This window comes from Providencia sp. PROV116, assembly GCF_028482485.1.
GTDB lineage: Bacteria > Pseudomonadota > Gammaproteobacteria > Enterobacterales > Enterobacteriaceae > Providencia > Providencia rettgeri.
On sequence record NZ_JAMPQO010000021.1, the window covers coordinates 57,672 to 171,693 of the forward strand.

At 41.0% G+C, this 114,022-nt stretch carries 94 protein-coding genes; 39 read left to right on the top strand and 55 right to left on the bottom strand.

Features of this window, described 5'->3' with window-relative positions; all coding sequences use genetic code 11:
• Window positions 1-196 precede the first annotated feature (196 nt).
• From rpmG to radC, 3 genes are all read right to left on the bottom strand, one after another.
• Window positions 197-364, bottom strand: coding sequence for a 50S ribosomal protein L33 (rpmG, locus tag PSE72_RS14760; RefSeq protein ID WP_004265124.1), 168 nt, complete (start codon window positions 362-364; stop codon window positions 197-199).
• An 11-nt stretch (window positions 365-375) separates the two neighbouring features.
• Window positions 376-612, bottom strand: coding sequence for a 50S ribosomal protein L28 (gene rpmB, locus PSE72_RS14765; RefSeq protein WP_004265123.1), 237 nt, complete (start codon window positions 610-612; stop codon window positions 376-378).
• Window positions 613-886: 274 nt separating this feature from the next.
• A complete protein-coding gene (gene radC / locus PSE72_RS14770; RefSeq protein ID WP_419182201.1) occupies window positions 887-1,555 on the bottom strand; it encodes a RadC family protein in 669 nt (222 codons plus the stop codon).
• Between the two features lie 180 nt (window positions 1,556-1,735).
• Here radC and coaBC point away from each other — a divergent pair, with 180 nt between their 5' ends.
• The 3 genes from coaBC to slmA all read left to right on the top strand — a co-directional run bounded on the left by coaBC (window position 1,736) and on the right by slmA (window position 4,206).
• On the top strand, window positions 1,736-2,947 hold the full coding sequence (gene coaBC / locus PSE72_RS14775; RefSeq protein ID WP_115168211.1) for a bifunctional phosphopantothenoylcysteine decarboxylase/phosphopantothenate--cysteine ligase CoaBC: 1,212 nt from the start codon (window positions 1,736-1,738) through the stop codon (window positions 2,945-2,947).
• On the top strand, window positions 2,934-3,389 hold the full coding sequence (dut, locus tag PSE72_RS14780) for a dUTP diphosphatase (RefSeq protein WP_115168212.1): 456 nt from the start codon (window positions 2,934-2,936) through the stop codon (window positions 3,387-3,389). Before coaBC ends, dut begins: the two co-directional genes overlap by 14 nt.
• 217 nt (window positions 3,390-3,606) lie before the next feature.
• Complete coding sequence (gene slmA, locus PSE72_RS14785) at window positions 3,607-4,206, top strand: nucleoid occlusion factor SlmA (protein ID WP_004906897.1); 600 nt, start codon at window positions 3,607-3,609, stop codon at window positions 4,204-4,206.
• 49 nt (window positions 4,207-4,255) lie between these two features.
• Here slmA and pyrE read toward each other — a convergent pair whose 3' ends face one another.
• On the bottom strand, window positions 4,256-4,900 hold the full coding sequence (gene pyrE / locus PSE72_RS14790) for an orotate phosphoribosyltransferase (RefSeq protein WP_115168213.1): 645 nt from the start codon (window positions 4,898-4,900) through the stop codon (window positions 4,256-4,258).
• Between the two features lie 112 nt (window positions 4,901-5,012).
• Window positions 5,013-5,726 carry a ribonuclease PH gene (rph, locus tag PSE72_RS14795; RefSeq protein ID WP_004265108.1) on the bottom strand — a complete coding sequence of 238 codons (714 nt, stop codon included), beginning with the start codon at window positions 5,724-5,726 and terminating at the stop codon, window positions 5,013-5,015.
• 123 nt (window positions 5,727-5,849) lie between these two features.
• On the opposite strand from rph, the gene PSE72_RS14800 reads away from it, so the two are divergent.
• From PSE72_RS14800 to PSE72_RS14820, 5 genes are all read left to right on the top strand, one after another.
• Window positions 5,850-6,713 (top strand): YicC/YloC family endoribonuclease, encoded by an 864-nt coding sequence (locus tag PSE72_RS14800; RefSeq protein ID WP_004906895.1) that lies wholly within the window; start codon window positions 5,850-5,852, stop codon window positions 6,711-6,713.
• 454 nt (window positions 6,714-7,167) lie between these two features.
• Complete coding sequence (locus PSE72_RS14805) at window positions 7,168-8,478, top strand: MFS transporter (protein WP_109912527.1); 1,311 nt, start codon at window positions 7,168-7,170, stop codon at window positions 8,476-8,478.
• A gap of 44 nt (window positions 8,479-8,522) precedes the next feature.
• Entirely contained in the window at window positions 8,523-9,170 is a 648-nt protein-coding gene (locus PSE72_RS14810) for an RraA family protein (RefSeq protein ID WP_004906874.1), read from the top strand.
• A gap of 9 nt (window positions 9,171-9,179) precedes the next feature.
• Window positions 9,180-9,971 (top strand): carbon-nitrogen hydrolase family protein, encoded by a 792-nt coding sequence (locus PSE72_RS14815; protein WP_115168214.1) that lies wholly within the window; start codon window positions 9,180-9,182, stop codon window positions 9,969-9,971.
• 162 nt (window positions 9,972-10,133) lie between these two features.
• Window positions 10,134-10,757, top strand: coding sequence for a GntR family transcriptional regulator (locus PSE72_RS14820; RefSeq protein ID WP_109912529.1), 624 nt, complete (start codon window positions 10,134-10,136; stop codon window positions 10,755-10,757).
• A gap of 76 nt (window positions 10,758-10,833) precedes the next feature.
• Here PSE72_RS14820 and PSE72_RS14825 read toward each other — a convergent pair whose 3' ends face one another.
• The 3 genes from PSE72_RS14825 to PSE72_RS14835 all read right to left on the bottom strand — a co-directional run bounded on the left by PSE72_RS14825 (window position 10,834) and on the right by PSE72_RS14835 (window position 13,890).
• Complete coding sequence (locus tag PSE72_RS14825) at window positions 10,834-12,090, bottom strand: nucleoside permease (RefSeq protein WP_109912530.1); 1,257 nt, start codon at window positions 12,088-12,090, stop codon at window positions 10,834-10,836.
• The gene (locus PSE72_RS14830; protein ID WP_115168216.1) at window positions 12,087-13,004 is read right to left on the bottom strand and encodes an EamA family transporter; all 918 of its coding nucleotides are present in this window, start codon (window positions 13,002-13,004) and stop codon (window positions 12,087-12,089) included. Before PSE72_RS14830 ends, PSE72_RS14825 begins: the two co-directional genes overlap by 4 nt.
• A 67-nt stretch (window positions 13,005-13,071) precedes the next feature.
• Window positions 13,072-13,890 carry a purine-nucleoside phosphorylase gene (locus PSE72_RS14835; RefSeq protein ID WP_115168217.1) on the bottom strand — a complete coding sequence of 273 codons (819 nt, stop codon included), beginning with the start codon at window positions 13,888-13,890 and terminating at the stop codon, window positions 13,072-13,074.
• 318 nt (window positions 13,891-14,208) lie between these two features.
• On the opposite strand from PSE72_RS14835, the gene PSE72_RS14840 reads away from it, so the two are divergent.
• Together PSE72_RS14840 and thiM are read left to right on the top strand one after the other, a co-directional pair.
• Window positions 14,209-15,282, top strand: coding sequence for an ROK family protein (locus PSE72_RS14840; protein ID WP_272690998.1), 1,074 nt, complete (start codon window positions 14,209-14,211; stop codon window positions 15,280-15,282).
• 77 nt (window positions 15,283-15,359) lie between these two features.
• Window positions 15,360-16,130 carry a hydroxyethylthiazole kinase gene (gene thiM, locus PSE72_RS14845; protein ID WP_004906861.1) on the top strand — a complete coding sequence of 257 codons (771 nt, stop codon included), beginning with the start codon at window positions 15,360-15,362 and terminating at the stop codon, window positions 16,128-16,130.
• A gap of 67 nt (window positions 16,131-16,197) precedes the next feature.
• On the opposite strand, the gene PSE72_RS14850 is transcribed toward thiM, so the two are convergent.
• The 9 genes from PSE72_RS14850 to PSE72_RS14890 all read right to left on the bottom strand — a co-directional run bounded on the left by PSE72_RS14850 (window position 16,198) and on the right by PSE72_RS14890 (window position 28,048).
• Window positions 16,198-16,902 carry a lipopolysaccharide core heptose(II) kinase RfaY gene (locus tag PSE72_RS14850; protein ID WP_272690995.1) on the bottom strand — a complete coding sequence of 235 codons (705 nt, stop codon included), beginning with the start codon at window positions 16,900-16,902 and terminating at the stop codon, window positions 16,198-16,200.
• 200 nt (window positions 16,903-17,102) lie between these two features.
• Window positions 17,103-18,269 carry a nucleotide sugar dehydrogenase gene (locus tag PSE72_RS14855; protein ID WP_115168220.1) on the bottom strand — a complete coding sequence of 389 codons (1,167 nt, stop codon included), beginning with the start codon at window positions 18,267-18,269 and terminating at the stop codon, window positions 17,103-17,105.
• 44 nt (window positions 18,270-18,313) lie between these two features.
• Window positions 18,314-19,315, bottom strand: a complete 1,002-nt coding sequence (locus PSE72_RS14860) for an NAD-dependent epimerase (protein WP_004906856.1) — start codon at window positions 19,313-19,315, stop codon at window positions 18,314-18,316.
• Window positions 19,316-19,538: 223 nt separating this feature from the next.
• Window positions 19,539-21,203 (bottom strand): LTA synthase family protein, encoded by a 1,665-nt coding sequence (locus tag PSE72_RS14865; protein ID WP_272575751.1) that lies wholly within the window; start codon window positions 21,201-21,203, stop codon window positions 19,539-19,541.
• 69 nt (window positions 21,204-21,272) lie between these two features.
• Window positions 21,273-23,141: a selenocysteine-specific translation elongation factor gene (gene selB / locus PSE72_RS14870; RefSeq protein ID WP_115168222.1), complete on the bottom strand. Its 1,869-nt coding sequence runs from the start codon at window positions 23,139-23,141 to the stop codon at window positions 21,273-21,275.
• Window positions 23,138-24,529, bottom strand: coding sequence for an L-seryl-tRNA(Sec) selenium transferase (gene selA / locus PSE72_RS14875; RefSeq protein WP_115168223.1), 1,392 nt, complete (start codon window positions 24,527-24,529; stop codon window positions 23,138-23,140). The genes selB and selA overlap by 4 nt, the downstream gene beginning before the upstream one ends.
• Window positions 24,530-24,551: 22 nt before the next feature.
• Window positions 24,552-25,487 carry a formate dehydrogenase accessory protein FdhE gene (gene fdhE / locus PSE72_RS14880; protein WP_004906186.1) on the bottom strand — a complete coding sequence of 312 codons (936 nt, stop codon included), beginning with the start codon at window positions 25,485-25,487 and terminating at the stop codon, window positions 24,552-24,554.
• Window positions 25,488-26,090: 603 nt separating this feature from the next.
• Window positions 26,091-27,284, bottom strand: coding sequence for a mannonate dehydratase (gene uxuA, locus PSE72_RS14885; protein ID WP_109912535.1), 1,194 nt, complete (start codon window positions 27,282-27,284; stop codon window positions 26,091-26,093).
• Between the two features lie 17 nt (window positions 27,285-27,301).
• A complete protein-coding gene (locus PSE72_RS14890) occupies window positions 27,302-28,048 on the bottom strand; it encodes an FCD domain-containing protein (RefSeq protein ID WP_042851476.1) in 747 nt (248 codons plus the stop codon).
• Between the two features lie 282 nt (window positions 28,049-28,330).
• Between PSE72_RS14890 and manD the strand changes: the two genes are divergently transcribed.
• From manD to PSE72_RS14910, 4 genes are all read left to right on the top strand, one after another.
• On the top strand, window positions 28,331-29,545 hold the full coding sequence (gene manD / locus PSE72_RS14895) for a D-mannonate dehydratase ManD (RefSeq protein WP_004906847.1): 1,215 nt from the start codon (window positions 28,331-28,333) through the stop codon (window positions 29,543-29,545).
• A 24-nt stretch (window positions 29,546-29,569) separates the two neighbouring features.
• On the top strand, window positions 29,570-30,592 hold the full coding sequence (locus PSE72_RS14900) for a Zn-dependent oxidoreductase (RefSeq protein WP_109912536.1): 1,023 nt from the start codon (window positions 29,570-29,572) through the stop codon (window positions 30,590-30,592).
• Between the two features lie 61 nt (window positions 30,593-30,653).
• On the top strand, window positions 30,654-32,063 hold the full coding sequence (locus PSE72_RS14905; protein ID WP_115168224.1) for an MFS transporter: 1,410 nt from the start codon (window positions 30,654-30,656) through the stop codon (window positions 32,061-32,063).
• Entirely contained in the window at window positions 32,044-33,531 is a 1,488-nt protein-coding gene (locus PSE72_RS14910; RefSeq protein ID WP_115168225.1) for a mannitol dehydrogenase family protein, read from the top strand. The genes PSE72_RS14905 and PSE72_RS14910 overlap by 20 nt, the downstream gene beginning before the upstream one ends.
• A 58-nt stretch (window positions 33,532-33,589) precedes the next feature.
• Here the strand turns inward: PSE72_RS14910 and PSE72_RS14915 are convergent, their stop codons facing one another.
• The 8 genes from PSE72_RS14915 to fdnG all read right to left on the bottom strand — a co-directional run bounded on the left by PSE72_RS14915 (window position 33,590) and on the right by fdnG (window position 46,235).
• The gene (locus PSE72_RS14915; RefSeq protein WP_217007848.1) at window positions 33,590-35,323 is read right to left on the bottom strand and encodes a nitrilase-related carbon-nitrogen hydrolase; all 1,734 of its coding nucleotides are present in this window, start codon (window positions 35,321-35,323) and stop codon (window positions 33,590-33,592) included.
• A 202-nt stretch (window positions 35,324-35,525) separates the two neighbouring features.
• Window positions 35,526-36,782 carry a formyl-CoA transferase gene (gene frc / locus PSE72_RS14920; RefSeq protein WP_115168226.1) on the bottom strand — a complete coding sequence of 419 codons (1,257 nt, stop codon included), beginning with the start codon at window positions 36,780-36,782 and terminating at the stop codon, window positions 35,526-35,528.
• Between the two features lie 75 nt (window positions 36,783-36,857).
• The gene (gene yfdV / locus PSE72_RS14925; RefSeq protein ID WP_004906833.1) at window positions 36,858-37,802 is read right to left on the bottom strand and encodes a transporter YfdV; all 945 of its coding nucleotides are present in this window, start codon (window positions 37,800-37,802) and stop codon (window positions 36,858-36,860) included.
• Between the two features lie 103 nt (window positions 37,803-37,905).
• Entirely contained in the window at window positions 37,906-39,609 is a 1,704-nt protein-coding gene (gene oxc, locus PSE72_RS14930; RefSeq protein ID WP_115168227.1) for an oxalyl-CoA decarboxylase, read from the bottom strand.
• A 65-nt stretch (window positions 39,610-39,674) separates the two neighbouring features.
• A complete protein-coding gene (frc, locus tag PSE72_RS14935; RefSeq protein WP_004906829.1) occupies window positions 39,675-40,925 on the bottom strand; it encodes a formyl-CoA transferase in 1,251 nt (416 codons plus the stop codon).
• Window positions 40,926-41,578: 653 nt separating this feature from the next.
• Window positions 41,579-42,235 (bottom strand): formate dehydrogenase cytochrome b556 subunit, encoded by a 657-nt coding sequence (fdoI, locus tag PSE72_RS14940; protein ID WP_094961977.1) that lies wholly within the window; start codon window positions 42,233-42,235, stop codon window positions 41,579-41,581.
• Entirely contained in the window at window positions 42,232-43,176 is a 945-nt protein-coding gene (gene fdxH, locus PSE72_RS14945; protein ID WP_004906826.1) for a formate dehydrogenase subunit beta, read from the bottom strand. The genes fdoI and fdxH overlap by 4 nt, the downstream gene beginning before the upstream one ends.
• An 11-nt stretch (window positions 43,177-43,187) precedes the next feature.
• Window positions 43,188-46,235, bottom strand: coding sequence for a formate dehydrogenase-N subunit alpha (gene fdnG / locus PSE72_RS14950; RefSeq protein ID WP_109912541.1), 3,048 nt, complete (start codon window positions 46,233-46,235; stop codon window positions 43,188-43,190).
• A gap of 173 nt (window positions 46,236-46,408) precedes the next feature.
• Here fdnG and fdhD point away from each other — a divergent pair, with 173 nt between their 5' ends.
• Window positions 46,409-47,239: a formate dehydrogenase accessory sulfurtransferase FdhD gene (gene fdhD / locus PSE72_RS14955; RefSeq protein ID WP_115168228.1), complete on the top strand. Its 831-nt coding sequence runs from the start codon at window positions 46,409-46,411 to the stop codon at window positions 47,237-47,239.
• A gap of 137 nt (window positions 47,240-47,376) precedes the next feature.
• On the opposite strand, the gene mnmE is transcribed toward fdhD, so the two are convergent.
• The 5 genes from mnmE to rpmH form a co-directional block, all read right to left on the bottom strand.
• Window positions 47,377-48,741, bottom strand: a complete 1,365-nt coding sequence (gene mnmE, locus PSE72_RS14960) for a tRNA uridine-5-carboxymethylaminomethyl(34) synthesis GTPase MnmE (RefSeq protein ID WP_004906817.1) — start codon at window positions 48,739-48,741, stop codon at window positions 47,377-47,379.
• A 290-nt stretch (window positions 48,742-49,031) separates the two neighbouring features.
• Window positions 49,032-50,681: a membrane protein insertase YidC gene (gene yidC / locus PSE72_RS14965; protein ID WP_115168229.1), complete on the bottom strand. Its 1,650-nt coding sequence runs from the start codon at window positions 50,679-50,681 to the stop codon at window positions 49,032-49,034.
• A gap of 2 nt (window positions 50,682-50,683) precedes the next feature.
• Entirely contained in the window at window positions 50,684-50,944 is a 261-nt protein-coding gene (gene yidD, locus PSE72_RS14970; RefSeq protein WP_036959180.1) for a membrane protein insertion efficiency factor YidD, read from the bottom strand.
• Window positions 50,908-51,267: a ribonuclease P protein component gene (gene rnpA / locus PSE72_RS14975; RefSeq protein WP_004906229.1), complete on the bottom strand. Its 360-nt coding sequence runs from the start codon at window positions 51,265-51,267 to the stop codon at window positions 50,908-50,910. Before rnpA ends, yidD begins: the two co-directional genes overlap by 37 nt.
• 21 nt (window positions 51,268-51,288) lie before the next feature.
• The gene (gene rpmH, locus PSE72_RS14980) at window positions 51,289-51,432 is read right to left on the bottom strand and encodes a 50S ribosomal protein L34 (RefSeq protein ID WP_004906236.1); all 144 of its coding nucleotides are present in this window, start codon (window positions 51,430-51,432) and stop codon (window positions 51,289-51,291) included.
• A gap of 759 nt (window positions 51,433-52,191) precedes the next feature.
• On the opposite strand from rpmH, the gene dnaA reads away from it, so the two are divergent.
• From dnaA to PSE72_RS15015, 7 genes are all read left to right on the top strand, one after another.
• Window positions 52,192-53,583 (top strand): chromosomal replication initiator protein DnaA, encoded by a 1,392-nt coding sequence (gene dnaA, locus PSE72_RS14985; RefSeq protein WP_004906808.1) that lies wholly within the window; start codon window positions 52,192-52,194, stop codon window positions 53,581-53,583.
• A gap of 5 nt (window positions 53,584-53,588) precedes the next feature.
• A complete protein-coding gene (gene dnaN / locus PSE72_RS14990) occupies window positions 53,589-54,689 on the top strand; it encodes a DNA polymerase III subunit beta (RefSeq protein WP_004906806.1) in 1,101 nt (366 codons plus the stop codon).
• A 9-nt stretch (window positions 54,690-54,698) separates the two neighbouring features.
• Window positions 54,699-55,793, top strand: a complete 1,095-nt coding sequence (gene recF / locus PSE72_RS14995; protein ID WP_198642105.1) for a DNA replication/repair protein RecF — start codon at window positions 54,699-54,701, stop codon at window positions 55,791-55,793.
• Window positions 55,794-55,811: 18 nt separating this feature from the next.
• Entirely contained in the window at window positions 55,812-58,226 is a 2,415-nt protein-coding gene (gene gyrB / locus PSE72_RS15000; RefSeq protein WP_115166292.1) for a DNA topoisomerase (ATP-hydrolyzing) subunit B, read from the top strand.
• A gap of 298 nt (window positions 58,227-58,524) precedes the next feature.
• A complete protein-coding gene (locus tag PSE72_RS15005) occupies window positions 58,525-61,422 on the top strand; it encodes an autotransporter domain-containing protein (protein WP_272690996.1) in 2,898 nt (965 codons plus the stop codon).
• Between the two features lie 209 nt (window positions 61,423-61,631).
• A complete protein-coding gene (locus PSE72_RS15010; RefSeq protein ID WP_209102479.1) occupies window positions 61,632-63,215 on the top strand; it encodes a phosphoethanolamine transferase in 1,584 nt (527 codons plus the stop codon).
• A gap of 74 nt (window positions 63,216-63,289) precedes the next feature.
• The gene (locus PSE72_RS15015) at window positions 63,290-63,637 is read left to right on the top strand and encodes a DUF1622 domain-containing protein (RefSeq protein WP_004906795.1); all 348 of its coding nucleotides are present in this window, start codon (window positions 63,290-63,292) and stop codon (window positions 63,635-63,637) included.
• Between the two features lie 70 nt (window positions 63,638-63,707).
• On the opposite strand, the gene asd is transcribed toward PSE72_RS15015, so the two are convergent.
• From asd to PSE72_RS15030, 3 genes are all read right to left on the bottom strand, one after another.
• The gene (gene asd, locus PSE72_RS15020) at window positions 63,708-64,814 is read right to left on the bottom strand and encodes an aspartate-semialdehyde dehydrogenase (RefSeq protein WP_115166294.1); all 1,107 of its coding nucleotides are present in this window, start codon (window positions 64,812-64,814) and stop codon (window positions 63,708-63,710) included.
• A gap of 402 nt (window positions 64,815-65,216) precedes the next feature.
• A complete protein-coding gene (ykgO, locus tag PSE72_RS15025; RefSeq protein ID WP_004906789.1) occupies window positions 65,217-65,357 on the bottom strand; it encodes a type B 50S ribosomal protein L36 in 141 nt (46 codons plus the stop codon).
• Between the two features lie 2 nt (window positions 65,358-65,359).
• Entirely contained in the window at window positions 65,360-65,620 is a 261-nt protein-coding gene (locus PSE72_RS15030; protein WP_004906261.1) for a type B 50S ribosomal protein L31, read from the bottom strand.
• A gap of 227 nt (window positions 65,621-65,847) precedes the next feature.
• On the opposite strand from PSE72_RS15030, the gene PSE72_RS15035 reads away from it, so the two are divergent.
• The 7 genes from PSE72_RS15035 (at window position 65,848) to PSE72_RS15065 (ending at window position 79,833) form a co-directional block, all read left to right on the top strand.
• The gene (locus PSE72_RS15035) at window positions 65,848-67,044 is read left to right on the top strand and encodes an SGNH/GDSL hydrolase family protein (RefSeq protein ID WP_115166295.1); all 1,197 of its coding nucleotides are present in this window, start codon (window positions 65,848-65,850) and stop codon (window positions 67,042-67,044) included.
• Between the two features lie 297 nt (window positions 67,045-67,341).
• Window positions 67,342-68,253 (top strand): N-acetylglucosamine kinase, encoded by a 912-nt coding sequence (gene nagK, locus PSE72_RS15040; RefSeq protein ID WP_115166296.1) that lies wholly within the window; start codon window positions 67,342-67,344, stop codon window positions 68,251-68,253.
• Window positions 68,254-68,642: 389 nt separating this feature from the next.
• Window positions 68,643-69,281 carry an OB-fold-containig protein gene (locus PSE72_RS15045; RefSeq protein WP_115166297.1) on the top strand — a complete coding sequence of 213 codons (639 nt, stop codon included), beginning with the start codon at window positions 68,643-68,645 and terminating at the stop codon, window positions 69,279-69,281.
• Between the two features lie 75 nt (window positions 69,282-69,356).
• Window positions 69,357-71,558, top strand: coding sequence for a flotillin family protein (locus tag PSE72_RS15050; protein WP_115166298.1), 2,202 nt, complete (start codon window positions 69,357-69,359; stop codon window positions 71,556-71,558).
• Between the two features lie 81 nt (window positions 71,559-71,639).
• Window positions 71,640-76,577, top strand: coding sequence for a DNA repair ATPase (locus PSE72_RS15055; protein WP_209102469.1), 4,938 nt, complete (start codon window positions 71,640-71,642; stop codon window positions 76,575-76,577).
• Window positions 76,577-77,152: a rhomboid family intramembrane serine protease gene (locus PSE72_RS15060; protein WP_115166299.1), complete on the top strand. Its 576-nt coding sequence runs from the start codon at window positions 76,577-76,579 to the stop codon at window positions 77,150-77,152. The genes PSE72_RS15055 and PSE72_RS15060 overlap by 1 nt, the downstream gene beginning before the upstream one ends.
• Window positions 77,153-77,319: 167 nt before the next feature.
• A complete protein-coding gene (locus tag PSE72_RS15065; protein WP_115166300.1) occupies window positions 77,320-79,833 on the top strand; it encodes a penicillin G acylase in 2,514 nt (837 codons plus the stop codon).
• A 37-nt stretch (window positions 79,834-79,870) separates the two neighbouring features.
• Here PSE72_RS15065 and PSE72_RS15070 read toward each other — a convergent pair whose 3' ends face one another.
• Window positions 79,871-80,533 carry a helix-turn-helix transcriptional regulator gene (locus PSE72_RS15070; RefSeq protein WP_115166301.1) on the bottom strand — a complete coding sequence of 221 codons (663 nt, stop codon included), beginning with the start codon at window positions 80,531-80,533 and terminating at the stop codon, window positions 79,871-79,873.
• A gap of 74 nt (window positions 80,534-80,607) precedes the next feature.
• Here PSE72_RS15070 and PSE72_RS15075 point away from each other — a divergent pair, with 74 nt between their 5' ends.
• Window positions 80,608-82,017 (top strand): MFS transporter, encoded by a 1,410-nt coding sequence (locus PSE72_RS15075; RefSeq protein ID WP_209102463.1) that lies wholly within the window; start codon window positions 80,608-80,610, stop codon window positions 82,015-82,017.
• A 208-nt stretch (window positions 82,018-82,225) separates the two neighbouring features.
• On the opposite strand, the gene PSE72_RS15080 is transcribed toward PSE72_RS15075, so the two are convergent.
• Window positions 82,226-83,722, bottom strand: coding sequence for an MFS transporter (locus PSE72_RS15080; RefSeq protein WP_209102461.1), 1,497 nt, complete (start codon window positions 83,720-83,722; stop codon window positions 82,226-82,228).
• A gap of 95 nt (window positions 83,723-83,817) precedes the next feature.
• Between PSE72_RS15080 and PSE72_RS15085 the strand changes: the two genes are divergently transcribed.
• Together PSE72_RS15085 and PSE72_RS15090 are read left to right on the top strand one after the other, a co-directional pair.
• Window positions 83,818-84,357, top strand: coding sequence for a TetR/AcrR family transcriptional regulator (locus PSE72_RS15085; RefSeq protein WP_115166302.1), 540 nt, complete (start codon window positions 83,818-83,820; stop codon window positions 84,355-84,357).
• Window positions 84,358-84,434: 77 nt separating this feature from the next.
• Window positions 84,435-84,986 carry a hypothetical protein gene (locus PSE72_RS15090; RefSeq protein ID WP_115166303.1) on the top strand — a complete coding sequence of 184 codons (552 nt, stop codon included), beginning with the start codon at window positions 84,435-84,437 and terminating at the stop codon, window positions 84,984-84,986.
• A 265-nt stretch (window positions 84,987-85,251) separates the two neighbouring features.
• On the opposite strand, the gene PSE72_RS15095 is transcribed toward PSE72_RS15090, so the two are convergent.
• The 16 genes from PSE72_RS15095 to asnC all read right to left on the bottom strand — a co-directional run bounded on the left by PSE72_RS15095 (window position 85,252) and on the right by asnC (window position 101,498).
• Window positions 85,252-86,418, bottom strand: coding sequence for a hypothetical protein (locus PSE72_RS15095; RefSeq protein WP_217007850.1), 1,167 nt, complete (start codon window positions 86,416-86,418; stop codon window positions 85,252-85,254).
• A 128-nt stretch (window positions 86,419-86,546) separates the two neighbouring features.
• Window positions 86,547-88,379 carry a glutamine--fructose-6-phosphate transaminase (isomerizing) gene (gene glmS / locus PSE72_RS15100; protein ID WP_115166305.1) on the bottom strand — a complete coding sequence of 611 codons (1,833 nt, stop codon included), beginning with the start codon at window positions 88,377-88,379 and terminating at the stop codon, window positions 86,547-86,549.
• Window positions 88,380-88,589: 210 nt separating this feature from the next.
• Window positions 88,590-89,960 (bottom strand): bifunctional UDP-N-acetylglucosamine diphosphorylase/glucosamine-1-phosphate N-acetyltransferase GlmU, encoded by a 1,371-nt coding sequence (gene glmU, locus PSE72_RS15105; RefSeq protein ID WP_115166306.1) that lies wholly within the window; start codon window positions 89,958-89,960, stop codon window positions 88,590-88,592.
• 126 nt (window positions 89,961-90,086) lie between these two features.
• Window positions 90,087-90,512 carry a F0F1 ATP synthase subunit epsilon gene (locus tag PSE72_RS15110; RefSeq protein ID WP_004906291.1) on the bottom strand — a complete coding sequence of 142 codons (426 nt, stop codon included), beginning with the start codon at window positions 90,510-90,512 and terminating at the stop codon, window positions 90,087-90,089.
• Window positions 90,513-90,533: 21 nt separating this feature from the next.
• Window positions 90,534-91,916, bottom strand: coding sequence for a F0F1 ATP synthase subunit beta (atpD, locus tag PSE72_RS15115; RefSeq protein ID WP_004906293.1), 1,383 nt, complete (start codon window positions 91,914-91,916; stop codon window positions 90,534-90,536).
• Between the two features lie 34 nt (window positions 91,917-91,950).
• Window positions 91,951-92,814: a F0F1 ATP synthase subunit gamma gene (gene atpG, locus PSE72_RS15120; RefSeq protein WP_004906741.1), complete on the bottom strand. Its 864-nt coding sequence runs from the start codon at window positions 92,812-92,814 to the stop codon at window positions 91,951-91,953.
• Window positions 92,815-92,865: 51 nt separating this feature from the next.
• Complete coding sequence (gene atpA / locus PSE72_RS15125) at window positions 92,866-94,407, bottom strand: F0F1 ATP synthase subunit alpha (RefSeq protein WP_004906297.1); 1,542 nt, start codon at window positions 94,405-94,407, stop codon at window positions 92,866-92,868.
• Window positions 94,408-94,421: 14 nt separating this feature from the next.
• Window positions 94,422-94,955 carry a F0F1 ATP synthase subunit delta gene (gene atpH / locus PSE72_RS15130; protein ID WP_004906300.1) on the bottom strand — a complete coding sequence of 178 codons (534 nt, stop codon included), beginning with the start codon at window positions 94,953-94,955 and terminating at the stop codon, window positions 94,422-94,424.
• A 12-nt stretch (window positions 94,956-94,967) separates the two neighbouring features.
• Entirely contained in the window at window positions 94,968-95,438 is a 471-nt protein-coding gene (atpF, locus tag PSE72_RS15135; RefSeq protein ID WP_004906301.1) for a F0F1 ATP synthase subunit B, read from the bottom strand.
• A gap of 58 nt (window positions 95,439-95,496) precedes the next feature.
• Window positions 95,497-95,736, bottom strand: coding sequence for a F0F1 ATP synthase subunit C (gene atpE, locus PSE72_RS15140; protein ID WP_004093904.1), 240 nt, complete (start codon window positions 95,734-95,736; stop codon window positions 95,497-95,499).
• 48 nt (window positions 95,737-95,784) lie between these two features.
• Window positions 95,785-96,603, bottom strand: coding sequence for a F0F1 ATP synthase subunit A (atpB, locus tag PSE72_RS15145; protein WP_004906738.1), 819 nt, complete (start codon window positions 96,601-96,603; stop codon window positions 95,785-95,787).
• 33 nt (window positions 96,604-96,636) lie between these two features.
• A complete protein-coding gene (atpI, locus tag PSE72_RS15150) occupies window positions 96,637-97,014 on the bottom strand; it encodes a F0F1 ATP synthase subunit I (RefSeq protein WP_004906317.1) in 378 nt (125 codons plus the stop codon).
• Between the two features lie 601 nt (window positions 97,015-97,615).
• Complete coding sequence (gene rsmG, locus PSE72_RS15155; RefSeq protein ID WP_115166307.1) at window positions 97,616-98,236, bottom strand: 16S rRNA (guanine(527)-N(7))-methyltransferase RsmG; 621 nt, start codon at window positions 98,234-98,236, stop codon at window positions 97,616-97,618.
• Between the two features lies 1 nt (window position 98,237).
• The gene (gene mnmG, locus PSE72_RS15160) at window positions 98,238-100,127 is read right to left on the bottom strand and encodes a tRNA uridine-5-carboxymethylaminomethyl(34) synthesis enzyme MnmG (protein WP_272690997.1); all 1,890 of its coding nucleotides are present in this window, start codon (window positions 100,125-100,127) and stop codon (window positions 98,238-98,240) included.
• A 377-nt stretch (window positions 100,128-100,504) separates the two neighbouring features.
• Complete coding sequence (mioC, locus tag PSE72_RS15165; RefSeq protein WP_109912554.1) at window positions 100,505-100,945, bottom strand: FMN-binding protein MioC; 441 nt, start codon at window positions 100,943-100,945, stop codon at window positions 100,505-100,507.
• Window positions 100,946-101,036: 91 nt separating this feature from the next.
• On the bottom strand, window positions 101,037-101,498 hold the full coding sequence (gene asnC, locus PSE72_RS15170; RefSeq protein WP_004906728.1) for a transcriptional regulator AsnC: 462 nt from the start codon (window positions 101,496-101,498) through the stop codon (window positions 101,037-101,039).
• A 161-nt stretch (window positions 101,499-101,659) separates the two neighbouring features.
• On the opposite strand from asnC, the gene asnA reads away from it, so the two are divergent.
• Window positions 101,660-102,652: an aspartate--ammonia ligase gene (gene asnA, locus PSE72_RS15175; RefSeq protein WP_004906722.1), complete on the top strand. Its 993-nt coding sequence runs from the start codon at window positions 101,660-101,662 to the stop codon at window positions 102,650-102,652.
• Here the strand turns inward: asnA and viaA are convergent, their stop codons facing one another.
• Entirely contained in the window at window positions 102,653-104,110 is a 1,458-nt protein-coding gene (gene viaA / locus PSE72_RS15180) for an ATPase RavA stimulator ViaA (RefSeq protein ID WP_115166308.1), read from the bottom strand.
• A 2-nt stretch (window positions 104,111-104,112) separates the two neighbouring features.
• Window positions 104,113-105,630 (bottom strand): ATPase RavA, encoded by a 1,518-nt coding sequence (gene ravA / locus PSE72_RS15185; protein ID WP_198642089.1) that lies wholly within the window; start codon window positions 105,628-105,630, stop codon window positions 104,113-104,115.
• 282 nt (window positions 105,631-105,912) lie between these two features.
• Here ravA and rbsD point away from each other — a divergent pair, with 282 nt between their 5' ends.
• The 6 genes from rbsD (at window position 105,913) to rbsR (ending at window position 111,736) form a co-directional block, all read left to right on the top strand.
• Entirely contained in the window at window positions 105,913-106,332 is a 420-nt protein-coding gene (gene rbsD, locus PSE72_RS15190) for a D-ribose pyranase (RefSeq protein WP_115166310.1), read from the top strand.
• Between the two features lie 7 nt (window positions 106,333-106,339).
• Entirely contained in the window at window positions 106,340-107,854 is a 1,515-nt protein-coding gene (rbsA, locus tag PSE72_RS15195) for a ribose ABC transporter ATP-binding protein RbsA (protein ID WP_198642088.1), read from the top strand.
• Complete coding sequence (rbsC, locus tag PSE72_RS15200) at window positions 107,851-108,813, top strand: ribose ABC transporter permease (protein ID WP_004906340.1); 963 nt, start codon at window positions 107,851-107,853, stop codon at window positions 108,811-108,813. Before rbsA ends, rbsC begins: the two co-directional genes overlap by 4 nt.
• 18 nt (window positions 108,814-108,831) lie before the next feature.
• A complete protein-coding gene (gene rbsB / locus PSE72_RS15205; protein WP_209102453.1) occupies window positions 108,832-109,722 on the top strand; it encodes a ribose ABC transporter substrate-binding protein RbsB in 891 nt (296 codons plus the stop codon).
• Window positions 109,723-109,801: 79 nt separating this feature from the next.
• Window positions 109,802-110,731: a ribokinase gene (gene rbsK / locus PSE72_RS15210; RefSeq protein ID WP_115166311.1), complete on the top strand. Its 930-nt coding sequence runs from the start codon at window positions 109,802-109,804 to the stop codon at window positions 110,729-110,731.
• Between the two features lie 3 nt (window positions 110,732-110,734).
• Window positions 110,735-111,736 (top strand): ribose operon transcriptional repressor RbsR, encoded by a 1,002-nt coding sequence (rbsR, locus tag PSE72_RS15215; RefSeq protein WP_369128013.1) that lies wholly within the window; start codon window positions 110,735-110,737, stop codon window positions 111,734-111,736.
• Here the strand turns inward: rbsR and mdtD are convergent.
• A complete protein-coding gene (mdtD, locus tag PSE72_RS15220; RefSeq protein WP_109912558.1) occupies window positions 111,733-113,136 on the bottom strand; it encodes a multidrug transporter subunit MdtD in 1,404 nt (467 codons plus the stop codon). The genes rbsR and mdtD overlap by 4 nt on opposite strands.
• 47 nt (window positions 113,137-113,183) lie before the next feature.
• Window positions 113,184-113,882 (bottom strand): FadR/GntR family transcriptional regulator, encoded by a 699-nt coding sequence (locus PSE72_RS15225; protein WP_209102449.1) that lies wholly within the window; start codon window positions 113,880-113,882, stop codon window positions 113,184-113,186.
• Between the last annotated feature and the right edge of the window lie 140 nt (window positions 113,883-114,022).

Genomic DNA, 114,022 nt, shown 5'->3' on the forward strand with positions numbered 1-114,022 from the left:
GGCACTCTTAATCAAGTCTATATGTAAAAGACAATAGTCATTCGACAACAAATATCATTATTAATTCAATGAATACTCACTATGTTACTACTTTCATAATAATGGTCATAGCTTCGAATGCGCATATCCGCGACAACCCAAATTTTAGGTAAAAAAAAACTCAGCCGAAGCTGAGTTTTTAACGCAGAAAGCAAAATTATTTGATTTTTGCTTCTTTGTAGATCACATGCTTACGAACAACTGGATCGAATTTTTTCAGTTCCAGTTTTTCTGGCATTGTGCGCTTGTTCTTCGTAGTGGTATAGAAATGACCTGTACCTTCAGAAGAGACTAGCTTGATTTTCTCGCGAATACCTTTAGCCATTTTTTAGCTCCTTAGTACTTCTCACCACGGGTACGCAGTTCAGCAAGAACAGCATCAATACCCTTTTTATCGATAACACGCATACCTTTAGCAGATACACGCAGTGTTACGAAACGTTTCTCAGACTCAACCCAGAAACGGTGAGAGTGCAGGTTTGGCAAAAAACGACGTTTGGTCGCGTTTAATGCGTGTGAACGGTTGTTACCGCTCATTGGACGCTTGCCAGTAACTTGGCAGACTCGTGACATGTCTATTCTCCAAAAATCTAATCAGCTCGAGCTTTTTTGTTCTGGGTATGGCCGCCTCGTCAGGCTTAGGAGCCCATCTCAGCAAACTTTCATTGACTGAAAAAACCGTTGATACCTAAATAAAGATTTACTTTACTAAAACGTAAAAATTTACTGAGATAGGCCCTTCTCGCCAAACCCAAGATCCTTAAAGGTGGCGTAGTATACGCTTTCCATCGTTTTCACTCAAGCCCAACACAAAGAAAGTTGTCATTTTTTAGGCAAAAAAATAATTTTATAACCATCCTAGCTCCACAAATGACACACATTGCTTATGCCCAACGACAAAATGGTCAAGTAGTTTAATCCCCATAATAGTACAAGCACGTTGGATACGCTCTGTCACTTGCCTGTCTGCTACGCTTGGTTCCGGATTACCTGATGGATGGTTATGGGCGAGTATAATCCCGTTTGCATTCATTTTTATGGCAAAGCGAATGATTTCTCTGGGGTGAACTTCAACTTTGTTTAAAGTACCTTTAAACAACTCTTCATGACAAATAATTTGATTTTTATTATTTAAAAATATCACAACAAAAACTTCACGCTCTTGCCCTGCGAACAAATCCAACAACTTTGCTTTCAACTGTTCAGGCCCAGTCATCACATCTTCATGTAAAAATTGTTCAGAGAAAAAACGGCGAGCTAATTCACTCACAGCCTGTAATTGGGTAAATTTACAACTCCCCATTCCTTTACATTGCTTGAGTTTTTCGTAGTCTGCTTGTAGAAGCAAATATACTGAACCAAACTCCTGTATTAAACGCTTCGCAAGCTGTAAAACGGGTTCGCCTTGGCTCCCTGTACGTAGAAAAATAGCGAGTAGTTCAGCATCAGATAACGCAGCTGCCCCGTATGCGAGTAGCTTTTCCCTTGGTGGTAGGTCTAGATGTTCACTCATCATATTTTTTGTCCCTAAATCCCTTGCTTCCTTTTTATCTAGTCTAAAAAACATTCACAATCACTCTCATAAGGGTTTGCGTAGCGCTTCGCAAAAATAGTATTGTGATGAAAAATCGAGCGCGCCACCTCGCGCTTCTCTGTGGTAATATGCCTCCCATGTTGACCGAATTGGATAAAAATAATGAATCAACTGTCACTATTAGGTAAGCAGATAGTTATTGGTATTAGTGGGGGCATTGCTGCGTACAAAATCCCTGAACTCACCCGCCGTTTGCGCGATAAAGGTGCGATAGTACGCGTTGTGATGACTCAAGGTGCTAAAGCCTTTATTACACCTTTAACCTTGCAAGCCGTTTCAGGGCATCCCGTTTCTGATGACCTGCTAGACCCTGCTGCTGAGGCTGCTATGGGCCATATTGAACTGGCTAAATGGGCAGATCTCATTATTCTAGCACCGGCTACTGCGGATTTAATTGCTCGCCTCAGTGCAGGAATGGCAAATGACTTACTCACAACAGTTTGCCTTGCTTCCGCAGCACCGATTGCACTTGTGCCAGCAATGAACCAACAAATGTACCGAGCAAAAGCAACCCAAGAAAATTTAATCAAATTGCAACAACGTCAATGTATGATTTGGGGGCCAGATGCAGGTAGCCAAGCCTGTGGTGATATTGGCCCTGGTCGCATGATTGACCCACTAGAAATTGTTCGTCTAGCCAATGAGTTTTTTACCCCTAAACTCGACTTACAAGGCATCAAATTAATGATCACTGCGGGCCCAACACGGGAAGCGCTAGACCCAGTTCGCTTTATTAGTAACCATAGTTCGGGGAAAATGGGTTTTGCCATTGCTAAAGCAGCCAGTCAACGTGGTGCCGATGTCACTTTAATTGCGGGCCCTGTAAATATTGAAACACCAGAAGGCGTTAACCGGATTGATGTCATGAGTGGCTTAGAGATGTATGAACAAGTGCATCAAACCATTGCTGAACAAAATATTTTTATTGGTTGCGCTGCAGTTGCAGATTATCGAGCAAAAAACATTGCTGAAAATAAAATAAAAAAACAAGGTGATGAAGTTTCGATTACACTTATCAAAAATCCAGATATCGTGGCTAGTGTCGGAAGTCTAAAACACAATAGGCCATATGTTGTTGGGTTTGCAGCTGAAACCCAAAATGTGGAAGAATATGCACGCCAAAAACGACAACAAAAGCAACTCGACCTCATTTGTGCCAATGACGTCTCACTAGCAGACAACGGGTTTAATAGCGATAACAACGCGTTACATCTTTTTGATGCAAACGGTGATACCTGTTTGCCTCACTGTAATAAAAACGAATTAAGCCACTATTTACTTGACGAGATACTTCAACGTTATGAAAAAAATTGACCTAAAAATCCTCGATAGCCGTATCGGTAATGAATTTCCTCTACCAGCCTATGCCACCACAGGTTCTGCTGGTTTAGACCTACGTGCATGCCTTGATGCACCAATCGATTTGGCACCAGGTCAAACAGAGCTTATTCCAACAGGTTTAGCCATTCACATTGCAGATGAAAGTCTTGCTGCGGTCATCTTACCTCGGTCCGGTTTAGGTCATAAACATGGCGTTGTACTGGGCAACCTCGTTGGCCTCATTGATTCTGATTATCAAGGCCAGCTCATGGTGTCTGTCTGGAACCGCAGTGACAAAGCTTTTACTATTGAACCTGGTGAACGTATGGCACAAATGGTGTTTGTCCCGGTTGTTCAGGCGGAATTTAATATTGTTAATGATTTTGACGCAACAGAGCGTGGAGCTGGTGGTTTCGGTCATTCTGGCCGTCAATAAATAGAACATCCTGATAACTAATATGCTAGATAGAACCTAAATTAGGTTCTATCTTTATGAATAAAAACAATCAGCCGCATATTTTCTTTCAGGAAACTTGCTCAACATTACTTATATTTTAAACATTTTTTAAATCCATTTTGCTTCGTAAGTCTCTTTACTAAGAGCAAAATTTTGGATAGTTTGTTTTGCTGTTTTAGCAGGGGTCTTATTAGACATGGCAGAAAAAGCGATAACACAAAAACGTAACAGACGTGATGAGATTTTACAGGCTCTTGCGTTAATGTTAGAAAGTAGTGATGGCAGCCAACGTATTACAACAGCAAAACTTGCTGCTACGGTTGGTGTATCAGAAGCTGCGCTGTATCGTCATTTTCCGAGTAAAATGAAAATGTTCGATAGCCTTATTGGGTTTATTGAAGATTCATTGGTTTCGCGCATTAATCTGATTTTAACTGATGAAAAAGATACGATAATTAGAATTAAACTAATACTTGCCCTAATACTTGGATTTTCCGAGAAAAATCCTGGGCTTACGCGTATAATGACTGGCCATGCTCTGATGTTTGAGCAAGATAGGCTGCAAGATCGTATTAACCAATTATTTGAACGTATAGAATCACAATTACGGCAGGTGTTAAAAGAGAAAAAAATACGTGATGGCCATGGGTTTATTCATGATGAGTCATTACTTGCTTCTCAGTTACTAGCCTTTTGTGAAGGGATGCTCTCTCGTTTTGTGCGTTCTGAGTTTCGTTATCGGCCAACCGTCGAGTTTGAATCGCGCTGGCCTTTAATTCTAGCTCAGTTACAATAACCGATTATTTATACTACTCACCCCGCCCATCATTGGGCGAGGGCTTTTTTTATTCAATTCCGTATTGTTCGCGATAAGCCTTCATAGCCGCTAAATGTTCCTGCATACCTTCCTTTTCAGCAAGATAGGTGATTAAATCGCTCATGGTAATAATTGAGTAAACTTTACAGCCATAATCACGCTCAACCTCTTGAACTGCTGAAATTTCACCTTTGCCTTTTTCTTGGCGATCAAGGCATAGCAGAACACCATTCAACGTAGCTTGTTGTTGTTTAATAATTTCCATTGATTCACGAATTGCCGTCCCTGCGGTAATAACATCATCAACTACTACAACACGCCCTTGTAAAGGACTTCCGACTAACATGCCGCCTTCCCCATGGTCTTTAGCTTCTTTGCGGTTGAAGCAGTATGGCATATCGATGTCATGGTGCTCAGAAAGTGCTACCGCTGTCGTCGTTGCGATGGGGATCCCTTTATACGCTGGACCAAAAATGACATCACACTCAATTGCGCTATCTTGTAATGCTTGTGCATAAAAACGACCGACAAGTGCCAGATCACGCCCTGTATTAAATAACCCAGCATTGAAAAAGTAAGGGCTTTTACGACCTGATTTCAGCGTAAACTCACCAAATTTAAGTACCTGTTTTTTCATGGCAAGTTCAATAAAATCGCGCTGATAGGCTTTCATTGGTCATTCTCCTCGTTGATGATTATTTATCTATTTTCAAAGCTGGCACACTAGTTGATGAACCAGCAGGCATAAAAAAGGCGACTTTTCAGCCGCCTAATTAATGATTAACTTACTTCAGCGCTTCTCGCTGAGCTTCAAAAATGGTATTTAAACCTGTTTTAGCTAACGCCAATAGGGCTAATAACTCTTCATGACTAAACGGTTCGCCTTCTGCGGTGCCCTGTACTTCAATCATTCGGCCATCATCCATCATGACAACATTCATATCGGTTTCAGCTGCAGAATCTTCAACATACTCAAGATCACATAGAGCTTCTTGGTTTACAATTCCAACCGAAACGGCAGCAACCATTGATTTTAGTGGGCTTTTTGCAATTTTACCTTGCTCAACCATGTTATTCAGTGCATCAACAAGCGCCACACAAGCACCAGAAATCGCTGCTGTCCGTGTACCACCATCCGCTTGAATAACATCACAGTCTAAAGTAATGGTGTATTCACCTAATTTTTTAAGGTCAACCGCAGCACGTAAAGAACGTGCAATTAACCGTTGGATTTCCATCGTACGACCAGTTTGTTTTCCTCGTGCAGCTTCACGTTGATTACGTGAGTTTGTTGCACGCGGTAACATGCCATACTCCGCTGTAACCCAACCTTGCCCCTGCCCTTTTAAAAAGCGAGGAACCCCTTCTTCAACAGTTGCATTACATAACACCTTCGTGTCGCCAAACTCAATAAGAACAGAGCCTTCTGCATGCTTAGTATAGTTGCGCGTGATGGTAATCGGGCGCATTTGGTCTGCTTGTCTATCTGCTGGGCGCATGGTGTTATCTCCATTATCAACTCAAATTGGGACGCATTATACGTTGTTCAAGCGATAATGCCTATCCTGTCATCCTGCATAGCGTTATAATCCCCTAAATCTTTACGATAATGGGAACGAATTATGATCCGTAGTATGACCGCTTTTGCCCGTCGGGATATCAAGGGTGAATGGGGGAATGCGGCCTGGGAGCTGCGTTCCGTGAACCAACGTTATTTAGAAACGTATATTCGCTTACCTGAGCAATTCAGAAGCCTTGAGCCCGTTATTCGCGAACGTCTGCGTTCTCGCCTAACACGTGGAAAGGTAGAATGCAGCCTACGCTTTGAGTTAGATGGCGCAAATCGTGGTGAATTAATCCTAAATGAACAATTAGCACGCCAATTAATCAGTGCTGCGAATTGGGTTAAAAATTACAGCCATGAAGGTGAAATAAACCCATTAGAAATTTTGCGTTGGCCGGGTGTGATGTCAGCAGGTGAACAAGATTTAGATGTCATCAGCGAACAGTTACTGGCAGGCTTAGATGAAGCTATTGATGCTTTCATTCAAAGCCGTGAAGCTGAAGGTGCTTCATTGCATGCACTCATCGAACAACGCCTTGATGGCGTCTTAGTTGAAGTCGCAAAAGTACGTCAACATATGCCAGAAATTTTACAGTGGCAACGTGAACGCTTACAAAATAAGTTAGAAGAAGCTGATATTCAAGTGGATAACAACCGTCTGGAACAAGAACTTATTCTATTGGCTCAACGTGTTGATGTTGCAGAAGAACTGGATAGACTAGAAGCTCACGTTAAAGAAACGCGTAATATCTTGAAGAAAAAAGAGGCAACTGGTCGCCGCCTTGACTTTATGATGCAAGAATTCAACCGCGAAGCTAATACGTTAGCGTCAAAATCAATTAATAGCGAAGTTACAACCTCTGCAGTTGAACTCAAAGTATTAATCGAGCAAATGAGAGAACAAATTCAGAATATTGAATAATCACTCCTTGACGATTTTAATCCATAAAAAGCTAATCGACCTTAATTATCGTTTGGCTTTTTTTGGAGATATTCTCAATATTTACTCGAAATAGGTGCTAGTTGTCACGATTTTTGAAGCTATATTCCACAACAACCCTTCGACGATATTAAAAAATTTATACCGAAGCAGTATTAATTATTCTTTCTCAAATAATTAGTAACGTCGATTAAATCGTTCCCCATGAAATCATAACAACTTGATTTTTCATAATAAAATTTATTACCTATCTATTTTCCTAAAAATAAGATCTCGCTCATAAATCAATCAAATGTTTTGAGTTCAGTCACAGATAACAAAACAGATCTTTGACACCTCAATAACTGCTTATTAACATCCATCTTGTATACAAGTTGAATTCAATATAAATACAATAAGGTTGATTACCTCGACAAACCAATAAAAAGGTAACTCTATGTCACATAATGATTCTGTTGTAACACCAGCAACGAAAGACTCACCAGGGCGTTTACGTTGGGGATTAGCAGCAATATTTTTTATTATCGGTTTGATTGCGTATATGGATCGCGCCAATATTTCCATTGTGGCCGAACATATGATGACCGATTTAGGAATGAGCAAAGTTCAATTTGGCTTTTTGGGTGCGTTATTTTCTCTTGGCTATGCACTAGCCCAAATCCCAAGCGGTATACTTGCAGAACGGTTTGGTAGCAGACTGATCGCGACTATTAGCCTCTATATTTGGTCTGCATTTACCATCTTAACTGTCGTGGCTCCTACCTATATTTGGCTATGTATCGTACGCTTCCTATTCGGCGTTGGGGAAGCGCCGCTCTATCCTGCAAATGCCGTTTTTAATACATGGTGGTTTCGCCAAAATGAAAAGGCACGAGCCGCTAGCTTCTTACTTGCCGGTTCCTATTTTGGGCCTGTGATTGCCCCCACTCTTACCGTATTTATTATGATTTCATTCGGGTGGCATGCCGTTTTCTATATATTTGGTGTGATTGGCATTCTTATCGGCATGGTTTGGTATTTTTTTGCCAGAAATAAGCCTGAGCAACACCCTAAAATTTCTCAAAGTGAAATCGCATTCATCCATGAAGGCCGAACAATTAGTGAGCAAGGCGGTACTGATGTTAAAGCCCCTTGGCGCAAATTTATGAAAGAACGTCCTTTCTGGGCTGTTGGCTTCCAATATTTTTTTGTTGCCTATATGACCACTTTATTCATGATTTGGTTACCCACCTACTTACAAGAAGCTCGAGGCTTTTCATTAACCCAAATGGGCGTAGCCGCCAGTTTTCCTTGGTTAGCAATTTGTATCGCAGTACTCACTGCAGGTTCAATTTCTGATTGGTTACTCAACAAAGGGTACTCGCAGTTAGTCGCTAGGGGCTATATCGCGATTGCCGGTTTTATTCTATTTATCGTGGGGATTTGCGGCGCAGCTCAAACTGAAAGTGCCATCGCCAGTGTTGCATGGCTAACCCTTGCGCTCGGTTCTCTAGGATTACCAGTTGTGACCTCTTGGGCAATCGCAGCAGATAAAGGCCGCCAATATGCTGGCTCGGTCAGTGGATGGATGAACTTGTGGGGTAATCTCGGTGGTGTTATTTCCCCTATTTTATGTGGCTGGCTTGCACAGCATTTTGGCTGGACCGTCGCTTTACTTTTCAATGTGATACCTATCAGTTTAGCGATTGTTTGCTGGTTTTTCATTCAGCCTGATAAACCTTTAGCTGCTGCCGTTAATCCTGACTAATTTTTACCCAAAACACATTATATTCAATAAATAAAGGTGTCCCTATGTTTACATTAAATCCTCGAGTTGCCTGTTTTAGCCCAGAAGTTATCGAAAGTTGCCGTGATGTTTGCCCGTCAACTATTGGACACATGACTGACTTCGGTTTTCTAAAAACATTACGCCCACAAATTGAACAGTGCCAATTTATTGGTAATGCTGTAACTGTACGTATTCCGCATATGGATTCATCTGCTGTACATAAGGTTTTCGACATCGTGCAAGAAGGCGATGTTGTCTGTATCGATATGTCTGGGGATTATGATCGTGCTTGTTGGGGCGAAATGGTTTCTTACATGGCACGGGCAAAGAAAATTGCCGGCGCAGTTATTGATGGTTGTGTCACTGATATCAAAGCATTACGTGAGATTGGTGTTCCTATTTATGCACGTAAAGTGAGCCCGTTGACGACGCGAATCTTAGGTATTGAAGGCGCAATTAATGTGCCAATTAGTATAGATGGCGTAACGATTCATCCCGGTAATTTAATCATCGCAGATGGTGATGGTATTTTAGTCGCCGATGAAGTTACTCTGCAAGAATATCGTCAACGAGCCCTTAATGCTCAACATGCTGAAATTGATGTTAAAAAGCGCATTGATGCTGGTGAAACATTAGCGGCGATTTCAGGTGCAGCTAAATTTTTTGAATAAGGAGACTCCATGAAAATTGCAATTGCTCAGCTTGCCAGTAGCCCAGATAAAGCTCTAAATTTAAAAAAAGCCTGTGACGCTATACAAAAAGCTGCTCAAGGCGGTGCCGACCTCGTCCTATTGCCGGAAATGTTCATGGCATTTGTTCCTGCAGATAGCGGTATTAGCTATGCCGATGTCGCAGAGCCTGTTGATGGCCCTTTTGTCTCCGAGTTGGCAAAAACCGCTAAACAATGCGGTATTTATGTGACTTGTGGAATTTATGAAAGTGCCCCGAATGAGCCGAAAAGAGCATTCAACACGACAGTTATGTTGAACCGCCAAGGTGAGCTTATCTATCATTACCAAAAAACCCACCTGTACGATGCCTTTTCATATCAGGAATCCCTCAACATTATTCAAAGTAATAATGCGTTAAAACCTGTGGAAACTGAATTTGGCAAAATTGGCGTTTTAGTCTGTTATGAGTTGCGTTTCCCAGAAGTTGCTCGAAAACTAACCTTAGCTGGCGCAGACCTTATACTCGTTCCCACAGCATGGGTAAGTGGGCCACTTAAAGAGGAGCATTACCAAACATTAGTTAAAGCACGCGCTTTGGAGAACACAATTCCTGTCTGCGCATGTGACCAAACTGGTAATATTTTTATTGGCCGCAGCCTTGTTTGTGATGCGCTTGGCGTAACCATTGCCTCTGCTGGCTACGATGAAACACTATTTTTTGCTGAAATATCAACGCAGCATACCGCAGAAACACGAGAAAAATTACCTTGCATGCAAAACCGGCGCCCTGAGCTGTATTAGTCTAAAAAACTGGCAAGGATGCTGGTTTATTCAACAAGTTAAGTTCAATTACCCACCAAAATTTAACAGCGCCCTAAATAATATAAAACTAGTGCATTACTTGTATACCAGCCTATTCCTTTCTATACTCACTAAAATTTCTATTATTAACACAAGATCCTGATGAAAGATAAACCACTAAGCCAACAAGCCTATACCGCAATTAAGCATAAAATTCTCAGTAAGCAATTTGGAGAGGAAAGTTATACCTCTGAAAATAGCTTAGTTGAGGAACTCGGTATGAGTCGCACCCCAATTCGCGAAGCCTTATATCAATTGCAAAATGAAGGCTTAGTCAAAATTATCCCTCGAAAAGGTGTTTTTATTCAGAAACTATCGTTAAAAGAGACTCGAGATAATTATGATTTACGCTTAGCAATTGAGTCACATGCAATTAAATTAGTGCGTGAATATTTAACTAATGAGCATTTTTCTATTTTAGAGACCATTATTGAGCGGCAAAATGAATTATTGAAGGAAAATGACTATCAAGGTTGGATAAAAGAAGATGAACGATTCCACCGTTTCTTCTTAGAATTACTGGATAACTCAGTTTTCTTAGATTTAGCGGACAATATTCGCCAGCGAGTATATTTTCAGCCCGACCCTATTTATCGCAATGAATATTATTATGAATCTACACGCCAACATCAGCAATTGGTTGAGCAACTCAAAGCAAAAGAATTTACCCTTGCGGAAGAAACGCTGACTGAGCATATTTTACGCGGTAAACGTAATTATGTTTAATGTTAAAACTAACAAAAAAGAGAAAACCAAATTTATGGTTTTCTCTTAAATTGAATGTTATTTATAACGATTTATCTTAGCTAGATTTGGCTTCTTTCAGTGCTGCGTCTTTATCATGGTGATAATGGAACGTAAATTGGAATATTATTGCCAATACAACAGTATAAGAAGCAAAAACTAACCAAATCATTTGCCAATCTTTAATACCATCCACGGTGTAATAGTCGACAACCAATCCACTTAGTATCGCACCAAAATAGGCCCCAACACCGTTAACCATTGTCATAAATAAGCCTTGGGCACTCGCACGCATACGCGTATCTACTTCTCTTTCAATAAATATAGAGCCTGAAATATTAAAGAAATCAAATGCGCAGCCATAAACAATCATCGACATGATCAAGAACATCAAACCAATGGCTGATGGGTCGCCAAACGCAAAGAAACCAAAGCGTAGTGTCCAAGCGAACATACTTAATAACATGACCGTTTTAATGCCATAGCGTTTCAAGAAAAATGGAATTGCTAAGATAAAACACACTTCAGCCATCTGAGAGATCGATAATAATATCGATGGATACTGTACCACCAAACTATCTTGGTATAACGGGTTCAGCCCGAAGTCGTGCAAGAATGGGTTACCAAATGTATTCGTGATTTGTAAAACAGCGCCAAGTAACATAGCGAATAAGAAAAATACCGCCATAATAGGCTTTTTAAATAACACCAAAGCATCTAAACCTAGCTTACTGATCCAACTACTTGAAATCGCTTTTTTATTGACTTCAATTTTTGGCAAAGTTAGTGAATAAAGCGCTAAAAGCAATGAACAACCACCTGCAATATAAAGCTGCATACTACTTAGCTCAAATTTCAATAAGCTAATGCTCCACATTGCAACAATAAAGCCTACCGTACCAAACACACGAATAGGTGGAAAGTTACTCACTGAATCGAGCTGATATTGGCTTAATGATGAATAACTGATGCTATTTGAGAGTGCAATTGTTGGCATAAAGGCCATTGCATTAATTAACATCACCCAGAACATGATAGTTGAACTTGTGACTGTTGCGGCATAAAACAATGCAGCAGCCCCAATTAAATGGCAAATCATATATAAACGATTTGCTGGAATATATTTATCTGCAATGATTCCGATAAGCCCGGGCATTAAAATGGCAGCAATACCCTTTGAGCTATACACCATACCGACTTCTGCACCTGAAAAACTCAATGTTTTCATCATGTACGAGCCGAGTGTAACTAACCAACTTCCCCAAACAAAATATTGCAGGAAAAGCATGATTTTCAAGCGGGATTTAATATTCATACAAGGCTCCGTTTGGAGTTATATTTATTTGTTTTTATTTTCAACTCAGCAATGGCAACACCCATAAGGATGACAGCAACACCAACAAACTGAATGAATTCAAGAGGTAAATGCAATACTGTTACGGATAATAAAATCGTGACAGGTAACTGCATTGAGCTAACAATGGTCGCTAAACTGGTACCGATCAGTGGAGTACCTTTGGCAAACATCCACATACCGAAGAAAGAACCAAAGAAAGCCAGAGGTAATCCGTATGAGAAAAATAGAGATTGAAACGTTGATGCGCTCAATAAGAATGTTGGCGGAACAACAATTGATGTCAAAATTGCGCCCCCTGTTACCATAATTGCAGAACGCATCATAGGATCTGTTTTAACCGCTAATGCTCCACTGACGTAAACACGAATAGCGTTCGATAATGCTGCACATAATCCTAATAGCACACCAAGCCAGTGAAACACGATCCCTGAACTGTTTAACAAACCTGTCGCTAATACTGTTCCAATTAATATCACCACAACTGACACCATGGTCATTACGGGAGGAATTTTGCGGTCAATAAATGCGTTAATTGCAACCCCCATCCATGTAAATTGCAAAAAGAGTACGACACCAAGTGCAGGGGATAAATATTGCAATGATGCATAATACAAAAGCCCGGTTAACCCGGTTGTCATCCCAGTGAGTAACATTAATAGGCCTTGCCGACGTGTTGGCCATACTAGACGTGCTTTTTTAACTAATACGCCTGCGACAACAAAAAACCACAGTAAAATCGCACCTAATACCGTTTGGCTACCGATGACATCATTCAAGGAATACCCTGCGCGGTAGGCCAACACGACGAGTGTTGAAAGGATGCCATAACTACAAGCGCCTAAAGAAACTAAAATTAGACCTTTAAATTTCATTTCAATATTCACCTTATTTAGTGTCATGGACATCTTTATATTAGTTTGAGAAAAAGAACCTAAAAAATTAGAAGCGTTCGATCACGCCTGTCACTAATTTCAAGAAGGTCGCTTTAACTTTTTCAGCTGTTTCAATAACTTCGTCATGACTAAGTGGCTGTTCTAAAATACCGCAAGCCATATTGGTTAAGCAGGAAATGCCCACTGTTTTAATTTGTGAATGATGAGCGACCAGAGCTTCTGGTACGGTAGACATACCAACAGCATCTGCGCCTAAGGTTCTGATCATACGAATTTCGGCAGGTGTTTCATAAGTTGGGCCTGTCCACCATGCATAAACACCTTCACGGACAGAAACACCTTGTTCAGCCGCTACATTCTTGATTGTTTGGCGTAATTCTTTGTTATACACCTCACTGACATCCAAGAAACGCACCCCTAATTCAGGGTTATTTGGCCCCATCAGTGGGTTATTTGCAGTTAAATTAATATGATCGGTAATAATCATCAGATCACCTGGGTTGAAGTCGGTATTTACCGCACCGCAGGCATTGGTGATAATCAATTTTTCAACACCCAACGCTTTCATCAAACGCACAGGGAAAGTGACTTGGTCAAGGGTAAAGCCTTCGTAATAGTGGAAACGGCCTTTCATGGCAACCACATTTTTACCTGCGATGGTGCCGACCACCAATTCATTGGCATGCCCTACCGCTTCAGATTTAGCAAAGTGTGGAATTTCGCTATAAGGAATATGCACTGCATTTTCTAATGTATCCGCGAATGGGCCGAGTCCTGAACCCAGAATAATACCTACTGTTGGTTTAATATCTGTACGAGACTGAATAAAACTCAAGCTTTCTAGAATATCTTTTGTATGATGCATGGTTGTCTCCAAATTGACATCGACTAAAAATTGTTAAAATCGATCATAAAGCAATTTAGAAACAGAACAGCGATCTTAATCTCATTTTAATAAAAAGTATTTCGATATGATGTGCCACATGAAGCAGAATCTTATGCGTATATTTGCTAGTCTTTATCGATAGAGTCGGAATGAAAAGGAGTGAGGCGCTTGTTACATACACTATTAAATGAATTTCGCACCTCAAAAAATTCAAAAACACAAAAACTCAAAACGCTTTACCGATTAATTTTAAACCATGGTCCCATTAGGGCAGAGACGTTGACATCACTGGCTAGCATGAAACCAGCAACTTGTGCTCGGTTACTCGACGAACTGGGGAGAAATCACTTAATTTCGACTTCTGAGCTCGGAGAGTCGACCGGTGGCCGCAAACCAATCCTCTATAACATTAATGCTGCAGATGGTTATCTTGTTGGCATTGAAATGAGTGATATATATTCAACGATTGTTTTACAAAACCTAAAATTGGATATTTTAGGTATGGTAAAAGTGAAATATGAGCACCTAGAAACCGCAGAAAATATGATAGTTCATCTGCTCAACAAATTAGATATTTTATTAGCTAAACATGGACTTAGCGTAGAAAGCTTGTTGGGTATCGGCATCGCCATCGACCATATTTTAGAACGTGATAAACTGCCATATCATCAATACCACACAAGAATAAAAGAACTTCATGACTACATTTCCAGTAAAGTTCCTTGTTTTGTGTTACTCGGAAGTGGGATTAGTTTTGCGGCTTTTGCTGAGTATCGTTTGCGCTATACCTCGGATAGCCAACGATTTTTATTCACAACCTGTGATACTGATATTCGCAGTTGCACCATCATCAATAACCAATATGCTCCGGCCCCCATTAGTACAGCTCAAGCCTTTGGCCATACAACGATTGATATTAATGGCCAGCGCTGTGAATGTGGGTCATTTGGCTGTTTAAAGCAATATAGTTCACTGTCTGCGATTAAGTCACGGGTGATCCAGCAACTGAGGTTGGGTAAAAGTTCAATAATCAATGAATTAGTTAATAATGAGTCTGAAATTAGCTACCATACTATTTTCCAAGCTCTCACATTGGATGATGCCCTGTGCCTTGAAGCGCTGGGTGAGGCGGCCTATTATTATGGTATCGCCATCGCTAATGCTATTTTAACGACGCAAGCCGATGTGGTGGTGTGCGGCGGCACCCTAACACCTAAAAATCACTTTTTTGAGATGACCAAAAAGTCGATTGAAGAAAAACTCGCTATTTTCCCTCATATTAAGACACGCATTTATCCCGCCAATGATTCATATGAAATCGTTGCTCAGGGTGCTGGTGGAATGGTAATGGAGAAGTACCTTGCTGATTAAGCGGTTCTTTCATTAAAACAGATAGAGTGTAGAATAAATCAACAAACCTATACTCTATCACTATTAATGAGGGGATCATGTTAGAATTTGAACACATCAGTAACACGGCGAAATCACTGGTACTACAGCAACTTAATTCTCAATCTCCTCTTGTTCATTGCATGACAAACGATGTTGTTCAGACCTTCACTGCCAATGTCCTATTAGCACTCGGCTGTTCCCCAGCCATGGTGATTGAACCCGAAGAAGCTGAGCAGTTTGCCGCTATCGCACATGGCTTACTAATTAATGTGGGCACATTAACGACAGAGCGTCGATATGCGATGAAATGTGCGGTTAACAGTGCAAATCAAGCACAAAAACCTTGGGTACTTGACCCTGTCGCTGCAGGTGCGCTCAGCTTTCGTACCCATTTTTGCCATGAATTGTTGACACTCAAACCTGCCGCTATTCGCGGTAATGCTTCTGAAATTATGGCGTTAGCAGGAAGCAGTGCAGGTGGCAGAGGCGTTGATTCCCTTAACTCCACTGATGATGCACTCCCCGCGGCACAATTATTAGCGAGACAAGCTAAGACTATTGTTGCGATAAGCGGTGAAGTGGATTACATCACCGATGGAACACGCACCTTTGCGGTGACTGGCGGCCATATTTTAATGACTCGGGTGGTCGGTACGGGATGCGCTCTTTCTGCGGTGGTTGCTGCATGTTGTGCTCTACCTGGTGATAGGCTGCAAAATGTTGCCGCTGCTTGCGCTATCATGAAGCAAGCCGGAGAAACCGCAACCCAGCGCTGCCATGGGACGGGCAGTTTTATCCCTGAATTTTTAGATGCGCTTTATCAATAGTTTTGTTGTGATCGGTAACTTTGTTATTTTCGGTAATTTAGTAGTAATGAAAACTTGGCATAGCACACTAAAGCCGAGTTTTCTTTCCTCTTATTTTTCTTGACCAATGACGAAAGTTATCTCTAAAACGAATAAAGCGATAAACACAATTTTTGCTATCGGGTTCAATATCGTAAAAACGCTGTAATGCAATTAAATCATTCGCTTTGCAAATAGCAAAATTACCATAATCTGATAAATCAATAACCTTTAGCCCCACATTGGTTACAACAAAGTTTCCTGCATGGATGTCATTAGAAGATAAACCATAGTTATGTAATTGGTTAATGACAGACTTCATTTCTGCATAGTAAGGCGTAATATCATCCAGTTCAGATAAAACCGTTCCTTCCACATATTCCGCAATAATCCATGTTTCTACTGACTCACGACCGACCATTTTTTCAGCAACGAAATAGATGTCATTGGTTACCATACAACCTTTATTTTGAGCAGAGACTAATCGCATTAATAACTGTGAATAAAAAGGTCCTGAAATAATACGCATTAACCGTTTTTCAATACGCTTATCCCGTTCTTTTTCACATTTAATAATATAGTTTTGCCCATCTACATGAATACGAGCAACACTTCTCTCAATATTTCCGCTACCTAAATTTTTACCCGAGATCTTCCTATCAATATAATCATTAACAATTTGCCAAAAATCTATCTCACCTTCTTTTTGATAGGTGATAAAACCGTCTCTTTGTTTTTTTATTATGTTCTGCATAGCAAAATAGCCAATTTTTAATCAATTGACGGATGCTAGCAAATGGCAAACGACATTTCTTAGCGATTGTTGCAAAATGGCGTCTAAAAATAGGTAAGTTGTGCGATATACCTCAAAATTGGTAAGGTTTTAGAAAAGCTGTACGGCTCTATCTATGAGAGCAGGTCACCATAGTGCCAACCTACTCTCATAAAAACCGCTTAGTCGTTACCAAATAAATCGCGGGTATAGACTTTCTCTGCCACATCTTCCAGCTCAGGCACCATCCGGTTGGCTAAAATAATGTCGCTTTCTGCTTTGAAAGTCTCTAAGTCACGAATAACTTTAGAGCGGAAAAACTCTTCTTCTTTTAAAACAGGCTCATACACCACCACTTCGATACCCTTGGCTTTGATGCGTTTCATCACACCCTGTACCGCAGAGGCGCGGAAATTATCAGAGCCTGCCTTCATCACTAAGCGATAAACACCGACTTTACGTGGTGCTTTAGCAATGATTGCATCGGAAATAAAGTCTTTGCGGGTGCGGTTCGATTCCACAATGGCGTTAATCAAGTTATTTGGCACGTCATCGTAGTTAGCTAACAGTTGCTTGGTATCTTTTGGTAAACAATAACCACCGTAACCGAATGATGGGTTGTTATAATGGCTGCCAATACGTGGGTCTAAAGAGACTCCTTCAATAATTTGGCGTGCATTTAGACCGCGGCTTTCTGCATAGGTGTCGAGCTCATTAAAGTACGCCACACGCATCGCTAAATAGGTGTTGGCAAACAGCTTAATGGCTTCGGCTTCGGTGCCGTCGGTAAATAACACGGGAACGTCTTTTTTAATTGCACCTTCAAGCAGTAAATCCGCAAAAATTTTCGCGCGCTCAGAACGCTCTCCTACCACGATACGGGACGGGTGCAAGTTATCCCACAAAGCGCGGCCTTCACGTAAAAATTCAGGAGAGAAAATCACGTTGGTATAACCAAATTCTTCACGTAAACGCGCGGTAAAGCCCACCGGAATAGTGGATTTTACGATGATCGTCGCTTGCGGGTTAATTTCATTCACATCATGAATAACAGACTCAACCGATCTAGTATTGAAGTAATTGGTTTTTGGGTCATAGTCAGTTGGTGTAGCCACAATCACGTACTGAGCGCCTGTGTAGGCCTCTGTTTTATCTTCTGTAGCGCGAAAATTGAGCGTCTTTTCCGTTAAAAACTGCTCAATTTCTGCATCAACAATCGGTGATTGATGGTTGTTTAACATCGCCACTTTTTCAGGGATGATGTCCACGGCGACCACTTCGTGGTGTTGTGACAGCAACATGGCGTTAGATAAGCCGACGTAACCGGTTCCTGCGATTGCTATTTTCAAACTTGCCTCTCAAATCCTGCTAAAGATGTTACAGCTTATTGATATTATTGGTGGTAATAAGAACGATACCAATCCACAAATGCCTGAACACCCTGCTCAATAGAAACTTGTGGGCGATAACCTGTCACATTAAACAAGTCTTCTGTATCCGCCCAAGTGGTGTATACATCCCCCGCTTGCATAGGTAAAAAGTTTTTAATCGCTTCTTTACCCAGTGCTTTTTCCAGTGCAGAAATAAATTCAATCAATTTAACGGGTTGACCATTACCAATATTATAGATTCGATATGGCGCGCTGCTTTCTGCCGGTGATGCCGAAGGGTTATTCGGGTTTGCTTGTGGAATTATATCTGAAATACGGATCACACCTTCGACAATATCATCAACAAAAGTGAAATCACGACTGAGATTGCCGTTATTATAGACATCGATAGGCTCGCCCGCCAAAATAGCTTTCGTAAACTTGAATAAAGCCATGTCTGGGCGTCCCCAAGGGCCATAAACCGTAAAGAAGCGCAGCCCTGTAGTCGGCAACTGATATAAATGTGAATATGAGTGCGCCATTAATTCATTGGCTTTCTTTGTTGCCGCATACAGTGAAATAGGGTGATCGGTTGCCATGTCCGTGGTAAATGGCGTCTTATCGGTTACTCCGTACACCGAACTTGAAGAGGCATAGACCAAATGCTTCACTTTTGCTTGGCGACAGCCTTCTAAAATAGCGAGGTGACCAGTCAAATTACTGTCTGCATAAGCAAATGGGTTTTCCAATGAGTAACGGACCCCCGCTTGTGCTGCTAGGTGAATGACTCGGTCAAATTGCTCTTGGGTACACAATACCCGAACGGTTTCACGGTCAGTGAGGTCAAGATGAATAAAGCGAAATAAAGGGAACTGCTCCAATAAATGTAAACGGGATTGTTTAAGCCCTTGATCATAATATGCATTTAAGTTATCAATCCCAACAACTTCATGTCCGTCCTCTAATAAACGCTGGCAAAGCTTAAAACCAATAAAACCCGCACTTCCCGTGACCAAATATTTCATATTCATTGTCTTCTAGCGTTAAACCATTCTTAAGCTCTAAATGAGCACCAAATTTCACAGAAAAAATACCTAAAATTAAGACAAAAATAATAACGAATGGTTTTGTTATTAAAACAAGAAAGCCTAAAAAAATAATAAATTTTAAGAAAGTATTAATATTTTAGGTAGGAAATAACAAAAAAGAGGGGATCAGCCGTAAATATCTACGGCTGATAATAACATACTATTGCATATCACCTTTATTGGCGTTAGCCGCTTCTAAAGTTCCATAAACATAGTTACGGTAGCTATCAAGTAACTTCTGGTCTTCACAATCATTCAGCTTGCCATCACATAAGTGACGCATTTTGATGTTGGCCTCATAAAATGGGGAAATTTTTAAATTTGCCCTTTCCAATAAAATACCGCCTAAGAAGGAAATATCGGTTAGCTGGCCCGTTTTGATCACCGTCCCTGATTTTAAATTATCCCGTAAGGTAAATTGTGTTAAGTAAGCGGGAGATGAAAATGAAGAATTATACTGATTTAAACTAATGCCTGGTTGATGGTCACCAAAATATAAAAACATCAACGGGCGCTCACGTTTTTCAATAAAGTCTGCAAAATCGCGTATTGATGCATCTGAAGTGACGATTTTGTCCATATAATGGCTAAATTCACCCGCAGCATCAGGGTTTTTAATTTTGTCTTTTATGCCATAGTCATCACTATGACTCTCTTTATAAGGGCCATGTTCATACATGGTAAGAGAGAAAATAAATACAGGTTTATCTGTTTCTTGAGCTAAGATTTCTTTCACGTATTTCAGCATATCATCGGTGCTGATCGTCCATAAGTTATCTTGTAGTTTTCCTGGGTAGCCAAGTTCTTGTGGTTGAATAATTCTATCAACCCCAAGCGTTTCATAGGCATGGCCTGAATGGTATGCACCTTTATTAAAAGGAGTAAGTACCACAGTATAATAACCGTTGGCCTTCATTTCTTTGAATAAGCTATTTTTAAGGTGGTCAACGATAAAATAAAATACACCGCTTTTTTGCGCACCGAAATCATCGCTATTTAAGCCAGTTAAGGCGGAGAATTCAGATAACCAAGTTCCCCCTCCAAAAGTTTGTACCCGCATCTGACTATGCGCACTTACGCCATTATCTTGCTGGAACATAAATAAATTGGGAAGCTTGGTTCCTTCAGGTAAATCATAAATATGTGGGTCAACAGTAGATTCTTGTAGTAATAAAACGATGTCTGGCTTTTCTGATACCATATTATTTTCTAGGGAGATAGCAGCTGCTTTTTTCACAAAGTAATCAGCTGAACCTGCAAATTCAGGAGACTGATAACTCGCATTTTGTGCTGACATAATAATATTGGTCACTGTCCCTCGGCCTTTTGGCAACGTCTGAGACCATCTGTCATAATAATGTGAGCTTGTGAAGTTAATACTAAAATAACCTGCAACAATAAGAACGACACCAATAACGCGGGTAATCTTTGATTTACTTGGTTTGACCAACCGCCAGCTAATAACCCCATTAATGACTAATAATATAAGCAACCCGACCAATGCGACACCCGCTAACCAATAATGACCCAAGGTCCCCATATTGGAAGTGTCCGTCATGATATTGATATCACTAAAGAAGAGTTGTTCTTTGTAATAATGAACTTTTAACTGGTTCAGGAATTTAATGATGATAAATAATGTACTGGTAATAATCACAGAAAATAACCAGCGGGCTGTTAGCACCATTAAAATACCGAATAAAACGGCATATACACTGACCGATATGAGTGCAGGATAAATTACACTACCTTTTTCAAAGACTAAGAAAAGGGAGCCAATAAAGATCAATGCCAGATAAAAGCCTGCAAATAACTTTTTCTTCATTAGTTTTACCACAAGTTTAATATTGGAGGTTGCTATGAAGCACTACTATAACGGATTAAAACACTCAATTTATTCAACGAAAATGCCTTTATCTCGTAAATGGTGACCATCGCCTTTACGACGAGTAAAACCGCTTTTATCAAAAAACTCAAGAATTTGAATCGCGAGTTTTCGGCCAATCCCTAATTCGTTACGAAAATCAGCCGCAAAAATAGCTTCATTTTCCAAGCAATAACGATAAATAAGTGAAGCAAAATAATTAATTTGTTCATGACTATAATAGCGGTCACGAACTATTGCTGTAATTAACCCCATTTGTGCCGCCTTTTTTAACACGCGGCGCATCGTATCTTCTTCATAACCACTTTCTAATGCTAAATCACGCACCCACCACGCCTCATTACGTGAAAATAATGGGTATATTTGTTGCCAAATCAGCTGCTGTTGCGCATCAAAAACCAACCCATGTTGAGGCATATGCAACCAGCCACGTGTTTGCTTAATAACATTGTCAGTAATTAGGTCATCAATGAATTTAAAGGCTAATGCTTCACTCATTGAAGGCAGAGCCATACGTTTTAAACGTGCTTTGCCAACACCAATTTGGTCACTGTGTATTTCATTAAATTTTTCAAGAGTTTGAACGATATGTTCTTTCGCTATTTGCGTTTTAAATATAGATAAAACGTGATTGCCAACCCGTTCCACATCCGTTTTTGCTAATAAGTTATCTAACGCCTCATGGGTGAGCTGCCGCGCCCAACTGTAATCCCGTAAATTAAGTTCACCTTGTGGAAGTTGTAACTTAAAGTGAGCCAGTTCGTCTTGTTCTCGGCAAAGCCTAGATAACCAATCCAAAAACTCTGGGAGTCTTTTACCTCGGCGTGGGGAAACCAAACGTATCACTCGAGCCCCACCTAACGTTTGGCGAGCGCTAATATCACGAATGATTAACCGGTCATTCTCTACTAACCATAATGGGGTATCTAAAATTAATTCTGCGAGAACAGGGGTTTCTCCTTGTTCCACTAATAATGATACTCGGCCAGTGATATGGCTTGCACCATGATAGAGATGCACAGGCTGCCAGTGCTTAATTAATGTATCGCATTCCAGTTCGACAATAACCCGTGTTGCAATAAATGCGGGTTGCTCTGCAAGTAACCAATCACCTCGAGTGATATTTTCTTTATCAATATCACCTGTCAAATTTAAAGCCACACGGTCCCCCGCGACAGCGAATTCAGATATTTGGTTTTGCCGGTGAATACCTCTGACACGAACTTGCTTATCCGCCCCAGTCACCCAAAGTGACTCGCCAACGTGAATTTTTCCCGCTAACGCGGTACCAGTCACCACAATCCCTGCACCTTTAACCAAAAAAACGCGGTCAATGGCTAAACGAAAACGACGTTGGATATTGGGATGTGAACCACTTTGCTGATGAAGCTGTTGCAGATATAACCGTAGCGCATCAATGCCACGCCCATCTTCAATAGACGTAATAAATAGTTTTGCATCTGGCCAACCTTGCTGAGCCAACTCAGAGGTAACTTGCTCCGTGACCTGTTCAATTCGCGAATGATCAACTCTGTCAGCCTTCGTCAGTATGACACTGATATTTTCACAACCCGCTAGTCTTAAAATAGAAAGGTGTTCTAGGGTTTGCGCCATTACACCATCATCACAAGCGACAACCAAAAGCGCATGATTTATACCGCCAATCCCAGCCAACATATTGGCTAAAAACTTTTCGTGTCCTGGAACGTCGATAAAACCAATCGAGCTACCATCAGGCTGCGGCCAGTAGGCATACCCTAGGTCAATGGTCATTCCGCGCTTTTTTTCCTCGGGGAGGTGTGCGGTATTTACGCCAGTAATAGCTTGAATTAATGAGGTTTTGCCATGGTCAACATGGCCTGCTGTCGCAAAAATCATGAAAGTAAAGCCTGTAATAACGCATGTTCATCATCAAGACAGCGCAGGTCAAGCCACAATTTACCTTCTTTCATACGCCCAATCACAGGTTGAGGTAACTGACGCCATTGCGTAGCGAGTTGCTCTAATGTGCTACCTTTTCCATTTAATGGTGTAAAGGTTACCGCAAAGCTTGGAAGACGGTCGATAGGAAGTGAGCCGCTACCTATTTGTGAGAGGCAATGCTCAACTTCAACAATAAATTTATCCCCGTAAAAGGCTTGTAGAGCAACAACTATGCTTTCTGCGCTATCACGAATAGTTTCAGGATCTCGTGTTAGCCAACGTAATGTGGGTAATTCTGTTGTGAGTTTTTCGGGCGTTAAATACAGTTTTAGCGTTGCTTCAAGTGCAGCTAGAACCATTTTATCAACCCGTAAAGCACGTTTTAATGGATGTTTTTGAATTGCATCAATCCATTTCTTCTTCCCTAAAATAATCCCTGCTTGTGGACCACCGAGAAGTTTATCTCCAGAAATTGAAACTAAATCAATACCTTGAGAAAGGTAACTTTGTGGCATGGGTTCTGCGGGTAGCCCATAAGCCGTCATATCAATCATCGAACCACTGCCTAAATCAATTGCCGTTGGTAATTGGTACTTTCTACCTAGCTCTGCAAGCTCTTCACCTTCAACTTCAGCAGTAAATCCTTCAATACTGTAATTGCTGGTATGCACTTTCATTAATAGTGCAGTTTGATCATTAATCGCATTCTCATAGTCACGTAAGTGGGTCCGATTTGTTGTTCCCACTTCAACTAATTGGCAGCCAGCCTGAGCCATGACATCAGGCACTCGAAAAGCCCCGCCAATCTCAACTAATTCACCACGAGAAACAATAACTTGCTGGCCATTCGCAACCGTTGCTAACAATAATAAAACTGCAGCAGCATTATTATTAACAATACACGCATCTTCTGCGCCAGTGAGCTCACACAGTAAATCAGCAATCGCACGGTCACGATGCCCACGCATCGCGCCATCTAGAGAATATTCTAATGTGACAGGCGAACTCATCACTTGGCTAACCGCATTTATGGCTGTGGTCGACATTACCGCACGGCCTAAATTGGTATGTAACACCGTACCGGTCAAGTTAAACACGTTTTTTAGGGCACTTTGCCCTAAAGCTTGATGGCGCTGAGCTAACTCTTTTACCCAATCTTCCTGCCAGGCAGGCAATTTCCCTGCCTGTGCAATACAGGTTCGAGCTTGCTCTTGCATCTCACGTAAACATGCAGTGACCCAGTGAGCCCCTGATTGTTCAATCAATATTTGCACTTCATCGAGTTGCAATAATTTATCAATCGCAGGAAGTTGGCGATATAAAACCAAGTCTGATTCAGCCATAGTCACGATTCTCTTTTACCGCTTATTTTTCACCAGGGAACAAGAACGGATTAATACTGCTACGTGCAAAACCTTCTTCTTCCATGCGAGCATCTAAAATAATTGACGCTAAATCATCAGCAACAGCTTCAACTTTAGCTTCTTTTTCTTGATAAAGGATTTTCAGATAGCTACCACAATCACCACAGCTTTCAGCTTTAACTGCCGCATTTTCATCATCCAATGACCAATAATTCAATTTACCCGTTTGCTCACAGTTACTGCATTTAACGCGCACCATATGCCATTCAGTTTCACATAAATTACAGTGCAAATAACGTAAACCTTGTGATGTACCAATTTGCACAATACTCGACACTGGCATGCTATTACATACAGGGCAGAAATGACGATGGTCACCATGTTCTGCACGCGCTTTACCCGGGATATTTGCTGCCATTTGTGCCCAATACACCGATAATGCAGCCCAAATAAACATCGATTTATCCGCAGGAACTTTTTCAAATTCTTCATTTAGCAGCGCAGTTGCCATAGCTTCAAGTTCTGTTTCAGACGCTTTATTCAGGTTTTCTAACGCAGGGCGTACAGACTCAGGCACGACTGGCATTAATTCGGCAATAATTGCCGTCAATAATTTGTGCCAATGTGTTGTGCGTGGAAATGTTTTTGCATCCAATGGCGAATTATTGGTATTTGTTGAACGCTCAAGGATAGATGCCATATCCATTTCTAATGGATTATCATGCTGTGCATTATGTTGCGCGGTTGCCACTTCAGCGGCAAAATTCAGATAATCTGCAAAAGGATGTTCTCCCGCACCAAGTTCTTTAAGTCGCTCAGCACGGCGCTGATATAAGCTTTTTAAGTTAGGAAACAGAACTGGTGGAATAAAACCAATTCCTTTTTCTTTCAATCTTTCTTGTCCTAACTCTTCTTTAGGAACGATACGAATACCCATTGCGTTCTCTCTTTTCTATTTTTTTATAACGACAATTCCCGAGAAAAGGCTATTTATTTTCTCGAAAGCGTTTTTGCTCATCATATTTATATCCGCGAAAGCGGTTCTCTAATGTTCAGGATAAAACAAAAGTCATCTTGAGGCTACTCTAGCCCCTGAATTATCCCTTCCATTAACCCGGAGTAGATCAAGGTAAATGTAAATCAGGATGATGATTGTTTTATTTGATATAAATAAATTGTTATCACTAGGATAAAAATTCTGAAGTTATGGTTTGAAGTGGTTATGACTACAAGCTTATGCTGCAAGCAGCCTTCTATTTGCAACAGGAATAGGTATTTCACTCTTATCTCAGGTGTTTTTTATTGCCGTTCTTCAATAAGAAATAAATAAAAACATAAATATAATTAATATCATATCTACTGTACCTTTTAGATAAAAATAAATATAAAAAGCATTTATGGTCAATAGAATACGCGACCAAATACTATTCGGTCGCGTAACAATGAAATAACAGTTTTGCTTCTTTAGGGGTATAACAGTCCCTTTGGTATCATCAAAATACCAAATAAAAAGCCAATATTGTTAACAATGAATTAGGTTTTAGATTTTCAGTAATTCAGGGTAATACATACGCTTAATTGCGAGCTCTAAACCTCTAACTTCTGCTAAACCTTTTAAGCGCCCAATAGCGGAATAGCCTGGATTGGTCACCTTTTTCAAATCATCTAAAATTTGGTGGCCATGGTCTGGTCTCATTGGAATGGGTGCAAGCCCCGCAGCATAGCGTTTTTGTTCAACCGCTAAAATGGCTTTGACCACTTCAAACATATCAACATCACCTGCAATATGATTGCCTTCATGGAAGGTATTCGGGTTATTTTCTCTCACCGTTGAACGTAAGTGCGTGAAATGAATGCGATCACCAAATTCATTAATCATTTTTACTAGGTCGTTATCGGCTCGTACACCATAAGAACCTGTGCACATAGTAAACCCATTATGAATACTATCGCAGCTTTGCTTAATAAACCGCATATCTTCAATGGTAGAAACAATACGTGGCAGGCCTAAAATTGGGCGTGGAGGGTCATCAGGGTGAATAGCTAAAACCACATTTTCTTCTTCACAGACAGGAACGATTTTCTGCAAGAAATAACGTAAGTTCTCACGTAACTGATTTTCATCAATATTATTATACAGCGCCAAGCGCTCACGGAATTGGTCTAATGTATAACCTTCTTCCGCACCCGGTAGCCCTGCGATGATGGTTTTAATCAGGTTTTCAATGTCATCAGATGACATATTGGCATAATACTCAGCCGCTTCTTTAACTTCTTGTTCTGAATAACTCTCTGCCGCATTTTCACGCTTTAAAATATGAATTTCAAACGCAGCAAAAGCAATATTATCAAACCGTAACGCTTTGGAGCCATCCGGTAGCGTGTAAGCAAGGTCAGTACGCGTCCAATCTAGAATTGGCATAAAATTATAGCAAATGGTCTTAATACCACAGGATGCTAAATTACGAATACTCTGTTGGTAATTTTGAATATAGAGATCAAAATTACCTTGTTGAGTTTTAATATCTTCGTGAACAGGAATACTTTCCACGACAGACCAAACTAACCCAGCATCTTCAATAATAGCCTTACGCTTTAAAATCTCCTCGACACTCCAAACTTCACCGTTAGGAATATGGTGGAGCGCAGAGACGATACCTGTCGCCTCTGCTTGCCTAGCATCACTTAAAGAAACAGGGTCATTAGGACCGTACCAACGCCACGTATGCTCCATGAGTACTTCTCCTTCGATTATTCAAAAATAGTCTGATAAGGAATTGTTTCAAATAGGTAACCATCAAAATTGGGGTCATCAAAATCAGAAAGCTGCATTAGCGTATTTTTGACATTCTCTAAATGCTGCCACATCTCTTTTTTAGCCAACTCCGGATCACGTTTTTGTAGTGCATTTAAAATATTTTCATGATCAACCAACCACTTTTTTCGGTAAGTCGTGTTGTCAATATGTTCGTGAAGCTTATCCCACATAGGGCTTTGTAACCGCACAGCCCAGATATCATCAATAATCTTCGCCATCATGTCATTCTTGCTTGCGCGAGCAATTAACACATGGAACTTATGATCATTAGCATCGTCACTTTCATTATTCGCGACTTTGATTCGCTCATCTTCTAATAATGCGCGGATCTCTTGGATATCGGCTTTTGTTGCTGACAAAGCAGCGCATGCAGCTATTGCACTTTCAATCACTTGGCGAGCTTGCAGTATTTCAAAAGGGCCATGATCTAAACTTTTAATTTCATCAATCAATAGGTCTGGATGATTAATGACATAAACCCCAGAACCTTTCTTGATAGAAACCAATTTTTCAATTTCCAACATGATGAGTGCTTCACGTACCAATGAGCGACTAACATCATATTTTTTAGCGATCTCACGCTCTGGCATTAAACGACTTCCTATCGGATATTCACCAGATGCAATGAGCTCTTTTAACTGCTGACCTAGGTATTGGTACGAGCGGTATTGAGTTTTCATATATATGTACAACGCGTTGTCGAATTAAATTTAGTTCTTCCATTGTAGATTATCGTCCCTCATTACAATGGTCAACCAATTTATCCACTATTTCCGCAAAATTAGTTAACCAATTTGTGATCAGATTCACTTATTGTCGTCTTTTTAGTCATTGTTTTTTAATTTACCGATTGATAGAGTGAAAAAAAGAGAATTTGGTCAACCAATAAATAAACCACTTTGAGTGTTTCATGGTAATTTGGTTGATCAGTTGGTTAACAAGTAATAGGGATTTGGGCCAAAATGAAAATTATAAAAGCAGAAGTCTTTGTATGTAGCCCCGGTCGTAATTTTGTCACATTAAAAATTACAACCGATGAAGGCGTATATGGATTAGGTGATGCCACCCTTAACGGGAGGGAGCTCTCTGTAGCGTCCTATCTTCAAGATCACCTCTGTCCTCAGCTAATAGGCCGTGACCCACATAAAATTGAAGATATTTATCAGTTCTTCTATAAGGGAGCTTACTGGCGTAGAGGCCCAGTTACGATGTCCGCCATTTCTGCGATTGATATGGCACTGTGGGATATTAAAGGCAAAATTGCCAACCTTCCGGTCTATCAGTTACTCGGTGGCGCTTCTCGTGAAGGAGTGATGGTTTATTGCCACACCACGGGTACCGATATTGCTGAAACACTAGATAACTACGCAAAATATAAAGAAAAAGGTTTTAAAGCGATCCGTGTGCAGTGTGGCATTCCAGGAATGGCAACTACCTATGGACAGAGTAAAGGAAAAAACCTTGCTTATGAACCTGCCACAAAAGGCCATCACCCTGAAGAACAACTTTGGTCAACCGAAAAATATCTGGATTTTATGCCCAAACTGTTTGAAGCCGTTCGGGACAAATACGGATTTAATGAACACCTTCTACACGATATGCACCATCGCTTGACCCCTATTGAAGCGGCTCGCTTCGGTAAAAGTATTGAAGATTATCGATTATTTTGGATGGAAGACCCAACACCAGCAGAAAACCAAGCTTGTTTTAGATTAATTCGTCAACATACCGTCACCCCAATCGCCGTAGGTGAAGTTTTTAATAGCATTTGGGATTGTAAACAACTGATTGAAGAGCAACTCATCGATTATATCCGCACCACAATTACCCATGCCGGAGGTATTACAGGCATGCGCCGAATTGCTGATTTTGCTTCACTTTACCAAGTCAGAACTGGTTCTCATGGTCCATCTGACCTATCCCCAATTTGCCATGCTGCCGCCTTACACTTTGACCTTTGGGTACCCAATTTCGGCGTTCAAGAGTTTATGGGCTATTCAGAAGAAATGTTGTCCGTATTTACGACTAACTGGACGTTCAACGATGGTTATATGCACCCAAGTGATAAGCCCGGTTTAGGTATCGATTTTGATGAAAAACTGGCAGCGAAATACCCGTACAACCCAGCTTATCTTCCAGTCGCTCGTCTCGAAGACGGCACGTTGTGGAACTGGTAATTTTTATTTTATTCGGAGTCAAATATGAAAGCTGTAAAATCGGTAGTAATCAAAGAACCCAATACATTATTGATTGAAGAACGTTCAGTTCCTGAACCGGCTGAAAACCAAGTACAAATAAAAGTTCGCTTAGCCGGTATTTGTGGTTCTGACAGCCATATCTACCGTGGCCATAACCCATTTGCAAAATATCCACGTGTGATTGGCCATGAATTTTTCGGTGTCATTGAAAAAGTGGGTTCAGGCATAGATAGCAAACGCATTGGTGAACGAGTCTCTATCGACCCTGTCCTTAGCTGTGGTCATTGTTATCCATGCTCAATTGGTAAACCAAATGTGTGTGAAACACTAGAAGTATTGGGTGTTCATACTGATGGCGGGTTCACTGAATATGTCAATGTCCCTGCGGCCAATGCTTATACTATTCCTGATTCAATCAGCGATGAGTGTGCCGTTACCGTTGAGCCATACTCTATTGCCGCCAACGTGACTTCGCATGTTCACCCAACTCAAGATGACATCGCATTAGTCTATGGTGCGGGTACGATTGGGTTAACCTGCGCACAGGTTCTCAAAGGGGTTTATCAAGTCAAAACCTTGATCATGGTTGACCGCGTGGCTGAGCGTTTAGCTAGAGCAAAAGATTGTGGTGCTGATATTGTCATTGATAACTCACAAACCCCACTACCAGATCAACTCAAAACACTGGGTCTTCGCCCAACGTTAGTACTTGATGCAGCTTGCCATCCCGCTATCTTACAAGAAGCCGTCTTGATTGCTTCTCCCGCAGCAAGAGTTTCTATTATGGGCTTTTCAAGTGAAGCAAGTGCCGTTACACAGCAAAGTATCACCAGCAAAGAGATTTCATTGTTTTCTTCACGTTTGAATGCCAAAAAATTCCCTGAGGTGATTAGCTGGATAGAATCTAAAAAAATTGACCCAACGAAAATCTTGACGCATCAGTTCCCATTCACTGAAGCGCAAGAGGCAATCTTAACCTTTGAAAAAGACCAGAAAACCTGCTGTAAAATTCTTTTAACCTTTTAATTTAATTAAAAAAACTAAATCCGATTTGGATACTACCCTACGTGATTAATAGGATACTAATATGAATACTCAGTCAATTGACCCATCAGGGAAAGTGGAACGCAGTTCTGGCGATCTAACCAAAGCTGCAGTTTCAGGCTGGCTAGGAACCGCTCTAGAGTTTATGGATTTCCAGCTTTACTCGTTAGGTGCAGCACTTGTTTTCCATGAAATATTTTTCCCTGAACAATCCGCTTCAATGGCATTAATTCTTGCGATGGGAACTTACGGTGCCGGATATGTCGCACGTATTGTTGGTGCGATTTTCTTTGGTCAAATGGGCGACCGAATCGGCCGTAAAAAAGTACTCTTTATCACCATCACCATGATGGGGGTGTGTACTACATTAATCGGGGTATTACCAACCTACGCACAGGTAGGTATCCTCGCACCGCTGTTATTAGTTCTCTTGCGAATTATTCAAGGCTTAGGGGCAGGCGCTGAAATTTCGGGTGCAGGCACCATGCTGGCAGAATATGCACCAAAAGGCCGTCGTGGTATTGTGGCCTCATTAGTGGGTCTGGGAACAAACTGTGGCACATTAAGCGCAACTGCAATTTGGGCTGTCATGTTCTTCTGGTTAGATAAGTCAGACTTATTGGCTTGGGGCTGGCGTGTACCTTTCTTGGCAAGCTTCGTGGTAATGCTGTTTGCAGTATGGTTACGACTGAATCTGAAAGAAAGCCCTGTATTTGAGAAAGTGCAAAATACGGAAGAACAAGAAGCCAAAGTTGCAGTACAAACACCACCGAAAGAAAGTTTCTTTGCCATGTTTAAATCTAAAGCATTTTGGTTAGCGACTGGCATTCGTTTCGGTCAAGCAGGTAACTCTGGGTTAATTCAAACTTTCTTAGCAGGATATTTGGTTCAAAGCCTGTTGTTTGATAAGAGTATTCCAACTGATGCGATCATGATCAGCTCCGTTGTCGGTTTCCTAACTATTCCTATGATTGGTCTGATATCCGATAAATTTGGTCGTCGTATTCCTTATATTATTCTTAGCTTATCTGCCATGTTGCTCGCCTATCCGATGTTATCTGTCATCGTCGATGGTGCGAACAGTGTTAGCTTAATTACCATCTGTATTATTATCGTTCATAACTGTTCAGTACTCGGATTATTTGCCTTAGAAAATATTACGATGGCTGAAATGTTCAACTCACGTAATCGCTTCACCGGTATGGCTGTGGCCAAAGAAATTGGTGGCTTAATTGCCTCTGGCTTAGGCCCAGTTCTAGCAGGTATTTTCTGTAGTGTCACCGGAAGCTGGTGGCCAATTGCCATCATGATCATCATTTACTCTGCCATTTCATTAATCAGCGCCATCATCATGCCTGAAGTGAAAGATCGTGATTTAACCAGTACGTTGGATGCTGTTGAAGAGGCTGAACAACAAAAAGGTAAAGTGAAATATGCAACTGTCAACCAATAACCTAAACCAATTACCTGCGAATATCAAAGTACCAAGCTATGATAGGGAGCAGATAAAGGTAAAAATGCTTCACTTAGGTTTCGGCGCGTTCCATCGCGCCCACCAAGCCATCTTTGCGGATATTTTAGCTACAGAACAGCAGAGTAATTGGGGTTTTTGCGAAGTCAATTTAGTCGGTGGCGAGCAACAAATTGAAGATTTACTCGCTCAAGATTGCCTTTATAACGTAGTTGAAATGCAAGGCGATAATTGGCAAACCCGTACGGTGGGGGTGGTAAAAGAAGCATTACACCCAACCATTCACGGAATTGATGCTGTTATCAATCGCATGTTAGACCCTAACATTGCCATCGTTTCCATGACTGTTACTGAAAAAGGTTATTGCTATGTACCCGCGACAGGCTCGATTGATTTTGCTAACCCCGCTATCGCACATGATTTAGCCTCACCAAATGCTCCAAAATCATTGCCGGGCCTGATTGTTGAAGCGTTAAAACGCCGTAAAGCACTGGGTATTGCACCATTTACAGTCATGTCCTGTGATAATATGCCTGAAAATGGCCATATCACGAAAAATGTCATTTTAGCGATGGCCGCAAAACAGGATATCGCACTGGCCAATTGGATTGAAGCCAACGTCACTTTTCCATCTACCATGGTGGATAGAATTGTACCTGCCATGACACCAGACACTGCAGAGAAAATTCAATCTCAACTGGGCCCTATCGTCGATAACGTCGCCATTGCCTGTGAGCCATTTCGCCAGTGGGTGATTGAAGATAATTTTGTCGCGGGTCGTCCTGAGTGGGAAAAAGCGGGCGCTCAATTAGTGACAGATGTCATTCCATTTGAAGAAATGAAACTGCGCATGTTAAATGGTAGCCACTCTTTCCTTGCATATTTAGGTTATTTGGCTGGTTATCAATACATTAATGAGTGCATGCAGGATAGCGCTTATGAAAAAGCGGCTTATCACTTGATGGTCAATGAGCAAGCGCCAACGTTATCCATCAAAAATGTGGATTTACCCGCCTATGCTAATGCCCTGATTGAGCGTTTCAAAAATACGGGGTTGAAACATCGTACTTGGCAAATCGCGATGGATGGAACGTTGAAATTATCTCAACGTTTACTCGACTCTATCCAAATTCATCTTAAAAACGGCCGATCATTTGATTATTTAGCCTTAGCGGTTGCAGGATGGATGCGTTATGTCAGCGGAAAAGATGATCATGGTGCAGAAATTCAAGTCAGCGACCCACAGGCTGTAAAATTGGCTGAACTAGTTGCAAACAGCACTGATGATGAAAGTCGTGTTCATGCACTGCTTTCTCTCAACAGTTTGTTTACCAAAGAACTCGTTAATAATTCGTTGTTTACTGAAAAGGTGACAGCATTCTACCTTTCACTACGTGATAACGGTGCCCAAAAAACGGTTGAAGCGCTTAACCACCAGCACGCCTTGTAACAACATCTTAGTAGGCGGGGCTTCCCCCGCCTCTTTCACTCAAACTTCGAACTATAATCTACTGTGTTAGCGGCGGAAACCAAATAGCTTGCTGACCACTCACCAACCGTTCTTGGTTAATCCACGTAAAAGGAGCAGGTACCTGAGCTTGCAAACGCACATCTTCAGCCCCTCGTTGTGCTGTTAAGGTTGGAGTAAGCACGACAGGCTCTGGCCCATAAATAGCCGCTGACGTAGAATCACGTTCGTTTCGTCCTCCACAAACCACCCATAATTGGTTTAATGTCGCGATGGCATAAGGGATAAAATCGGCACGTCCTGTCGGCGGCTCTTCAACCGAAAAAAGATGGCTATCAATTTCTACTTTTAAATCACTCGGGATATCGGCTGGCACAGCAAGGATATCAGCGCGTAACGTACTGTATAACCCCCCTAATTCAGGAACATCTAATTCATGTGCAGCCGCCAGTGCAATACGCCCAATTGGCGTTGCTGTCACACTCACAGAACTACCCGCTGTTGCCCAGCCGCTATCCCGTTCATTAAGATGTGTAACACGATAGCGGGCTAATATTTCCCCTGATGGGCCCGCAAGAATGACGGTGTGGAACACTTTGTCAATCTCAATTTCAGGATAACTTCCAACAATATAGCCTTTTCCTTGATGAGCAGCCTTACTCAATGTTTGCTCAAAAGTGCCCCCTTGTTGTTCGGCATAAGACAAAATAATGTTGGGATCGTTGGTATAAGGTAGCGCAGAAAGCTCAGGAAGAACCAGCAGCTCATTTTCTCCCACTTGGATTGAGTCTAGCTTAGAAACTGATTTTTCCCACTGCGCCGCAATCAGCGTTGTTTGCGTTATTGTTGATGTGGCATTGATATCTGTCGGGCTACGATGAAAAGCAAGCATTGGGAAATATAATTCAGGCCGACGCTTCGCCAGTAATGCATCGCGCTGTTTATCCGCTTCATCTAAGTCAATCATCGCACTGTATATGCCATTTAACCCCGGTTCTAACTCTAATGGGCTAAGCACTGGAGATTGAGCCACTTTATGTCCTGATGGCGCCCATACGCTCGAACCACCATTATAATAGAGCTGCCCTTTGGTAATTGGGTTAGTTTCAATTCCACTGCGTGTTGCACAAATTACCCAGACACCATTGAAAGCACTCATATGCTGTACATGCGCAACGGTTGAGTGATCCCCAAGCATTTCAGCAGGACTCGCGTTAGGCATCATACGGTCGGATACTGAATGCCAACCAATGATTTGTGCCCCTTCTAATGCGGCTAACCGCACATATTGCCAGTAGGTATCATCATAACAAATCAATAGCGCAATACGGCCAATCGGTGTTTCAAACGTTTTGACACCGGTATTACCCGGTGCGAATACCTTTTGGTCTTGAGAATTCAGCCCTATTTTACGGTACTTACCAATAATGCCTTCCGGCCCCATCAAAACGGCTGAATTATAAGCCAGCCCAGTTTCGCTATCGCGCTCCGCGATACCTACACTCATATACATTCCTGTTCGAGCCAGTACAGGCAGTATTGCAGCAGTCGTTTTGCCAGGGATAGTATCTAAATAAGGCGCTAATTCTGTAGAGTCCGAAAATAAATAACCACTCACAGCCGTTTCTGGAAATACGGCATAATTTACCCCTTGAGCGGCCACTTTTTCTGCCGCTTCAACTAAACGTTGAATATTTCCATTTAAATCTCCCCATGCAGGAATAAAATCAACGGCTGCGATCTTACTGCTTTTTTTTATTTCAGCAATACTCATACAATAATCCTTATTCAAAGAATTTATTAATAAAAAAATAAAAACTAAATAGGGAAAAATATTTCTATAATTCCAATTGATTGAGGTAGCAATCGCCTGAATTTAGCGGCTATATTTGAATACACCGAATATCTAAATATAGCCGCTAATGTTAATTTTCTTTTTTAGAGAATCATATTAAGATCGGGTTTAATATCATTAATTAAATAACATTGTTTTTTTTCATTTCCATAATTTGTTTATCATTATAACCAAGCTCTTTTAGCACTTCGTTATTATGTTCCCCTAGTAATGGAGCATTTTTAATTTCAGGGATAAACGCTGAAAACTTCATTGGGCAACCCACCGTTAAATACGAGCCTCGTTTTGGTTGTTGAACCTCGACAATCGAACCACTGCGACGCAAAGAAGGGTCTTCCATAATTTCTTTCATACTTAATACTGCAGAACATGGCACATCAAACTGATCAAAATAATCGGTTAGTGCATGTTTATCTTTGTCTTTGGCGATTTCTTCGATTGCATCCCATACATCTTGGATATGGCTTGCACGTGCCTGTGTAGTAGCAAAAGCAGGGTCAGTTTTCCATTCTGGGCGCCCAATTGCATCACAGGTATTTTCCCAATTATGATCTTGATTAATAAAATAAATATAGGCATTTGGGTCAACATCACTGCCTTTACATTTGAGCATCGTGCCCGGCTGGCCACCCCCACTCGCATTTCCCCCACGGGGAACTGCATCACCAAATGTTCCATTGGGATATTGAGGATACTCCTCTAAGAAACCGAGTTTTTCTAAGCGTTGTTGATCACGTAATTTCACACGACATAAATTAAGCACCGCATCCTGCATCGACATCGTAACACGTTGCCCTTTACCTGTTTTTTCGCGGTGTAATAATGCCGTCAGTATGCCTATTAATAAATGCATCCCAGTATTACTATCCCCCAAAGCCGCAGCGCTTACCGTCGGAGGGCCATCAGGAAAACCTGTCGTTGATGCTGATCCTCCTGCAGATTGAGCAACATTTTCATAGGCTTTAACATTCGCATAGGGCGAATTTTCATTAAACCCTTTAATCGAGCCAAAAATTAACCGTGGATTAAGCTTTTGGATGTACTCCCACGTAAACCCCATATGGTCGATAGCTCCCGGATGAAAATTTTCAACTAATACATCAGATTGACGTATTAATTTCTCCATCACGGCCTTTCCCTCTGGCGTTTTGGTATTGAGCTCTAAAGAGCGTTTATTACTATTTAACATCGTAAAATATAACGCATCGACATCAGGAATATCTCGTAATTGATTACGAGTCACATCCCCAACCCCTGGGCGTTCAATTTTGATCACATCAGCGCCGAACCAAGCAAGCATTTGTGTACAAGATGGGCCTGACTGGACTCCCGTAAAATCAAGAACACGTATCCCATCAAGTGGTTTTGAAGAAGTCATAATTCACCTTTTTACAAAACTGCCATGGCGTCATTTCTCACGCCATGGCAACTCATTTTGACCTATTTATTCTTTCTATGAAACAAGTCGAGAGATATAGATCCACGCTGGAGCTGCGATGATAAAACCAAGCACACTCACCGCCAGCGATGCTGTTCCTGTCCGGGTATACAGATTAAAGCGACTCGCAATAATTATTCCAGAGAAAGCAGGTGGCAACGCCCCGGCTAATACCATCATTTGCAGTTGCTCTGTCCCCATATTAAACATCATACCTGCCAGTAACATTAACCCTGGCATTAACACTAGCTTTAATAACGTGTTATAGACAATCTCACCATCGAACTCGAACTTATTCGCGGCTAATGTCAGGCCCGCAGCAAATACCGCAACACCGGAGTTTGCTTTCGCAATTAAATCAAATGTCGGGTCCCAAACCGTTGGAATTTTCACACCAACCAGTACCAAAGCAGTCGCGAGTACCGGAGCCCATACGACAGGTTCTTTAAAGGCTGAGATTAATGCATCCATACCGCCACCGCCTTTTTTCCCTTCTGCATCAGATGGGTTCAGTAAGAACAAGCCGATAGGGATTGTAATGGCATTAACGATGATGGATATAATGGCAACAACTAACCCCGTTGAAACGGTTTCACCATAAATAGGGTCTAGAACCGCAAACCCTAAGAAACCAATTGTCGGAGAACCTGCAATTAATGCACATACCGCAGCTTCGCCACGACTATGTTTAAAAATATATTTACAGCTAAAGAAAGAGAAAAAGAAACAAACGAGCAAGACCACAAATGAAATAATAGTCAATTTAGCGTCTGCAAATATCATTTCTCGATTAGCACGCGCGATAGACACAAATAATGCAGCAGGTAATGCATAATTTAATACCAACTTATTAAATGCTTTCGCTTGGTCACTGGTAAACACATTTCGTTTACCACTCACATAACCTAATACCATAATAATAATGATAGGTAATAGGTCGCTCATAAAAATCTTATACATAAAATCAGCCATAAGACCCACCTATTTGGCAATAAGACCCCGTACGCAACTCATCAAAAATGAGCCGCGTAAGGTAATCTTTGTTAGTTAACGTGATGCTGCGTTAATTTTTCACTACAGACTTCGGATTTAAATTACCAATATGGCCACTTTCCGTTCCAACTGCAGGGTCAATAACGACATTTATCAAGGTTGGGTGACCCGATGTTAAACCCGCCTTCAAGGCTTCCTGTACCTCTGCTGGCGTTGTTGCTTGATAGCCAATGCCACCAAAAGCCTCGATCATTTTGTCATAACGCGCTCCACCCATTAAAACTGTAGGGGAAGGGTCTTGGTCACCATGGAGATTTACGCCATCACCCCGGTAAATCCCACCATTATTGAAAATCAAAATGGTGACAGGCAATTTGTAACGACAAATCGTTTCAATTTCCATACCACTAAAGCCGAATGCACTATCGCCTTCAATCGCCACAACAGGCTTACCACTGGTTACAGCGGCACCGACTGCATAGCCCATTCCAACGCCCATCACGCCCCATGTTCCACAATCTAAGCGTTTACGTGGTTGGTACATATCAATAATATTTCGTCCATTATCAAGCGTGTTAGCGCCTTCATTGACGACATAAACATCTTGGTGATCGACCAGCACATCACGGATTGCACGTAAGGCGTTGAAGTAGTTCATCGGAGAAGTGTCAGTGTTTAACTTAACTGCCATTTTCTCGACATTAATTTTCTTGTGCTCATCAATACTGACAATCCATTCCGTTGGTGATTTAACAGGGATTGATTTAAGCCCTGCTAATAAAGACTCAATACTTGAGTAAATATCGCCAACAACTGGAGCCGCTATTGGGCGGTTACTATCAATTTCGGAAGGTTCAATATCTAACTGAATAAATTGCGTTTCTGGTGACCAGTGCTTACCTTTACCGTGGTCAAGCAACCAATTAAGACGTGCTCCCATTAATACCACAACATCCGCACTGGATAAGGCATATGAGCGAGCTGATGCGGCTGATAGGGGATGCGTATCTGGCAGCAGCCCCTTAGCCATTGACATCGGTAAATAAGGGATACCGGTTGTTTCAATAAATTGACGAATATTGTCATCCGCTTGGGCATAAGCGGCGCCTTTACCCAAAATAATTAATGGCCGCTTAGCCGAAGCGAGCAGTTTAAGGGCTTTACTCACTGAATCGGGTGATGGAATTTGTCTTGGCGCAGGGTCTTCGACTGTAAAAATGGTTTTATCCGCCGCGTCTTTATCCATCACGGCAGACAACACTTCCGTTGTTAAATCAAGATAAACCCCACCAGGGCGACCTGATACCGAAGCGCGGATTGCTCGCGCGAGTGCGATACCAAGATCTTCAGGTTTATTCACACGGTAAGACGCTTTTACAAAGGGTTTTGCCGTGTTCATTTGGTCTAATTCTTCGTAATCACCCTGCTGCAAATCAATTATCGCTCTGTCGCTCGAACCACTGATTTGAATCATTGGAAAACCGTTGGTGGTTGCATTAGCCAGCGCCACCATGCCATTTAAAAAACCTGGCGCCGAAACCGTTAAGCAGATACCCGGTTTTTGGGTGATAAAACCACTAATTGCAGCCGCATTACCCGCGGATTGTTCATGGCGAAATCCAATATAGCGAATACCTTCAGCTTGTGCATGCCTTGCCATGTCAGTCACTGGAATTCCAACAACACCGTAGATTGTATCAATGCCATTTTTTTTAAGCGCATCGACAATAATATGCATACCATCAGTCAGGTTTTGGGTTTGATCAGCAGACATGTCTACCTCATAATTAACTGATTAAAAGATTAAAGGGAGTGATAAGTCACTCCCAATTTTTAAAATTAGATCGCTTTGTTCGCGCGCATAGCTGCAATTTCATCTGCGCTATAGCCTAATTCAGTTAGGACTTGATCTGTGTGCTCACCCAACAATGGCGCGCTTTTGATATCGGGTGTAAATGAGGAGAATTTCATCGGGCAACCCACCGTCAAGTAAGTCCCGCGTTTTGGTTGTTCAACTTCAACAATACTTCCACTCTTACGCAGCGATTGGTCTCGTGCAATTTCACGCATACTGAGTACAGGGGCGCAAGGTACACCGTATTTACTCAAATATTCGACCGCTTCATGTTTATCTTTATCTGCTAAGAATTTTTCAATTTCAGCAAAAATATCAAAGATATGAGGTTGACGAGCCTTTGGTGTATTGTAAGCAGGGTCAGTTGCCCATTCAGGCTTACCAATAGCGACACAGGTTTGCTCCCAGTCCTGTTCTTGGATAGTAAAATAAATATAAGCATTTGGGTCAGTTTCCCAGCCTTTACATTTTAAAATCCAACCTGGCTGGCCGCCGCCGCCAGCATTACCACCACGAGGAACAGCATCACCAAACGTACCATTTGGATATTGCGGGTATTCTTCAAGGTAGCCAATTTTCTCTAATCGTTGCTGGTCACGAAGTTTGACTCGGCACAAATTGAGTACAGCGTCTTGCATCGACATAGTCACTCGCTGACCTTTACCTGTTTTCTCGCGGTGTAATAGCGCTGCAAGTAAGCCTATGAGCAAGTGCATACCCGTATTGCTATCACCTAATGCTGCGGCACTCACTAATGGTGGGCCATCCCAAAAACCTGTCGTGGAGGCAGCTCCACCTGCAGCTTGGGCAACGTTCTCGTAGGCTTTAACATTTGCATAAGGAGAGTCTTCATCAAAACCTTTGATGGAACCGAAAATCAAACGAGGATTTAATTCTTGAATGTGTTCCCAAGTGAAACCCATATGGTCAATTGCACCTGGATGGAAGTTCTCAACGAGGACATCGGCTTGCTTAATCAGCCGCTCCATCACCTCTTTACCTTCTGGTGTTTTGGTATTTAATTCTACTGAGCGCTTATTACTATTAAGCATTGTGAAATACAGCGCATCCACATCAGGGATATCCCTTAATTGATTGCGCGTGACATCTCCAACTCCCGGACGTTCAATCTTAATAACATCCGCGCCGAACCACGCTAACATTTGAGTACAAGATGGCCCTGATTGTACACCGGTGAAATCCAGTACTTTAATACCTTGTAAAGGAAGATCCATGTGTTACCTCTTTATTTAGCTGTCGTAAAAGGAATGTATGACGGTTCAATTATTTAGCTGCGTTAAAAAGATATTTATATATATGATGGTTTTTATATTTATTACTAACTACATGACTATTTTTATTAAATAATATCACCAATGTCCAGTAATTAATTCTATTAATATATGTAAACCATATCATTCTTAAAACACTCCAACGCCAGCATATTAATTCAACTTAAACTTGTAATTAGAAACAAAATATCGAATTAACCAACAATGTTCATTTAAGATAGCTATTTATTGATCTAATATCAATATTCAATAGCTATTCACAAAGAAATAACAATTATAAAAATTGTTTATTATCAATAAGTTATCTATTTTACATCTTTTTTTACATAAAATAAAAACGAATAAATGTTTATTTGTTTATTCTTGGTTTAAAAATAATGTAAATTATACGCGAAATAAGAGCATCTATATTTGATGAGTATTTTTATTAATCTTATTTTGATTAACTATAATGATAATAAATCGTAAATAGGTCATCTAATAAATATATCTAATTTTCTTTCTTTCAAATAAATTGAATGTTTATGTTTTTTAGATATAAAAAACCCACAAATAACATTAGTCATTTGTGGGTTTGATAACAACAATAATAAAACTTAGTTTTTCTCTTGTTGCTGTTTTTGCTGTTTTTCTTTTTCCAAAAGCTGACGGTACCACAATGGATGGTGCTTTCTCGCCCAACCACGAGTCACCCAACCTTCAACCATCGCACGCACTGAACCTTTCACCCAAATCGCAGCATAAGCGTGAACCACAATCATGATGATCAGCGCAATCGCAGAGAGCGAGTGAATAAGAATAGCTGCACGATAAACTGGGATTGGGAAGTAATCGGCGAAATAAGGACGCCACATTATCACACCCGTGACCACCAGCGCTAATAAGCAGATAGTGACTACCCAATACACCCCTTTTTGGCCGAGGTTATATTGACCTACATCACCTGCTTCTTCATTTTTCAGTACTTTGCCGATATTTTTTGCCCACTTGATATCTTCTTTATTAATGAAGTTATGGTGGAAATAGCGGAAGAACATAAATACGAACAGCAAGAACATCGCCGTACCCACAAATGGATGCAAAATTCGCGACAGTTGTGGTGTGCCTAAAATATTCATAAACCAGTTTAGTGAAGGGAAAAAGAACCCTAACCCACTGATTGCGGTGAATAAAAAGCAAATCACAACCGCCCAGTGATTGATCCTTTCAATCGGTTTATGGCGGATGATTTTATCGTTATCATCTGGCATCATTTCTGATCCTCCCCTTCTTTTGATTTCGAAGTGTCAGAGGACATTGCATTATGCAAATCTTCTAAAGCTTCTTCTTCATCTTTTTTGGAGACGCGGTTCGGACCAATACCCACATAGTGGAAGATGGCCGCCGCAAATGTTGCAGCAAAACCAACCGCTGCTAACGGCTTCCAGATACCTTTCCAGAAAGTGACTGTAGGGCTGATTGTCGGGTTTTCCGGCAATCCGTGATACAACTGCGGTTTATCTGCATGGTGTAAAACGTACATCACGTGCGTACCACCAACCCCCTCAGGGTCATATAAACCTGCGTTTGCATAACCACGAGTTTTCAGCTCTTCAACACGCTCACCAGCCATGTTAATCATGTCTTCTTTGCTACCGAAGTGGATAGCGCCGGTTGGACACGTTTTCACACACGCAGGCTCTTGACCGACTTCAACACGGTCAACACACAGCGTACATTTGTATGCACGGTTATCTTCTGGGTTGATGCGCGGTACATCAAACGGACAACCCGCAATACAATAACCACAACCAATACAATGTTCTGATTGGAAATCAACGATACCGTTTTTGTACTGTACTATCGCGCCTTCCGAAGGGCACGCCTTCAGACAGCCTGGGTCAGCACAGTGCATACAACCATCTTTACGGATCAGCCATTCAAATTTATCGTTCTCTTCCACTTCAGAGAAGCGCATTACCGTCCATGATTTAGCGGTTAAATCTGTTGGGTTATCATATACCCCAACGTTCGTCCCGATTTTGTCACGGATATCGTTCCATTCGGAACACGCGACCTGACAAGCTTTACAGCCGATACAGGTCGTCACATCGATAAGCTTTGCAACTTCTTCCTTATAGTCCCGCACCTGAGGCGCGGGAGTCAGGGAATTGGTGGCAGAGCGACGAATAATGTCCTGAGATTGCATTGACATAATTTATCTCCTTACACCTTTTCCACATTGACAAGGAACGATTTAAATTCCGGTGTCTGAGTATTCGCATCACCCACATACGGCGTTAACGTGTTAGCAATAAAGCCTTTCACAGCCAAGCCTTCAAAGCCCCAGTGAATAGGGATACCGATAGTATCAATATCTTTACCTGCCACTTTCAGCGTATGAATACGTTTGGTGACCACCGCTTTTGCTTTGATATAACCGCGTTTAGAGCTGACTTTCACTGTATCACCTTGTTTGATACCTTTTTCATTCGCCAGACGTTCACCAATTTCAATGAACTGTTGTGGCTGAATGATGGCATTTAACAAGGCATGCTTTGTCCAATAGTGGAAATGTTCAGTCAAGCGATAAGTCGTTCCCACATAAGGGAATTCTGTCGCTTTACCCATTTGAGCCCAGTCATCTTTAAACACACGAGCAGCAGGGTTTGATACGACTTTTGGATGCAATGGGTTAGTATCCAGCGGCGTTTCAATTGGTTCGTAGTGCTCTGGGAATGGGCCTTCAGCCATTTTATCCAGTGCGAATAGACGCCCCATACCTTCTGGCTGCATGATAAACGGACCAACACCACTTCCCGGCGCAGCATTGCTATAGTCAGGAATATCCATTCCTATCCATTTGCTACCGTTCCACTCGAGGATTTGGCGTTTCGGATCCCACGGTTTACCCATTGGGTCTGCCGATGCACGGTTATAAATCACACGACGGTTTAGAGGCCACGCCCATGCCCAACCTAATGTGTTACCTAGACCCGTTGGGTCAGAGTTATCACGGTTAGCCATTTGGTTACCTTTCGGCGTCCAGCTACCGGTGAAAATCCAGCAACCACTTGCAGTAGTACCATCATCACGCAATTGGGCAAACGAACTCAACAGCTCACCTTTTTTCGCAATAACGTTGCCATCCGCATCTTTTAAGTCAACCAGCGCATAACCGTTGTTTTCTTGTGCCACTTCTTCCGGCGTTGGATTATCACGGTCAAAGTAGTTCCAAGTCATGCTCAGAACTTGCTCAGGTACTGCGCCGCCTTCAGAGGCATACAGTTGGCGTAGACGATGGAAAATACCAGACAGAATTTCACCATCACTGATCGCTTCACCTGGGGCATCCGCACCTTTCCAGTGCCATTGTAACCAACGCGCTGAGTTAACAATCGAACCATTTTCTTCAGCAAAACAGCAAGATGGCAGGCGGAATACCGTAGTTTGGATTTCTTCCGGATTCACATCATTCATTTCGCCGTGGTTTTGCCAGAAATTCGAGGTTTCCGTATTCAGTGGGTCAACGGTAATCAAAAATTTCAGTTTTGACAGCGACTTAACGACTTTGTTTTTATTCGGGAATGATGCTAATGGGTTAAAGCCTTGGCAGATATAGCCGTTAACTTCCCCTTTATCCATCATTTCGAAATAACGCAGCACATCATAGCCTTGATCCCATTTCGGTAATAAATCAAAGCCCCAATTATTTTCTTTCTGCGCTTTATCTCCGTAGAAAGTCTTCATCAAACTAACAAAGAATTTCGGGTAGTTACCCCAATAGTTAACTTGACCTTCAACCGTTGCTTTTGGCGTGTTTGCAGCTAAGTAACTTTCTAATGTGGTTTGTTTGTCTGATGGTAAGGTTAAATAACCCGGTAAGCTCTGAGATAGCAAACCTAAGTCAGTTAGACCTTGGATGTTGGAGTGACCACGCAGTGCGTTTACACCACCGCCTAACATCCCCATATTACCCAGCAGTAATTGGATCATCGCCATGGTACGAATATTTTGCGCACCCACGGTATGTTGAGTCCAACCTAATGCATATAAGAATGATGCTGTTTTATCTTTAGCACTCGTTTCTGCAAGGTATTCACAGACTTGTAAGAAATCTTTAATTGGCGTACCACAGATGTTATTCACCACTTCAGGTGTATAACGGCTGACGTGTTCTTTTAATAGATTTAATACACAACGTGGATGTTTCAGAGTCGGATCGCGCAGCGCAAGGCCGTTTTCATCCATCTCATAGTTCCACGTGGTTTTGTCATATTGACGTTTTTCTTCGTCATAACCTGTAAACAGGCCGTCATCAAAACCATAATCTTCACGAATAACTAAACTGGCGTTGGTATACGCTTCCACGTATTCACGCTGAATTTTTTCATTATCCAGTAAGTATTTGATAACACCTGATAAGAACGCGATATCTGTACCCGAACGGATAGGCGTGTAAAAATCCGCCACTGCCGCAGTACGGGTAAAGCGTGGGTCAATAACAATTAATTTGGCTTTATTATGGATTTTAGCTTCCATCGCCCAGCGGAAACCGACTGGATGCGCTTCTGCTGCATTACCACCCATAACGACAACTAGGTTTGCATTTTTAATGTCAACCCAGTGGTTAGTCATCGCACCGCGACCAAATGTTGGAGCAAGACTTGCTACCGTTGGTCCGTGTCAGACACGCGCTTGGTTATCAACGGCAAGCATGCCGAGAGCGCGGGTGAATTTTTGCGTTACAAATCCGCTTTCGTTACTCCCCGCCGATGCGCATAGCATACCGGTGGTCAGCCAACGATTTACCGTGACACCATCTTTATTTTTCTCAATAAAGTTCGCATCGCGGTCTTCTTTCATTAACTTAGCGATACGGTCAAAAGCTTCGTTCCACGTGATACGTTTCCACTCATTAGTACCCGGCTCACGCACTTCAGGATACTTCAAGCGACTTTCACTGTGGATGAAATCGATAAGTCCAGCACCTTTCGGACAAAGTGCACCACGGTTTACCGGATGATCCGGGTCCCCTTCAATATGGAAAATGCTCTCTTTTGCATTTTTCGCGCCATCACCGAGGCTGTACATTAACAGCCCACAGCCGACAGAACAGTAGGTACAGGTATTTCTGGTCTCTTTCGCACGCAGTAATTTATACTGGCGCGTTGACGCTAACGCGGTGGCGGGTGCAAAACCCAAGGCCGCTGCCGTCGTACCTGCCATACCGCCAGCGCAGATCTTAAAGAACTGCCTTCTGCTGACTTGCATGGGGATCTCCTCATTTACATTGCTCATGTTTACCTAACGCCAATCGCGATAATCAGGTAAACTGTTTTTATTCAACGTCTTCCTTACGTCCCAGGTTCATTGCCCGGCAAATGGTGTAAATTCTTTTTACCCATAATTAATATTATGTATCATTAATGCTAGGAATTCATCTAATGTATGAAACAAATACTACAAATGACTCCAAATTAACCAAAATGATTGGCTTAAATCACACAACCGTGCAACAAAAAGGCAACCTGAATTTACTCGTAAATGACTATATAGCAGAAGAATCTCCTGTCGCTTTAGTCTTCAATGGCATATCCCATGTGGTAATGATGGCAACGCCAAAAGATCTTGAGGATTTTGCAGTTGGCTTCGCACTTTCTGAAGGGATAATACAGTCAGATGATGAAATTCGTGGAATTGATATCGTGGAAGGCTGCAATCGCGGAATTGAAGTGCATGTTGAATTATCTAGCCGTCGGTTTATGGAACTCAAAGAACGTCGCCGTAATTTAGCAGGGCGTACAGGCTGTGGTATTTGTGGCACTGAACAACTCGATGAAATTTTCAAACCGATCGCCCCACTACCTTTCACCCAAACCTTCTCTCTCTCGTATCTCGATAATGCATTACATGAATTGAAAAAAGTGCAAGAAATTGGCGCACTGACGGGATGTACCCATGCGGCCGCATGGATTTCACCAGAAGGGCAATTAGTTGGCGGATGTGAAGATGTCGGCCGTCATGTGGCTCTGGATAAGCTTTTAGGTATGAAACATCGTAACCAATGGCAACAAGGCGCAGTACTGGTTTCTAGCCGTGCTAGCTATGAAATGGTACAAAAAGCCGCTAGCTGTGGTGCAGAAATTCTATTTGCTGTTTCCGCCGCCACTGCACTCGCTATTGAAGTCGCAGAAAAAGCTAATTTGACCTTAGTCGGCTTTTGTCGTCAAGGTAAAGCGACGGTGTTTACCCATCCGAATCGGGTGAGGGATTAACTTTCCAACTGAAGATAATCATTTTAGATTAAGAGAAGTCAGAATAGCTTAATAGCGAATTAAGGCAGGAAAAACGCGGGGACTACCGATAAAACAAACCTACACGGTATGACGTGTAGGTTTTAGGCGATACCGTATCACTTCCCAATACAAAAACTTGAGAAAATACGGCCTAATAAATCATCAGAAGTGAACTCGCCAGTGATTTCGCTGAGTTCTTGCTGAGCTAAACGTAATTCTTCCGCTAATAACTCACCGGAGCGAGCGTTCACTAACTGATCATAGCCCTGTTCTAGGTGAACGGCTGCCGCATTCAATGCTTGTAAATGGCGACTACGAGCAAGGAAACCACCCTCAGTATTGCTATTAAAGCCAATGGTTTCTTTTAGGTGATCGCGTAACAAATCAATGCCTTTTTCTTCGCGTGCAGACAAACGAATTAACGGATAACGAGTATTATCAATAAACTCAACTGGTTCGCCTGTCATATCGGCTTTGTTACGAATTACGGTGACCGGAAGTTCATCAGGTAAGCGCGCCATAAATTCAGGCCAAATTTCTTGTGGTTCCGTGGCATTAGTTGTAGTGCTATCAACCATAAACAGCACATGGTCCGCTTGTTCAATTTCTTTCCAAGCTCGTTCGATACCAATTCGCTCAACTTCATCACTGGCTTCGCGCAGACCAGCGGTATCAATGATATGCAATGGCATACCATCAATATGAATATGTTCACGTAATACATCACGCGTCGTTCCCGCAATATCCGTGACAATCGCAGCCTCACGCCCCGCCAATGCATTTAGCAAGCTCGATTTTCCTGCATTTGGGCGCCCTGCAATTACCACTTTCATTCCTTCACGCAATAAACTACCTTGGCGCGCTTGGGAGCGAACTTGTTCTAAATCTGCCACCACTTCGTTGAGTTTAGCTTCAATTTTACCGTCAGACAGGAAGTCAATTTCTTCATCTGGGAAATCGATAGCTGCTTCCACATAGATGCGCAAGTGAGTGAGTGCTTCCACCAATTGGTGAATATGAGAAGAAAATGCGCCCTGTAACGAATTCATCGCTGAACGCGCCGCTTGTTCAGAACTCGCGTCAATCAAATCGGCAATTGCTTCCGCTTGGGCTAAATCGAGCTTATCGTTTAAAAATGCTCGCTCAGAAAATTCACCAGGATTCGCAATGCGAATACCATCAATCGTTAGTATTCTTCTGAGCAATAAATCAAGAATAACTGGCCCGCCGTGTCCTTGTAATTCAAGCACATCTTCACCCGTAAATGAATTTGGCCCAGGGAAGTAAAGCGCAATACCTTGGTCAAGAACAGAGCCATCCTCATCACGAAATGGCAGGTAATCCGCATAACGTGGTTTAGGGAGTTTTCCCAACACGATTTCGGCAATCTGCGCCGCTTTCGGGCCAGATACACGTAAAATACCGACACCACCACGACCGGGAGGTGTTGCCTGTGCGACGATAGTATCGTTGATTTGCATGATGTTTCTCTGTTTTGACTTAAAAACTATTTTTTGAAAAGAATAAAGGCGACCGTGTTTGGTCGCCTTCAAACAGCTGCCAAACATAATATATTTGGCAGCTGTTTTGTTGGTTTTGAAAGTAAATCAGGAAAATCAATTTATTGATTTTCGACTGATAACACAACGCGGGAAAAACCACGCTTTTATCCCGCGTTGCTAAAAACCTTAAGGCGACCTTATTTGGTCGCCTTAATACTACTATAGAATCCCACTTTGTGAAGCCATTCTCAGTTTACTGAGAAGCGAGACTATTTTTTCTCTTTTTTATCGCGACTGTGCAGACCACGTTTTTCCAGACCACGGTAAATCACTTGTTGCTGGATGATGGTGACTAAGTTACTCACGATATAATACAGAACCAGACCTGATGGGAACCACAGGAAGAAGATGGTGAACACGACTGGCATGTACGTCATAATCTTCTGCTGCATTGGGTCAGTCACAGCGGTTGGTGACATTTTCTGAATCACAAACATCGTCACACCCATCAATACTGGCAGAATGTAGTACGGGTCTTGTGCAGACAAGTCTTGAATCCAACCAAAGAATGGTGCGTGACGCAGTTCAACAGAACCCATCAACATATAGTAAAGTGCAAGGAAGATAGGCATTTGAATAAGCAGCGGTAAACAACCACCCAGTGGGTTTACTTTTTCTGCTTTATACATCGCCATCATTTCTTGGCTCATACGTTGTTTATCATCACCAATACGCTCACGCATTGCAGCCAGTTTAGGTTGCAGTAAACGCATTTTCGCCATCGAGGTGTACTGCGCTTTAGTCAGCGGGTACATAATACCACGAACGATAAAGGTGATAACGATGATGGCAATACCCCAGTTACCCACAAAACCGTGAATGAATTTCAGCAGTTTAAACAGTGGCTGAGAGATAAACCATAACCAACCATAATCAACGGTTAAGTCTAAATGTGGTGCAACTGCAGCCATTTCAGACTGAATTTCAGGACCAACCCATAACGTTGATGAATAAGTACCAGCGCCATTAGCTGCGATAGTCATTGGTTCACTCTTATAACCAATGATGGCAGATTTTTTATCAAGGTCAATGGTGTAGAAAGTACTCTTTTCAGCACTTGCCGGGATCCACGCCGTTGCAAAATACTGTTGCAACATGGCTACCCAGCCACCTTTGGTGGTTAAGTCGAGGTTTTTATCTTCGATGTCACCAAAGCTATATTTTTTATAGTTGTTTTCATCAGAAGAATACGCCGCACCACGATAGGTATGCAGAGCAAAATTGCTGCTGCCAGTGTCACGCTCTTTTGGTAACTCGATAGTTTGTTTTAACTGACCGAAGAAAGCGAGACTCAGTGGTTGAGCGGTTGGGTTTTGGATACTGTATTCAACTTCAACAGTATATTGGCCACGTTTAACAATGTACGTTTTCTGATACACAACGCCGTTGTTATCAGTAAATGTCATTGGTACGCGCAAGACGTCTTGGCCTTTCTCTAATGTGAAAATTGTAGAATCTGCGCTATACAGCGGACGCTCGCCATTATTATTTGCTGGGTTGTCTGGACCATGAAGACCAATCAAACCACTCTGTGCCTGGTAGACAAAGCCTGGATTAGTTTCCAGTAAACGGAAAGGGCTTTCCGAATGAAGGGTCGCAGGATAGGCTAACAGGTCAGCCTCATCGATATCACCACCACGAGTATTGATGCGAATATCCAGTACATCAGTTTTGACTGTGATGAGCTTACCTTGCCCACTGCCAGTTACGGCTTGAGCATCACTGCTTGGCATATCCGCTTGTTGCGAAGTTTGAACAGTTTTAACGTCCTGAGCAACTTTATCGCTCTCCCAGGCCTGCCAAACTAAGAACGACACGAACAACAAAGCGATGAGTAGAAGATTGCGTTGCGAATCCATCGTTATAATTCTCTATTATCATCAGTTTTTCTAGGTGGGACAGGATCATCTCCACCAGCGTGTAAAGGGTGGCATTTTAATACGCGTTTCGCCGTTAACCAACTCCCTTTTAGCATACCAAACCTGCGCAATGCCTCAATTCCGTAATTTGAACAAGTAGGATTGAAGCGACAACGAGGCCCTAACAACGGGCTAATTGCCAGTTGGTAGCCTCTGATCAGCATGATCAGGATTTTTGAGCCAAGCGACGGTGACGACGCCATAACTTATCCAATGCTTCCGTGATCTGTTGATTGTCGAGATTAGCGACCCCTTTCCTTACCAATACCACAAAGTCCATTGAAGGCAACTCATGTTGATGCAGACGAAAATATTCACGCGCTAACCGTTTAATACGATTTCGCTCATGAGCTCGTTTAACATTTTTTTTGGCGATGGTAAGACCGATGCGGGGATGCCCCAGCTCGTTTAGGCGACCAAGGATTGTTATCTCTGGGGAACTCGCCCTCTGCGGCTGCTTAAAGACATTATCGAAATGCCTGGGAGTTAACAAACGTAACTCCCGGGTAAAAGCGAGCGTAACCACTTGAATAGAGGGCTAGCTTTATTACTTAGATGAAACGGTCAGACGAGCGCGGCCTTTAGCACGACGGCGAGCCAGAACCTGACGACCATTTTTAGTGGCCATACGAGCACGGAAACCGTGTGAACGGTTGCGCTTCAGTACGGACGGTTGAAAAGTGCGTTTCATAACGATTTCTACCTAACTTTTAAATTTATTACTGATTCAGTAAACGCGTTGGCAACCAGTGGAAACTGATTTACACCTGTGCCTCTATCGCAACAATATAGAAAGAGGCAGGATTGTAATAAAACATAGGGGGTCACGTCAATGAAATGACGCAATCAAACCACTTTTATTTATAGCCTGGCTGACCGGTTTGCCGACATATGTTGTGACAGCCGACGAATGATTACATTCGCATACTGGCTGAAAACCTGTTTTTTGCCCCGCCCCACCTAACATTAACGTTAAAATAAAGCGATATGACCCAACAAGTTTACCTCAGTTTCGTGTAAAAATCACATCTGTACTGTACACAGGGAGGAAGATTATACGGACTCCGACCCAAAGCGCAAGGATCTTCAAGAGATCTAAAAATATTTTTTGATCATACAGAATATTTACTGTAAATCGTCTAAAGTTATCCCCAGCATGTGGAAAAATGACGATAAATTTAGGTAGCCCAGTCTATTTCTTCTTTATAAGAGGGGCCTTATCACATTTACCTGTGGATAAAAAGCATAAAAACTGTGTAAAAGAATGGAGATCTCTGACTAATTTTGCGGTATGATCGCTGGTCTATTTCTGATCCATCGATCGGCAATATGCAGTAAGTAAGCGTTAATCTAAAATATTTTTGGGTCATAGCACTAAGAATGAGCCCGAGAAACTCTTTGTTTACATCCGTACTTCTTGTTCCATTGACCTTGTTTAGGGGAGTCCAACGTGTCACTTTCGCTTTGGCAGCAATGTCTTGCCCGATTGCAGGATGAACTACCTGCCACAGAATTCAGTATGTGGATACGACCCCTTCAAGCTGAATTAAACGACAATACACTGGCACTTTATGCCCCAAATCGTTTCGTTCTCGACTGGGTTAGAGACAAGTACATCAATAATATCAATGAATTATTGAATGACTTTTGTGGAACTGACGCGCCTGCACTACACTTTGAGGTAGGCAACAAACCGGTTACAGTCGCACCGGCAGCAACACAAGCACGTACAACTCAACAAGTACCTGCGTTTGCCGTTCCGTCAGCCCCAATTAAACCGAGTTGGGACAACTCAGCCAAAGTACAACCAGAAGTTGCTTATCGTTCTAATGTAAACCCTAAGCACACTTTTGATAACTTTGTTGAAGGTAAATCGAACCAATTGGCTCGCGCTGCTGCGAGGCAAGTGGCAGAAAATCCAGGTGGTGCCTACAACCCATTATTTCTTTATGGTGGGACAGGTTTAGGTAAAACCCACTTATTACATGCTGTCGGCAATAGTATTATGCAGCATAAAGCCAACGCTCGCGTGGTTTATATGCACTCTGAACGTTTTGTTCAAGATATGGTCAAAGCTCTACAGAACAACGCAATTGAAGAATTCAAACGTTATTACCGTTCTGTAGATGCGCTACTCATTGATGATATCCAGTTTTTTGCTAACAAAGAGCGCTCGCAAGAAGAATTTTTCCATACTTTTAATGCGCTACTAGAAGGCAATCAGCAAATTATTTTGACCTCTGACCGTTACCCAAAAGAGATTAACGGTGTGGAAGATCGCTTAAAATCGCGTTTTGGTTGGGGCCTAACTGTTGCAATCGAACCACCAGAGTTAGAAACTCGCGTGGCGATTTTAATGAAAAAAGCAGATGAAAATGAAATCCAACTTCCGGGTGAAGTGGCCTTTTTCATCGCCAAACGCCTTCGCTCGAACGTTCGTGAGTTAGAAGGGGCGTTAAATCGTGTGATTGCCAACGCAAACTTTACTGGCCGCGCGATTACTATCGATTTTGTCAGAGAAGCACTGCGTGACCTATTAGCACTACAAGAAAAGCTGGTAACTATTGATAATATTCAAAAAACAGTTGCTGAATATTATAAAATTAAGGTAGCAGATTTATTGTCTAAGCGCCGTTCCCGTTCTGTCGCGCGTCCGCGTCAGATGGCAATGGCACTGGCAAAAGAGCTGACTAACCATAGTTTACCTGAAATCGGGGATGCCTTTGGCGGCCGTGACCATACCACGGTGTTACATGCTTGCCGTAAAATTGAACAATTACGGGAAGAAAGCCATGACATCAAAGAAGATTTTTCTAATTTAATCAGAACATTATCATCTTAATTGCTATGAAATTTACAATAGAACGCGAGCAGTTATTAAAACCGTTACAACAGGTTAGTGGTCCTTTAGGTGGGCGTCCAACTCTGCCTATTTTAGGTAACCTTTTATTACAGGTAAAAGAAGGCACCCTCCAGCTCACAGGAACCGACCTTGAAATGGAGATGATGGCCAATGTTGCCCTAACAGGGGAGCACGAAATTGGCGCAACCACCGTGCCCGCACGCAAATTTTTTGATATCTGGCGTGGGCTACCTGAAGGTTCTGAAATTCATGTAGAGCTGAATGATGACAGACTGCTCGTCCGTTCTGGACGTAGCCGCTTTTCATTATCCACATTGCCAGCTGCTGACTTTCCAAACTTGGATGACTGGCAAAGCGAAGTGGAATTTTCTCTTCCGCAATCAATACTGAAACGTTTAATTGAAGCAACTCAATTTTCAATGGCGCACCAAGATGTCCGTTATTACCTTAACGGTATGCTATTTGAAACCGAAGACCAAATGCTCAGAACCGTTTCCACAGACGGTCACAGGCTTGCCGTGTGTGCGATGGATATTGGTCAATCGCTACCTTCTCATTCAGTGATAGTGCCTCGTAAAGGGGTCATTGAGTTAATGCGTTTGTTAGATGGTGGTGACACCCCTCTACAACTGCAAATCGGCAGTAATAATATTCGTGCTCACGTTGGGGATTTTATCTTTACCTCTAAATTGGTTGATGGTCGTTTCCCTGATTACCGCCGAGTACTACCGAAAAATCCAAACAAAACCTTAGAAGCACGCTGTGATTTACTCAAACAAGCCTTTTCTCGCGCTGCGATTTTATCGAATGAGAAATTCCGCGGTGTGCGTTTATATTTCAGTGAAAACCAACTGCGCATTACAGCTAATAACCCAGAGCAAGAAGAAGCTGAAGAAATTGTTGATGTTAGCTACCAAGGTACTGAGATGGAAATTGGCTTTAACGTCAGCTACATCTTAGATGTCTTAAATGCACTAAAAAGTGAAAATGTGCAACTTCTGTTAACCGATGCCGTTTCCAGTGTGCAGATTGAAGACGCTGACAGTAAAGCAGCGGTGTATGTTGTCATGCCAATGCGCTTGTAATCGGTATTTATGATCCTTTCGCGTTTATTGATCCGTGATTTTCGAAATATTGAAAACGCGGATCTCTCCCTTGCTAATGGGTTCAATTTTTTAATTGGCCCCAATGGGAGCGGTAAAACCAGCATATTGGAAGCCATATATACACTCGGTCATGGCCGTGCATTTCGCAGCATTCAAGCGAACCGGGTTATTCGTCATGAGCAAGAGCAATTCATTCTTCATGGTAAACTTAGCCATTTAGATGAACAGCGAAACGACCTTTCACTAGGTTTAAGCAAAAACCGTGATGGTGACAGTAAAGTTCGAATAGACGGTACTGATGGCCATAAAATTGCAGAGCTAGCAAAATTATTGCCAATGCAACTGATTACTCCTGAAGGATTTACTTTGCTAAATGGTGGTCCTAAATATCGACGTGCTTTTATTGATTGGGGTTGTTTTCACAATGACCCGCTGTTTTTTTCAGTATGGTCAGATTTAAAACGGTTATTAAAACAACGCAATGCCGCTTTACGGCAAGTTACTCGTTATGAGCAAATTCGTCATTGGGATAAACAACTGGCACCGCTTTCTGAGCAAATAAGCCAATGGCGCCATGACTATATTGCAGGTATTGCCGAAAATATCGAGCAAACTTGCCAACAATTTTTACCCGAATTTTCACTCTCAGTATCCTTCCAACGCGGTTGGGATAAAGAAATTGATTATTCAGAACAATTAGAGCGCCAATTTGAGCGTGATAGAGCGCTAACCTATACCGCTTCAGGGCCACATAAAGCTGATTTGCGTATTCGAGCAAATGGAACACCTGTTGAAGATATGCTTTCACGGGGCCAATTGAAGCTACTTATGTGTGCATTAAGATTAGCGCAGGGTGAGTTTTTCACCCATCAGAGCGGGCAACAATGCCTGTATCTACTGGATGATTTTGCTTCTGAACTTGATGCTGGCCGTCGCCAATTACTGGCAGCCCGCCTCAAAGCTACACAAGCGCAAGTGTTTGTCAGTGCCATTACACCTGAGCAAGTTAATGATATGATAGATGCAAATAGCAAGATGTTTAGTGTAGAACATGGCAAAATAGAAGTTCAACCTCAGGAATAGAAAGAGCAGGAAACGTTGATGTCGAATACATATGACTCCTCAAGTATCAAGGTATTAAAAGGACTGGATGCGGTGCGTAAGCGCCCGGGCATGTATATCGGTGATACAGACGATGGAACAGGTCTTCATCACATGGTTTTCGAGGTTGTCGACAACGCTATCGACGAAGCCCTCGCAGGCTTTTGTGATGATATCGTGATCACTATCCATGCCGATAACTCTATCTCCGTACAGGATGATGGACGTGGTATCCCTACAGGTATCCACGAAGAAGAAGGTGTATCAGCCGCAGAGGTTATCATGACCGTTCTGCACGCAGGCGGAAAATTTGATGACAACTCCTATAAAGTCTCCGGTGGTTTACACGGTGTTGGGGTTTCCGTTGTTAACGCCTTATCTGAAAAATTAGAATTAGTTATCCGCCGTGATGGCAAAGTTCATGAGCAAATCTACAAACACGGTGAGCCTCAAGGGCCTCTGACTGTTGTCGGTGAAACTGACCAAACAGGAACACGCGTTCGTTTTTGGCCAAGCATGGACACCTTTAAAGGTGTGACTGAATTTGAATATGATGTCTTAGCAAAACGCTTACGTGAGTTATCGTTCCTAAACTCAGGTGTTTCTATTAAGCTCGTCGATAAACGCGATGGCAAAGAAGACCATTTCCATTATGAAGGCGGTATCAAAGCCTTTGTTGAGTATTTAAGTCGTAATAAAACCCCTATCCACCCTTCTGTCTTTTATTTTTCAACTGAAAAAGACGGTATTGGCGTTGAAGTTTCAATGCAGTGGAATGATGGGTTCCAAGAAAATGTATACTGCTTCACCAATAACATTCCTCAGCGTGATGGGGGTACTCACCTCGCTGGTTTCCGTGCAGCAATGACACGCACATTAAATAACTACATGGAAAAAGAAGGCTATCAGAAGAAAAGCAAAGTCAACGCAACCGGTGACGATGCACGTGAAGGCCTGATTGCCGTTATTTCAGTAAAAGTTCCCGACCCTAAATTCTCATCACAAACCAAAGAAAAATTGGTCTCTTCTGAAGTGAAAACTGCGGTTGAAACGATGATGAACGAGAAATTAGTTGAGTATTTACTGGAAAATCCAAACGATGCAAAAATCGTTGTGGGCAAAATTATTGATGCCGCACGCGCACGTGAAGCGGCGCGCAAAGCTCGCGAAATGACTCGTCGTAAAGGCGCATTAGATTTAGCTGGCTTGCCAGGTAAACTGGCTGACTGCCAAGAACGTGACCCTGCACTATCTGAACTGTACCTTGTGGAAGGGGACTCCGCGGGCGGCTCTGCAAAACAAGGCCGTAACCGTAAGAACCAAGCCATTTTGCCACTGAAAGGTAAAATTCTAAACGTAGAAAAAGCGCGTTTCGATAAAATGCTGTCTTCACAAGAAGTAGCAACCCTGATTACGGCATTAGGCTGTGGTATTGGCCGTGATGAATACAATCCTGACAAACTGCGTTATCACAGCATCATTATAATGACGGATGCGGACGTCGATGGTTCGCACATTCGTACGTTACTGTTGACCTTCTTCTATCGCCAAATGCCTGAAATCGTTGAACGTGGTCATATCTTTATTGCTCAACCACCACTGTATAAAGTGAAACGTGGTAAACAAGAGCAGTACATTAAAGATGACGATGCGATGGACGATTACCTAATTTCTATCGCCCTTGATGGCGCAGAGCTGCATTTAAGTGCCGAAGCTCCAGCCATGAAAGGTGAAGAACTCGAAAAACTGGTTGTCGAATATAATGCCGCACACCGTATTATTCGTCGTCTTGAGCGCCTTTATCCTCAAGCCCTACTTAACAGCCTGGTTTATCAGTCAACCTTGACTGAAGATGATTTAAAAACCAGTGAAAAAGTAGATGAATGGGCTAAAACACTGGTTAAGCGCTTAGAAGATAACGAACAATTCGGTAGCACTTATAGCTATGCCATTAATGAAAACCGTGAACGTCAATTATTCGAGCCAACAATCCGTATTCGTACCCATGGTGTTGATACCGACTATAACCTCGATTTTGACTTTGTTCATGGCAGCGAATACCGCCGTATCACTCATTTAGGCGACTTAATCAGCGGCTTAATTGAAGAAGGTGCTTATATCAAGCGCGGTGAACGTCGCCAAGATATCAGTAACTTTGAAGAAGCTCTGGCTTGGTTAACACGTGAGTCTCGTCGTGGCCTATACGTACAACGTTATAAAGGTCTTGGTGAAATGAACCCAGAACAACTTTGGGAAACCACCATGAACCCAGAAACGCGCCGTATGATGCGTGTGACGGTGAAAGATGCGATTGCAACAGACTTACTATTCACCACATTAATGGGTGATGCTGTTGAGCCACGTCGTGCATTTATCGAAGAAAATGCCTTAAAAGCAGCGAATATTGATATCTAATTATTCAGCTAACTAAATAATATTTAATAACCCCATCCGAAAGTTTGGGGTTATTTTTTTGATTTTTTCTATAATTATTATCTTATTTTTATGATTTAATTAAACCAATAATAAAAAACAAAAAAAACGAAACTAATCAATACAAAACCACTTTACAAAGGAAAAAACAATTAAAAAATAAAGCTTAACGCTCTAATTAATAAGATTTTTTTATTTTCAAAACTGTCATAAAAAATAAACATATTATAAATAAACTCCGCAAAATAAAATTTTTACCAATAGCATCGGCGGAATTATAATGAGAAAAACTTTTATTTCAGCATCAATGACTTTATTGCCATTCATATTCATGAATACTCTAACAGCAAAAACTAATATTTTAGAATTAGAGAAAAATATTATTGATACAAGAGGTGTATGGCTTGAAGACATTAAAAATAATATTATTAATAATACGCCTAAAGAAGGCAGCGAAGTTGCTGAGCAAGATAGGCTTATTAGTAACGAATACATCAATATCACTGGTGAGCGGGAAAGTTTAGCACTCGCAGATAAATCCCAAGACTCAGGTTATTTATTTAACAGTTATCAAACGATACTGTTTGGTAAACATGATATTAATCTAAGAGATCATAACCAATATAAAGCAATCAGCTTATTACATGATACAAGTACTCGTGCCTATGATGAAAAAAAACAACGTACTAGGTCAATTGATTTTATTCTAAAAGATCATTTTAAACGCGGTCGTCCTTATCAAGTATTGGATGAAGAAGGTCACTATATTGCAGGCTATTCACAAATACAGGGCTCATCTTACCCTAGTGGCCATACGTGGAATGGTTTTAAGCAAGCTGCGGTATTGGCGATGATTTTTCCTGAAAAAGGCAGTGAAACTTTCAATCGAGCTATTGAATATGGTGAAAGCCGTGTGATTGTTGGCGCACACTTTGCCACTGATACAATCGCCTCTCGTGTAGGTAATTATTATTTATTGTCACAACTCCTATCCGATGAGAAAAATACCAAATTCATTGTTGATTCAGCAAAAAATATTCGTAATGATATCTCATCATCATGTTCAGATAATATACTAAATTGCTTAACAGCTTCTACTCCTATAACCAATGACCACATGGGTTATTATGGAAAAAAAGAAATACAAAATATATCAATGATCGAGCCTAAAAATATACCTAAAACGGCAGGTTATTTACTTCGATTACGTTTCCCTTACTTGAATAATGCACAATGGGATCATATTTTAGCCAGTACCGCATATCCAAGCCAATCAATTGCAGGTTGGAATATCAAAGAAAATGACCCAAACTCCTATTGGGGATTAATTAACTTACCTGCGGCTTATCAGGGTCCCTCTTATTTATATGAAAATTTTATCATTAATCAAGATACTAATGACTTTGATATTGCCAATTTTGGAAAGTTAGATGAATGGAAAAATAATATTCAAGGGACTGGAAAGTTAACAAAACAAGGCCAAGGGACATTAGTATTGTCAGGTAATAATACCTTTGCTGGCTTCACAGTAAATCAAGGCCATTTAGTCTTAACCGGCGAAAATAAATATTCGCAAAAATCCGACATTAATGGCGGAATGGTTACCCTTAAAAAACACTTAGACTCCGCAGTTGATATCCAAAAAGGAACGTTAGTTCTAGATGATGGAAAAATCAGTGCTTCTGTTAATATTAACCACCACGGTTTACTTATGGGCAATGGAAGCATTCGACAATTAACCGCCAACCAAGGTGCAGTCGTTGCACCCGGCCACTCAATTGGCACAATTAACATTGTTGATTCAGTAACTTTTACTCCAGGCAGCCATTATGTGGTTGAAATCAATCCAGCAGGTCAAAACGATAAGGTCATCAGCCAAGGCTCTGCTTCATTAAAAGGCGGTACCGTCAGTGTCACTCTTGAAAATCAAAATAGTCCGCTCTCTAAGCAAGATATCAACCGCTTATTTAATACAGAATATACAATATTAAGTGCTCAAAAAGGGGTTGATGGCCAATTTGATGGCGTTGTGCCTAATTACCAGTTTATTGGAACGACACTAAATTACACTCCCAAAAAAGTCACTCTTAAAATAGGGCGTAATAACACGGCATTTTCTAGTGCAGCAGCAACGCAAAACCAAATCGCCGTGGCTAAAGCTATTGAAACGCTTCCTACGCACCATACGCTTTATGACCGCACATTGAAAAGCCAAACAAAACAACAAGCTCAAGTGATATTTCGTGATGTTACTGGGCAAATATACGCAGACATATTATCCAACCAAATAAATAATAGCCGTCAGATTAAAGAGACGCTACTTGAACAAGCTCGCTTGTCTGAATTATGGAGTAGCGAAAACAAAGGCAATGTATGGGCAAAAATGCTCTATGATTGGGATAAAACAACTGGCGATAACAATGCCACTGGGTATCAATCATCAAATTATGGTCTATTGCTTGGAGCAAATAAACGTTTTATTAACGACAAAATGACTTTCGGTATCGCCGCAGGCTTTAGCCAAAGTGACTTATCTGGCCATCTTGGCCACGGTAATAGTAATAACTACCATGCTGCCATTTATGGTAGCGCTTTATGGCAGCCGCTTGCGGTTCGTGCAGGGCTTAGTCACACTTCACACCTCATTCATACTGAACGTTCAATCAGTAATGGTACGAGTCACTCTGCAAGCTATTACACCAATACCCATCAGGCATTTATGGAGCTGGCCTATCCAATCAACTCAAATTGGATGAATATTGAGCCATTTACCAATCTCACTTATATCAGCGCGATGAACCATGCAATTAATGAGAATATTAGCAGCACATCACTGCAGGCGCGTAAGCAACGCATCAATACAACGCTTTCAACTGTTGGGCTACGTCTTGATAATCAATGGAAACTAGGTAAAACATCAAATATTGGTTTGCATGGTGAGCTTAACTGGCAATATCAATATGGGAATCTGAATAGAGGTATAAAACTGAATTTTTCCGATACCACGAGCTCATTTATGACACAAAGTGTTCCTACATCACGCCATGGAATGGCATTAAAAGTCGGTACCGATATCAATATAAAAGAAAATACTAAGCTATCAATTAATTATAATAAATTTTTATCAAAAAATTATAGTGATAACAATATTGATGCCAAAATTGCGGTAACTTTCTAAATCAATATGTCACCTCCCCTCGCAAGTTGTGAGGGGCAGGTCATGACTAAACATCACGAGATTTTACAGTTTTTTACGCCATTATTTTGATTACCTTACCTTTTTTTATGTTATAAACGAACAATGTCTTAAGTTAATTAGATGTTAACTTATTATTTTTAATTGCCTCTATAACCTCAGGTAAGGTCAAAAATACTTAAAATAACACTATGATACGCCAAATTATTATTTTAATTTATGCATTATTGATATCTATAACTCCTGTGTTTTTCAGTGGAGATGTTAGCAATATCGCGGATATTGCCATCGTAATTTCAGGAGCGCTGATAATACTGTTATGTGCAGGTATCTATCGTTTTTTGCTTGGCAAAATTTTCACGGTGTTTGTTTCACTCCTGTGGGCTCTCAATTTATCTGTTTCATTTTTCTTTTATCAAAAGCACGATATCCGCTTTTCTTCTTCGATTGCAGAAACTTTTATCAATACCAATAGCAGTGAAACGGTAGGAATGCTTTCCTATAACATTGGTTATGTTATATTTTATCTTTTTGTTTTTTCAGCTTATTTTACATGTATTCATCAATGCGCAAAATACATGAATCGCCGTATCACAGCGATAAGTATGGCGCTAATTTGTGGCTATCTATTAGCCATTCCAGCCTATTACGCATCATTATTTAATAAACCTGATAGCGCGTTATTGATCACGGAAAAATACTTCTTAAATACTCCCTTCTACAATGCCGCGGCTTTAGTCAAAAACTTATATGAAAACCGGGGGATAAAAAAAATATCATCACAGAAAGTTGCTTTTAATTACCAGAAAAAAACCTCTGATACTGAAATCTATGTACTTGTCATCGGTGAATCATTACGCCGTGACCATATGGGCTTTTATGGCTATCAATATGATACAACACCTAATTTAAATCAGCGGAAATCTCAGATATTGGCTTTTCAACAAGCGTATTCTCCAGCACCAGTGACTATATTGTCGGTTCCTATTTCACTGTCTAATATTCGCTTTGAGCAAATGCAGGATAAATCACACTATTCAGACAATATCATTTCATTAGCCAATCATGCGGGCTTTAAAACCTACTGGATCAGCAACCAAGGCAAAACCAATAAACGTACCAGTATCATTTCTGCTATTGCCTCTATGTCGCAAAAGAAAACTTGGAACGAATTTGTCGGCTATGACGAAGAGCTACAAGATGACTTCAAGAACGCTATCAATGACCCCACTGATAAGAAAAAACTCATTGTTTTACATACATATGGTAGCCATGAACCAGCCTGTAACCGCTTTCCTGAAACTGAGCTAAAAACATTTAGTGGCCAAGAAGATGACGATTGCTACGACAGTTCAATTGCTTATACCGATAAATTTATCGAAAACCTTATGCAGCAACTCGAAGGTAAACCTGCAACGTTGATGTACTATTCAGATCACGCATTGCAACGCTTAGACAGTGATAACAATATTCACTACCATCATGGTGTTAACAACCCAAGAAAAGAAGCCTATGAAATCCCCTTGCTGATTTGGTACAGCCAAAGTGCGAGTAAACCAAGTATCAACCCAGAAAATTTGCAGTCCCCCTATTCTACAGCGAATAATTATTGGCTAATCAGTGATTGGCTTAATATACAACAAGGCGCAGAGCAAGCTTGCTTATCGCCTTTACGTAAATGTTATCAACCCAACAAAAATATTCAGGTAATCGATGGAAATCGAAATATTTTATCCATTAGTCAATTACCTTCTGAGACGATAGATCCACAATAAAACTCGATATTTTGCCAATATTTGCTCATAGTTAACAAATATGAATCCAGCTTACTTATCGAGTCGAGGTCTTAATGTTCGATTTAGTTTTTTTACGTGAATTACTGGTGTCTAGTGTTCACGTACTCCAGTTACTTTTAGAAGCTATTTCAGTCATCTGCGTGGTGATTGGGTTAGTAAAGACCCTGATAGTCTGGATACGCACCCAGAAATCACGTAAGGCTCGTTATTGTTTTGGTGATTGGTTAGCAACTGCATTAGAGTTCCAGCTCGCTGCTGATATTTTAGCAACGACCGTCGACCCAGATTTAGATAGCCTTATCAAATTAGGTATCATTGCCGTGATCCGTACCTTCTTAAACTACTTCTTAGCAAAAGAGTTAGAACATCAGCCTCCGCAGAATGACCCCGCTCGTCATTAATTTAGGCACAAAAAAACCTGCACATTTTAGTGTGCAGGTTAATATAAAATTACTGATTACAGTTCAGAAACTATAGCAAAATACGTAACATACGACGAAGCGGCTCAGCGGCGCCCCACAGTAATTGGTCACCAACCGTAAAGGCAGATAGGTATTCAGGGCCCATATTCAGTTTACGTAATCGACCAACAGGGGTGCTAAGCGTACCAGTTACTGCCGCAGGTGTTAACTCACGCATGGTGATTTCACGGTCATTAGGAACCACTTTCACCCAATCATTATGCGAGGCAAGTAATTGCTCAACTTCATTCAACGGAACATCTTTTTTCAGCTTCAATGTGAAAGCTTGGCTATGGCAACGCAACGCACCAATACGTACACATAAACCATCAACAGGAATAATATGACTTCCTGTCGCAAGAATTTTGTTAGTTTCTGCTTGGCCTTTCCACTCTTCGCGGCTTTGTCCGTTTTCTAATGCTTTATCAATCCATGGGATCAGGCTACCTGCTAATGGTACGCCGAATGCATCCGTTGGCATTGTGCCACTACGAGTGAAGTCTGTGACTTTTTTCTCGATATCTAAAATAGCTGAGGCCGGGTCTTGGAGTTCTTTAGCAACTTGTGTGTGTAAAGACCCCATTTGTACCAGAAGCTCACGCATATTACGTGCCCCAGCCCCTGATGCCGCTTGATACGTTGCCACAGATGCCCATTCCACTAAATTATTAGTGAACAGCCCACCTAAAGACATCAGCATCAAACTTACCGTACAATTCCCACCGACAAAGGTCTTAATGCCTTTATTTAAGCCGTCTTGGATATGTTGGTTGTTCACGGGATCAAGAATAATAATCGCATCATCTTTCATACGTAATGAAGACGCAGCATCAATCCAATAGCCATTCCAACCTGATTCACGAAGTTTAGGATAAACTTCGTTGGTGTAATCGCCGCCTTGGCAACTAATAATGATATCCAATGCTTTTAGCGCATCAATATCAAAAGCATCCTGTAAAACATCACGATGACCACCGTAGACAGGGGCTTCTTCACCCTGTTGTGAGGTGGTAAAGAAAACAGGATGAATCGCATCAAAATCACGTTCTTCTACCATTCTCTGCATCAATACTGAGCCGACCATTCCTCGCCAGCCAACAAACCCGACATTTTTCATTTTTACTCACCCTGTTCGTTTAAATTTTCACCAAAAAATTTCCAGTTCCGACTCTACAACATGGGTACTGTCATTTTTATCATTCACCCAAATTGAAACTAGAAATTTTTCGGATGTATCTTGCGTTATATCATTCGAGTTGCAGGTAAGCGACAAGTGATTCGTCAGTCTGAGCGTAGTCAACACCCATGCAACTTGAAGGATGATAAGTATAAACTTGACAAAATATGTACCAGTGCGCAAGTGAATTTCATCACTAATAATAAGAAGATTAGTAATCATGCTAATAATCGAAGAAATCAGTGGATAAAATACAAATAAAAAAAAGCCATCGCACAGAGCAATAACTACGATGGCTAAAAATGAAAAATACAGGAAAATTGCTATAGGTGAATAAAAATACTAACGTTTTTTCTTACAGCCTTGCACCGCTTTAAAGCGCGGGTTTGTTTTGCATATCACATACACTCGGCCACGGCGGCGAACAACTTGGCAATCTGGATGACGGGTTTTTGCCGTTTTTAATGAACTCAGTACTTTCATCTTTATTTACCCTCTGACTGTAAAAAACGACCAAAACGCTTCTGGAACTGTGCCGTTTTACCTTCCTGAGAAATCATTTTCTGTTTACCGGTATAAAACGGATGTGACTGAGAAGAAACATCAAGAGTGACATATGGAAATATTTCACCTTCATATTCAATTGTTTTTTCAGTCTTTATTGTTGATCCTACTTTGAAATAGGCATCAGCACTTGTGTCATGGAAAACCACGGTACGGTATTGTGGATGGATCCCCTGTTTCATAATAACCACCTAAATGTAATGTTATAATATAACAATACATTCTTTTAAAAAGTGATGCAATAACTTTGTCGACAACAATAACAATTAGCGCACAATTCTTTGTTTTATATGCATTACTTTCTTAATTATTAGCCCTATCACTATAGATAAATAGTCTTTATTTGATACCGAGTTTGTCTGTTGATTGATAGTTTTATCGAGAAGCATCCCAATCAATAAGGACTCCTATGAAATCGATAGCCAATAGTGCTCCGTGTGCAGTTACACACATACCTAATTCAGCTGCATCCTATGACACTAATCTAGTCTTGGGAAAAATAGCATCGATCAAAAATCACTCACCGCAGAGAACTCCCAATAATATCGGTAGCAACATTTCTGTACTACCTAATAAAGGTAGAGCTAAAGGAGCGCCTTCATTTCATATAATGACAAAAACCCCCGTCGACGATGTAGATGGCTCACTTTGGGGCAAATATACAGAAAAAAGAATTCCTGGAAAGTCATTTCAATTAGCTATAGCCTATTCAAATAAATTTAATATAGGGAAAAAAGAACCGATAACCTATTTTGATAGCATCACGGTTATTGGTGACAGCTTATCTGACTCTGAAGGAAGGATGTATAAAAAATCGGGTGGATTACTCACTAATGCTAACCAATACCATGATGGACGATTCACGAATGGTTTCACATGGCCTGAATTTCTCACCATACCAAATATGATGCTAAGCCATTCCAGTAAAGGTAAAGTCACACTCACGAATAAGTCGGAAGGTGGTTCAACTTGTGCACCTTATTTTAAGTCCACACTTCACCCTCAATTTGCCATACTTTCAAATATCGAAAAACAAACAAGACACCTTAAGTTTGATGACAAAAGTTTAAGTATTATTTTTCTTGGTGCCAATGACTATATGACCTATTCGAAGGAAAATGTCGATGTCGTTATCTCTAGTCAAGAAAAAACAATCAAAAAAATGATCAAAAATGGCGCGAAAAATATTCTAGTAATGGGGATTCCTGATCTATCCCAAACCCCTGCAATAAAAACCAGCTCACCGAAAAAACAACGAAAAATACAAAATCTCAGCATAGAGCATAATAATAAGCTTCAGACCCTAGTTAATCTCTTAAAATTAAACAAAAACATTAACATTAATTACTTCAATGTTAATAATGTCATGAAAAATATAACTAATGTCGTTGGCGACATAAATAAAAACTCGCCGGGAGCATATAATATAGAAAAAGCTTTTACTAATGGTTATATTCGCCGTGATAATACCGCGCCATTAGAAATTGATCCCCATTATGTTTTTATCGATGATGTTCATCCTACTCAGGAAGTCCATAACATTATTGCGATGGAATTGCATGATTTTATCTTAAAAAAGTACAACCCACTAAACAACAAAAAATAATGCTTTATTTATCAATCAAGGCTAGTAGGTATCTGCTAACTTTGATTGATAATGCGAGATAAAAGCATGATTTTCTTACTTTGTTTTATCAGGAGAAAATCAATAACTTATTTGACTTTCCTCCAAACATTGCATGTTTGTCAGCTGTCTGTAGCTAGCTTCATGTGAATATAAAAATAAATATTAAATCAATAATTCTTTCATCAAATAACTTTTGTATAATCAGGTTAATTAGCACTTTCATTTATTATTTATCATATAGATACATGATACATAAATAACTAAAGGATGATGAAAATGTATTACGGCTTTGACATGGGTGGGACAAAAATTGAACTTGCCGTCTTTGACAACGAACTAAATCAGGTCTGGCAAAAACGTGTCCCCACACCTAAAGATGATTACCAAACGCTCTTAAATACGTTTCTCGAACTCACACTGGAAGCAGATGAAAAATTTAACTGCCAAGGAAAAGTGGGTGTTGGTGTTCCTGGTATCGTAAACCACGCTGAAGGAACCGTTTTTACAACCAATGTCCCTACCGCTCAATATAAGCCTTTAATTCATGATCTTGCTAATATATTACAGCGCCCAGTAAAAGTGGAAAATGATGCCAATTGCTTTGCATTATCAGAAGCTTGGGATCCTGATTTCAAACGCTATCCAACTGTACTTGGCTTAATTTTAGGTACCGGTGTAGGCGGTGGGTTCATTATCAATGGTAAAGTTTTATCCGGTAAAAATGGAATTGCAGGGGAAATAGGCCACATGAACCTCAGTGTTCGTGGAGCAAAATTGTTAGGGGAAAAAGTTCCTGAAATAACTTGCGGCTGTGGCCAAACTGCTTGCTTTGAAACCTACCTATCAGGCCCAGGTTTTGAGCGTATTTATTCCTCATTCACCAATGAAAAACGTTCAGCTATCGAAATTATCGAGCAATATAAACAAGGCGATATCCAAGCAAAAGAACATGTTAACCGCTATATGTCATTACTTGCGATGTTTATGGGGCAAATTGTCACTGTTTTTGACCCCGATTTAGTGGTGATTGGCGGAGGATTATCGCAGTTTGAAGAGATCTATAAACAACTACCAGGAGTGCTTCCACAATATCTTTATGGCATTGCGACATTACCTGCAATCGAAAAAGCACGTTATGGTGACTCTGGAGGCGCAAGAGGTGCCGCATTCCTCAACTTAATAGACTAATCTTACTTTTTTGCGCTTCATAACGGTTTTCATCCATGAAGCGCGAATTTATCACTTTAATCTTATTTATTTTCCCCATTTTGTACTTTAAACACGCTTATTATAGTTGAGAATGATTATCATCAACTTAGTTATTAATGGTAAAATCCTATCTCATTAATGGCTTACTATTATTGATAACACTTTAGGAATAACTTCATCAAATAAAACTGGATAAACAACCAGTACTATAAGAGACTTCAAAAAATTAAAAGTGCTTATAGACTAGTCTGATACTGCTATTAATTAAAAAATATATTATTAAGCTAAATTATTTTATGGTGATAAATTAAACAAACGTTACTTTTCGCGTAAGCTCAATAATGCATTAATAATAAAGAGAAAACCCTATGAGTTTGTTTTTCCATAACAGTTTGATGTTCCCGACAATTATCTTTAGTGGCTTACTAATCATTGTTTTATTTTATTGGTTATGTGCCGCTTTTGGCTTATTGGATATCGACGTATTTAATCTTGATACCGAATTTGATGCTGGTATTGATGCAGCTGGTTTTGCTGGCTGGTTAACCAAGCTTGGCTTAGCCGGAATCCCTGTCACCATTATTGTCACACTATTTACTCTTTTTGGTTGGATAATCAGTTATTTCAGCGTACATGTCTTCATTCGCTTCATTGATACTGATTTATTACGCTATCTCGTCAGCTTCGCCGTTTTTGCGATCACCCTATTTATCTCTCTTCATTTAACCGCTTTGTGCTTAAAACCTGTGCGCAAAAAATTGGTGAGTCTCAATAAACCCAAAACAGTACAACAGCTTATTGGTAAATACGCTACTGTACGTTCGGGAACAGTAAGTGAACAAAATGGTGAGGCGCTATTAGAAGATGGTGGAGCTGGGTTAATTTTACAAATACGCGCCCCATCCTCCGAACAGTTAAAACGCGGTGATCATGTTGTCATCATTAGCTATGACGCAGCATCGCACAGTTATCAAGTTGTCAGTGAAAATGAATTTCGCCACGGATAACTTCTCTTTTTAAAAATAAATATCTTGCTTGCATAATCGAAATGACGTCATCGTCAGAACCAATGGAGAATCAATATGGACTTGGCTGCACTAATGCCCTTTTTAACAATTATCGGGGGGATCATCCTAGTTATTTTAGGGTTCTTTGGGTTATTCAAAGCCTTCTATATCAAAGTTCCACAAGGTACTGCTTTGATTGTCAATGACATGTCATCACAACCTAAAGTGCATTTTACAGGGGCATTAGTTTACCCTGTCATCTACAAAAAAGAATTCATGCGCATTTCATTGTTAACACTTGAAGTTGACCGTCGAGGTAAAGATGGCTTGATTTGCCACGATAACTTACGTGCTGATATCACAGTTGCTTTCTATTTGCGTGTAAACGAAACGACGGAAGATGTCCTAAAAGTTGCAAAAGCTATCGGTGTTGACCGTGCATCAGACCATCAAGCAGTCAGTGCTTTATTCAGCGCAAAATTCTCTGAAGCCTTAAAAACAGTAGGTAAGCAACTGGATTTAGCTACCTTATTTGAAAACCGACAAGATTTCCGTGATCGCATTGTTGATGTGATAGGAAAAGATCTTAACGGCTATGCTCTTGAAGATGTGGCGATTGATTACCTAGAACAAACACCAAAATCAGCGTTAGACCCAAACAATATCTTTGACTCCGAAGGTATTCGTAAAATTACTGAAATCACTGCGATTCACAATATTGAAACTAACCAAAAAGAACGTGACCAAGAACTGGCTATTCAAAAGAAAAATGTTGAAACTCGCGAAGCAAGTTTGGCCCTAGAGCGCCAACAAGCCGATGCCGAAGCGCGTCAAAAACGTGAAATTGATAATATTCGTGCGCGTGAACAAGCTGAAACTTTACGTGTTCAAGAAGAAGAACGTCTAAAATCAGAACAAGCTCGTATCCAAACTCAGCAAGAAATTGAAATTCGTGAAGAAAACCGCATGCGCGAAGTTGAAGTCGCCCAACAAAACCGTACTCGTGCAGTCGCCATCGAAGAAGAACGAGTGAGCCGCGCACGTGAGCTCGAAATTGTTGCCCGTGAAAGAGAAGTTGAATTACAGCGTATAGAAAAAGAAAAAGCTCTCGAAGAAGAACGTAAAAATATCTCCAATGTTATACGTGAACGTGTAGCCGTTGAAAAAACCGTGGCACAAGAAGAAGAACGAATCAAAGAAGTTCGTGAAATATCTGAAGCTGAACGCATGCGCCAAGTCACCGTGATTAACGCACAAGCAGAAGCCGAAGAATCATTAGTTCGCCAAGTGAAAAAAGCCGAAGCGGATGAGGCCAGCGCTAAGCACCGTGCAGAAGAAATAAGCACCATGGCACAAGCAGAGTTAGAAGCATCGGCAAAACAAGCCGAAGCCAAAAAACGCTTAGCTGAAGGAGTAGAAGCCGAACACGCGGCATTAGGTTTAGCAGAAGCTCGAGTTCGCCAAGCAACCGCAGAGGCAGAAGAAAAAGAAGGGCTTGTTCTTGCCAATATTACGGCTGAGAAACTGTTAGCAGAAGCTCGTGGGCTGAAAGAAAAAGGCTTAACGGAAGCTCAAGTAATGGAAGCCAAAGCTAAAGCAGAACAACAACAAGGGTTTGCTGAAGCAAAAATCCTTGAAGAGAAATTAGCCGCCCAAGCTCGCGGTGAAGAACAACAAGCAAATGCCAAAGAAAAACTAGGCTTGGCTGATGCGAAAGTACTGGAAGAAAAACTGGCAGCACAAGCTCGAGGGGAAGGCCAATTAGGTTCGGCACAAGCAGAGGTTATCCGCCAACGCCTGAAAGCTGAAGCCGATGGTTTAACTGACAAATTTAAATCAATGGATCACCTCAGTGATACCGCTCGTTCTCACGAAGAGTTCCGCATGCGCCTTGAGAAAGAGTTCGAACAAGCCATGGCCTCTATCGACGCTAATAAAGAAATTGCCCGAGAGCAAGCTGATGTATTGGCTGCAGCACTTAGCAAAACTAATATTGAAATTGTGGGCGGCGATGGCAGCTTCTTCAATACTTTCTCTAAAGCACTAAGCCTCGGCAAAGCCGTTGATGGTTTTATGGGTAAAAGTAGTTTTGCAAAAGAAAATGTAGAAAAACTCATTAATCGTAGCAAAGAAGACAAAAAAGTTGATATTGCCGCATTATTGAAAAACCCTGAAGTTCAAGATCTTATAAACGGTTTTATGGCAGCTAAAGGGGCTAATCAGCCAGCAAAAACTGTCATATCAAAACCGATTCCACCAACGGATGACCAACTGTAAACCTTTGGTACATTGGGGTAGTGAACCTACCCCTCATTGTTTTCCATTTTTATTGTCTTAGTTAAGGGAATTCGCTGCGCAATGTCAGATATTCAGGATACGGATCGCGAACAAGAAATACTCGATAGTGCCGTTGCAGAAGGTGGTGCTTATGAAATATTACGCAAACGCCTGACCGACCAAGGGCAACAACTTCATCAAAAAGCTGCACAACTCAATGAAATGCGGTTAGATGAATTCGGCCAAAGCCAAATGGATATTATTGGTCGCATTCGCATTCGTACTGAAAATAATTGCCAAGCAAGGGATATTGTCCGCGTAGGTAAATGGCTTTTATTTGGCTATAATGTCTTCCTCGGCCTGAAAAAAGAGACACACCTCGAAGATGTGTTTTCACTATATCGGTTAATTGAAAACGACGATGAATTTGATGTTGAAGCTGTCCCTTATGAAGGTACCTTCTTAAGCGATAATCGCTTTGTTCAAGATTTCACTGAACTCTATACCTACTATAAGAACACACAGTTACTGCAACTTGTTGAACGGGACGGCAAACTTCTTGTTAGTTTTCAAATTGGCGATCGCATCACGGACGTGCGAGTTTTTCGCTGGTCAATCTCCAGTGACAAACGCAAAATTGAGTATATTGATAACCGGGGTGAACGCGATATAGCCCTCCCACCAGCCTATGACTTTGAATGGCAAAAAACCACACGAGAAGACACAGTTAACGGTCGATACCCTCACATCAATATTCTTGACACTGTATTCATTGAAACTATCGACGGTGATCTAACCATAAAGTGTGAAAATAATACTGAAGATGGTTTAGGGATTTACCGAGAAGCGGTTCTTGATAAAAACCAATCACTAGACGACGCGCAAATTGAATATGCACAAACCGGCAGTTTAATTATCCTAAAAGTATTACCTTATCGGGAAGAAACTTGGCGTTACTTAGTTTACAACACGCTATCTCAATCAGTACAACGCATTGATGCCATCGGGCAAGCTTGTGTCCAGTTACCAGAAGACCACGGCATTATTTTTCCTGGCGGCTATTACTTACAAAATGGTGACTATAAAACGTTTGAGCAACCTATGGATGGAATGCGTTTTCGCCGTTTGCGCCGCTCTCCGAATGGGGAAGATGTTCTATATGTTTTTTATTCACCAAATCAAGGGCGCATAGCTCTATTCAATTATAATTTAATTGAACGAACACTTTCAATTCCACTCATTGGCCATGGTTACGCCATGCTTGAAGATGGAAAAATGGTACTATTTGAAGGTGAAGGGGAAGAAGCGACTCGCGTTCACTCTATGCAAGTTTGGCAAACCCCGTTTTACTCAGAAGAATTTGCCGATCAACAGCCGACTCGTAGCGGTTTTTTAGGACGTATAGGCAATGCAGACTTAGTTCGTGGTATTTCTGAAATATTACATGTTTCCAAAGAAATAGAAGGCAGCCAAATTTCTATCGCTCGCTACGAACAACTCAGCCAACAAGCAAAAAATTTACTGGATATTTATTACTGGTTTGGTGATGAGCAATGCCTTGGTATTGGCAAATTACTCAAAGAAATCACCCAAACCAGTGAACTGGTTCTTGATGAATATGAAAAGGTCGAAAGCATACGGCAGCAGTCTGCCAAATCAATGAATGAGGCCATTAGCCGCCAAAAATCACTGATTTCACTTACGTTGCCTGAAAGCTGGGCCGATATTCAACAATTTGTTGATGGCTTAAATGCCCTAAGTGCTCAACGCGGGCACTTGATTTCACTACGTGAATTTCGCTATATGGATTTAAAAAAGCTTAGCGAAATGGAAGCTGAAATAGAGAAAAATCAACAATATGTTTCACAAGAAACCGCTATTTTCCTTGCTAGTGATAAAGCTTTACATCCCTTTAAAACACAGTTATCTGTTTTCGAAGAACAAATAGAAAAAGCCCAAAATAGTGCCCAGCTAGACATTCCCATGAAAGATATGGAAAAAATGTCTTCTGACTTAGATATGCTTTCAAACCTAATGGCTTCACTGAGTTTCAATGATGTCACACAACAAACTCACATTATTGATGCTATTTCGCAAATCTATGCTCAACTAAACCAATCCCGAGCCCGCTTACAACAAAAACGAAAATCACAAAGCAGTGTGGAGACTGTCGCACAATTTGGTGCACAATTCCGGCTGTTTAGCCAAGGCATTACCAATGCACTGTCTCTTGCCACTGACCCTGAACGTTGTGATGATCAGCTATCAAGATTACTCGTTCAGTTAGAGGAGCTCGAAAGCCAATTTAGCAGTCATGATGAATTTCTTGATGATATCTTGGCTAAGCGGGAAGAATTACTCGAAACCTTTGAATCTCATAAACAAGTTCTTATTGATGATCGCCAACAACGTGCACAAAATTTAGTCACAGCAGCCGATCGTCTACTAGATAGCCTGCAACGACGAACAACTCGTTTACAGTCTCAAGACGAACTCAATGCCTTCTTTGCTTCCGACCCTCTCGCAATTAAAACGCGTGAAATAATTGAAAAATTAAGGGAAATTAACGATAACGTTAAAGCTGATGATATTGATGCACGACTCAAATCCTCTCGGGACCAAGCTATTCGAGTTTTACGCGATAAAACAGATATTTTTGAAGATGGTGGGAATGTCATTAAACTCGGACGTCACCGGTTCAGTGTCAATACCCAAGAGCTGGACCTCACCATTTTACCGAAAAATGAACAACTATGGCTTTATCTCACAGGGACAGATTTCCAAGAACCAATAGAAAATGAACGACTATCACAGCTCAAACCCTATTGGAGCGCCTCATTAGAATCTGAATCTGATACAGTTTACCGCGCTGAATACCTTGCTTATTCAATTATCTATGCTGCAACAAAACGCCAAGAAGGGCTAGATTTTGACATACTAAAAAACGCGTTAGCATCAACGGAAAAACTTGAAAAGATTGTCCGTGATTTTGCAAATCCACGCTATAAAGAAGGTTATGAAAAAGGTATTCATGACCACGATGCCGTTGCTTTACTGAAAAAACTAATACCAATCGGTGAAGGTGCAGATTTATTACGGTATAGCCCAACAGCTCGTGCTATCGCAGCGATTTATTGGCGGCAAGTTCAAAACGACGATTTTCCTGCACTATGGCCTGAACGAGCAAGAACAGCCATGAATATTCACCAGTTATTCCATAATGACAATGCATTACTTGACCTACAAGCCGAAATTGAAGCTGGAATTAGCTTGTTTTTACAAGATAACCCCATTCAATGTCAAACCTATGAGCAAACTCAAGCTGCTGAATACCTTAGCTTTGCACTAGCAAGAACCCCGATAGAACTCGTCTATAGCAAATACGCGAGGGAGTTAGTTTTAGCACTCCAAAGCCGCTTAGAAGAAGCTCATATGTGGGTTGATTTTAATCGCTCACAACAAAATTTAGGGACTCGTTACGCCCAGCGCTGGTCATTAGTTCAAAACTGGTTACAAGGGCTGTGCTCGACCCCTGAATTTGCACATCTTGTTCCATACATACCGGGTGCTATTGCCATTATTATCTTAGATAAAGTAGCTTCAGCACGCTTTAGTGAAGTTGATCTTTACTTTAAAGTTAACGGGTTACTTGGTGAACACCCGACTATTGAAAACCAAACTCTATCATTGAGCTTAGATAACTACTTCAGTCGGATGCGCGGACAACGGAAACGTTTTATTCCTGAATTTCGTCAATATCAATCCCTGCGCCAACAGATTGTTACTGAAGAGCGTAGCCGTTTAAAACTGCATGAATATAAAGCAAAACCATTAAGTTCTTTTGTGCGTAACAAGCTGATAAACGATGTCTATTTACCTATCATTGGCGATAATATGGCAAAACAAATTGGCGCTTTAGGGGAAGGTAAACGCACAGATCTCATGGGGCTGCTATTAATGATTTCACCTCCCGGATACGGTAAAACCACCTTAATGGAATATGCCGCTGATCGTTTAGGGCTCATTTTTATGAAGGTCAATGGTCCTGCACTTGGCCATGATGTACTCTCTCTTGACCCTGAACAAGCACCTAATGCAACAGCAAGACAAGAGTTAGAAAAACTCAATCTAGCCTTAGAAATGGGTAATAATGTCATGTTATACATCGATGATATTCAGCACACCCACCCTGAGTTTTTGCAAAAATTTATATCCTTATGTGATGGAACAAGGCGAATTGAAGGCGTTTGGAAAGGCAAAACCAAAACGTATGACATGCGGGGTAAAAAATTCTGCGTCGTGATGGCGGGTAACCCCTATACCGAGTCAGGGGAAGTTTTCCGAATTCCTGACATGCTTGCAAACCGCGCCGATATTTATAACCTTGGTGAAGTATTAGGCGGTATGGATGAAGCATTTGCTCTGAGCTATATCGAAAACAGCCTGACATCAAACCCAGTATTAGCCCCTCTTGCATTACGAGACCTGAACGACCTGTACTTATTTGTCGATAAATCAATGGGGAAATCTGTCTCTACCAACACTTTAAGTTACCCATATTCTGACGCAGAAATTAATGAAATTACTTCGGTAATCAGTAAATTAATCAAACTACGGAATGTTGTATTGAAAGTAAATCAACACTATATCGCCAGTGCTGCGCAATCCGATAAATACCGAACAGAACCTGCATTTCGCTTGCAAGGTAGCTACCGTAATATGAATAAACTCAGCGAAAAAGTCTCTTCTGTTATGAATGATGATGAACTGGAAAGGGTACTGGATGACCATTACCTTGGAGAAGCACAACTTTTAACGACTGGCGCAGAAGAAAACTTATTAAAACTTGCAGAGTTACGTGGCACGTTAACAGAAAAAGACGCAGCACGTTGGCAACAAATTAAGAAAGACTTTATGCGTAATAAGGCTCTTGGCGGTGATAATGCAGATATTGGTGATCGCGTTGTGGGGCAATTGGCCTCATTAGTCGAAAGTGTTCAAGCGCTTGGTAACCCCTAATGAACTATTTACAAGGGCATCCTCGCATTAAACTATTAGTCTGTATTGTTGCAATTTTTATTATTGCTCAACTAATTAACAGTTTAACCGCGGGGGGACTCATTCAATTTGGTCTCATTCCTCGCACTGAATGGGGGTTATTAGGTATCTTCTTTGCCCCATTTATCCATGGCAGTTGGCAGCATTTAATCAGTAACTTACCCCCATTTATCATCTTAAGTGCGCTATTACTGCATCGCACCATAAAAGCTTACGTATTGGCATCACTGTTTATCATCGTTGCTGGGGGTTTAGCTGTTTGGTTATTTGGCCGAAATGCAGTTCATATTGGTGCCAGTGGCTGGGTTTTTGGGTTATGGGGCTTACTCATCGCCCAAGGTTTTTTCCGTCGAAACTGGGTTGATATAGCTATCGCGTTATTAGTGCTATTCTATTTTGGCACAATGGCCAGCGGCTTGTTACCTACTCACTTATACATCTCAACAGAGTCACATATAGCCGGGGCTATTGCTGGAGTTATCTATGCATGGCTAAGTCATCATTACCATAAAAAAAACAGCAATCACTCACCTTAAAATAGTATCCAATACAGTTATGACACATTTTTTGTAATTTATTTAAATTTATGTATCCTTTTCTGTGATCGTGATTCACATATTAACAATTAACCATAAATTAACCATTTATTAACAACATAATAATGCTAGTCTCAAAAAAATAATAACAACATGAGACTCAATAAATGAAAAAACACCTCATCTCTACCGCTATTGTTTTAAGTTTAAGTTCACTACCACTCTCATCATTTTCTCAGTCAATTCAAATTAAAATTGAACGAGATAACTATGGTGTTCCTCACATCTATGCGAATGATACTTATAGCCTTTTCTATGGATATGGCTATGCTGTGGCACAAGACCGATTATTCCAAATGGAAATGGCTAAACGCAGTACCCAAGGAACAGTTTCCGAAGTATTAGGTAAAGATTACATTTCTTTTGATAAAGAAATCAGAAATAACTATTGGCCTGATTCCATCCACCAACAAATCACACAACTGTCCCCTCAAGAACAAGATATTTTGCAGGGTTATGCGGATGGCATGAATGCATGGATTAAACAAATCAATGCTAAACCAGATGACTTAATGCCTAAACAGTTCATTGATTATGGTTTTTTACCATCCCAATGGACGAGTTTTGATGTTGCGATGATCATGGTCGGTACAATGGCAAACCGCTTTTCAGATATGAATAGTGAAATTGATAATCTAGCATTACTCACTGCGCTTAAAGATAAGTATGGTGAACAAATGGGAGTGGCGTTTTTTAACCAAATTAATTGGCTTAATAACCCCAACGCACCGACAACAATCTCATCAGAAGAATTCACCTATTCAAATTCACAAAAAACAAAAAATATAGCGCAATTGAATCAAATTAGTGATTACCGACTTACTGCTCCCATGTTTGAACGCACGGCAAAAGATGCAACAGGAAAATTAATAGCGCTTTCTTCCCAGGAAAATAATGCGTTAATCGCTAAACAATATGAACAAAGCGGTGCTAATGGCCTCGCAGGGTACCCAACCACCAGTAATGTTTGGCTTGTTGGAAAAACAAAAGCGTCTGGTGCAAAAGCCATTTTACTTAATGGCCCACAGTTTGGTTGGTTTAACCCTGCCTATACATACGGTATAGGGTTACATGGAGCCGGGTTTAATATTGTTGGAAATACACCGTTTGCTTATCCCGCTATTTTATTCGGTCATAATGGGCAAATTTCTTGGGGCTCTACAGCGGGTTTTGGTGACGGCGTTGATATTTTTGCAGAACAAATTTCACCTGAAGATCCAAATAGCTACTTCCACCAAGGGCAGTGGAAACAAATGCTATCGCGCCAAGAGACATTATATGTGAAAGGTGAAAAACCCATTACTTTTAAAGTATACCGCACTGTGCATGGTAATGTGGTCAAGCGTGATAATACCACTCACACCGCATACAGCAAAGCTCGCGCATGGGATGGCAAAGAGCTTACATCCTTAATGGCTTGGGTAAAACAAGGACAGGCGCAAAACTGGCAGCAATGGCTAGACCAAGCACAAAACCAAGCACTGACGATTAATTGGTATTATGCGGATAAAAACGGAAATATTGGTTATGTACATACCGGGCACTACCCTGAACGCCAAACTAACCATGACCCCCGTTTACCCGTATCAGGTACGGGAGAATGGGACTGGAAAGGGATGCAACCCTTTGCAAATAATCCTAAAGTTTATAATCCCAAATCCGGTTACATCGCTAACTGGAATAACTCCCCAGCTAAAAATTACCCCGCTAGCGACTTATTTGCCTTCTTATGGGGAAGTGCAGATAGAGTGACAGAAATCGATAACCGCATTGAAGCCTATGATAAATTAACAGCTGATGATATGTGGACGATTTTACAGCAAACTAGCCGTGTCGACCTCAATCATCGCTTATTTACCCCATTTTTAGCTCAAGCGACACAAGGTTTTCCGTCAAATGACAATACCGTCAAATTAGTCTCCTTGCTCCAACAGTGGGATGGTATAAACCAGTTATCAGGTGATGGAAAACACTATGTTCATCCAGGGTCTGCAATCCTCGATATTTGGTTAAAAGAAATGCTTAAAGCCACTCTAGGCCAAACGATCCCCGCACCATTTGATAAATGGTATCTAGCAAGTGGTTATGAAACGACACAAGAAGGCCCTACAGGGTCTTTAAATATCAGTACAGGCGCAAAATTACTGTATGAATCTCTCTTAGAAGATAAATCGCCAATACCCCAGCCTATCGATTTATTTTCAGGACAATCGCGGAATGATGTAATTAGAAAAGCACTGAATGCGACCTACCAAAAAATGAGAAAAAAATACGGTGATAACCCAGCTAATTGGCAAACACCCGCCACAGCATTAACCTTCCGTGAAAATAATTTCTTTGGTGTGCCACAAGCCTTACCTCAAGAAAATTTCCATCAAAATGAATACCATAATCGGGGAACTGAAAACGACCTAATTGTGTTTACCGAAAAAGGGGTGAGTGCATGGGACATTGTTGCTCCAGGGCAAAGTGGCTTTATTTCCCCGCAAGGAAAACCTTCACCTCACTACCAAGACCAACTCTCTTTATACCAGCAGTTTGGTAAGAAACCGTTATGGCTTGATAACGAAGAGCTAGCACCACATATAGAGTCAACTGAAACATTGATGATTGAGAGATAATACTATTACTAAACTAAATACCAAGGTGTCTTGGTATTTAGTTATTAACCTTTACACGATAGACACAACGCCCTGCGCCATTTAATAAGTACTGTTCACGCTCAATGCTAGCGTCATCACCCACAATATCACTGAACAACGCCAATTCCGAACGACAAAAATTTTGGCAAGCAGTGGCTGCGGCACAAATTGGACAATGGTTTTCGATAAACAACCAACTGTCATCATCTTGTTCAACCTTCGCCATATACCCTTCTTCGCTACGCACTTCAGCCAACGCCTCAAGCCGCTCAGCTAACGGTAAATTTTTACAACGCGCAAAATATTTTTCTCGGCTTTCCGCTTCCCTTTGGATAATCAGCTTCTCTAGTCCTTCATCACCAAAAATAGTACGAACAGAATCAATCAATTGAAGAGCAAGTTGCGCGTGAGTATCCGGAAAACGTTGATGCCCTAACTCTGTTAATACCCAATTTTGCCGAGGGCGCCCAGCCCCTGTTTGCGATAAGCACTGCTCCCCCTCAACTAACCCCAACGAAGTCAGTTTTTGAATGTGTTGCCTTGCTGCTTCCCCTGTCATATTTAAATCATTTGCGATCACTGCGGTAGAAATAGGCCCTTTTGTTTTGATACAAAAAAGAACCTTATCCACGGCCTGTGTTAGATTTAGATTATCAAAGTAATTACTTGCATTAATCATTATGCGACTCTATTATCCAAGCTGTTACTTGGATAATACCTCTTTTTCCACCATTCCGTCTAGCGGGTCTCTCTATGAGCAATGAAACATCAACCGTACCTCAAGCCAAGTGGGCTGATTTACTCAGTGGCGCCAACGCATTACTCACTATTGCCTTAACTGGCGGAGTAGCACTACATGCTATCAATATTTATATCGTAACAACCATATTGCCCAGTGTCGTTAACGATATTGGCGGCCTTGAATATTACGCATGGAATACCACTTTATTTGTGGCAACATCTATTGTCGGCTCTGCCCTTTCTAGTAAAGTATTAGACAGTTTTGGGCCTAAATTTTCTTATTTATTCGCGCTTATTCTATTTTCTTTAGGGTCTATTTGGTGCGCAGCTTCCCCATCAATGTTGGTATTACTAGGCGGGAGGGCATTACAAGGACTTGGTGGCGGTATTTTATTTGCTCTTAGCTATGCATTAATTCGCATTGTTTTTACTGAAAACTTATGGTCTCGAGCCATGGGTGTTGTTTCAGGTATGTGGGGAATAGCAACACTCTGTGGCCCTGCAATTGGTGGTATTTTTGCTGAAAGTGGCCACTGGCGTTGGGCGTTTTGGGCTTTACTTCCTGTCGCGGTTTTTCTAGCGCTCATTGTCATCAATCAACTCCCTAAAAAACAAACTCAAGCACCAAAACCCAGTAAAATTCCATTCTTAGCGATTTCTCTGTTAGTGATATCCGTTCTTGCTATCTCAATTGGAAGTTTGTCCGATAGTTTATTCATGAACCTTATTGGTTTGTTAATTGGCCTAGCCATACTGCTGACAATTGCCTTATTCGATGGTAAAAATGACAAACGTTTATTACCAACAGGAGCCTATTCACTCAAGAATCCCCTTGGCGTCATATTTTTAACCATGTGTTTGTTAGTTGGTGGCATGACAACCGAAATTTATGTCCCTTATTTCTTACAAACCATCCATTTGTTTTCTCCGCTCACAGCCGGTTATTTAACTGCAATAATGGCAGCGGGTTGGACCATTGGGGCACTCTTTAGCGCCAATAGAACAGGGGCTATTGTTATCCGAATTATTCGAACAGGCCCGGTCATCATATTTATTTCTTTAATTGTACTTGCTGTTCTAACGCATAATCAACAGCTTATCGAATCATGGCCATTATTCATTATTTATCTCATCGCCATGGCTGGGGTTGGTCTAGGAATTGGCGTGTGTTGGCCTCATCTCGTACTACGTGTTTTTAAGAATGCGCCAGAGGGTGAGGAAAATCTCGCATCATCTTCAATTATTACCATTCAATTGTATGCAACCGCGCTATCTGCCGCCTTAGTAGGAGTCGTCGTCAATAATAGCGGGTTAATTAGCCCTGGAGGGATCGCGGGAGCACAGCAAGCTTCAATCTGGTTATTTGCTCTATTTGCAATTAGCCCATTACTCGCAACCGTATTAATCCGCAAAATAAGATAAAAAGAGTACAAGGGAGCAAAAGCTCCCTTCAGACTGCTGACAAACATATTATGTTTAGCAGCAAGTCTAATCGGTTTTGAAAATAAACTAGGAAAATCAATTTATTGATTTTCGGCTGATAACACAAAGTGGGAAAAACCACGCTTTTATCCCGCTTTGTCAACAACCTCAAGGGAGCAAAAGCTCCCTTGAGGTCAAATCACCTAGTTTAGTTCGTTAATGCCTTTTTAGAGCGTAAAAAATAAGGCAGAACAATAATACTGATCAGCAAGACAAAAATAGTTGCCACCATCACCCCTAAGAAAGCATGATCAAAGGCAATATTGGCCTGATTTATCAACGCAGATGCATTATTTGCTGGTAGTGACTCAGAAACTAATAAGGCCTCATCAATACTATCATAAACTTTATCACTGACTGTTAAGCCTTCAGGTAATGAGAGTTTCAAAGTATAAATTGCACTCATTAGTCCCCCCATAAAGGTTACACCTAAGACACTACCAATTTCATAAGCAATTTCTTCAATTGAAGCTGCCATACCTGCTTTTTCATCAGGGGCATTTAACATCACTGTCGTTGACGCCGTCGTGAATATCGCACCCAGGCCAAAACCAATAAGAAAGAGGAATGAAAGTAACAGAATACCTGTCGAGGTTTGGTACACCATCGTTAAACCAACGACACCAATTAACGTACAAGTAAACCCGAAAACAGTGAGTTTTATCTCACCAAATTTATGAAGGTACATACCTGCCAATGGTGCAGCTATCACTGAAGCCAATGGAATTGGAATGATATATAAAGCCGCTTCAAATGGCGTATAACCCAAAACCAGCTGTAAACGTTGGCTTAGTAATAATTCAACACCAACGATAACCACGATAGATAACACAGCCATTATCAGCCCTGCATTGAATTTAGGATGCTTTAATAGCGTAAAATCAATCATTGGGGATATTGATTTAACTTGTCGATTTCTAAATACCACCAAAAAGAAAACACCAATAACGCCTGAAGCCCATACCGCAGGCCAGTCTGTATAAGGTTTTCCGAGCTCCTTCAACGCATAAATAACACCAATTAAGCCAATTAAGACTAAAATAGAACCGAAAATGTCGATTTTTTTGTCGCTGTTACCACCACACTTAGGGATCAAGTAACACGCAAACGGAATAACCAATAAAACGACTGGAACATTAATTAAAAAAACAGAGCCCCACCAAAAGTGGTTAAGTAAGATACCGCCGATCAAAGGGCCAATTGCCGCACCACCAGATGCAACCGCAGACCATATTCCAATAGCTAATGCCCTTTCTTTTGGGTCTAAAAAAACATGCCTGACAATAGCAAGGGTGGCAGGCATACTTACCGCTGCACCAACAGCTAAAAAGCCACGAGACAAAATCAAACTTGTTGCTGTTGGTGAAAAAGCAGCACACAACGAGGCTAAACCAAATAACGGTAGCCCCAATAAAAACATTTGCTTGTGACCGACTTTATCACTTAGCATCCCTGCAGCAGGTAATAACCCAGCGACCACCAGTGGGTAAGCATTCATTATCCACAGTTTTTCAGATGACGTAGCGCCTAAATCATGGGTTAATTTAGGTAACGCGGTATACAGTACAGTGACATCAATAACGATAAGAAACAGTACACTTGAAACTAATAGAAGCACTATCCAGCGCTTATAATCGGTTAACATAAAATTCTCTCAATGAGTTTATTTGATCATGATTTTTGTGCTGATCGTGCTACAATATAAATCCATACGTACGTATTGAAAAGAGGTTTTTCTAAATGGGACGTCAACGAACAATCGATAGAGAAAAATTACTTGATGCCGCTGAAGATATTGTTCTACAACAAGGTGCTACCGCTCTCACTATCGATGCAGTTGCCAAAGCGATGGGGATCTCCAAAGGCGGTGTTCAGTACTGTTTTGGCAATAAAGATGCCTTAATTGATGCGATGTTTGAGCGTTGGGGTCAGTCTTATGATGAAGTTTTTAATCAAGTGACTCTGCAAGATAACTCTCCTGAAGGGCAAATTTTTGCTCATATGCAAGCTACCCACCAGCACGATAAAGTCGCCATGGCAAAAGGAGCCGCCTTAATGGCATCCTTATTACAAACCCCTGAATACCTGGAAAGTACACGTACTTGGTATCGTGAACGCCTTGCGAGACTTGATACTTCAACAGAAAAAGGCAAACAAGCAAGAATTGTTTTTCTAGCAACTGAAGGCGCTTTTATGCTGCGCTATATGGGGTTCATGGAAATTAATGATAATGAATGGCAATCTATATTTAGTGATTTGGAAAATTTATTAAAGGGTTAGCCTTAGTCTCTTTTTTTGATATAGATAATGACTCCACTCCAATAAAATAATTATAAACCAAATGGAGATCATTAAAAATGAACATAGATAGATTAAAATATTTTATAGAAATAAATAATAACAATAGTATTATTAATAATAAAAAATCATTCAGCTACAATATAAAAGAAAAACCCATCAACACTAACTGTGTCTCTTTATTAAAGATGAAATTTGAAAAGATAGATACAAACACAAAAAATTTAAAAAATACACACACAAATAAAGCACAAAACCTCATAAAAAAAGAATCATTAGAATACGATATTAGCGCATTTAAAAATGATTTAATGAAAAAAAACCTTTATTTTATTTATAGTTCACCAAACTCAAAAAAAATAGAGTTAATACACAATCATAATGAAAACAAAATAAATAGTGAAAATGCAATTTTTATCAATATGTTTGATTTATTAAAAAATGAACCGGATGGTTCCATATATAAAATAAATAATTATATCATCAAAATAACCAATAAAAACAAAAAACTAACAATAAATGATAATCGATTTACTCACAACATCACTTTAAAAAATGGGAAAGACATATTAATAGAAAGATATAATAAAAAAAGTAAATTTTCATTTTAATAAAGAATAACCCGGCAAAAACAGATTGTCGGGTTATTCTTACCATCAGTATATTACGGATTTATTTCCCAATACATTTATATATTTAATTTAAATAACAAACACTAAAAATAATAATTAAGGTGGATTTAAGAAGAAATAATAATACTTAATTTTATCATTCTTGGTGCTGATATTATTTTAAAATTATCTAGTATGAAAAATGTGTTTTACTTTCCTATGCAGCAAGATTAGGTGATTGAATCATTAAGACATAAAATCAGTTTTAATGATTCAAGAAAATCCCCTTATCATCGTCAGTTATAATTTGTTTTAACGATTTATGAATACCGCCATCATCTGTTTGCAAGATAAATACAAATAAAACCTGACAAAGTACCGATTGAGGGCAATGACGAGGCCGATATTTTGAATAGGGAGACCATCCATTAGCTAGATACCTTTCATGCATTCGCTTCATTGCATCAACAACAGAGTTCGCAGCTTGCCCTTTGTTTATTTTAGTCGATTTTTTTTGGTGATACACAAAAGCATCAGTAACCGTTTTAGATATAATATAGAAAACTTGCCCAACAGATAAGTTTTCTAATAAATAGGTGATGTTTTTTGTTGTTTTTTCACCAATCAGAAAAGATGTAAAATTATATTCATCCATTTCATAATTTAAATAAAAAAAACACTCAAATAGATTGTTTTTCTTGCATAACTCAATTAGTGATTTTTTATTTTCTTGTAAGTAATAGATATTGGCTAATTTTAGCTCTAGTAGATCAATAATCGTAGATAAACTATTAGTTTCTTTAAAAATAACTTCCCAGCACATAAATATATTATTAAAATAAATATAATCTTCACTAACACTTATATACTTTAAATTAGTAACTGAACTTACTGCAATCACACCTGCAGTATAAAGCTGTTCTATGATTAACAGGTCAAACTTATAATTCGGTGTTAATTTTTTATACCTTTGATTATCCAGGCTATCTAAATACATTAGATTTTCATCAGCACAACACCGTATAAGTGCAAGTAAAAAAACACTATTTTCAAAAGAAAGATCATTGATACTTAAAGCATTTTCTTTTTTAAAAAAGAATAGATTATCAATATATTCAATTTTTTCTTGCCTTTCTTTTTCATTCTCTATACGAATACAATCAACACAAATATGTTCAAAATTACTTAATTGTGAAAAATGGCTTCTATCTCGTAAAAATTCTATTTCACCACATGACACACATTTTAATTTTAAACAATAAGCTTTGCAGCTTTTAGCCACAATAGCTTTTATTTCTTTAGATTTTAATTGTGTTTTTTCTTCTATCTTAATCATTGAATATGAAAATCGGCCATTTTCTTCAAGCTGCCAATATAGTTGGCATACAAATTCATATTCCTTATCAATAATATCAATAAATATAATTTCCATATGTTTATTTCCTTGTTTTTTATTATGTTATATTAAAAAAAACAAAAAATAGAAATTATATTTTGACAAAAAAAATAAAAAGGCTCATTACGGTTAAATAATGAGCCCTTTATTAATCAATTTATTGATTACTCAACTGTCACCGACTTCGCCAAGTTACGGGGTTGGTCTACGTCTGTACCTTTAATCAATGCAACGTGATAAGACAACAGTTGCAGAGGAACGGTGTAGAAAATAGGTGCGATGAGCTCTTCAACATGAGGCAGCGAAACAATTTTCATATTTTCACTGGCTTCAAAGCCCGCATCATGGTCAGCAAATACATACAGCAAACCACCACGCGCACGAACTTCCTCGATGTTTGATTTCAGTTTTTCTAACAATTCATTGTTAGGTGCAACGATGATAACAGGCATGTCAGCATCAATTAACGCTAATGGGCCGTGCTTTAATTCACCAGCGGCATACGCTTCCGCGTGAATATATGAAATTTCTTTTAATTTCAATGCCCCTTCAACGGCAATAGGGAACTGATCACCGCGGCCTAAGAACAACGCGTGGTGTTTATCTGAGAAATCTTCTGCTAATGCTTCGATAACTTTATCTTGCGATAACATGCTTTCAATACGCGCAGGCAATGCGTGTAGAGCGTGAGAAATGTTTTCTTCGAGCTCAGGGTTGGCGCCTTTCAAGCGGCCCATATACGCCACTAGCATCAGTAAGACAGTTAGCTGAGTAGTAAACGCTTTAGTGGATGCCACACCAATTTCAGCCCCTGCTTTGGTCATCAGGGCAAATTCAGATTCACGTACCAGTGAAGAGCCCGCAACGTTACACACTGCTAAAGAGGTCAAATAGCCTAATTCTTTAGATAAACGCAGGGCTGCGAGTGTATCTGCGGTTTCACCTGATTGAGACAGTGTTATCATTAAACTGTTTTTACGGTGTGCAGGGTTGCGATAACGATACTCAGAAGCAATTTCCACATCACAGGGAATACCGGCCAAAGACTCAAACCAATAACGAGCCACCATGCCAGCATTGTAAGATGTTCCGCAAGCTACGATTTGGATATGTTCAACTTGAGATAAAATTTCACTCGCACGAGGGCCTAATTCGCTTAAATCGATACCATTGTCTTTGCTAAAACGCCCTTCAAGGGTGTTTTTAATCGCCATCGGCTGTTCATAAATCTCTTTTTGCATGTAATGACGGTAAACGCCTTTATCGCCCGCATCATATTGAACGTTTGATTCAATTTGCTCGCGATCAATAGCTTCACCATTTTTATCAAAAATACGAACAGTACGACGAGTAACTTCGGCAACATCCCCTTCTTCAAGGTAAATAAAGCGACGAGTCACAGGCAACAATGCTAATTGGTCTGATGCTAAGAAGTTTTCACCCACACCTAAACCAATAACCAATGGGCTACCAGAACGTGCGGCAACTAATAATTCAGGAATACGACTATCCATAATTACCGTACCATAAGCACCGCGTAATTGTGGGATAACACGTTGAACCACTTCCACCAGCGAGCCCCCCTTTTGTTGTTCATGGTGAACAAGATGGGCAATCACTTCAGTGTCAGTTTCTGAACTAAAGACATAACCGAGTTTTTTCAGTTCATCTTTCAGTTCTAAATAGTTTTCAATAATGCCGTTATGAACAACAGCAATATAACCAGAGGTATGTGGGTGAGCATTACGTTCACTTGGAATACCATGAGTCGCCCAACGGGTATGTGCAATCCCCGTTCCACCCGATACTGGGTTTTTCTCCGCTTCTTCCGCTAACATTTGCACTTTGCCGACTTCACGTAAGCGTTGCAAATGACCTTCGTGATCAACTACAGCCATACCCGCTGAGTCATAACCACGATATTCAAGACGACGAAGACCTTCTAACAGAATTTCTGCAATATCACGTTGTGCAACAGCACCTACAATTCCACACATATTTTTTTGATTCCTAGACAAAAGGTTTCTTTCTTGAGAAACCTTTATTTGTCGCAACCTAATTGTTGTACAGTTTTCACTGTTCCCCAGCCTTGTAGAAAACGGGGATATTATTTTTATATTGCTACCTTAGGTAACTATTTTAATTTTCGCTATTTAAATAGCTTTTTTATCATAGAAGAGATAACGCTACCTCTCCTCAATATTTACTTATTTTTTCTTAACTGGACGTTGCCAGTTTTTAATATGCATTTGCTTTACACGGCTGACAACGAGTTCGTCTTCATTCACATCACGAGTTACCGTCGTACCAGCGCCAATTGTTGCACCTTTTGCTACAGAAACAGGAGCAACTAATTGAGTGTCTGAGCCTACAAATACATCATCACCAATAACGGTTTTGTGTTTATTGGCGCCATCATAATTACAAGTGATGGTACCTGCGCCAATATTGACGTTATCACCGATTTGAGCATCGCCTAGGTAACTTAAATGACCCGCTTTAGAACCTAAACCTAAAGAGGCATTTTTCATTTCGACGAAATTACCGACGTGTGCTTTGGCTGCTAATTTAGCACCTGGACGTAAACGCGCAAAAGGACCAACCGTACATTCAGCTGATAATTCAGAGTTTTCTATGACTGAATACGGGCTAATCACTGAGTTATCACCGATTACACAGTCTTTCAAAATACAGCCAGATTGAATATGTACGTTATTCCCTAATGTAACGTTACCTTCGATAATCACGTTAGTATCAATAATAATATCGCGACCATGAGTTAGATTTCCGCGCAGGTCAAAACGTGCAGGGTCAATCAACATCACACCGGCTAATAACAGTTTTTCCGCTTGTTCTTTCTGATAAACTCTTTCTAACGCAGCCAGCTGTAGGCGGTTATTCACCCCTTCCATCTCACTTAAATGTTTAGGATGAACGGTTGCAATTTTATTACCTTCTTTATGTGCTAATGCAATAATATCAGTAATATAATATTCGCCTTGCGCGTTATCGTTGTTCAGCTGTGCCAACCAACGTTTGAAATCTTTACCACTGGCAACCATAATCCCAGTGTTAATCTCTTGGATTTTACGTTGCTCTTCAGTCGCATCTTTTTGCTCGATAATACCGACAACTTCATTATTTTCACGAATGATGCGGCCATACCCTGTTGGGTTATCTAAAATAACCGTCAGCAAGCCAATACCACCTTCTGGCTTCACGTCAATTAAGCGATCTAGGGTATCTTTAGCAATTAACGGTACATCGCCATATAGCATGACAATATTTTCATCGTCTTGGAAGCTTGGCGCTGCTTGTTGCATCGCATGGCCAGTGCCGAGCTGTTCGGCCTGTAATACCCAATTGAGGTTTTGCTCACCCAGTTTTTCTTTCAGTAAATCACCGCCATGTCCGTATACCAGATGAATATCTGATGCACCAATGGATTTTGCTGTATCTATAACATGCTGAACCATTGGTTTGCCTGCAAGCAAATGCAAAACTTTAGGTAGCTCTGAATACATCCGTGTGCCTTTACCGGCAGCTAAAATCACGACACTTTTTCTTTGCACAGTCATTTTTCCTGAAACTCCAACTTAGGGATGAAAGTAAACCTATTTCCTTTATAAATTACTACATATTTCGCTCAAATAAAAAAGCCAGTTAGACTTAACCAACTGGCTTTTTTTACTATACCGCTATCATTACATTAGCTTTTTAGTTAACTCGATGACTCGAAGTTTCGCTATTGCTTTTGCAAGTTCTGCTGATGCCTGAGCATAATCAACATCGCCGTGAGCTTTACGGACGTGTTCTTCCGCTTTGCGTTTAGATTCCACTGCACGAGCTTCGTCTAAATCTTTACCACGGATCGCTGTATCAGCGAGTACGATAACACCATTTGGTTGTACTTCTAAAATACCGCCGGAGAGGTAAATTAGCTCTTCTTCACCAAACTGTTTGGTAATACGTACCATGCCCGGTTTTATGGCAGTCAGCAGCGGGGTATGCTGCGGGTAAATCCCCAGCTCACCTTCACTACCTGTCACCTGAATTTTCTGTACCATGCCTTCAAACATTTGTTTTTCAGCACTCACTACAGTCAGGTGGTATGTCATTGCAGCTACCATATCAACCTCCTGTCAGCTGGATTAAAGCTTTTTCGCTTTTTCCACAGCTTCTTCAATGGTACCAACCATATAGAACGCTTGTTCTGGCAGGTGGTCGTAATCACCGTTCAGGATCCCACTGAAGCCACGGATAGTGTCTTTCAGAGAAACGAACTTACCTGGTGAACCGGTAAATACTTCAGCAACGAAGAATGGTTGAGACAGGAAGCGCTGGATCTTACGAGCACGAGCAACAACCAGTTTGTCTTCTTCAGACAGTTCATCCATACCCAGAATTGCAATGATATCTTTCAGTTCTTGGTAACGTTGCAGAATAGACTGAACGCCACGAGCAACATCATAGTGCTCTTGACCAACAACCAGTGGGTCAAGCTGACGGCTAGTAGAATCCAGAGGGTCAACCGCAGGGTAAATACCCAGTGATGCGATTTGACGGCTCAGAACAACTGTTGCGTCTAAGTGAGCAAAGGTAGTTGCTGGTGATGGGTCAGTTAAGTCATCCGCAGGAACGTAAACCGCTTGAACGGAAGTGATAGAACCCGTTTGAGTTGAGGTAATACGTTCTTGCAGAACACCCATCTCTTCCGCCAGCGTTGGCTGATAACCTACCGCTGAAGGCATACGACCTAACAGTGCTGATACTTCAGTACCTGCCAGTGTATAACGATAGATGTTGTCAACGAACAGCAGTACGTCACGACCTTCGTCACGGAATTTTTCAGCCATAGTCAGACCAGTCAACGCAACGCGCAGACGGTTTCCTGGTGGCTCATTCATCTGGCCATAAACCAGTGATACTTTATCCAGAACGTTTGAGTCGGTCATTTCATGATAGAAGTCGTTCCCTTCACGAGTACGCTCACCAACACCTGCGAATACTGAGTAACCTGAGTGCTCAATCGCGATGTTACGGATCAGTTCCATCATGTTTACTGTTTTACCAACACCCGCACCGCCGAACAGACCAACTTTACCACCTTTCGCGAATGGACAGATTAAGTCCATTACTTTGATACCGGTTTCCAGCAGTTCTGTTGAGTTAGCTAATTCTTCATAGCTAGGTGCAGCACGGTGAATTGACCAGCGCTCTTCTTCGCCGATATCACCTTTCATATCAATAGGTTGACCCAGAACGTTCATGATACGTCCTAAAGTTGCTTTACCTACTGGTACTTCAATTGGGTGCTCTAAGTTTACAACTTCTAAACCACGGCTCAGGCCATCTGATGTACCCATTGCGATACAACGGACAACACCACCGCCTAACTGTTGCTGAACTTCCAGCACCAGTTTTTCTTTACCGTTAACAACCTCAAGAGCGTCGTACACTTTTGGTACGTCATCTTGAGGGAACTCGACGTCCACAACGGCGCCGATTACCTGGATAATCTTTCCAGTAGCCATCTTGAATCCTCTACGTAATTCGTAAACCTAGCTGTTAAACCGCGGAAGCACCCGAAACAATTTCGGTAAGCTCCTGAGTAATGCTGGCCTGACGAGCTTTGTTGTAAACCAACTGCAACTCTTTGATCAGGTTTCCACCATTATCAGTAGCGGCTTTCATCGCTACCATTCGTGCGGCCTGCTCACTAGCCAGGTTTTCAACGACGCCCTGATAAACCTGCGACTCGATATAACGACGTAGCAGGGTATCCAGCAACGCCTTAGGATCGGGTTCGTAAATGTAATCCCAAGACTTCTTCTTCAGTGTTTCATCATTGCTTGCAGGCAATGGTAACAATTGAAGAATAGTTGGCTCCTGAGACATTGTATTGATGAACTTATTCGTCACCACATACAGTTTATCCAAACGCCCTTCATCATAGGCTTGTAGCATTGTGTTAACTGGACCAATCAAGTCCGAAAGCGTTGGGTTATCCCCCATTCCAGTAACTTGTGTCACGACATTGCCGCCCACAGAACCGAAGAATGATACCGCTTTAGAACCAATTAAAGCCAAGTCAACCTGAACGTTTTTCTCAGACCATGACTTCATATCTGCTAATAGTTTTTTGAACAGGTTAATGTTCAAGCCACCACACAGACCGCGGTCTGTTGAAACAACCAGATACCCGACACGTTTAACTTCACGCTCTTCGAGATATGGATGTTTATATTCCAGATTACCTAACGCTAGGTGACCAATCACACTGCGCATGGTTTCTGCATAAGGACGGCTGGCCGCCATGCGTTCCTGCGTTTTACGCATTTTGGACGCAGCGACCATTTCCATCGCTTTAGTGATCTTTTGTGTATTTTGTACACTTCCGATCTTGGAACGTATCTCTTTTGCGCCGGCCATTTCTGCTTCTCCTTATTAACCAGACGGCCCTAGGAACTGGGCCGAATAGTATTACCAGGACTGAGTTGCTTTAAATGATTCGAGCAGTTTTTTCAACTTGCCTTCGATATCATCGTTATAGCTACCAGCCGGGCCAATTTCGTTCATAAGGTCAGCATGCTCGCGCTGTGCAAAAGAAACTAAAGCAGCTTCAAACGCACCAATTTTAGCTAACTCAACATCATCCAAGAACCCACGTTCTGCCGCGAACAGAGACAGTGCCTGCTCTGCTACTGACATTGGTGCGTACTGTTTCTGTTTCAGCAGTTCAGTTACTTTCTGACCATGACTTAACTGTTTACGAGTCGCGTCATCGAGGTCGGAAGCAAACTGAGCAAACGCTGCCAGTTCACGATACTGAGCAAGTGCGGTACGGATACCACCAGACAGTTTCTTGATAATTTTAGTCTGAGCAGCACCACCAACACGAGATACTGAAATACCTGGGTTAACCGCTGGACGAATACCAGAGTTAAACAGGTTAGATTCCAGGAAGATCTGACCATCTGTAATCGAAATTACGTTTGTTGGTACGAATGCAGAAACGTCACCAGCTTGGGTTTCAATGATAGGCAGAGCTGTCAATGAACCTGTTTTGCCTTTAACTTCGCCTTTAGTAAAGTTTTCTACGTATTCAGCGTTAACGCGAGCAGCACGCTCAAGTAAACGTGAGTGCAGATAGAAAACGTCACCTGGGTAAGCTTCACGTCCCGGTGGACGACGCAGCAACAGTGAGATTTGACGGTATGCAACAGCCTGTTTAGACAGGTCATCGTATACGATCAGAGCATCTTCACCGCGGTCACGGAAATATTCACCCATCGCGCAACCAGCATATGGCGCTAAGTATTGCAGAGCAGCTGATTCAGATGCTGTAGCAACAACAACGATAGTGTTTTGCAGTGCGCCGTGCTCTTCCAGTTTACGAACTACGTTAGAAACGGTAGATGCTTTCTGGCCGATAGCCACGTACACACATTTGATGCCTGAGTCGCGTTGGTTGATGATTGCATCGATAGCCAAAGCAGTTTTACCTGTTTGACGGTCACCGATAACAAGCTCACGCTGACCACGACCGATTGGGATCATGGCATCGACTGATTTATAACCAGTTTGAACTGGTTGATCAACGGATTGACGGTCGATAACACCTGGCGCAATAACTTCTACAGGAGAGAAGCCATCGTTATCAACAGGACCTTTACCATCAATTGGTTGACCCAGTGTATTCACAACACGTCCTAGCAAGCCACGGCCTACTGGAACTTCAAGAATACGACCAGTACATTTAACTTTCATGCCTTCTGCCAAGTCGGCATAAGGACCCATAACGACCGCACCAACAGAGTCACGCTCTAAGTTCAGTGCGATAGCGTAACGGTTGCCAGGCAGCGCGATCATTTCACCCTGCATGACTTCGGCTAAACCGTGAATACGAATAATACCGTCATTAACGGATACAATCGTACCTTCATTGTGAGCTTCACTCACAACATCGAACTGAGCAATACGCTGTTTGATCAGTTCGCTGATTTCGGTGGAATTCAGTTGCATATGCTCCAGTCCCCTTAAGACTGCAAGACGTCAGTTAAACGCTCTAAGCGACCGCGGATACTCCCGTCAATAACGAGGTCTCCAGCACGAATGATCACTCCAGCAATAACAGACTTATCAATTTTGCAATTCAGCTTAACTTTGCGTGACAGACGTTTTTCCATCGCTGCAGAAATTTTAGCTGACTGCTGTTCACTCAGTTCGTTAGCAGAAATCACATCAACTTCAATGGTTGATTCCAGAGAGTCGCGCAATTGGATAAACTGCGTCAACACTTCTGGCAGCGTCGTTAAACGCCCGTTATCTGCCATAACACGAATCAGATTCTGAACATGCTCGTCAATTTCATCTCCACAAACAGAGATAAACGTTTTAGCTAATGTTTCTGGTGCAATAGAACCAGAAAGCAGCTCCCCAACCTGTTCATTGCGCGTCACCTCAGCGGTGAAGGCTAGCATTTCCTGCCATTTAGCAACAGCTTGGTTTTCCACAGCAAAGTCAAAAGCTGCTTTGGCGTAGGGGCGAGCTACAGTAGCAATTTCAGACATGCCCCTCCCTCCTTACAGTTCAGCGACTAGTTTATCAACGATGTCGCTGTTAGCAGCTTCATCCACGGAACGTTCGATGATCTTCTCGGCACCTGCGATAGCAAGCATCGCAACCTGTTTACGTAACTCTTCACGTGCACGTTTACGCTCAGCATCAATTTCAGCTTGCGCTTGTGCGACGATTTTTGCACGTTCTGCTTCCGCTTCTGCTTTTGCTTCATCAATCATTTGAACGCGTTGTTTATTCGCTTGTTCAATGATGACTTGAGCTTCAGCTTTCGCTTTTTTCAGTCGGTCGGTTGCGTCGGTTTGCGCCAGTTCCAGGTTCTTTTTAGCACGTTCTGCGGAAGATAAACCGTCAGCAATTTCTTTTTGACGTTTTTCAATGGCCGCCATAATCGGTGGCCATACATACTTCATACAGAACCAAACAAACAGGACAAACGCGATAGCCTGGCCGAGGATTGTTGCATTTAGATTCACAGACAATACCTCATATTCATTAGTGAATTAATGTTCTTACAGTGTTCCGTAACGTTAATTAGGCAACAGCGAACATTACATACAAGCCCAGACCAACAGCAATCATCGGAATAGCATCGACCAGACCCATTACGATAAAGAACTGTGTACGCAGCAGAGGAATTAAATCTGGCTGACGAGCAGCACCTTCTAAAAATTTACCACCTAGGATGCCGATACCGATCGCAGCACCGATCGCCGCTAAGCCCATCATCACAGCGGCAGCCATGTACAGCAGATCCATACTCAGGTTTTCCATGACAGTCTCCAGTTTGTTTCAGTTAATACAATTATTGATAAAATTAAATTAGTGTTCTTCAGATGCCATCGACAGATAGACAACCGTCAGAACCATAAAAATAAAGGCTTGTAGCGTAATAATCAGTATGTGGAAGATAGCCCAAGGTAGGCTTAACAACCACTGTGACCACCACGGTAGCAGAGCCGCGATAAGAATAAAGATCAATTCACCTGCATACATGTTACCAAACAGTCGCAGACCGAGTGATACAGGTTTTGACAGCAGGCTTACCCCTTCAAGAATCAAGTTGACTGGAATGAAAACAGGATGGTTAAAAGGCTGCATTGTGAGCTCTTTTGTAAATCCGCCAATTCCTTTCATTTTGATGCTGTAGAAGAGGATTAGGATAAACACACCAATAGCCATCGATAATGTGACACTAACATCTGCGGTTGGCACTGCACGTAATGCAGGTAACCCGAGATAATGCTCAGCAATATACGGAAGGAAATCAATTGGGAGTAAATCCATTAGGTTCATTAAGAATACCCAGACGAACACCGTTAATGCTAAAGGAGCAATAACTTTGCTCTTGCCGTGATACATATCACGGACTGAGTTATCAACGAAACCAATGATCAGTTCTATTGCAGTCTGTAACTTACCGGGTACGCCACTAGTCGCATTAACTGCAACTCTTCTAAATAGCCACAGGAACAGAGCCCCGAGAACTACCGAGAAAAAAAGCGAGTCAATGTTCAACGTCCAAAATGTTGGACTAGCGTGGGGATCGACCAACTTAAAGGTACTCAGGTCCAACTGAAGGTTTCTCAGATGGTGGCCTATGTAATCCTCTGTAGTCATCACTTCTCCTGATGCAGACATGATGCCTCTTACCCTTTTGTAGTTTAAAAATACTTACCGTTTAAAAACGGCTGGTGCAACAATCTGAACAATTAGCACCGCTAAATAGGTCAAACCCAGTGGTGTTAATGACGCTTTGAACACACCGAAAGCAACAACTAAGACAGCGATAGTTGTAACAACCTTTAGCCCTGCTCCTAATGCTAAGAACCAGGCAATGCGGACAGGTTCATCCTCTCCTTTTGCTTTCTGAAATTGTGCTAGCAGCATAAATACGATATTTGGTAACCAGCATGCTAACCCACCAGCAAGAGCAGAGGCCCCCCATTCTATACTATTTGCACAGAAAGCCCCACTGAGGATCACTAAAGTTATAAACTGAACAGACAACTGCTTTGCAGCGTGTTTGTTGTCATAAAGGGATACAGACATAACTTTTTGTTTACTCCCAGCTCTTCTCAGCCTCAGAAACGCTAAGTGTTGTATAAAACTGCCTTTGCGTAAATGTGTCAAGAGACAAAAACGTGCAAATTATACGGGCAGGCGAAATGAATTCAATCAGTAAGTAGCGAAAAGGTGAATAAATATTTAATTTTTTCGAGTTGGCGCAGAATTGTCGCTGTAATAATTAATAAATAGTTAATGAATTGCTGCATATATTCACATTAATGTGATAAATATCACATTTAGCTTTATTCTCTTTATTTATTCTTTCAACTTTACTGACAACAAAAAATAGATTTAATCTGTAAATCAAACAATTAAAGAAGTAGATTTTTAAGTTAAATTTAAAAGTGATAAATCAAATATTTCACTATTAACTATTTATCTAGCTAAATCGATTAAGTCAAAATTGCCAATTTCCCTATATTTTTTCTTTCAACACCTTATTTTTGAAACTTATTCGTTATTTTTATGTAAATAACACGTGAAATATAAATATTTACTCTCTAGCTAAAAACAAGAATAGCCGGTGCTTTGTAACACACCGACTATCGCTCTAAAAGACAAAATATTTTGACAGAAAGCAACTTTATTTTATAGAAACTTTAACCAAATGGCGCTGTTCATCAAGTTCAGGCACTTCAAGCTCTGTGATAGATTCAATCACAAAACCTTCTGGTAGCGCCATTTCATCATCACGAATGACACCTTTAAGTGCATAAAAACGACCGCCAGATGACGGTAAATGATGGCACCAACTCAGCATATCGTTCAGTGAAGCAAATGCGCGGCTAATCACCCCATCAAAACCATTTTCAACTGGGTACTCTTCAACACGCGATTGAACTGGTTCGATATTCGTTAGCCCTAGTTCATGTTGAACCTGTTTTAAAAAGCGTATGCGCTTCCCTAAGCTGTCCAATAAAACAAAATGGGAATCAGGCCGAACAATAGCTAAAGGAACGCCAGGTAGGCCTGGCCCCGTTCCTACATCAATAAATTTTGTTCCGTTGAGTTGACCGTTCACCACTATGCTGTCCATGATATGACGGATCAACATCTGTTGTGGGTCACGTACCGAAGTCAGGTTATAGGCTTTGTTCCATTTAGCTAATAACCCAACATAGTCAACTAACTGCTGTTTTTGCTTTTCCGTTAAGTCAATATCGGTTTTTGCTAACAATTGATTAAGTTTCGATAATAAATCCATGTTAAGCACTCCGGCGTAGCATGCCTTGTTTTTTCAGCCAAACAAGTAAGATAGAGATTGCTGCAGGCGTAATCCCTGAAATTCGTGATGCTTGACCAATAGATGTCGGTTTATGGTCGTTCAGTTTCGCCATCACTTCGTTCGACAACCCTTTTACTTGTTTGTAATCGAGGTCAACAGGCAACAAGGTATTTTCATTACGTAGTTGTCTTTCGATTTCTTCTTTTTGGCGAGCGATATAACCTTCGTATTTAACTTGGATTTCCACTTGATCCGCAGCTTGAGGATCGTCAATACCTGGGGCAAACAGGTTAAGCGAGGTTAGCATTTGATACGTCATTTCTGGACGACGCAGTAAATCTTCCCCATTTGCTTCTTTCGATAATGGAACGGTTAAAATTCCATCTATCTCAGTATGGTTATCTGATTTAGGATGAACCCAAATATCTTTTAAGCGTTGACGTTCTTTTTCAATCAGTTCAACTTTTTTATTAAAGTGAGCCCAACGTACGTCATCAACTAAGCCTAACTCTCGGCCTTTTTCAGTGAGTCGCAAATCGGCATTGTCTTCACGAAGCATCAAACGGTATTCCGCACGTGAAGTAAACATACGGTAAGGTTCTTTTGTCCCTAAAGTACAAAGATCGTCAACGAGAACACCGATATAAGCTTGGTCACGACGAGGGAACCAACCGTCTAAACCAAAGGCATGTTGTGCAGCATTAAGGCCCGCTAATAGCCCTTGAGCTCCGGCTTCTTCATAACCTGTTGTGCCGTTAATTTGGCCAGCAAAGAATAAACCTTCAATAAATTTACTCTCAAGCGTTTGTTTTAGATCTCTAGGGTCAAAGAAATCATACTCGATAGCATAACCAGGACGAATGATCCGTGCATTTTCCATTCCTTTCATGGAATGAACAATTTGCATTTGAACATCAAATGGTAAGCTGGTGGATATCCCGTTAGGATAAATTTCATTGCTCGTTAAGCCTTCTGGCTCTAAAAAGATCTGATGTGAGTCTTTATCTGCAAAACGCATGACTTTATCTTCGATCGAAGGGCAATAACGTGGGCCGATCCCTTCAATAACCCCTGCATACATAGGGCTACGATCTAGGTTATTTCTGATCACATCATGGGTTTTTTCATTGGTATAGGTGATATGACAAGGCATCTGTTGTGGATGTTGATCTTGTGAACCTAAGAATGAAAAAACGGGCATTGGGTCATCACCTAGCTGTTTAGCTAACTGACTGAAATCAATAGTTCTTGCATCAATACGTGGTGGCGTTCCTGTTTTTAAACGATTAACACGTAAAGGCAATTCTCTCAAACGTTGAGAAAGTGAAATTGAAGGGGGATCCCCTGCACGACCGCCACTGTAATTTTCTAAACCAATATGAATTTTGCCATCAAGGAAAGTACCAACGGTTAATACCACGGCTTTGGCTTTAAATTTTAAGCCCATACGGGTAATTGCCCCTGTAACTCGATTGTTTTCAACAAGCAAGTCTTCTACGGGTTGTTGGAAAATCATCAAATTAGGCTGATTTTCTAAAGCCATTCTGACAGCTTGGCGATACAGAACACGGTCAGCTTGAGCTCGGGTTGCACGAACAGCTGGCCCTTTGCTGGCATTTAATGTTCTAAATTGAATACCCGCTTTGTCTGTAGCGATGGCCATTAGACCACCTAGGGCATCAATTTCTCTAACCAGATGTCCCTTACCGATCCCACCGATGGCTGGGTTGCAAGACATCTGGCCCAATGTATCAATATTGTGAGTCAGTAATAGGGTTTGACGCCCCATACGTGCAGCTGCCATTGCTGCTTCAGTACCGGCATGACCACCACCAATTACGATGACGTCAAATTGCTCTGGATAAAACATGTGTGGACCTTAAACGTTAGAAAATGCGGATTGTGCATTTGAGGAGAGAATTCTACTCAAGTTTGAGGAAGAGACCAAGCTTTAGGTTTCCCCCTTATATAATATAAAGATCTTTTTATTTAAAGATCTCTTTATTAGATCTTTTATTAGGATCACCGGTTTCTGTGGATAAGTGGATTTTCACTTTAAAGATCATAAAACTGTAAAGGATCATATACTGTGAATGATCCGTGATCCATTTGCGTATAAGCTGGGATCAAAATGGGTACTTATACACAGGCCTTGGGAGCCTAAAAACTTATACTCTGGATAACTACGGGTTAATACCGGGATCTTCCCTGAGTTATCCACAGTTGATTGCTGATTTTTTAATCAAATCAGAGTTCGTTTGCCCAAATTTTAACCCATTCTCCTGCGGGATCTTCCGGTATTTCGTGTTGTTGGACATCAATTTCCAAACATTCACCGATCCTTTTAGCCCCTTGCTTGATTAATAACGCATCTATTTTGTGGATAGCACCACAGAAAGTGTCATATTCAGAGCTACCGATCCCAACAGAGCCAAATTGGACTTCGCTTAGATCAGGAGCGCTTTCTTCTATTGAATCAAAAAGAGGTTGAATATTTTCAGGCAGATCACCTGCACCATGTGTTGAGCTCACCACCAGCCATATGCCCTCAAGTGTTAAGTCATCAAGCTCTGGGCCATGTTGAATTTCAGTTTCATGACCGAGTTCTTCTAAAATCTCAGCCATGTGCTCGGCAACATACTCCGCACTGCCCATTGTACTGCCACTTATTAAGGTTACTTTTGTCATGGTGATTCTCTTTCACAATAATAGGGCGCTATTGTACGCTGTGAATGAGCTGGGATCTACCTGTGGATAATGTGGTTATATCATTTTTTTTCTACGGGTTGATTGTTCGTAAGATCGGGTTTTGTAAGGAGATCAGTGTTTCTGTGGATTGTATCTCATCAATGGTCTGAATTTTGTTGATAAGTACGTCTTGTAAAGAATCGATAGAACGGCACATGACTTTAATAAAAATGCTGTATTGCCCTGTTGTGTAGTACACCTCGACAACTTCTTCTAAGGCATCTAATTTTTTTAGTGCGGTTGGGTAATCTTTTGCACTTTTTAAAATAATGCCAATAAAGCAACAAACATCGAACCCTAATTGTTTTGGGTTTATATCAATACGTGTGCCTTTAATAATTCCTGCTTGCTTCATTTTTTCGACTCGGACATGAATTGTTCCGGGGCTAACAGCGAATTTTTTTGCTAATTCAGCATACGGTATGCGCGCATTTCCCATTAATTCGTGAAGTATGTCACGATCGAGATTATCGATTTGATAATTTTCCGGCATTATTTTACCTCTATTTTAACGATTCTTCATTTTTATACCTTTTTTTTTATTCAAAATAAACAGTAAAGGCTTTTTTTAATGATGGATATTGAATTTATACCTCATTTTGTTGCTTAATCTATACATCAGCTAACACAGCTAACAAATTATGGGAATAAATTATGGACAAGTCATTTATCGAACATCAGCAACAAATTAGTTTTGTGAAATCGTATTTCTCACGTTTACTTGAAAAAGAATTAGGGTTAATTGAAGTTCAAGGACCAATCCTAAGCCGTTTAGGGGATGGTACTCAAGACAACTTATCGGGCAGTGAAAAAGCCGTTCAAGTAAAAGTGAAATCAATTCCAGGTGCAACCTTTGAAGTGGTTCATTCTTTGGCTAAATGGAAACGTAAAACATTAGGGCGTTTCGGTTTTAGTAAAGGCCAAGGTCTATACACGCATATGAAAGCGTTGCGTCCGGACGAGGATCGCTTAACCCCAATCCACTCCGTCTATGTTGATCAGTGGGATTGGGAAAAAGTGATGGCAGATGAGGAACGTACACTTCCTTATCTGAAGCAGACAGTGGGTAAAATCTATAAGGCAATAAAAGAAACAGAAGCTGCCGTAAGTAAAGAGTTTGGGTTGGCACCGTTCCTGCCAGACCAAATCCACTTTATTCACAGTGAAGAATTGTTACAGCGCTATCCTGATTTAGATGCGAAAGGGCGTGAACGCGCAATCGCGAAAGAATTAGGTGCAGTATTCTTAATTGGTATCGGTGGTAAGCTATCTAGTGGTGAATCACATGATGTTCGTGCGCCAGACTACGACGATTGGACAACAAAAAATGAAGACGGTTTTTGTGGTTTGAACGGCGACATCATTGTGTGGAACCCTGTTTTACAGGACGCATTTGAGCTTTCTTCAATGGGAATTCGCGTAAGTCCTGAGTGTTTGACCCGTCAATTAAAGTTAACTGACGATGAAAAACGTATGGAATTAGAGTGGCACCAAGCATTAGTGAAAGGTGAAATGCCGCAAACTATCGGTGGTGGTATTGGCCAATCACGCTTAGTTATGCTACTTCTCCAACGCCAACACATTGGCCAAGTGCAATGTGGTGTATGGGGTGCTGAAATGCAAGAATCCGTTGAAGGTATGCTGTAATTAGCGACTAAAGCGGCGTAACAACCTGCTTTTTAACCCAGTATCAAAACGCCAAATATGGTCAAAGATTTTCATGATGCTGGGTTTCCCATAATTTGATACAGATACCGCATGGAAGCGGTATTTACCTTTCTTCTGCATGGCTTTTATTTTTTGAATCAACTCATCAGGTAAACGCTGAGCAACAAAATCAGAAATCACTACGGCATCTGCATCTATCCACTGCTTTGATTCCAATTTTACTGCTGTTTCTTGCAAACAAGCCGCAAGATCAGTCCCACCTTTAAATGTTTGATGTAAAAATCGAATACATTGCTCTAGGCCATCAATAGAAAGTAAATCGTAATGCACAATTTCTGTGGAAAATAACATCACATGACATGAGCGGTTATCCGCCAGCGCAATTTTCATTAATGCGAGGCAAAAAGCCTTTGCACAGCGTTCATTTAAACCGCCCATCGAACCGGAAGTATCAATACATACAACAAATGGACCTCTCGGTTGTTCTTCATCATGGTGATGTGTTATTGGGCGAAGAACTTTCCTTTCTTGCCAGCTATCTCCTTGTAATCGATAAGTTAGAAGCTGTTTTTCAAGTAATTTTCGATAGAACTCAAATTCAATATCTTCAAGACCTAACATAGCGAGTTCTGCAGGTAATAACCGTAAAATATCGTCACTTTGATTTAAGCCATTAACTTGCTCAGGAACAGTTTCAGGCACTTTTTCCATGATAGTCATCGGTTCTAGCACCACGCTATCATCAGGGATTGCTTGTGCAGTTTGGCTACGGCCTAATAATTGTGCTATTTTTTCTAATTCAGGCTGCTGACGTAAAAATTCACTGTATCGGCTTAATAATTGGTCATTATAAGCGGAAGTCATGTTCACACCTTTGGTTAAATCCCACAACCGGCCTGCAGCACGTTCATTTTCACCTAAGATATCCTCTAAATTTCCACTTAGTGCTAATCGGCGCTGTAGTTCCGCCAGCAATTGTTCTTTTTCTTGTTCTAACATTTCTTTATGTAGAGTCGTCACTTGTAAAATTAAACTGACTCGCCATTTTTGTACAAACAGTGATTGCCTTGCACTGCGATTTTCTATTTTCCCGCTCTGTAACTGATGTGCTTCACGGTAAAAAGGAGAATCCAGTTGGTGAAGTTTTGCTATGACACTTGGTAATTGGATAAAAAAGGCATCTGTCGATATGCCAAGAGATTGACGATAAAGTTCAAACTCTTCTGAAAGTTGAGCAGGAACAAGCGCATCTTGCATACGCTGTTTGAGATCTTTTTTCCAACCGGATAAATCTTTTAGTAACGCTTTTTTTAATCTAGGGTGTTTTTCAAAAAAGACCGCCAATTGAGGGGTTGCTAACAAAGAGATAATTATCTCCTCGATTAATTGACCTTCATTAACTGAAAGCAGCATTTCTAGTGTGGCTAAACTCATCATCGTTATTCAGCCACTTTACCCGTGATTTGGTTACGTAATTGGTTTAATTTCTCTGTGAGTTTCATGAAGCTTTGTTCAATATCTGCAAGCCAGTGTGATTCAATAAATAAGTTGGGCTGCTGTTTTTCAAACTGATAGCGTGCGGCTTGAATTTCTCCTTGAATTTTATCTAGCTTGTCTAGCCATTCTTGATTATTTGTATTTGGCGTGAGTGATGAGGCTTTATCTTGAATATATAAAGTAGATGATTGATGACTTATATCTAATAACTGTATCTGGTTTAAATTATTCACCTCAGCGGCAATGTCTTGTGCAAAACCAATCCCATTTAGGTGAGCGGATAGTGTCGTTCCTTTATTTAAGAACGTTATCAGGGATTTTTTATCAGTAGTTACAAAAGTCACTTTCATATTATGTAGTTGCAGTGGACGATGTAAAAATAGGGTAATTCGACCATCACTGATATTTTCGGGCAATACATATGACGCTTTACGAGCAAACATCGCATTGTTTTTATTGACTTTAAATGCATCTTGGTTGTTTTGGTCTTGGGTCGATGACATCCATTGCTGATAAATCTGCTCTATTTCTCGAGTCAACTTTCGCTGCTGCCAGCCATCTTCTTGTAATAATGACTGTAATAGTTGTGGTAACGCATTCATAGATTGCATGTCATGCCAGAGGCAATCTTTTAATAACACAAGATCTAGAGGAGATACACTATTACGACCATTAAAGAAAGCACTTGCTTGTAATAAATAAACCGCTTTCTTCCAGCGCCTATCTGAAACATAAACCTGTTTGTCTGTTGCATCTAGTTGCTGACGTAATTGGTAAATTAATTCAAAACAGTGATCGGGTAGCGTAATTTTGGGTATTTCTTGTTGCCACTGTTGGTATTCTTCATCACTGATTTTTAAATGTTCCGGCATTTGAGATTCATTCAGTGATGATTTTCCTGTTAATAGTGCGCGAAAATTTTGTTTTTCTTGCACTTTATCCAGCCAAATACGTACTAGCATTCTGTCGAATAGCGCTTCAAGGCTATTATCTGCATCAGGCAATTCATTGGATGCCGTTACTAATAACCGCATCGGGATAGATTTTTCTTCATCACCATTACGGAACTTGCGCTCATTTACCGCGGTTAATAAAGTATTTAAGATGGCAGGGCCTGCTTTCCATATCTCATCAAGGAATACGACTTCAGCGTCAGGTAAATAACCTTTAGTTAAACGTTCATATCGCCCTTCATCTTTTAACGCTTGTATTGAAAGAGGGCCAAAGATTTCTTCGGGTGTTGAAAATCGTGTCATTAAGTACTCAAAAGCATTCGCATGACGAAAAGCATATTTCATTCTTCGTGCAATTAAGCTTTTGGCAATACCCGGAGGGCCTAATAGAAATACGCTTTCGCCGCTTAATGTGGCTAATAAGCACAAACGAATAGCCTGCTGGCGTTCATATAAACCGCTTTCAAGGTAATTGCTTAGTTGGGCAATTCGTTCAGCAAGCTGCATTATTCATTCCTTTTATTAATAGAGGTGTTGATATCAAAACTATCAATTTCTTTTATTACATACTGCGACCTATTTTTCCATTTTTCTTTGACATGCCCCAATAAATAAGAAAAAACGATTCAGCTACAAGTGATTCAATAAGTTATTGTTTTTAAGCTTTTCTAGTGCGAACGAAACGTTTCGATATTGATCACAAATATCAACCATCAATATTGAGTTGTGACTTATCTTTACTATGATTACATGAGCGAAACGTTTCGCTTACTAGAATGGCGGTGAAAAATGAAAAAGGGTGTTTTACTTAATGCCAACGTTACCTCTGTAATTGCCAAGTTAGGTCATACGGACCAAATAACGCTTGCTGATGCAGGTTTGCCTATTTCTCAAGGAACGGAGCGTATTGATTTAGCCATTACTCAAGGCTTACCCGATTTCATGTCAGTTTTAAGTGTCATTACTCAAGAGATGCAAGTCGAAAAAGCCATTCTAGCTGAGGAAATCAGTACCATTAACCCACAAATGGAAGACGCTATTTTAGCTCACTTACAACAGTTAGAAGTCACCCAAAATAATACGATTGAAATTATTTATTGCACCCATGAACGTTTTAAACAGCTGACTCATGACAGTAAAGCGGTGATCCGTACCGGAGAATGTTCACCGTTCGCTAACATTATTCTTTGTTCTGGTGTGACTTTCTGAGGTGATTATGCAACCTTTATTAGAACTTATCGGGATCGATAAATCATTTCCAGGGGTAAAGGCTCTTAATGGGGCAACATTAAATGTCTACCCAGGAAAAGTCATGGCGCTGGTGGGGGAAAATGGGGCTGGCAAATCAACCATGATGAAAGTGCTGACGGGTATTTATAAAAAAGATGCTGGTCAAATCCGCTACTTAGGTAAAGAAGTTGCATTCAATGGCCCTAAAAGCTCCCAAGAAGCAGGAATAGGGATTATCCACCAAGAACTTAATTTAATACCTGAATTAACCATCGCAGAGAATATTTTTCTTGGTCGAGAGTATGTTAATGCGTTTGGCAAAATTGACTGGAAAAAAATGTTCAGTGAGTCTGACAAACTGCTTAAACGGCTTAACCTTGATTATGATAGCCATCAAACTATTGCAGAGCTTTCTATCGGCGAACAACAAATGGTGGAAATCGCTAAAGTCCTGAGCTTTCAATCACAAGTCATTATTATGGATGAACCCACAGATGCGCTAACCGACACAGAAACAGAATCCTTATTTAGAGTTATCGAAGACTTAAAAGCTCAAGGCTGCGGTATTGTTTATATTTCCCATCGTTTAAAAGAAATTTTTGAAATTTGCGACGATGTAACGGTGTTTCGCGATGGCCAGTTTATTGGTGAGAAACCCGTGAGTGAATTAGAAGAAGAAAAACTCATTGAAATGATGGTTGGTCGTAAACTTGAAGACCAGTATCCAAGAGTTGAGGTAGAAACCGGAAATATTAGGCTGCAACTTGAAGGCGTATCTGGGCCTGGTGTAACAAATGCCAACTTCACCCTGAAGAGCGGGGAAATTTTAGGCGTATCTGGCTTGATGGGCGCGGGGCGTACAGAGTTGATGAAAATCATCTACGGCGCGGCGACAAAAAAATCGGGCACGATAAAACTGGAAGGCAAACTCGTAACACTGAAAACACCACAAGACGGGCTGAATAATGGCATTGTTTATATTTCAGAAGACCGTAAACGTGATGGATTAGTATTAGGTATGTCAGTGAAAGAAAATATGTCATTGACAGCATTACGTTATTTCAGTCGTGTGGGAGGAAGCCTCAAGCATGGGGAAGAGCAGCAAACCGTTAGCGATTTCATTCGGTTATTCAATATTAAAACCCCGTCAATGGACCAAATAATTGGCAATCTTTCTGGTGGTAATCAGCAAAAAGTGGCCATTGCGCGCGGTTTGATGACAAGACCAAAAGTACTGATCCTTGATGAGCCAACTCGCGGTGTAGACGTTGGTGCTAAAAAAGAAATCTATCAATTAATTAACCAATTTAAAAAAGAAGGGCTGAGTATCATTTTAGTTTCTTCAGAAATGCCTGAAGTAATAGGAATGAGTGACCGCATTTTGGTGATGCACGAAGGTCATATCAGTGGTGAATTTTCAGCCAAAGACGCGACGCAGGAAGCCTTAATGGCAGCCGCCGTGGGTAAAAATTATGGCTCAGTTCAGGAGTTATCAGTATGAGTTCAACTACCGCATCATCAAAACGTTGGTTCAGCAAAGCATGGCTGATGGAGCAAAAATCATTAATCGCACTATTAGTTTTGATTGCCATCGTATCAACATTAAGCCCGAATTTTTTTACGGTTAATAACCTATTCAATATCCTACAACAAACCTCCGTTAATGCCATTATGGCCGTTGGAATGACATTAGTTATCTTAACGTCTGGAATTGACCTCTCTGTTGGGTCCTTATTAGCCTTAACGGGAGCAGTTGCAGCCTCAATGGTCGGGGCTGAAGTTAACGCATTAGTGGCTGTTGCGGGAGCACTAGCACTCGGTGCCGCTATCGGTGCATGTACAGGAGTGATTGTTGCAAAAGGAAAAGTCCAAGCTTTCATTGCGACTTTAGTCATGATGCTACTACTGCGCGGTGTGACACGAGTTTACACAGACGGCAGTCCTATCAATACAGGATTTAGTGATAACGCAGACTTATTTGGTTGGTTTGGTATTGGCCGCCCATTTGGTATTCCTACCCCAGTCTGGTTAATGATCATCGTTTTTGCTGCGGCATGGTATATGTTGCACCATACTCGCCTTGGTCGTTACATCTACGCACTTGGTGGGAATGAAGCGGCTACCCGTCTTTCTGGTATTAATGTCGACCGCATTAAAATAGTGGTTTATGCCTTATGTGGACTGCTAGCGGCATTGGCGAGTGTCATTGAAGTTGCACGTTTATCATCAGCTCAGCCAATGGCAGGTAATGGGTATGAACTTGATGCTATCGCTGCGGTTGTACTTGGTGGTACCAGCCTTGCTGGTGGTAAGGGGCGTATCGTCGGAACATTGATTGGTGCGCTTATCCTTGGTTTCTTAAACAATGGATTAAACTTATTAGGTATTTCGTCAAACTACCAGATGATTGTTAAAGCTGTCGTCATCTTACTTGCTGTACTTGTTGATAATAAAAAGTAACCCTACAGGAAAATTATTATGAAACTGAACAAACTAGCAACGTTATTATCTGCAGTTGCACTGAGTGCAACGGTTAGTGTGAATGCGATGGCGAAAGATAGCATTGCACTCGTAATTTCTACATTGAATAACCCATTCTTTGTGACGATGAAAGACAGCGCACAAAAAGAAGCGGATAAACTCGGCTATGAGCTGATTGTTTTAGATTCTCAAGACAACCCAGCCAAAGAATTAGCAAACGTACAAGATTTAACCGTTCGCGGTACAAAATTAATGTTAATTAACCCAACAGATTCAGATGCAGTGGGTAACTCAATATTAATGGCGAATAAAGCGAATATACCTGTAATTACTTTGGATAGAGCGGCTAACAAAGGTGAAGTTGTCAGCCATGTCGCATCTGATAACCGCATGGGCGGGAAGATGGCCGCTGACTACATTGCACAAAAAACAGGCAGTGAGTCTAAAGTTATTCAATTAGAAGGCATTTCAGGCACATCAGCCGCACGTGAGCGCGGTGAAGGTTTTAACACCGGTGCGAAAGAGCACAAATTCAATTTACTGGCGAGCCAACCGGCTGATTTCGATAGAACAAAAGGCTTGAACGTAATGCAAAACTTGTTAACGGCACATCCAGCTGTTCAAGCTGTATTTGCACAAAACGATGAAATGGCATTAGGGGCGTTAAGAGCTCTGCAAACCGCAGGCCGTACCGATGTTCTGGTTGTCGGTTTTGATGGAACAAATGATGGTATCAAAGCCGTTGAAGGCGGAAAATTAGGTGCAACCATTGCACAGCGCCCAGACCAAATTGGGATTGTTGGTGTTCAGATTGCAGATAAAGTCTTAAAAGGCGAAAAAGTGGATTCAACGGTTCCGGTTGAATTGGAATTAGTGGTAAAACAATAAGATAAAAACCGCCGTGGTATACTGCGGCGGTTTATTTAGTTTGCAATTCATTGGGTCATCAAAAAAGGAAATAAACGTTATGGGTACAGCAAAGCTGGTGGTTCTCGGTAGTATCAATGCTGATCATATATTAAATGTTAAGCATTTCCCTCAACCGGGTGAAACAGTTAGGGGTGATCATTACCAAGTTGCGTTTGGTGGAAAAGGCGCTAACCAAGCTGTTGCTGCTGGTCGCAGTGGTGCTGACATAACATTTATTGCCTGTGTTGGTGATGATGATATTGGGGCGAGTATAAAAAAACAGTTATCTCTCGATAACATTAAAACCGAATGTATTGATGCTATTGAAGGTGAAACGACAGGTGTCGCCCTCATTTATGTGAATCAACAAGGGGAAAATACGATTGGTATCAATGCAGGTGCAAATGCGCAACTTATCAAGGAAAGGTTAGGACATTATCAGCAAAAAATTGTGGAAGCGGATGCGGTATTGATGCAATTGGAATCTCCCATTGAAACAGTACAAATGGCGGCTGAAATAGCGAAGAAAAACAATACAATAGTCATTTTGAACCCAGCGCCAGCTCAATCATTACCTGATTCATTATTATCATTAGTGGATATCATCACACCAAATGAAACAGAAGCTGAACATTTAACAGGCATTGCGGTTAATGATAATCAAGGTGCTCAGGATGCGGCTGAAGTCTTACATCAAAAAGGTATCAGTAAAGTGATGATAACACTCGGTTCTCGAGGCGTTTGGTATAGTGAAAAAGGTGCAGAAGGTAAAATAATTTCTGCATTTCGCGTAAAAGCAGTGGATACTATTGCCGCAGGTGATACATTCAATGGGGCTTACGTTACTGCACTGCTGGAAGGTAAGGCTGACGAAGAAGCGATTATTTTTGCCCATGCGGCGGCAGCGATAGCTGTGACTCGCCCTGGAGCTCAACCCTCTGTTCCATGGCGTAAAGAAATTGACCAGTTTTTGACTCAACAGGATTAACTTGTGGCAACAATGAAAGATGTGGCACGCCTTGCGGGGGTGTCGACATCCACCGTCTCTCACGTTATTAATCAAAATCGCTATGTCAGCGAGAGCATTACTGTACGCGTTAAAAATGCGATTGAAGAGTTAAACTATGCCCCCTCTGCGCTGGCACGTAGTTTAAAAATGAATCGTACGAATACGATTGGGATGTTACTGACAACAAGTAATAACCCATTCTACGCTGAGGTAGTACGGGGTGTAGAACGTAGTTGCTACGAACGCGGTTATAGTTTGATTTTGTGCAACACAGAGGGCGACTTTCAGCGAATGAATCATAGCTTAGAAACGTTGCTACAAAAGCGTGTTGATGGGTTACTGATTATGTGCACTGAAGTACAAGGGCCATCAAAAAATGTTTTGGCTCGTTACCCCGCTGTGCCAACGGTTATGATGGACTGGTCTCCATTCGAGTCAGACGGAGACATTATTCAAGATAACTCTTTTCTTGGTGGGGAAATAGCCACTCGTTACCTTATTAAAGCAGGTTTCACTCGTATTGCATGTATTGCAGGGCCACAAGATAAATCACCAGCAAGAGCACGTCATCAAGGTTTTATTCAAGCTATGACTGATGGCGGAATTAATATTTATGATGATTATATCATTTTCAGTGATTTTGAATTTGCTGGTGGGTTTGAGTCCATGAATAAACTGCTTAGCTTACCTACCCCTCCCGAGGCTATTTTTGCAGGTAATGATGCGATGGCGGTGGGAGCTTATCAAGCGATATACCAAAAGGGCTTGAAAGTGCCTGATGATATTTCAATCATTGGTTATGATGATATCGATCTTTCGCCTTATATGATCCCACCACTTACAACAATTCATCAGCCAAAAGATAAGTTAGGTCAACAGGCTGTTGACCAACTTATTTATCGTATGGATAACCCAGAGGCAAAGGCGAGTGTTTTGGTTCTTACCCCTGAGCTAATTGAGCGCCAATCGGTTAAAAAATATTAATTCTTCGCTTTTTTGGTTTTATTTTTTATTAAATTATCACCGTCTGTCTTACTTAATAATAAGAAGACAAAAGCCGAGATAAGCGTAATGACACCAACGGTAATAAAAGTGTAGTGAAAATTATCGACCGTATTGCTATTAGGTTGTCCACCATAGAAGTTTAAGATTGCGGCACTGACTGCAATACCAAAGCTTATCGAGAGTTGCTGAGTCACCGCTAACATACTATTTCCCGCACTTGCATTATTGTCTGTTAAATCAGCCAAGCAAATAGTATTCATTGCGGTAAACTGTATTGACATCACCATTCCTAAAATGAATAAAGGTGCAATTAACAGGTAAATCGACATACTTGGTGATTGCAAGGAAAACTGGGCGATCATTAATCCAATAATTATGGTGATAACAAATAATGTATTACGGTAGCCGTATTTAGTCAGGATCCGAGTAACCCCAGATTTAGCAGTGATTGAACCTATTGCTAGTGGCGCCATCATCATTCCTGCCACAACAGCTTCGTAACCAAAACCCACTTGCAACATTAATGGCATTAAAAAAGGAATACTACCTGTTCCCAAGCGTGTTGCGATATTACCGCTGATCCCAATAGAAAAAGTGCGCGTTTTAAATAGATTTAGTGGAATTATTGCATGCTTAACTCGCCTTGCGTGAAGAACATAAATAAATAAGAAGAGAAAACCCACTAAGACAATAATTGCAGGAACAGAGGTAGGAAGCGATTTATCACCAAATAAGTCTAGGCTGACAGATAGCATGACTAAGCCAAAACCAAACAATAAGAACCCGAGTGTATCAAATTTACGTTTTGGCATTTTAAAATCTGGCATATGTTTTAGGGCATAAAAAATACCTAAAACACCTATAGGAATATTAATAATAAATATCCAATGCCAAGTTGCATAGGTGACTAAGATACCGCCTAACAGAGGCCCCAATATTGGGCCAACTAAACCAGGGATGGTAACAAAATTTAATATGGGTAGTAACTCACTTCGAGGGTAAGCCCTTATTAAGGCTAAACGGGCGACTGGCATCATCATTGCCCCACCAATACCTTGAATAACCCTAGAGGTTACTAAGAAATTTAAGGATGGCGAAAGGGCACAAAGTAATGAACCAAGAGAAAATAAGGAAACCGCTAAAATAAATATACGTCTTGTACCAAATCTATCAGCAAACCAGCCGCTTACAGGAATTAATAGCGCAACAGTAAGCGTATAGCTGACTACAGCTGATTGCATTGCAAGCGGTGAGTGATCAAGGCTTCTTGCAATATCGGGTAAAGCCGTATTCAAAATGGTGGCATCGAGCGCTTGCATGAAAAAGGCCATTGCCGCAATCCATGGAAGGCCAGACATATTTTTCGCTGTTTTGAACATCAGTTACCTATACAAATAAATGAAAGCTTCAATGGGATATTGTGTTGTTAGTCTTGCTTTTGGGTAATTGTTAGTAAGTTATAGCAAAGGTCGAGTGCTATTGTACTTTTACCATGAATAATTGCATTGGCAAGTTGTTGATGAATTTCGACCTCTATAACCTCATTATTAGTAATGACATCAAAGTAACGCTGATAAATAGAACGGAATAAATTAGCAAAAGAAATAAGAAAAGGATTGGCACAAGCTTTGTAAATAGTTAGATGGAAATGATAATCAACTTTTACCCAATGTGCTCTGTCAAATTCTTTGGCGAGTAGCTGCATTTCACTAGATAATAGTTGTAATGATTGTTTTTGTTCTTTTGTTGCATGTATCGCAGCAAGATAACAAGCCTGAGGTTCTATTGCGAGTCGAACCATTTTAAAGTGCTTCATTACAACAGATTGCTCTTCACTATTAGACCACCACGTTAAGAGATCTTGGTCTAAAAAATTCCAATTTGAAGGCGACATAACACGGGTGCCTATTTTGGGGCGTGCTAATACCATGCCTTTTGCTGCTAATATTTTTATAGCTTCTCTTATAGCTGTTCGACTTGCTTGGAATTGTTCTGATAATTCTAATTCGCTAGGTAAAATGGAATCCGGTAAATAGGTGCTGGTTAAAATCAACTGGCCAAGATTTTCTGCAATAATATAAGAGCGATTTTTTTGTGAGGCTGTTTGTTGCTTACTTAATTCCATAATTCATCTCAAAGCATAATTCTTAGATACATATATTACGTGAGTAGATGTACAATTGCTGCTGAAATAGTCAATGCACAGACCAAATTTAACTTATAAACACCTTTTTGGCTAAAAAAAACACGAACAAAATAAAAACG

Excerpts from the sequence above, each read along its gene's own strand:
- rpmG (WP_004265124.1), bottom strand. The coding sequence starts at position 364 with ATGGCTAAAGGTATTCGCGAGAAAATCAAGCTAGTCTCTTCTGAAGGT.
- rpmB (WP_004265123.1), bottom strand. The coding sequence starts at position 612 with ATGTCACGAGTCTGCCAAGTTACTGGCAAGCGTCCAATGAGCGGTAAC.
- radC (WP_419182201.1), bottom strand. The coding sequence starts at position 1,555 with ATGATGAGTGAACATCTAGACCTACCACCAAGGGAAAAGCTACTCGCA.
- coaBC (WP_115168211.1), top strand. The coding sequence starts at position 1,736 with ATGAATCAACTGTCACTATTAGGTAAGCAGATAGTTATTGGTATTAGT.
- dut (WP_115168212.1), top strand. The coding sequence starts at position 2,934 with ATGAAAAAAATTGACCTAAAAATCCTCGATAGCCGTATCGGTAATGAA.
- slmA (WP_004906897.1), top strand. The coding sequence starts at position 3,607 with ATGGCAGAAAAAGCGATAACACAAAAACGTAACAGACGTGATGAGATT.
- pyrE (WP_115168213.1), bottom strand. The coding sequence starts at position 4,900 with ATGAAAGCCTATCAGCGCGATTTTATTGAACTTGCCATGAAAAAACAG.
- rph (WP_004265108.1), bottom strand. The coding sequence starts at position 5,726 with ATGCGCCCAGCAGATAGACAAGCAGACCAAATGCGCCCGATTACCATC.
- PSE72_RS14800 (WP_004906895.1), top strand. The coding sequence starts at position 5,850 with ATGATCCGTAGTATGACCGCTTTTGCCCGTCGGGATATCAAGGGTGAA.
- PSE72_RS14805 (WP_109912527.1), top strand. The coding sequence starts at position 7,168 with ATGTCACATAATGATTCTGTTGTAACACCAGCAACGAAAGACTCACCA.
- PSE72_RS14810 (WP_004906874.1), top strand. The coding sequence starts at position 8,523 with ATGTTTACATTAAATCCTCGAGTTGCCTGTTTTAGCCCAGAAGTTATC.
- PSE72_RS14815 (WP_115168214.1), top strand. The coding sequence starts at position 9,180 with ATGAAAATTGCAATTGCTCAGCTTGCCAGTAGCCCAGATAAAGCTCTA.
- PSE72_RS14820 (WP_109912529.1), top strand. The coding sequence starts at position 10,134 with ATGAAAGATAAACCACTAAGCCAACAAGCCTATACCGCAATTAAGCAT.
- PSE72_RS14825 (WP_109912530.1), bottom strand. The coding sequence starts at position 12,090 with ATGAATATTAAATCCCGCTTGAAAATCATGCTTTTCCTGCAATATTTT.
- PSE72_RS14830 (WP_115168216.1), bottom strand. The coding sequence starts at position 13,004 with ATGAAATTTAAAGGTCTAATTTTAGTTTCTTTAGGCGCTTGTAGTTAT.
- PSE72_RS14835 (WP_115168217.1), bottom strand. The coding sequence starts at position 13,890 with ATGCATCATACAAAAGATATTCTAGAAAGCTTGAGTTTTATTCAGTCT.
- PSE72_RS14840 (WP_272690998.1), top strand. The coding sequence starts at position 14,209 with ATGAAACCAGCAACTTGTGCTCGGTTACTCGACGAACTGGGGAGAAAT.
- thiM (WP_004906861.1), top strand. The coding sequence starts at position 15,360 with ATGTTAGAATTTGAACACATCAGTAACACGGCGAAATCACTGGTACTA.
- PSE72_RS14850 (WP_272690995.1), bottom strand. The coding sequence starts at position 16,902 with ATGCAGAACATAATAAAAAAACAAAGAGACGGTTTTATCACCTATCAA.
- PSE72_RS14860 (WP_004906856.1), bottom strand. The coding sequence starts at position 19,315 with ATGAAATATTTGGTCACGGGAAGTGCGGGTTTTATTGGTTTTAAGCTT.
- PSE72_RS14865 (WP_272575751.1), bottom strand. The coding sequence starts at position 21,203 with ATGAAGAAAAAGTTATTTGCAGGCTTTTATCTGGCATTGATCTTTATT.
- selB (WP_115168222.1), bottom strand. The coding sequence starts at position 23,141 with ATGATTTTTGCGACAGCAGGCCATGTTGACCATGGCAAAACCTCATTA.
- selA (WP_115168223.1), bottom strand. The coding sequence starts at position 24,529 with ATGGCTGAATCAGACTTGGTTTTATATCGCCAACTTCCTGCGATTGAT.
- fdhE (WP_004906186.1), bottom strand. The coding sequence starts at position 25,487 with ATGGGTATTCGTATCGTTCCTAAAGAAGAGTTAGGACAAGAAAGATTG.
- uxuA (WP_109912535.1), bottom strand. The coding sequence starts at position 27,284 with ATGGAGCATACGTGGCGTTGGTACGGTCCTAATGACCCTGTTTCTTTA.
- PSE72_RS14890 (WP_042851476.1), bottom strand. The coding sequence starts at position 28,048 with ATGAAAACTCAATACCGCTCGTACCAATACCTAGGTCAGCAGTTAAAA.
- manD (WP_004906847.1), top strand. The coding sequence starts at position 28,331 with ATGAAAATTATAAAAGCAGAAGTCTTTGTATGTAGCCCCGGTCGTAAT.
- PSE72_RS14900 (WP_109912536.1), top strand. The coding sequence starts at position 29,570 with ATGAAAGCTGTAAAATCGGTAGTAATCAAAGAACCCAATACATTATTG.
- PSE72_RS14905 (WP_115168224.1), top strand. The coding sequence starts at position 30,654 with ATGAATACTCAGTCAATTGACCCATCAGGGAAAGTGGAACGCAGTTCT.
- PSE72_RS14910 (WP_115168225.1), top strand. The coding sequence starts at position 32,044 with ATGCAACTGTCAACCAATAACCTAAACCAATTACCTGCGAATATCAAA.
- PSE72_RS14915 (WP_217007848.1), bottom strand. The coding sequence starts at position 35,323 with ATGAGTATTGCTGAAATAAAAAAAAGCAGTAAGATCGCAGCCGTTGAT.
- frc (WP_115168226.1), bottom strand. The coding sequence starts at position 36,782 with ATGACTTCTTCAAAACCACTTGATGGGATACGTGTTCTTGATTTTACG.
- yfdV (WP_004906833.1), bottom strand. The coding sequence starts at position 37,802 with ATGTATAAGATTTTTATGAGCGACCTATTACCTATCATTATTATTATG.
- oxc (WP_115168227.1), bottom strand. The coding sequence starts at position 39,609 with ATGTCTGCTGATCAAACCCAAAACCTGACTGATGGTATGCATATTATT.
- frc (WP_004906829.1), bottom strand. The coding sequence starts at position 40,925 with ATGGATCTTCCTTTACAAGGTATTAAAGTACTGGATTTCACCGGTGTA.
- fdoI (WP_094961977.1), bottom strand. The coding sequence starts at position 42,235 with ATGATGCCAGATGATAACGATAAAATCATCCGCCATAAACCGATTGAA.
- fdxH (WP_004906826.1), bottom strand. The coding sequence starts at position 43,176 with ATGTCAATGCAATCTCAGGACATTATTCGTCGCTCTGCCACCAATTCC.
- fdhD (WP_115168228.1), top strand. The coding sequence starts at position 46,409 with ATGTATGAAACAAATACTACAAATGACTCCAAATTAACCAAAATGATT.
- mnmE (WP_004906817.1), bottom strand. The coding sequence starts at position 48,741 with ATGCAAATCAACGATACTATCGTCGCACAGGCAACACCTCCCGGTCGT.
- yidC (WP_115168229.1), bottom strand. The coding sequence starts at position 50,681 with ATGGATTCGCAACGCAATCTTCTACTCATCGCTTTGTTGTTCGTGTCG.
- yidD (WP_036959180.1), bottom strand. The coding sequence starts at position 50,944 with ATGGCGTCGTCACCGTCGCTTGGCTCAAAAATCCTGATCATGCTGATC.
- rpmH (WP_004906236.1), bottom strand. The coding sequence starts at position 51,432 with ATGAAACGCACTTTTCAACCGTCCGTACTGAAGCGCAACCGTTCACAC.
- dnaN (WP_004906806.1), top strand. The coding sequence starts at position 53,589 with ATGAAATTTACAATAGAACGCGAGCAGTTATTAAAACCGTTACAACAG.
- recF (WP_198642105.1), top strand. The coding sequence starts at position 54,699 with ATGATCCTTTCGCGTTTATTGATCCGTGATTTTCGAAATATTGAAAAC.
- gyrB (WP_115166292.1), top strand. The coding sequence starts at position 55,812 with ATGTCGAATACATATGACTCCTCAAGTATCAAGGTATTAAAAGGACTG.
- PSE72_RS15005 (WP_272690996.1), top strand. The coding sequence starts at position 58,525 with ATGAGAAAAACTTTTATTTCAGCATCAATGACTTTATTGCCATTCATA.
- PSE72_RS15010 (WP_209102479.1), top strand. The coding sequence starts at position 61,632 with ATGATACGCCAAATTATTATTTTAATTTATGCATTATTGATATCTATA.
- PSE72_RS15015 (WP_004906795.1), top strand. The coding sequence starts at position 63,290 with ATGTTCGATTTAGTTTTTTTACGTGAATTACTGGTGTCTAGTGTTCAC.
- asd (WP_115166294.1), bottom strand. The coding sequence starts at position 64,814 with ATGAAAAATGTCGGGTTTGTTGGCTGGCGAGGAATGGTCGGCTCAGTA.
- ykgO (WP_004906789.1), bottom strand. The coding sequence starts at position 65,357 with ATGAAAGTACTGAGTTCATTAAAAACGGCAAAAACCCGTCATCCAGAT.
- PSE72_RS15030 (WP_004906261.1), bottom strand. The coding sequence starts at position 65,620 with ATGAAACAGGGGATCCATCCACAATACCGTACCGTGGTTTTCCATGAC.
- PSE72_RS15035 (WP_115166295.1), top strand. The coding sequence starts at position 65,848 with ATGAAATCGATAGCCAATAGTGCTCCGTGTGCAGTTACACACATACCT.
- nagK (WP_115166296.1), top strand. The coding sequence starts at position 67,342 with ATGTATTACGGCTTTGACATGGGTGGGACAAAAATTGAACTTGCCGTC.
- PSE72_RS15045 (WP_115166297.1), top strand. The coding sequence starts at position 68,643 with ATGAGTTTGTTTTTCCATAACAGTTTGATGTTCCCGACAATTATCTTT.
- PSE72_RS15050 (WP_115166298.1), top strand. The coding sequence starts at position 69,357 with ATGGACTTGGCTGCACTAATGCCCTTTTTAACAATTATCGGGGGGATC.
- PSE72_RS15055 (WP_209102469.1), top strand. The coding sequence starts at position 71,640 with ATGTCAGATATTCAGGATACGGATCGCGAACAAGAAATACTCGATAGT.
- PSE72_RS15060 (WP_115166299.1), top strand. The coding sequence starts at position 76,577 with ATGAACTATTTACAAGGGCATCCTCGCATTAAACTATTAGTCTGTATT.
- PSE72_RS15065 (WP_115166300.1), top strand. The coding sequence starts at position 77,320 with ATGAAAAAACACCTCATCTCTACCGCTATTGTTTTAAGTTTAAGTTCA.
- PSE72_RS15070 (WP_115166301.1), bottom strand. The coding sequence starts at position 80,533 with ATGATTAATGCAAGTAATTACTTTGATAATCTAAATCTAACACAGGCC.
- PSE72_RS15075 (WP_209102463.1), top strand. The coding sequence starts at position 80,608 with ATGAGCAATGAAACATCAACCGTACCTCAAGCCAAGTGGGCTGATTTA.
- PSE72_RS15080 (WP_209102461.1), bottom strand. The coding sequence starts at position 83,722 with ATGTTAACCGATTATAAGCGCTGGATAGTGCTTCTATTAGTTTCAAGT.
- PSE72_RS15085 (WP_115166302.1), top strand. The coding sequence starts at position 83,818 with ATGGGACGTCAACGAACAATCGATAGAGAAAAATTACTTGATGCCGCT.
- PSE72_RS15090 (WP_115166303.1), top strand. The coding sequence starts at position 84,435 with ATGAACATAGATAGATTAAAATATTTTATAGAAATAAATAATAACAAT.
- PSE72_RS15095 (WP_217007850.1), bottom strand. The coding sequence starts at position 86,418 with ATGGAAATTATATTTATTGATATTATTGATAAGGAATATGAATTTGTA.
- glmS (WP_115166305.1), bottom strand. The coding sequence starts at position 88,379 with ATGTGTGGAATTGTAGGTGCTGTTGCACAACGTGATATTGCAGAAATT.
- glmU (WP_115166306.1), bottom strand. The coding sequence starts at position 89,960 with ATGACTGTGCAAAGAAAAAGTGTCGTGATTTTAGCTGCCGGTAAAGGC.
- PSE72_RS15110 (WP_004906291.1), bottom strand. The coding sequence starts at position 90,512 with ATGGTAGCTGCAATGACATACCACCTGACTGTAGTGAGTGCTGAAAAA.
- atpD (WP_004906293.1), bottom strand. The coding sequence starts at position 91,916 with ATGGCTACTGGAAAGATTATCCAGGTAATCGGCGCCGTTGTGGACGTC.
- atpG (WP_004906741.1), bottom strand. The coding sequence starts at position 92,814 with ATGGCCGGCGCAAAAGAGATACGTTCCAAGATCGGAAGTGTACAAAAT.
- atpA (WP_004906297.1), bottom strand. The coding sequence starts at position 94,407 with ATGCAACTGAATTCCACCGAAATCAGCGAACTGATCAAACAGCGTATT.
- atpH (WP_004906300.1), bottom strand. The coding sequence starts at position 94,955 with ATGTCTGAAATTGCTACTGTAGCTCGCCCCTACGCCAAAGCAGCTTTT.
- atpE (WP_004093904.1), bottom strand. The coding sequence starts at position 95,736 with ATGGAAAACCTGAGTATGGATCTGCTGTACATGGCTGCCGCTGTGATG.
- atpB (WP_004906738.1), bottom strand. The coding sequence starts at position 96,603 with ATGTCTGCATCAGGAGAAGTGATGACTACAGAGGATTACATAGGCCAC.
- atpI (WP_004906317.1), bottom strand. The coding sequence starts at position 97,014 with ATGTCTGTATCCCTTTATGACAACAAACACGCTGCAAAGCAGTTGTCT.
- rsmG (WP_115166307.1), bottom strand. The coding sequence starts at position 98,236 with ATGGATTTATTATCGAAACTTAATCAATTGTTAGCAAAAACCGATATT.
- mnmG (WP_272690997.1), bottom strand. The coding sequence starts at position 100,127 with ATGTTTTATCCAGAGCAATTTGACGTCATCGTAATTGGTGGTGGTCAT.
- mioC (WP_109912554.1), bottom strand. The coding sequence starts at position 100,945 with ATGACAAAAGTAACCTTAATAAGTGGCAGTACAATGGGCAGTGCGGAG.
- asnC (WP_004906728.1), bottom strand. The coding sequence starts at position 101,498 with ATGCCGGAAAATTATCAAATCGATAATCTCGATCGTGACATACTTCAC.
- asnA (WP_004906722.1), top strand. The coding sequence starts at position 101,660 with ATGGACAAGTCATTTATCGAACATCAGCAACAAATTAGTTTTGTGAAA.
- viaA (WP_115166308.1), bottom strand. The coding sequence starts at position 104,110 with ATGATGAGTTTAGCCACACTAGAAATGCTGCTTTCAGTTAATGAAGGT.
- ravA (WP_198642089.1), bottom strand. The coding sequence starts at position 105,630 with ATGCAGCTTGCTGAACGAATTGCCCAACTAAGCAATTACCTTGAAAGC.
- rbsD (WP_115166310.1), top strand. The coding sequence starts at position 105,913 with ATGAAAAAGGGTGTTTTACTTAATGCCAACGTTACCTCTGTAATTGCC.
- rbsA (WP_198642088.1), top strand. The coding sequence starts at position 106,340 with ATGCAACCTTTATTAGAACTTATCGGGATCGATAAATCATTTCCAGGG.
- rbsC (WP_004906340.1), top strand. The coding sequence starts at position 107,851 with ATGAGTTCAACTACCGCATCATCAAAACGTTGGTTCAGCAAAGCATGG.
- rbsB (WP_209102453.1), top strand. The coding sequence starts at position 108,832 with ATGAAACTGAACAAACTAGCAACGTTATTATCTGCAGTTGCACTGAGT.
- rbsK (WP_115166311.1), top strand. The coding sequence starts at position 109,802 with ATGGGTACAGCAAAGCTGGTGGTTCTCGGTAGTATCAATGCTGATCAT.
- mdtD (WP_109912558.1), bottom strand. The coding sequence starts at position 113,136 with ATGTTCAAAACAGCGAAAAATATGTCTGGCCTTCCATGGATTGCGGCA.
- PSE72_RS15225 (WP_209102449.1), bottom strand. The coding sequence starts at position 113,882 with ATGGAATTAAGTAAGCAACAAACAGCCTCACAAAAAAATCGCTCTTAT.